Raw genomic sequence first — 100,865 nt, 5'->3', positions numbered from 1 at the left:
GATATTCCACACCGACTACCGGCGGCCACTGCGCACCTTCCGAGATGCCTTCAACGCCGTCCGCGGACTCATCTTTTTCACTCGGCAAAAAACCAATTTTGCATAAGCCTCAAGGTATCGAATGCGCAACTTATCAATAGAAATCTCAGACTGCTCTTTTGCGCTAACGGCCAAAATAATGTCGCCCGTCAACGGCACCTCAGCCGGCGTCCCGCCGCGTCGACATCTGCTCGTCGTTCAGCTTGTCGAGGGCGCGGCGCAGGGCGCGGACATCGCGGAAGCCGGAGAGCCGTGCGATCTCGGCTGACGTGAAGCGTTGGCCGCATGTGGTGGGCGCGGCGTGGTCCCGGGCCCGACGCACGCGCTCGGCCGTGAGCGCCAGCTTGGCGGAGGATCCGGCCTGAGCGAAGACATGCCGCAGATTTCGGGATGACGTGCCGATGGCGTGGGCGAGATGCTCGACGGTGAAGGCCGGATCCGTCGCCCGCAGGGAAATGACTCGAAGCGCCGCGCGGTGCACGTTCTCCGCATCCTCAGGAAGATCGGGGGCGGTCGCGTCCAGCGCGTGCAGCAGGAGGGCGGTCGTCAGATGACGCAGCCCGATCCCGAAGTCGATGTAGCCGGCGTCTTCGCTGCTCATCGATGAATTGAGCGCGATGTTCGCCGTCGCAGCAACGGCGTCGCGGAACTCCTTCGCCGGCTCGGAGAAGACCATTCCCGATTCCAGCTCCAGGCGCGCCTGAGGTGGAAGACCGGCCAGGTCGTATTCGATCTGATAACGGGCCACCGGTCGCTGTGCGCGGAAGCGGAAGGGTCGCGCGGTTCCGCCGGGGAGCACCGCCAGGTCACCGGGCTTCACCACCTTGGGCGTCTCACCCCACAGCGGCACCTGCACGGTCGCATCGCCTTCGACCTGCACGAGAAGCAATGCCGTGCGAGAACGACGCGCGATAGAGTAATCGCCCTCGCTGTGCCAGAGCCGGGCCGCTCGATATCCGGCAAAGCGGATTTCGTCGGAGACGAGCCTGAAAGAGCTGTCCACGTCACCGAAGAAGTGCCTCTCGGCCAGCCTGAGCCGAGCATTCTCGCCCTGTAGTGAATACTTCCGGCGAACCGACTCGGATGCCATAGACCTCTCCCTGCTTCGGCCGAGACCTGAAAATCACCACGATCTCGTCGAGGTCGAACGAGCCGAGAAGTGATTCTCCACAGATGATCCGCTCCAGGGAAGAGCATGAGACAAGTTCCGGCAAAGGAACCTCTTTTTCCGGCTCCCACCGGGCTCAGCTGGACCGGCGACCCATCGGCGCCGACCGCAGCCGCGTCACCGCTCGCCGTTCACCTTCGCGAGAGCACGTCGCAACGCTCGCGCATCCCGGAAGCCGGAAAGGCGGGCGATCTCCGCTGTGGTGAATCGACCGCCGTCTTCCCCGACCGCAGCATGAACGCGCGCTCGGCGCACCCGCTCGCCGGTGAGTGCGGCCTTTGCGGAGCTTCCGGTATGAGCGAAGACCTCCCGCAGCGTTCGCGAGGAGGCCCCCACGGCGTGCGCCAGCGACTCCAAGGTGAAGTCGGGATCCGTCGCCCGCGCCGAAATGACCCGGAGGGCGGCTCGGTGCAGGCTGTCCGCATCCTCGGGAAGATCGGGCGCCGTGGCCTCGAGGGCGTGCAAAAGGAGCGCCGTCGAAAGATGCCGGAGCCCGAGAGCGAAGTCCGCGAAGCCGGCCTCGCCCTCCGTCAGCGAGGAATTGAAGGCGATGTTCGCGGTCGACGCGACAGCGTCACGATATCCTTTCGCCGGACGCGAGAAGACGACTCCCGGTTCGAGTTCGACCCGAGCCTGTGTGGGCAATCCGGCCAGGTCGAAGTCGATCTGGTATCGCGCGACCGGGCGTTCCGCCGAGAGGTGGAACGGCGCTGTCCCTCCTGGAAGAACGGCGACGTCACCCGGTCCGAGAATCCTCGGCAGGGCTCCCCACCCGGGCGAGCGGAGAGTGCACTCACCCTCGATCTGGACGAGCAGCAGGGCCGCGGAAGAGCGGCGCGCGATGACATAGGCGCCCTCGGTATGCCACATCCTGGCCATTCTGAAACCGTCGAACAGGATCTCGTCGGACACCAGCCGAAAGGCGGAGTCCAACTGCCCGAAAAGATCCCTCTCGGCGAGCCAGGCCCGGGAGTCTTCGCCGAGCAGGGAGAACGTGCGACGTGATGATCCGCTGGCCATAGATCCCCTTTGTGTCCGTGATCACCCGGATCGAGCCGGGGCCTCGCCGGGCGTCGGCGCGACGTCGAGTCATTCTCCGGGCGTCATCGGGCGAGCGGAGGAACATGGGCAAGTTCCGGCGGCGGCGGCACCACTTTCGGCGGCCGCGGAGGGCCGATCGGTGCCGCTGACGAAGCTTCGGATGTCCATCCAGCACACCGACGGAAGTCAGAGCACATGACCAAGAATCGCTTCGAGAAGTACCGAGACGTCGACACAAGCCTGTCGGACTGGGCCCTCCCGGCCGCGGACGGCGTTCACCGTCGCACCCTCGTTCAGGGCGCCGCCTGGACCATCCCGGTCATCGCCGTGACCACCGCGACGCCCGCCGCGGCCGCGTCCAACTCGCCGACGCTGACGTTCACGAAGGCGTCGTACACCGGGGTGGGCTGCAGGTTCATCAAAGGCGCGCAAGTCAAGCGCACCACAGACGGAAGCACCGCGGATGCGGGGAAGAGCGTCACCATCACCCTCCGAGACGGGTACACCTTCACAGACGGCACAACGACGTATACGGCCACGACCGACAGCAATGGACTGATCACACTGCCCGACATCAAGGTCCCGAGAGACGGCGGGAAGTCGAGCTTCGGAGCTGTCAGCGGTGACCTGTCGACGAGCGCTCCGGTAACCGGCGCGAAATCGGAGGCGGCCTTCTCGGTACGGCACGACCAGAGCCCGGTCGAGTACGCCGACGTCCCGAACGGCTCAAAGCCGGTCGGTGGTCGGTATTACCTCACCAGTGACGGCAAGCTCTACTTCGGGAACACTCTCAAGGCCTCGAACGTCACGACAGCCGTCGGCCAATACAACCGGTGGAGCACCGACGGCAGCGTCGACTTCTACGCCACCTACGTCACCAAGGACGGAGTCGCTCACACCATCCGCCACGACCAGGACGCCGCGAGCTACACCGACGTCCCGAAAAACTCCACCCCGGTGGGCGGACGATACTTCCTCACCGACGACGGCAAGCTCTACTTCGGGAATACCCTCAAGGCCTCCGACGTCACGACGGCCGTCGGCCAGTACAACCGGTGGACCACCGACGGCAGCGTCGACTTCTACGCCACCTACGTCTCGACCGATGGCACTGCCCACACCGTGCGCCACGACCAGGACAGCGCATCCTATGCGAACGTCGCATCCGACTCGACCCCGGTCGGTGGCGGCTACTTCCTCACGAGCGGCGGCGATCTCTACGCTCGCGACACCCTCAAAGCCTCGAACGTGAAGGCAGCGGCCGGCGAGTACAACCGGTGGACAACCGACGGCAGCGTCGACTTCTACGCCACCTACGTCGGCGCGGCCTGCTGACCGACGTCACGGTAGAGGGACGCTCTCTGCCCTTGCCATGATCGGGTAGAGACGTACCCGGGCAGAGACGTACCGGATCCGGAACCGCCGGATCCGGTACGCCTACGCGATGCGGATCAGCTTCTTGTTGACGAACTCCTCCAGGGCCGGGCGGCCCATCTCGCGGCCGGTGCCGGAGCGCTTGACGCCGCCGAAGGGCAGCTCCGCGGCGTCGCCGAGAACGAGGTTGACCCAGACCATGCCCGCGTCGATCCGGTCGGCCAGGCGCAGCGCCTGCTCCTGGTCGGTCGTATACAGGTAGGAGCCGAGGCCGTAGGGGGTGTCGTTCGCGAGGTCTATCGCCTCGTCCTCGTCGCGGACGCGGTAGAGCGCGGCGACGGGACCGAAGAACTCCTCGCGGTAAGCGTCCATCTCGGGGGTGACCCCCTCGAGCACGGCCGGGGGGAAGAAGTTGCCGGTCACCTCGCCGCTCGCGCGCACGGTGGCCCCCTGCTCGCGCGCGGCGGCGAGCTGCGCCTCGAGGCGCTCGGTCGCGGCGGAGGAGGAGAGCGGGCCGAGCAGGGTGCCGTCCGCGAACGGGTCGGCCGGCTGGGCGCGGGTGAACGCCTCGGTGAATTTCTCGGCGAACGCGTCGTACAGCTCGTCGATCACGATGAAGCGCTTGGCGGCATTACAGGACTGGCCATTGTTGTCCAGGCGCGCGGCGACCGCGTCCTCGACCGCCTTGTCGAGGTCGTCGGTCGAGAGGAGCACGAACGGGTCGGAGCCGCCGAGCTCGAGCACGACCTTCTTGAGGTGTCGGCCCGCGAGCTCCGCCACGGCGGCACCGGCCCGCTCCGAACCGGTGACCGACACGCCCTGCACGCGCGGGTCGGCGATCACGGTCGCAGCCTGCTCGTTCGAGGCGTACAGGTTCAGATACACGCCGGCGGGAGCGCCCAGTTCCTCGGCCGCGGTGCGGAAGATGTCGGCGATGGCGGCGGCCGACTCCGGGCACTGCGGCGCGTGCTTGAGCAGGATCGTGTTGCCCGCGACCACGTTCGGACCGGCGAAACGGGCCACCTGGTAGTAGGGGAAGTTCCACGGCATGATGCCCAGCAGCACGCCCAGGCCGGCGCGACGGATCAGCGCGGAGCCGGTGCCCTCGGCCAGCTCGATCGGCTCGTCGGCGAGGAAGGCCTCGCCGTGCTCGGCGTAGTAGCGGTAGATGTCGGCGGCGAATCCGACCTCGCTCTGCGCCTGATCGAGCGGCTTGCCCATCTCGCGGACGATGATCGCCGCGAGCTCGTCGGCGCGCTCGGTGTGCCGCTCGGCCACTCGGGCGATCAGCGCCGCGCGGGTCGCCACGGGCACGGTCCGCGACCAGGAGGAGTAGGCGCCGTGCGCCGAGGCGATCGCCGTAGTCAGCTCGGCGTCGCCGATGGTCGCGTACTCGCGGAGGGTCTCGCCGGAGGCCGGATCGATGACGGCGTAATGGGTGCTCATGCGACCAGTGCTCCTTCGCGATGGGGGGGCCGGTGCGGTCGCGCCGTCCTCGTCGATGATCTCCTGCGCCAGGCGCCTGCCGACGCGGATCGCGCCGTCGACGTGCTGATAGCCCTCGGCGGCGAGGTCACTCGTGCCGAAGCGGAGGGGTCCCACCGGCTCCAGCTGCAGCGCGCCGTAGCGGGTCAGCCCGCCCAGGTCGAAGCTCGCGGCGTAGGCGCCCTGCGTCCACTCCTCGGACGCCCAGTCGCTCTCGTAGTAGACGAGCGGATCCAGCGCGGCCGGCCCGAAGTACGCGGCGAGCGCGTCGAGGATCGCCGTCTTGCGCTCCGGTGCATCGAGGCTCAACACGCGGTCGGCCTTCTCATCCGAGACGAAGCCGACCAGGGTGCCGCGCTCCTCCCCGTGGTTGGAGTTGTCGTAGGCCTCGTGCACGAGCGAGTGCGGGCTGAACGCGGTGCCGGAGAGTCCGTCGGCCCGCCAGAAGGGAGTCGCGTAGGTGGCGTGCACCTTGATCACGAGGCCGAGCGACTGGTGCTGCAGAGCCTGCTGGCGCAGGCGCGGTAGCGAGGCGTCGAACGACATGCGGCCGACGAGGTTCGGCGGTACGGCGATGATCGCTCGGCGGGCGCGGAGGGTAACGCCGTCGGCGCGGACGTCGACCCCGTCGTCGCCGTAGTGCACGGAGCGGACCGGGTGACCGAGCAGGACGCGCTCGGCGCCGAGGCGCTCTGCGAGCCGCTCCGGGACCTGCTGGAGGCCGCCGATCACGCGCTTGTCAAGGATGAAGTCGGCGTCGACCAGGTTGCTGAAGCTCCCCGCGCTCGCCGCCATCAGCAGCGCCTGGAGGAGGGAGAAGGCGTGCGCGGGCTTGGTGAGCATTGCGTCGGCGAGGAAGAGGGCGATGTTCGCCCGCGCCTCCTCGTCGTCGCTCTGCTGCTCCAGCCACGCGGCGAAGGTGATGCGGTCGTAGTCGCGGGCGCGCGGGTGCGCCCACGGCGCGGCGGGGTCCGTCTCGGCGACGAGGCGGTCGAGGACCTCGATCAGCCGGGAGATCTCGGACTCGGTGCGCTCGCTCCCGGGGAAGATGTCCCCGGTGAAGCGGCGGGCGGAGCCGTCCGCGCCGACGTAGACGCTCTCGCCCTCGCGGTAGCGGGAGTAGGTGCCCAGGCCGAGTTCATCGAGGGTCTCGATCAGCGCCGTCTGATCCGGCGAGACCCACTGGCCGCCGAGTTCGAGAAGCTGCCCCTCGATGACGCGGGTCTCGAGCCGGCCGCCCACGCGCTCGCGCGCCTCGACGACGACCACGTCATAGCCCTGCTGGTGCAGCCGGAGGGCCGCGGTGAGTCCGGTGGCGCCGGCTCCGATCACGACGACGTCGTGCTCGCTGGAGGACATGACTTCTCTTTTCGTCGGTGATCGCAGGAACGGACGCGCGATTGCGAACGATTCTGACACAGGAGCGGAGGAAAACGGCAGCGCTGCCGCACTACATAGACATGCTATGTTATTACGCCGCCGCCCCGCGCAGGGCTCGATCCTGAAGCAGCCGCTGGCCGTCTGGGCCGTCGCCTTCGCCGCAGTGATCGCGTTCATGGGCATCGGCCTGGTCGACCCGATCCTCCCGGCCATCGCCGAGAGCCTGCGAGCGACTCCGACCGAGACGTCGCTGCTGTTCACGAGCTACCTCGTGATCACCGGCGTCGTGATGTTCTTCACCAGCTGGCTGTCCAGCCGCATCGGCGCCAAGAAGACGCTGATGATCGGGCTGGTGCTGATCGTGGTGTTCGCGGCGCTCGCCGGTACCGCAGGCAGCGTCGAGGGCGTCATCGGCTTCCGCGCCGGCTGGGGCTTCGGGAACGCGCTGTTCATCTCGACCGCGCTCTCGACCATCGTCGGCGCGGCCAGCGGAGGCTCCTCCGCGGCGATCGTGCTCTACGAGGCCGCACTGGGCATCGGCATCGCCATCGGCCCGTTGCTCGGCGGGCTCCTCGGCAGCGTCTCGTGGCGCGGCCCGTTCTTCGGCACCGCCGTGCTGATGGCCGTCGGCGTCATCGCCATCGCGACGCTGCTGCGCGAGGACGGCCCGACGCCCGCTCCGACTCCGCTCTCGGCGCCATTCGCGGCCCTCAGGGTCCCGGCCATCCGCACCCTGGCGGGCGCCGCCCTGTTCTACAACATCGGCTTCTTCGTGCTGCTCGCCTACACGCCCTACCCGCTCGGGCTGGACGAGATGGGCCTGGGTTTCACGTTCTTCGGCTGGGGCCTGGGCGTCGCGGTCACGTCCGTGTTCGTCGCTCCGCTGCTCACGCGGCGCCTCCCGCGCACCGTGGTGCTGCGCTCGGTGCTGCTGCTGCTCGCGCTCGACCTGGTCGCGGGCGGGCTGGTGATCTCGTCGCGGGTCGGCCTGATCGCCTGCATCATCGTCGGCGGGCTGCTGCTGGGCGTCGTCAACACGGTGCTCACCGAGTGCGTGATGGAGGCGACGGAGCTGCCTCGCTCCGTCGCGTCCTCCGCCTACTCCGGTGTCCGCTTCCTCGGCGGCGCGATCGCCCCGCCGGCCGCCTCCGCCCTGGCCGCCGCGATCTCGCCGGCCTTCCCGATGTACGCGGCGGCTGGAGCGGTGGCCGTCGCCGCGCTGATCGTGCTGCTCGGCCGCCGCACCCTGGCCCGCGCCGACGCGCACGAGCCAGAGCCCGAACTCGTCGAAGCCCAGGCCATCACCTTCGGCGAGTGAGGCCGCGGCACAACGTCAGCTGAGAAGCCCTGTCATCCACGATGGTGGATGAGGAGGCCTCTCAGCTGACGTTGTGTTGGAGCACGTGGGAGCGGCGGCGAGGAGCCGCGGATGAACCAGGTGCGAGCGCCCGCGCGTCGCTCATCGGAGGGCGTGCTTGATGTTGGTGCGGGCCAGTGCGACGGCCTCGCCGGCTCCTGCGTTCATGACGATCTTCGACACGGCCAGAGCGAAGCCCTTCACCTGTGCGCCCGTGATCATGGGCGGCAGCGAGAGGGCGAGCGGATCCGTCACCACGTCGACGAGGACCGGGCCGCCGTCGGCGAGCGCCGAACGCAGCGCCTCCTCGACGTCACGCGGGTCCTCGACGCGGATCCCGCGGATCCCGATCGCCTCCGCCACCTTCGCGTAGTCGACCATCGGCACGTCGACGGCGAAGTCCGGGAAGCCGTCGACCAGCATCTCGACCTTCACCAGCCCGAGGGTGGAGTTGTTGAACACCACGATGGTCACGGGCAACCGGTAGGCCGCGACGGTGACCAGCTCGCCCATCAGCATCGAGAGCCCGCCGTCGCCGCTCAGCGAGACGACCTGGCGCCCCGGGTGCGAGAGCTGCGCGCCGACCGCCTGCGGGAGTGCGTTCGCCATCGACCCGTGCGTGTAGGAGCCGAGCAGGCGCCGCTTCCCGTTGGGGGTGATGTAGCGGGCCTGCCAGACATTCCCCATGCCGGTGTCGGCGGTGACGATCGCGTCCTCGGCGAGCAGGTCGTCGAGGGTGGCGGCGACGAACTCGGGGTGGATCGGGCTGCGCGTACCGACCTCGGTGTATTTCCCGACGACCCCGGTGACCAGCTTCTCGTGCTTCTTCAGCGTCTTGTCGAGGAAGCGGTGGTCCTTCCGCGTCACGAGCGGGGTGAGCGCGGTGAGCGTCGCAGCCACGTCGCCGTGCACGGGGTGCGCGACGCTGACCCGGCGCCCGAGCTTCGAGGCGTCGCTGTCGACCTGGGCGATCACGACCTTCGTGGCGTCGGGGAGGAACTGCTCGTAGGGGAAGTCGGTGCCGAGCAGGAGGAGCAGCTCGGCGTCGTGGATGCCGGCGTGCGCGGCTCCGTAGCCGAGCAGGCCCGTCATGCCGACGTCGTAGGGGTTGTCGTACTGGATCCACTCCTTCCCGCGGAGGCTGTGCCCGACGGGCGCGCCGATCAGCTCGGCGAAGGCGACGACCTCGTCGTGCGCGTTCTGCACGCCGGCGCCGGCGAAGATCGCGACCGTCTTCGCCTCATCGATCGCGGCGGCGAGCGCCTGGACGTCGGCGGCGGCGGGGACCAGGACGGGCGCGGACGGCAGGACGAACGCGGGGAAGCCGTCCACCGCCTCCAGCTCGGCGATGTCGCCGGGGAGAGTGACCACGGCGACTCCGTGCAGGGCCACCGCGCTGCGCATCGCGGCGTTCACCACGCGCGGAGCCTGGGCGGCGGTCGAGATCAGCTCGCGGTAATTCGAGCACTCGACGAAGAGCCGGTCGGGGTGCGTCTCCTGGAAGTAGGAGGAACCGATCTCGTTGCTGGGGATGTGGCTCGCGATGGCGAGCACCGGGGCGCCGGAGCGGTGCGCGTCGAAGAGGCCGTTGATCAAGTGCAGGTTGCCGGGACCGCAGCTGCCCGCGCAGACGGCGAGGCGGCCGGTGAGTTGCGCCTCCGCGCCCGCGGCGAAAGCGGCGGCCTCCTCGTTGCGCACGTGGATCCAGTCGATGCCTCCCTTCTTGGAGCCGCCGCTGCGGCGCACCGCGTCGACGATCGGATTCAGCGAGTCGCCGACGATCCCGTAGATGCGGGAGACGCCGGCGTCGATGAGCTGGGCGATGAGCTGGTCTGCGACCGTCTTCTGTGCCATGACTCCATTCGACCTGATCCGCAGGCAGACCCGCCACTCCCCCCGCGAAGGCTCAGCCCCCGCGCAAGCTCAGCCCCGGTCGCGCGCGGGGAACAGGCGCAGCAGCAGTCCGGAGCCGATCCAGACGGCAGCGATCCCGGCGACGAGCCAGGACGCTCCGAGCCCGGAGGCGGCTCCCGCCAGCACGGCGCCGACGGCTGCCGCGGCCGAGCGCAGGCCCGCACCGATCGTGAACACCTGCGAGCGGACCGCGGCGGGGCTCTCCTGGTCGCGCAGCAGCAGCATGGCAGCGGTCGCGGGGGCCGTGAACGCTCCCGCCACGGCGAAGGCGACGACGGTGACGACGATGCCCAGGTCGGGCACCGCCACCAGCAGGACGGCGCCGGTCGCGACGTAGGCCGCGCCCATCGTCCAGGCCGGCGACCGGTGAGTCCAGCGGCGGACCGCCACCGCGAGTGCGCCGAGCAGGCCGCCGACGGCGAAGGCGGTCAGGATCCACGCGGCTGCGGCGGTGCTACCCCACCGCTGCACGGAGAGGCTGATCGCGGCGACCCCCGCGGCTCCGCCCGCCACCTGACTGAGGGTGCCGGCCGAGGTGACCACCGCGAGCGGCCGGTGCCGCACGAGGTGGGTGATGCCCGCTACGACGGTCTGCAGCACGCCGACCGTGGGTGTCGGACGCGCCTGCATCGCCAGGCTGAGCGAGCCGACGGCGCCGATCAGCGCGAGCACCGCCATCGCCAGCATGGCCGTCCGCGCCCCGCCGACCGCGAGCGCGAGGCCGACGAGGGCGGGTCCGGCGATCGAGGCGACCGTGTACGAGAGCGAGTCCTGCGCGTAGGCGCGGCGCGGCTCCGGGATCGCACTGGTGACGAAGCTCGACATGCCGCCCATGTAGACGGGCGTCGCCAGCCCCGCCATCAGGAGCAGCGCAACGATCAGCGGAGTCGGCACCTCGCCGAGGAAGGCGGCGACCGCGAAGGCGACGGCGGTCGTGAAGGCGGCGCCGATCAGGAGCCGACGGGGGCGGCGGACCCGGTCGAGCACCGTGCCGACCAGCGGGGCGGCGATCACGGCGGGGAAGAGCGCCGCCCCGGTCAGCGCGCCGCCGAGTGCGACGTCGTCGAGGCGTTCGACTGCGAGGACAGGGAGCGCGACGATCATGCCGGCGCCCGCTAGGCGGAGGGGGATCGACGCGGCCTGATAGCTGACCGCGCTCACACGGCACCGGAAATTGTCATCACCTCCGATGCTGCCACGGACAAACGGGGGGCAGGCGCGGCCCTCAGGCGCGCCGTCCGCGCAGGGCGAGCTGCACCGCCGCGAGCAGGAGCAGCGCCGCGAAGAGGATCCCGGAGACGCGCGCCGGCAGGAGGAAGGAGAGGGAGACTCCGACGAAGGAGAACGCGGTCGCGGTCAGCCCTACCACCAGGCCCGCGCGCACGTCGAGCAGTCCGCGGCGGGCGTTCGCGATCGAACCGGTGACCGCTGTGGGGATCATCGCGGCGAGCGAGGTGCCCTTGGCCAGCAGGTCCGCGAGCCCGAAGGCGCCGACCAGGACCGGCACGGCGATCGCTCCGCCGCCGATACCGAAGAGTCCGGAGGCGACCCCCATCCCGGCACCGAGCGCCGCGAATCCCGGCCACACCCCCCAGCCCTCGGCGACGTCGCCGGTGTCGTTCGAACCGAAGACGGCCATCCGCACCGCTGCCGCCACCAGGAGCCCCACGAACAGCCAGCGCAGCACCCCCAGCGGCAGCCGCGCGAGCAGCCAGGAGCCGGCGAGGGCTCCCAGCATTGCGGCGGCCGCGATCACCGCCGCGGGGATCCAGGCGACCTGCCCGGCCAGCGCGTAGCCGAACGCGCCGGCGACCGAGGTCGGGGCGATCGCGAGCAGCGAGGTGGCGGAGGCGCGGCGCTGGTCCATTCCGGCCCACGCGATCAGCATCGGCACCATCACGATCCCGCCGCCGACGCCGAAGGCGCCCGAGAGGGTCCCGCCGACGGCGCCGATCAGCGCCAGGACGAGGAGGGCCCGCGGGGGCACGCGAACGGTCGGCTGCTGGGCGGTCGCGTCGGTCACGGGTCCATGCCACCACAGTGCCGCGCCGAGGGCGAATCGCTCACCGTTCAGCGTGGACCGACCGGCTCTCTGACAGTTGCCTGGGCACAGCGTCTCGGACCGTGACATCCGCCGCGTCCGATGCGTCTCACCTTCGAACATCGCCCGACCGACCGATCGGGCACCGAGTGAACCACTGAGCGAAAGAGGAGATCATGGCCGAGACCCCCGCGACCACCACCAGCAACAGCAGCACCGGACCCGGACGCACCGTGATCGAGGACGGCGTCATCGCCAAGGTCGCCGGCATCGCCGCCCGCGAGGTCCCCGGTGTGCACGCCCTCGGTGGAGGAGCGGCCCGGGCGATCGGCGCGATCCGCAACGCGATCGGAAACGACGATCGCAGCCAGGGTGTCAAGGTCGAGGTGGGCGAGCGCCAGGTCGCCGCCGACATCACCATCGTCGCCGAGTACCCGGCGCCCCTGCAGAAGGTCGCCGAGGACGTCCGCTCGGCCGTCGCCGACGCCATCCAGCACATCGCCGGTATGGAGGTCGCCGAGATCAATGTGACCGTCCAGGACGTGCACATCCCCGAGGACGACAGCCGGGAGTCCGACCCGCGCGTCGTCTGACCCGTCCCCCATCGACGCCCCGGGCCGAACGGCACCGGGGCGTCGGCATGCCCCCACCCGGAGAAATCCTGCATTCGCCCCGACGCGGTCTCGAGCAGGGCGGCGCGCTGCTCCCCGGTAGCGACGAGAGCGACGGCCTGGGTGGGTTGAACGCGCGTCTGCGTGGGACGACCGGCTGACCGTGGCGTGCTCTGTAGCCGTCGTACTGAATGCCGTAGGCGTCGTTCAAGGTCCTGAAGCCGTCGTACTGAATGCCGTAGGCGTCGTTCAAGGTCCTGAAGCCGTCGTTCTGAATGCTGTAGGCGTCGTTCAGGGTCCTGTAGCCGTCTTCCAAGGTCCTGTCGACCCGGGAGACGAATTCCCCTGGTGTCGGGTAACGTCCGATCCGGTCCCGCCTTCTGCCGGGGTCTCTGAACCCCGAGAGAAGGAGGAGGTCCGATCGTGGACGGTGACCACTTCGTGCTCTCCACTGCGACCCCCTGGGACGACCGCACCGAGATCATGGGCGTCTACGCCTCGGAATCATGGGCCCGCGAGGCCGCAACCACGTGGCTCCGCTCCCCCGACCGTGAGGCGTTTCCCCGCTGCGTGATCGAGGGGTGGAGCGGCGCCCACCTGCTCGGCCGCGAGGTCGTGGAGGGACTGGGCCTGGGCCTGGGCCTGGGCCTGGACGATGCGGACAGCGACGAATCGCTCCGTGGACCCGGCACGATCTGACGGGCAGCGCGCAGGACGCCCGTGCTCAGGAACCTCCTGCTGAGCCACCCCAGTGCAAGGGACGCTCGACATGCGCGGGCAGTGTTGTGGCCGCGTTTCCGGGGGCGCTGGTCACCTGCGCCCGGCGTCGAGGAGGAGCGCGCCGCGCAGATCGCCGAGGTCCTCGCGGCGGCCGAGTTTGACCCGGGTTCGTGACGTCATCGCTCGAGCCTCCGCGCGGCCGCAGTACGCGCTCAGTGCGCAAGGGCCAGGACACCCACGACCAGCGCGCCGAGCCCCGCAATGCCGAGCAGCGAGACGAGGCTCTGCCGCCAGGAGAGTCCCGCGCGGACGACGGCGATCACGGCGATCGCCGCCAGAGTCGCGACATAGACGCCCGCGCCGATGCGCAGGGCGAGCGTGGCGTCGATCCAGCCCAGGGCCGCCGCCCCGAGCGCGAGGACCGGCAGCGAGGCGGACGCGAGCGCTCCGCCGGCGATCCGGAGCATGGTGCGCGCCTCGGCGGCGGAGGGAGTCGCCGCGTGCACGATCTGGTGTGCGATCACTTCGGCGACGAAGCCGGCGGCCGAGATCCCGACGATCGAGACCACCAGGCTCTGCAGGGCGTGCACTGCGTCCGGGTGGTCGCCGACGAGGTAGATCATCACCACGGCCAGGCCGGTGAAGGTCGCGTAGACCCGCTCCTTGAGGGCGCGGGCGATCTCGTCGAGGGGGCGGCGGGTGCGTTCGGCCCAGCGGCCGGCTCGGCCCGGGCGCAGGCGCACCGGCGTCATCCGGCCGGCGGGTGCGGTACGGCTCCCGGCCGATCCGTCAGCGGCCGATCCGTCAGTAGGAGGCGGAGTCGACACGAGCCGCGGAGGAGTCGCCCGAGAGCCGCGCGGCGAGGTCGCCGAGGATGGTCGCGGAGCCGCTGGTGCCGAAGCGGGTGACGCCCAGCTCGCGGTAGGCGAGGAGAGTGTCGAGGTCGCGGACGCCGCCGGACGCCTTCACCTGGACGGCCTCGGAGACGGCGCCGCGCATCAGGCGCAGGTCGTGCTCGGTGGCGCCGCCGCCGGCGAACCCCGTGGCCGTCTTGACGAAGTCGGCTCCGGCGCGCTCGGCGGCGCGGCTGCCCCCGACGATCTGCTCGTCGTCGAGGACGCTCGTCTCGAGGATGACCTTGACGATGCGACCCTCTGCGGCGTCGACGACCGCACGGATGTCGTCCTCGACGTCCTGGAGCAGGCCGCTGCGCAGGCGGCCGATGTTGACGACCATGTCGAGTTCGACCGCGCCGTCGGCGAGGGCCTGTCGCGATTCGGCGACCTTCGCCGCGGTGGAGGTGGTGCCGTGGGGGAAGCCGATGACCGTGCCGACCAGGACCGCGGAGGCGTCGAGCCGGGCGACGGCGTGGTCGATGTCGGAGGGGCGGACGCAGACGCTGAAGACGCCGGATGCTCGCGCTTCGTCGAGCTGGGCGTCGACGTCGGCTCGGGTGAGCTCGGGCTTCAGGATCGCGTGGTCGATGAGAGCCGCGATCTCGGCGAGGGCGGGCAGGGTGGAGTCGGTCATTCGGTTATTTTACGGCCGGAGGAACGACAAAGGCCCGCGATCCATTGGATCGCGGGCCCACGGTGAGCGCGCTGCTACCAGCTCGACTTGGTGATGCCGGGCAGCTCGCCGCGGTGCGCCATGTCGCGGAAGCGGACACGCGAGATGCCGAACTTCGTGAGGTTGCCGCGGGGGCGGCCGTCGACGGCGTCACGCGAGCGGACGCGGACGGGCGAGGCGTTGCGGGGCAGCTTCTGGAGGCCGACGCGGGCGGCCTCGCGGGACTCGTCGGTCCCGGCCGGGTCGACGAGGGCCTTCTTCAGCTCGAGGCGCTTGGCGGCGTAGCGGTCAACGACCACCTTGCGCTGCTCGTTGCGGGCGATTTTGCTCTTCTTAGCCATATTTAGCGCTCCTCGCGGAAGTCGACGTGCTTACGCACTACGGGGTCGTACTTCTTGAGCACGAGACGGTCGGGGTCGTTGCGGCGGTTCTTCTTGGTCACGTAGGTGTAACCGGTGCCGGCCGTCGAACGGAGCTTGATGATGGGACGGACGTCCTGCTGCTTTGCCATTAGATCTTCACCCCACGAGCGAGAATGTCCTTGATGACGGACTCGATGCCACGGGCGTCGATGACCTTGATGCCCTTGGCCGAGAGGGTCAGGGTGACGTTACGGCGAAGCGACGGCACGTAGTACGTCTTCTTCTGCACATTCGGGTCGAAGCGGCGCTTGGTGCGCCGGTGCGAGTGCGAGATGGCGTGCCCGAAGCCGGGGACGGCTCCGGTCACCTGGCAGACTGCTGCCATGATTTCCTCCATGTGTGGTTACCGTGGATCACGCGGGACACATGGCCTCGCCCGACCCACCCAAGGTCACTTGTCGGCGCACCGCCCGGCCGTTCGGTAGGAGCCGGAGCCCCCGCCCGGCGGGCAGCACGCAAGCGCGTGCAGATGCACGCAACCTCGCTAGCTTAGGCGGGCCCGGGCGACTGCCGCAACACGCGGGGCACTTGTGGCCGCAGGGCACCCGCGGATGCGGGACACCGGTGGCCGCGGGGCGCCTGCTGCGCCGGAGATCCCGCCACCGTTTTGCCCGGCGACCTTCCCCCCGGCTACGGTCGCCGCGATGCTCCGGGACCGGGGCTCGAAAGGGAGGCTTGTGGAGCGGTTGAGGCGGCGCGCGCTGCTGCTGGGGATCGCCTCTTCGGCGGTGGCGCTGACCGGATGCACACCTACGGAACCGGCGCCCGCGGACGTGCAACAGCCCGTCACTCCGGCTCTCCCGCGCCCCGCGCCGAGCGGAACCGCCGCGCCGGTGCCGGTGCGGGTGAAGGCGCCGCTGCCCTCGGGCACGATCTCGGAGCTGCCGGGGGACGGGAAGCTGCTCGCGTGGACCGTCGACGACGGCGCCGACTCCGGTGTGGTGGCCGCGTACGCGCAGTTCGCGAGGGACACCGGGACGCGCCTGACCTTCTTCCTCAACGGGCAGTACGACTCGTGGACCGTGAACGCGCCGGCGCTCGGTCCACTGGTCGCCTCGGGGCAGGTGCAGCTGGCGAACCACACCTGGTCGCACGCCGACCTCACGGACCTCTCGACCGCTGGGGTGCAGGAGGAACTGGGGCGTAACGGCGACTTCATCCGCTCGACCTACGGCGTGGAGGCGGCGCCGTTCTACCGGCCGCCGTTCGGCTACACCGACGAGCGGACCCGCGCGGCGGCGGCGGCGATCGGCTACCGGGCGACGGTGCTCTGGTACGGCTCGCTCTCGGACTCGGGGCGGATCACTCCGGAGCAGGTGGTCGGCTTCGCGGATCAATGGTTCCTGCCGCAGCACATCGTGATCGGGCATGCGAACTTCGACCCGGTGACGCAGGTCTACGCGCGGCTCGTCGACATCCTCCACGAGCGCTCGCTGGAGACGGTCACCCTCCGCGACGTCTTCGCGGTCTGAGCGCCGGCAGCAGTCAGCGGAGGCAGTCAGCGGAGGCAGTCAGCGGAGGCAGGCGCGGGCGGCCTCGGAGACGGCGGCGGCGAGCGCGCGCAGCCGGGAGAGGTCGAGGTCGTCGGTCAGCACCAGTTCTGCTGACGGTCTGAAGGAGCGTGAGCTGGTCTACAGGCGAGGACGCCTCTAGCGTCGACACGTGTCTCCGCTGCCCGCCGTGCCGCTGCCCGCCGTACCGCTGCTCGCCGCCCTGTCGGGCCTCGGCTTCGGTCTCTCGCTCATCGTGGCCATCGGCGCCCAGAACGCCTTCGTGCTCCGCCAGGGCCTCCGCCGCGAGCACGTGCCTGCCGTCGTGGCGATCTGCGCACTCTGCGATGCCGCTCTGATCGTGCTGGGGATCGCGGGGATCGGCGCGGTCCTGCAATCGGCGCCGTGGCTGCTGGTGGTGATCCGCTGGGGCGGCATCGTCTTCCTTCTGGTCTACGCGGCGCTCGCCGCCCGGCGTGCTCTGCGCCCGGGGACGCTCGACGGCGATCCGGCCGGCGCATCCACCTCGCTCCGCACGGCGATCGGCACGTGTCTGGCGCTCACGCTGCTCAACCCGCACGTGTACCTCGACACGGTCGTCCTGCTGGGCTCTGTCGCGAACACGCACGGCGAGGAGCGCTGGTGGTTCGGAGCGGGCGCCGCGGCGGGGAGCGTGCTGTGGTTCACCGCCCTCGGGTTCGGCGCCCGGGCGCTGCGTCCGCTGTTCCGGAGCCGCGTCGCGTGGCGGGTGCTCGATGCGGCCGTAGCAGTCGTGATGGTGGCGCTCGCGGTGTCGCTGGCCCTGCACTGAGACGGCGGAGCGCGGAGACGGCGGAGCACGGAGACGGCGGAGCGCGGCGGTTGCACGGGAGCGCCTCCGACGCAAGGGTCCGGGCGCGCGGGCAAGGTGTGTTGGGATGAAGACGGCCGCCACCCGCCGCCGCCCCCTCCCGCTCCCCCTGCCGTGGCGCGGCCGATCCGACAGGACGCCCGTGTCCACGAGCCCCCGCCCCACTCTCTTCGCCCTGCCCGGGCTCGGGCTCGACGGCCGTGCCTTCGACGCGCTGCGCCGGGAGCTCGCCGAGGTCGCCGACCTCGTCGCGCTCGACCTGCCCGGCGACTCCGGAACCTCGCTCGAAGCGCTGACCGCTGCCACGATCCGCCGGATCCGCGACCACGGCGCCTCCCGCTGGCTGCTCCTCGGGCACAGCATGGGCGGCAAGATCGCCTCGCTGGTCGCCTCCCGCACGATGACCGGCCGCTCGGGCCTGTTCGGGCTGGCCGGAGTCGTGCTGCTCGCCGGGTCGCCGCTCTCGCCCGAGCCGATGGCGGAGGAGCGCCGCTCGACCATGCTCGGCTGGGTCGACGACGGCCCACTCGACCAGGCGCAGGCGCGCGAATTCGTCGACCAGAACGTCGGCTCGCCGCTGCCCGTAGACACCGACGCGGAGGCGCTCGCCGAACTACGCCGCTACTCCCCCGAGGGCTGGCGCGACTGGCTCGAGCACGGCAGCCGCGAGGACCGCACGGCCGAGGCCGCGCTCGACGCCGCGCCGGCGCTCCTGATCGCGGGCGGGGAGGACGGCGACCTCGGCACCGACGCACAGGCCCGCCTCAACGGCTCCCTCTACTCCCGCGGTCGGCTGCTCACCCTCGCGGGGGCGGGCCACCTGCTGCCGTTCGAGCGTCCTGCCGAGGTGGCCTCCGCGATCCGGCGATTCTGGGAGGAGGAGGCCGGGGTCGCTCCTGTCGTGCCGGCGGACGTGGGCGCGGTCATCGCCTCCGCCCGCACCTCCACACGGGTGCGCGGTCTGCTCGCCGTGCGTGCGCTCGCCGACGATCCGGAGTACGCGCCGCGAGCCCTGACCGCCGTGCAGCTCATCGACCTCCGGGCGATCGCCGGCCGGGTGGTCCCGCAGGAGGGCGGGCAGATCGACCTGGCCGCCCGCGTCGACACGCAGCTCGCGAACGGCGAGGGCGACGGCTGGCGCAACGCGGACCTGCCGGCCGACCCGGTCGCCTACGGACTCGCGCTCGACACCCTCCGCGGCTTCGCCGACCTCGGCGCCGACGAGCAGGACGCCCAGCTCAGGGCGGTCGCCGACGGCACCGCCACACCAGGCCAGGTCAGTGCACGCCAGCTGACCGCCTGGTTCGAGGACTGCCGTGTCGATCTGGTGAAGCAGTGGCTGGCCCACCCCGCCTCGATGGCGCGGATCGGCTACGACGGCTACGCCAGCGGCGGCGACACGCGTGCGCTGGTGACGGGCTTCCGGCTGCTCGGCGCCGACGATCGCGAGAGCTGGGAACCGACGACGAGGAGTCACCGATGAACACGACCGGCATGCGCCGCTTCGCGCTGGAGGAGACGGTCGACGCCATCGTGATCGGCACCGGGGCCGGCGGCGCTCCGCTCCTGTCGGTGCTCGCCGCTCGCGGGCTGCGCGTGGTGGCGCTCGAGGCCGGGCCGCACGTCGATCCGCTCGGGCACACGGCCGATGAGACGGCGGCCGTGGAGATCAACTGGATGCAGGAGCGCCTCAGCGGAGGCGGGACTCCCACCGCCTTCGGGCAGAACAACAGCGGCCGCGGGGTCGGCGGCTCGACGCTGCACTGGGGGGCGTTCACGCCGCGCCCCGACGCGCGCGACCTGCGGCTGCGGAGCGACTCGGGGGTCGGCCGCGACTGGCCGATCGAGCACGCCGAGCTCACCGCGTACATCGAGCGGGTCGAGGCGTCGATCGGAGTGGCGGGGCCGGCCGAGTACCCGTGGGACCCGACGCGCCGCTACCTTCAAGGCCCGCTCGCCCGGAACGCCTCGGCCGACATGATGCTGCGGGGCTGCGCGGCGATCGGGATGCGCGCGACCGACGCGCCCGCCGCCGTGTTGAGCGGGGCGCGGGACGACGGCCGTCCCGCCTGCGTCAACTGCGGCCAGTGCCATCAGGGCTGCCGCACCGGCGCGAAGGCGAGCATGGACGTGACCTACCTGCCGGAGGCGGTGCGCGCCGGCGCTGAGATCCGCGCCGACTCGTTCGTGCACGGGATCGAGCTGGACGCCGCGGGCCAGGTGTGCGCCGTGGTGTATACGAGCGGTGGACTGGAGCACCGGCAGCGCTGCTCCGCCCTGTTCCTCTGCGCGGGCGGCGTCGAGACGCCTCGGCTCCTGCTCCACACGGGTGTCGCGAACAGCAGCGGGCAGGTGGGCCGGAACTTCTTGGCGCACGGGGCGACGCAGGTGTGGGGGACGTTCGAGAGCGAGATGCGCGGCTACCGCGGTTACCCCTCCTCCGCGATCACCGAGGACACCGTGCGTCCGGCCGACGCCGACTTCGTGGGCGGCTACCTGATCCAGAGCCTCGGCGTGATGCCGCTGACCTACGCCACGACCCTCGCCCGCGGTGCCGGGCTGTGGGGCGCCGAGCTGATGGACGCGCTCGACGGCTACCGCTTCGCCGCGGGGGTGGGGATCAACGCCGAATGCCTGCCCGCCGACCGCAACCGGCTGGAGCTGACCGACGAGCTGGACGAGCACGGAGTGCCGAAGGCGCGCATCACGTTCTCGGCGGGCGCGAACGAGGAGGCGATCGACCGGCATGCGATCCGGACGATGACCGCGATCGTGGAGGCGGCGGGCGCAACGAGCACCCGTGTGCTGGCGCGCACGGCGCACACCCTCGGTACGGTGCGGATGGGGACCGACGCGGGCGACGCGGTGGTCGACTCCGACGGCCGCAGCTTCGACGTGCCGAACCTGTGGGTGTGCGACAACTCGGTGTTCCCGAGCTCGCTGATCGCGAACCCGGCGCTCGCAACGATGGCGCTCTCGCTGCGGACGGCGGACCGCTTCTTGGCGGCGTAGGGCAGGCAGGCAGGCAGGCAGGCAGGCAGGCAGGCAGGCAGGCAGGCAGGCAGGCAGGCAGGCAGGCAGGCAGGCAGGCAGGCAGGCAGGCAGCGCATCAGAACGGCGGCGGGCGGTCGTCGAAGCTCGGGCGGGGGCCTGATCGCGGTCGCGCCTCGAGGGCCGGTGGCCGGGTCGTGATGCGGCGTCCGGTGGGGGTGGTCCAGTCGGCGGTGCCGTCGGGGTGGAGGACGTAGGTCCAGCGATCGCCGTGTCGTACGTGGTGGTGGGCGACGCAGAGGCTGGCGAGGTTGCCGGGATCGGTGCCGCCTCCGTTGCGCCATTCGACGACGTGGTCGGCCTCGGCGCCGCTGGCGGAGCGGGTGCAGCCGGGGAACCGGCAGGTCACGTCGCGGAGCTGGAGGAGGAGCCGCAGCTCACGGTGCGGGAGTCGGCGGGTGCGACCGACCGAGAGGACGGCGCCCGTGCGCGGCTCGGTCATCACCCGGGTGACGGTCGCGGGGAGGAGGCTCCGGGCGGCGCCGGCGGGTATCGGACCGTAGCCGTCGAGCTCGGCGGGGGCGTCGTCGTGGCCGGAGGCGGTGCTCGCGGCGAGGGTGACGCGCACCTCGGCCCGGACGCCCGGGACCAGGGTCGGAGCGGGTCGATCGGCGCCGGCTTCGTCGGGGATCGTGCCGATGACGTCGGCATCGCACAGGATGTCGGCCAGGGCGTCGGCCCGCAGTTGCGCGAGGGTGCGCTCGTCTCCCCCGTCGAGCCCCGGGACGGGGGAGCTCCCGGCATCAGGTTCGCGTCCCTCGGCATCCGACTCGCGTCCCTCGGGACCGTCGCGGAGAATCCGGGCGATCCGGTCGAGACGCGCGTACGCCCCGAGTGCGACCGGCGCCGGGAGAAGGGCGCAGAGCGTCGCCATGCCGTCCACCTCGGGGCTCAGCCACACCGCACGGTCCTCGCGAGCGCGTCGGTGACGGTCGGCGAGGGGCTGCTCGTGGAGTTCCTCGCGGAGCCTCGCCAGAGCGCGCCGCAGTTGCGTGGGTGTGGACCGGGCAGCGAGATCGGCGGCCCGCGCGTCGAACTCCGCCCGGGAGCCCGGCGGCAGGGTGGCCGCGACCGCGCACACGGCCTGGCCCGCCTCCCAGCGCAGCCGCGCCTCGGCGAGCGCAGAGCGGGTGGCCGGCAGATCCTCGACCAGGAGCCGCGCGTTCTCGAGCTCGCGGCAGGCGACCCGCTCGGACACTCCGAGGGCGACCGCGAACTCGGCACGGATCGATCGCTCGGCGAGCTCGCTCGAAGCATGCGGCGCCGACCCTCGGGCGAATGATTCCGGACGCTCGAGCGCGACGCGGTACCCGGCGTACAGCTCCTCGGCCGACGCTAGGAGCAGCGGAGATGCCGAGCGGGCGAGCGCTGCAGCCCGGTCACCGCGTGCGCGCACCTCGCCGAGCACCGCCTCCGCCGCCGCTGTCACTCCGTGTACTCTCATATAAGTATTGAACCAGCGACCACTGACAGTGGGGCCGCGGATCGTCCTGTTCCGGACAATCGCCCCCTGAATCGGCCCTGTGGAGGGACATTCTCACCGCTCACGGAGCAGCCGACCCTCCGTCCGGCTCCAGGCGCCGTCGGCTCAGGCGTACCGCCCCGCCACCTCGGCCAGGCACTCGCGGAAGACGCGCACGGCCGGCGACGCCAGCTGCGCCTCCCGCTGGGCCGTGAAGATCGTGCGGCGAGGCGTTCCCGGCAGCTCTAGGAGGCGGCAGTCCGGCTCCTCGCCCGCCCAGACCAGGTCGGGCATCAGGGCGACGGCGTGGCCGGAGGCGGCGAGGCGGATCTGCGCCTGAAGGTCGGCGGTCTCGAAGCGGACGTCGGGTTCGAAGCCCGCGACGCGGCAGGTCTGCTCGGCGAAGTGGCGGCTCGCGGTGCCGCGCGGCTCCATCACCCAGGCGCAGTCGCGGGTCGAGGCGAGGTCCACCACAGCGGAGTCGCGGCTGACGGCGAGGCGGATCGCGTCGGTCGTGAGATCGCTGCGCACCAGCCCCGGCAGCCACGAGGTGGAGTGGCCGGGGTACTGCTCGGCGACGACGAGGTCGAATTCCCGCGCCCACGACATCTCGTGCAGCGCCCCCTCCGGCTCGCGCTGCACCATCTCGACCCGCACCTCCGGGAAGCGCTCGGCCACGGCCCGAAGCGCGCCCGGCATCAGAGCGAGCGCCGCCGACTGGAACACCGCGACGCGCACCCGCCCGGTGATCGACTCGCCGGACGCCGCGAGCGCCGCCTCCGCCCGCTCGAGCAGGGCGAGCGCCTCGCCGGCCGCCGCCACCAGGATCTCGGCCTGCGGAGTGAGCTGCACGCGCCGTCCGGCCTTGCGCAGCAGCTCGACTCCGGTCTCGCGCTCGAGCACCGCGAGCTGCTGCGAGACCGCGGAGGGGCTGTAGGCGAGGGCCTCCGCGGCGGCGGCGAGGGTTCCGCGAATGGCGACCTCGCGCAGCAGGACCAGGCGGCGGACATCGAGCACGGCGACCTCCGATCGTTCAGCTGAGCTGACCGGTACCGGTAAGGAACGGTCGCTTCTGCTCAACGGTACTCGGTCGAATACTGAGGGGACCGACCCTCAGAGCAGAAGGACCGCACCATGACGGATCTCGCCAGCCCCGCTTCCGCGCCCGCCACCTCCGGCCCCGCTCCCGACTCCGTCGACCCCCGCCTCGTCGACGACAGCGTTGCTCTGGTCCGGCGCTGGCTGCGCGAGGCCTCCGCGATCCCCACCGACGCCTCCGGGGCGCAGCTGGCAGGCGTGCTGAAGGATCCGTCTGGCCTGGACTTCACGGTCGGCTTCGTCGACGGCGTCGTCCGCCCCGAGGACACCCGCGTGGCCGCGGCGGCGCTGAAGGCCATCGCGGGCGGCGTGCCCGGGTTCCTCCCGGCTCCGATGCGCGCGGCCGTCGCCCTCGGCGGCGTGATGGCGCCGCTGCTCCCGGACGTCGTGGTGCCGATCGCGCGCCGGGTGCTGCGGCGGATGGTCGGCCACCTCCTCATCGACGCGACCGACTCGCGCCTGGGCCCGGCGATCGCCGCGATCCGCCGCGACGGCGTGCGGCTCAACATGAACCTGCTCGGCGAGGCCGTCCTCGGCCGGGAGGAGGCCCGCCGCCGCCTGGAGGGCACCCACCGCCTCCTCGCCCGTGAGGACGTCGACTACGTCTCGATCAAGGTCTCCTCGAGCACCGCCCCGCACAACCCGTGGGCCTTCGACGCTGCGGTCGACGACATCGTCGAGGAGCTGGCGCCGCTGTTCGCGCGGGCCGCCGCCTCCTCGCCGCAGAAGTTCATCAACCTCGACATGGAGGAGTACAAGGACCTCGACCTCACCATCGCGGTCTTCACCCGCATCCTGGACCGGCCAGAGTTCACGGACCTCGAGGCCGGCATCGTGCTGCAGGCGTACCTCCCCGACGCGCTGTCGGCGATGATCCGCCTGCAGGAGTGGAGCGCGGCCCGCCGTGCCCGCGGTGGCGCCGCCATCAAGGTGCGCCTGGTCAAGGGCGCGAACCTGCCGATGGAGCAGGTCGAGGCGTCGGTGCACGGCTGGCCGCTGGCGACCTGGAGCAGCAAGCAGGACTCGGACACGAACTACAAGCGCGTTCTCGGCTACGCCCTGCACCCGGAGCGGATCCGCGCCGTTCGGGTCGGCGTCGCCGGCCACAACCTCTTCGACATCGCCTACTCGTGGCTGCTCGCCGGTACCCGCGGCGTCCGCGAGGGCATCGAGTACGAGATGCTGCTCGGCATGGCGCAGGGCCAGGCGGAGGCGGTGCGCCGCACGGTCGGCTCGCTCCTGCTCTACACGCCGGTCGTCGCGCCGGCCGAGTTCGATGTGGCGATCGCCTACCTGATCCGCCGGCTGGAGGAGGGCGCGTCGAGCCAGAACTTCATGTCGGCCGTCTTCGAGCTCGAGGCCGATCCGGCGCTGTTCGCGCGGGAGGAGGAGCGGTTCCGCGCCTCCGTGGCCGCCCTCGACGGGGCAGTGCCCCCGGCGCATCGCGTGGCCGACCGGTTCGCCGCGAGCGGTCGCCCCGGCGTCGGCGACTTCCGCAGCACCCCGGACACCGACCCGTCCGTGGCTGCGAACCGCGAGTGGGCCGGGGCGATCCTCGCGCGCGTTCCCTCCTCCCGCGCGGGCGCCGACGCGATCGAGGCCGCCACGATCGGCACCCGCGGCGAGCTGGAGTCGGTGCTCTCCGGAGCGCGCGCCAGCGGCTGGAGCGACGTTCCGGCCGGCGAGCGGGCCCGCATCCTGCACCGCGCCGGCGACGAGCTGGAGGCGCGCCGCGCCGAGCTGCTGGAGGTCATGGCGGCCGAGGGCGGCAAGACGATCGACCAGGGCGACCCCGAGGTCTCGGAGGCCGTGGACTTCGCGCACTATTACGCCGAGCGCGCGCTCGAACTCGACGCGGTGGACGGTGCCCGCTTCCACCCGGCCGCGCTGACGCTGGTCGCTCCGCCGTGGAACTTCCCGGTCGCGATTCCGGCCGGAGGCGTGCTCGCGGCGCTGGCGGCCGGCTCCGCCGTGGTGCTCAAGCCCGCCGGTCCCACCGCCCGCTGCGGCGCCGTGGTGGCCGAGGCGCTGTGGGCGGCGGGCGTCCCCCGCGAGGCGCTGCGATTGCTCCGTCTGCCGGAGGAGGAGCTGGGCCGCGACCTGATCGCCTCGCCCGCGGTGGACCGCGTGATCCTCACCGGCGCCTACGAGACGGCGGAGCTGTTCCGCTCCTTCCGGCACGACCTCCCGCTGCTCGCCGAGACCAGCGGCAAGAACGCGATCATCGTCACCCCCTCGGCCGACCTCGACCTCGCGGTGAAGGACGTCGTGGCGAGCGCCTTCGGGCACGCCGGGCAGAAGTGCTCGGCCGCCTCGCTCGTGGTGCTGGTCGGCTCCGTCGCCCGCTCGACGCGGTTCCGCGGGCAGCTGCTCGACGCGGTCTCCTCCCTCACCGTCGGCTACCCGACGGACCCCGCGACGCGGATGGGCCCGGTGATCGAGCCGGCCGAGGGCAAGCTGCTGCGCGGCCTGACGACGCTCGGCGCCGGCGAGACCTGGCTGCTGCAGCCGCGGACGCTGGACGAGTCCGGCCGGCTGTGGAGCCCGGGCGTGCGCGAGGGCGTGCGCCGCGGCTCCGACTTCCACCGCACCGAGTACTTCGGGCCGATCCTGGGGATCATGACGGCGGCGACCCTCGACGAGGCGATCGCGCTGGTGAACGAGGTGGACTACGGGCTCACCTCGGGCCTGCACGCGCTCGACCCGGACGAGATCGGCACCTGGCTCGACGGGATCGAGGCCGGCAACCTCTCCGTGAACCGCGGGATCACCGGCGCGATCGTGCAGCGCCAGCCGTTCGGCGGCTGGAAGAAGTCGGCGGTTGGGCCGGGCACGAAGGCGGGCGGGCCGGACTACCTGCTCGGGCTGGGCTCGTGGAGCGCGACGCCGTCGGAGGCGACGGCCGCGGTCGTCGGCCCGGCCGCGCGACTGCTCGCGGCGGCGCGCGGCGAACTCTCGGCCCAGGAGTACGTCGGCGTCGAGCGGACTGCCCGCAGCTGCGCCGCGGCGTGGGCCGCGGGCGCTCCCCGCGACGTGACGGGGCTGGCGGCGGAACGGAACGTGTTCCGCCACCTGCCCTACGACTCCGCCGTGCTGGTGCGCCTGGCCGACGGGGAGCCGCTCGGCTCGCTCGTCCGGGTGGCCGTCGCCGCGGCGACCGCCCGGGCATCCGTGGTCGTCTCGAGTGCTGTGGTACTGCCTCCGCTTGTCGCCGCCGCGCTCGCCGAGACTGCGGGCGCCGTGGTGGTCGAGGACGACGCGGCGTGGGAGGCACGGGTGCGCGCCCACGGCGCCGGACGGGTGCGCCTGCTGGGCGCCCCCGCCGCGACGGTCACCGCCGTGACCGGTGGACGCCCCGACCTCGCCGTCTACGCCGGCGAGGCAACCGAGGCCGGCCGCCTCGAACTGCTGCCCTTCCTCCGCGAGCAAGCCGTCTCGATCACCGCCCACCGCTTCGGCACGCCCGACCACCTCACCGACTCCCTGCTCTGACCTTTGCCGCAAGATGCCACGTGGGTGCGCCCCGCCCGGCGTGTCGCGTACATAAGTGGCATCTCGCGGCGGGGGAGGAGGGGGCTGGGGCGGGCGGGGGGTGTTGTCGGCGTATCGGGAAGGGGCGACGGGGACGCAACGGGGGATCGCGTTGTCTTGAGTCATGTTCGAGACAGACCAGGCGATCACCTTCTTCGGGTGCGATCGTGAAGAAGCGCGTGCCATTGCGGAGGCGTCGCGCCGCTACCCCGTGCGCTGCCGGGTGGAGGCTGTCCCCGTCAGCCCGGTGAGCGCGGCCCTGGCGGTCGGGACGCCCTGCGTCAGCGTCAGCCACGTGAGCGCCGTGACCGCGGAGACGTTGCACGCCCTCGCCGCGAACGGAGTGCGCTCGCTCATCACCCGGAGTATCGGCGTCGATCACCTCGACGTCGAGGCGGCCGCCGCGCTCGGCATCACCGTCGCGAACGTCGGGTACGAGCCCGACGGAGTCGCCGACCACACGGTCATGCTGATCCTCCTCGCCCTGCGCAACGCCCGGCCCACTCTCGCCGCCGTCGCCCGGCACGATTTCCGCGCGCCCGACACGCGAGGCCGGGAGCTGCGCAGTGTCACCGTGGCGGTGATCGGCGGCGGGCGCATCGGCTGCGCCGTCGCCGAGCGGTTGCGCCCCTTCGGCTGCCGCGTGCTGATCGTCGGCGGTTCCGGCCCGGCGCCCGAGGGCACGGAGCGAGTCCCGCTCGAGCAAGCGCTGGCCGCGAGCGATGTGCTCACCCTGCACCTGCCCCTGTCCGACACAACCCACCACTTCCTCACCGCCGAGCGGATCGACCGACTGCGGACGGGCGCACTCGTGGTCAACACCGGTCGCGGCGGCCTGGTCGACACGGACGCGCTGCTCGCCGCCCTCGAGGACGGCCGGCTCGGTGGCGCCGCTCTCGACGTCGTCGAGGGCGAAGAGGGCTACTTCTCGGTCGACCACTCCGGCCGGCCGCTCCCCCACCGCTCCCTCGAGCGCCTGGTCGCGATGCCGAACGTCGTCGTCACTCCCCACCTGGCCTACTTCACCACCCGCACCCTTCACCAGATCATCGAGACGACGCTCTCGCTCTGCGTGGCTCACGAGAGGACCACCACCCATGTCTAAGACGACCATCGCCATCCTGTTCGGCGGCTGCTCCGAGGAGCACGACGTCTCCGTCAAGTCGGCATTCGAGATCACCGCCGCACTGGACCCGGACCGGTACGACGCCCTGTGGATCGGGATCACCCGCCGCGGCGAGTGGCGGCTCTGCGAGGGCCCGCGCCCCGACTGGGAGTCGCAGCACGGCCGCGCCGCAGTGATCTCCCCCGACCGCGGGACCCGCGGCCTGCTGGTCGAGGACGAGGGCACCTTCCGTCGGGTCGGAGTCGACGTCGTCCTCCCCGTCCTGCACGGCACGGGAGGCGAGGACGGCTCCATCCAGGGCCTGCTCGAACTCTCCGGCGTCCCCTACGTCGGCTGCGACATCCAGGGCTCGGTGGTGTGCATGGACAAGTCGCTCGCCTACACCGTCGCGGCGCAGGCCGGCATGCCCGTGCCGGCGTTCACCGTCGTGCACCCGGGCGACAGCGTCGATGCGGCCAGCCTGAGCTTCCCCGTCTTCGTGAAGCCGGCGCGCTCGGGCTCCTCGTTCGGAGTCACGAAGGTCGAGTCCGCCGAGCGCCTCGACGAGGCAATCGCCCTTGCCCGCCAGTACGACCAGAAGGTGCTGATCGAGGAGCAGGTGCTCGGCTCGGAGGTGGGCTGCGCCGTCCTCGGCGACGGAGACGACCTGGTCGTCGGCGAGGTGGACCAGATCCGCCTGGAGCACGGGCTCTTCCGCATCCACCAGGAGGCGGAGCCGGAGAAGGGGTCGGTCAACTCCTCCATCACCGTCCCGGCCGACCTCCCCGAGGCGCAGCGGGCGTCGATCCAGGAGCGGGCGAAAGCGCTGTACCGGGCGCTCGGCTGCCGGGGCCTGGCCCGCGTGGACATGTTCCTGCTCGAGGATGGGCGCGTGGTCCTGAACGAGGTCAACACCCTGCCCGGGTTCACCTCCTACAGCCGGTACCCCCGGATGATGGCCGCCGCCGGCCTCGGCGTCTCCGACCTGATCGACCGCAGCGTCCAGCTGGCGATGACCCGATGAGCCCGGGATTCGTCTACCTCGACGACGCCGTCGACTCCGTGCTCTGGGACGCGAAGTACGCCGGCTCCGATAACTTCACCGGCGGCCCGGTCGACGGATATGCAACCGATCGGGTCGTGACGACCGCGGCGGTGGCGGCGGCGCTGCAGGAGGCGCAGGGCCGGGCCGCCGAGCGCGGACTGGGGCTGCTCGTCTGGGACGCCTACCGCCCTCAGCGCGCCGTCGACCACTTCATCCGGTGGGCGCAGGAGCCGGAGTGCCCGCGCGCCAAGAGCGTCTTCCACCCGCGCATCAGCCGCGCCGCAATGCTCGAGCAGGGCTACATCGCCTGCTCCTCGGGGCACACCCGCGGCGGCTCGCTCGATCTCACCCTCGTCGACTCCGCGAGCGGATTGCTGCTGGACATGGGCGGTCGGCACGATCTGATGGACGAGACCTCGCATCACGCGACCGAGGAGGTAGGGCCCGTCGCCGCGGACAACCGGCGGATCCTCTGCGCCATCATGCTCGACAGCGGCTTCCACCCGTATCCGCAGGAGTGGTGGCACTACACGCTCGCCGGCGAGCCCTTTCCCGACCACTACTTCGACTTCCCGATCACGTGACATCCTGCGCCCTGCCGCCCCGGCACGACAGCGACGGATCGGGATGCGCCGCAGACGAGGGATGGCAGCCTGCGCGGTCTACGGTTCACCGATGCGGGTCCTGATCGTCGAAGACGAACCCTTCCTCTCCCGGTCGATCAGCGACGGCCTCCGGCTCGAGGCGATCGCGTCGGACATCGCCGCCGACGGACACCAGGCGCTCGCGCTCCTGGAGACGACGGTGTACGACGTCGCACTCCTCGACCGTGACGTCCCGGGCCCGTCGGGCGACGATGTCGCCCGCGCTATCGTCGCCTCCGGTTCGGGGACGCCGATCATCATGCTCACCGCGGCCGATCGCCTCCTGGACAAGGAGAGCGGCTTCGAGATCGGCGCCGACGACTACCTCACGAAGCCCTTCGAGCTGCGCGAACTCGTCCTGCGCGTGCGGGCTCTCGCCCGGCGCCGCAGGCAGGCCCGTCCTCCCGTGTACGAGCGGGATGGACTGCGGATCGATCCGTTCCGCCGCGAGGTCTTCCTCGACGGCCGCTTCGTCGCCCTGACCCGCAAGCAGTTCGCCGTCCTGCACGTCCTCGCGGAGGCCGACGGCGGTGTCGTCAGCGCCGAGGAGCTGCTGGAGCGGGCATGGGACGAGAACGCCGATCCGTTCACCAACGCGATCAGGATCACGATCTCCGGCCTGCGCAAGCGACTCCCCGACCCGTCGCTGATCGGCACCGTGCCCGGCTCGGGCTACCGGATCGCGCCGCGCACCCCCGAGTCCGCCGAGACCCGGCGGAGCTGACGTGGCGCCGGCCCGTCGGCCTCGCTCGATCAGCATCCGCACGCGCCTGACGCTCAGCTACGTCCTGCTGCTCGGGCTGGCGGTCACCGGGCTTCTGGGGGCGATGTCACTCTTCCTCCTGCGCTACATCACCGACGAGTACTTCGTCTCGTACTCGCAGCGCACGAACGAGCAGATCTTCGTCCCCAACCGCACCGAGCTGCTCAGCGCCTTCGTTCCGGTCGCCGCCGGGGTGATCGTGCTCCTCCTGATCGCCGGGACCGTCGGCGGCTGGCTCCTGGCCAGGAGGATCCTCGCGCCGCTGGACGAGCTCACCCGCGTCGCCCGGCTGGTCGCCGCGGACGGCTACTCGCACCGGGTCGCGGACATGCCGTCGCGGGACGAGTTCGACGAGTTGGCCGAGGCCTTCAACGCGATGCTCGAGCAGACCGAGGCGCACGTCCGCGAGCAGGAGCGGTTCGCCGCGAACGCCTCGCACGAGCTCCGCACGCCGCTGACCATCACGAAGACGATGCTCGACGTCGCCCGGCGCGACACGTCCCCCGACATGGACCACCTGCTCGCTGATCTGTCCTCCGTCACCGCCCGCTCGATCGACCTGGTCGAGGCCCTCCTGCAGTTGAGTCGGGCCGACCGCCCCGTACCCGAGGCGGAGACCCTCGATCTGTCGCTGCTCGCGGAGGAGGCACGCGACAGCGTCCTCACCCTCGCCGAGCGCGGCGGCGTCTCCCTCCGCCTGCAGGTCGAGCCGTGCTCCGCACTCGGATCCACGTCGCTGCTACTCCAGCTGATGACGAACCTGCTGCACAACGCGATCGTGCACAACGTTTCGGCGGGGTTCGTCGTGCTCCGGACGGAGCAGAGCGCGGAGGGAGCGGTCGTCACCGTCGAGAACAGCGGTTCCGCGATCGACCCGACGACGCTGCCGACCCTGCTGGAGCCGTTCGTGCGGGGCGGTACCCGCACCCGCCGCACGGATGGGGGCCACACGGGCACCGGTCTCGGCCTGGCGATCGTCTCGCGGATCGTCGCGGCCCACGGGGGCCGCCTGACACTCACGGCCCGCGAGGAGGGCGGGCTCCTCGTGCGCGTCATCCTGCCGAGTGAGCGACCGGAACAGCCGGGTCAGGGACCGGATCAGGCCGCGCGGGGGCTCAGAACAGGCCGCGCGGAGGCTCGACGGAGGCGAGGACGCCGGGCGCCGCGATCACGCTGAGGCGGCCGACCTCCTCCGGGGTCAGCTCGGGCAGGCGCTGGGCGAGATCGAGGAATCGCTCGATCTCGGGCTCTTCGAGCACGTCGGATGCGAGCGTGCGGAACTTCGCGACGTACTGCTCGCGGCTGAACGGGTGCGCCCCGAGCGGATGCGCATCCGCCACCGCGATCTCGTCGACGATCGTCGTGCCGTCCGTCATCAGGATCTCGACGCGCGCGCCGAACGCCTTCTCGCTCGGGTCGGCGGAGTGGTAGCGGCGCGTCCACTCCGCGTCCTCCCGGGTGCTCACCCGGTGCCAGAGCGCGATCGTGTCGGCGCGGGCGGCGCGCTCGGGGGCGTAGCTGTGCACGTGGTGCCAGGCGCCATCCTGCAGCGCCACCGTGAAGATGTACGGCACGGAGTGGTCCAGCGTCTCGCGCGAGGCGCTCGGGTCGTACTTCTGCGGGTCGTTCGCGCCCGAACCGATCACGACGTGGGTGTGCTGCGAGGTGTGCAGGACGATCCGCTCCACGCGCTCCGGATCGGCGGCCTCGGGGTGCGTGCGGTGCAGGCGGCGGGCGAGGTCGATCAGCGCCTGGGCCTGGTACTCGGCCGAGTGCTCCTTCGTGTACGTGTCGAGGATCGCGCGCTTGGCCTCACCGCGATCGGGCAGCGGCACGTCGTAGCTCGCCTCGGCGCCGTCGAGCAGCCAGGCGATCACGCCGTCCTCGCCCTCGTAGATCGGCGAGGGGCTGGTCTCGCCGCGCATCGCCCGGTCGACCGCCTCGACCGCCATCTTCCCGGCGAAGGCCGGCGCGTACGCCTTCCAGCTCGAGATCTCGCCCTTGCGCGACTGCCGGGTGGCGGTCGTGGTGTGCAACGCCTGCGCGATCGCCTGCTCCGTCGTCGCGACATCGAGGCCGAGCAGTGTGCTGATCCCGGCGGCGGCCGACGGGCCGAGGTGCGCGACGTGGTCGATCTTGTGCTGATGCAGGCTGATCGCGCGGACGAGGTCGACCTGGACCTCATAGCCGGTGACGATGCCGCGCACGAGCTGCGCACCGCCGATACCGGCGTGCTGGGCGACGGCGATCAGCGGAGGGATGTTGTCGCCGGGGTGCGAGTACTCGGCCGCGAGGAACGTGTCGTGGTAGTCGAGCTCGCGCACGGCGACTCCGTTGGCCCAGGCCGCCCACTCCGGCGAGACGCGGCGGGCCGGATCGACGCCGAGGACGACCGACCCCTGCCCGCCGATGGAGGCGGGGTGCGCGAGCGCCTGAGCGCGGGCGGCGACGACGGGGCGGCGCAGGAGCGATGCGGTGGCGACGGCGGCATTGTCGATCACGCGGTTGACCACCATCTCGGCGACCTCGGCATCGATCTCGACCGGATCGGCGGCAACCTCGGCGAGCGCGTGGGCGAGCTGCCCGTGTCGGGGAAGCTCCTCCTCGCTGCGGTGAACGCGGACGTGGTGTTCGTGCACGGGCGGCTCCTTGCTCTCGCCCCTAGGCTATCGCCCGCCTCGCGGCCCGGCCGCGCGGGCAGAATGGGCGGATGGCCACCCTCACGCGCGTCGCGGCGTTCGACTGCGGCACCAACTCGCTCCGCCTGCTGATCGCCGATGTCGAGGGCGGCCGCCTCCGCGACGTGCACCGCCGCACCGAACTCGTGCGACTCGGCCGAGGCGTGGACCACACCGGCCGCTTCGACCCGGGGGCGCTCGAGCGGACCCTCGCCGTCACCCGCGAGTACGCGGCCGCCGCGCAGGAGGCCGGCGCCGAGCGCATCCGCTTCGTCGCCACCTCGGCCACCCGCGACGCCGCCGACCGCGACGACTTCCTCGCCGCCGTCGAGCGGATTCTCGGGGTCGTCCCCGAGACGATCATCGGCGAGGAGGAGGCGCGGCTCTCCTTCCGCGGCGCGGTCTCGGCCGTCGACTCCGCCCGCCCCGTGCTCGTCGTCGACCTCGGCGGCGGGTCCACCGAGCTGGTCCTCGGCGGTGCCGAGCCGGAGCAGGCGCACTCGATGGCGGTGGGCAGCGTTCGCCTGACCGAGCGGCACCGTCGCGCTGCCGCCCCGGCCGAGGCCGCGCCGACCGCTGGCGAGCGCGCGGCGATCCGCTCCGATGTGCGCGCCGCGGTGGCCGCCTCCTCCGTCGACCTCTCGCGCGCCCGGAGCGTCGTCGGCGTCGCCGCGACCGTGCTGACGGTCACCGCGCACGTCCTGCGCAGCACCGACCGCGCGGCGATCGAGACCGCACTTCCCCTGACCGACGTGCTCGCCGCCTGCGACGAACTCGCCGCGCTCTCCCCCGCCGAGACGGCGGCCCTGCCCTGGGTCCGCGCGGGTCGCGAGGACGTGCTCGCTGCCGGCGCGCTGATCTGGGGCGAGGTCCTGCGCGCCGTCCAGGACGCCTCGCCGGCCGTGACCTCGGTCCGCTCGAGCGCCCACGACATCCTCGACGGCATCGCCCTGGGCCTCGGCCTCGGCTGACCTCCACGCGACCGTCGGCGGCGAGCGCCGCGCACCGACACCGCGCCCGCCGGAGCGGTACCGTCGGAGGATGAGCGACGCAGGCGAGACCAGGACGATCCAACTCCGACGCTACGAGCTGATGGACGGGGTGCTCGACGACTTCCTCGCCTGGTTCCCCGCGCGGATCGTGCCGGCGCGCGAGGCCCACGGCTTCCGAATCGAGTTCGCCTACGCCGACCGCGAGGTGAACGAGTTCGTCTGGGCGGTGAGCACGGCCGGCGACGCCGACGCGTTCGCCGAGGTCGAGCGGGCCTACCTGGCGTCCCCCGAGCGCGACGCCGCTTTCGCGGGCGAGCCCCAGCGCGTCGCGGTGCAGCACGTGCGGCTGGTCGAGCGGATCGTCTGACCGCTGTCAGCGCCGGGCGCGCCGTGCTGCCCCGAGCACTCCGCGCAGCACGAGCGCCCCGACCGCGATCGACCCGATCGCCCCCGTGAGCCGCACCATGATGTGCTTGGGCCGGTCGATGCCTTCGCGGTCGGCCGGCGACGGGAGCGACGCCGGAGCCAGCGCGCGCCCCGCCGCTCCCGCCTCGGCCAGGTGCGCGAGCCGACGCACCGCCTCGCGGTTGCGGAGCCACAGGCCCGCGTGCATCAGCGGCTGGGGGATGAGCGTGCCCGGCCCCTTCACGGGCGCCTCGTGCATCCGCACCCTCGCGCCGCGCGCGTGGGGCTCGACCTCGACGCGGACGCGGGCCTCGCCGAGCGGCCAGCCGGCGGCCTGGATGACCATCCGTCGCGGCGGGTCCCACTCGAGGACCGTGGTGCGGTCATCGATCACGAGCGGCCACAGGCCGAAGGAGTGGTGCAGGCGCGAACCGACATGCGGGAAGTCGGCGTCGACCTTCCGCATCCGGGAGGCGCCGACGACCCAGCTCGGGAACAGCCAGCCGGAGGCGAGCACCGCGAACACGGACTCGGGCGGGCAGTGGACGACGCGGGTGGTGCGGGACATCGCGGACTCCTTCGTGAAGTGGTGGGGCTGAGGCCGCTCCCAGCCTGGCAGGCCGGCGACGGCGATGGTGGCTCCTCAGACCGGGCTCGCCTCGGGCGAGAGGTCCGGCGACTCGCTCACCCCGAACTCGTGTCGCAGCGCACTGCGCGCGGCGTGCCAACCGGCCATACCGTGCACGCCCGGTCCGGGCGGCGTGGACGACGAGCAGAGGTACAGCCCCTTCGCCGGTGTCCGCCACGGGTCGGTCGTGGGGACCGGCCGGGAGAGCAGCTGCGCCACGCTCGCGGCTCCGGCGGCGATGTCTCCGCCCAGGTAGTTGGGGTTGTAGGCCTGCATGTCTCGGGCGGTCATCGAGGAGGCGGCGAGCACGCGGTCGCGGAACCCGGGGGCGAAGCGCTCGATCTGGGCGGTGATCGCCTCCTGCTGGTCGGCCGGCGAGTACCGCGGGACGTGCGTGTACGTCCAGAGCACGTGCCTGCCCTCGGGCGCCCGGGTCGGGTCGGCGATCGAGGGTTGAGCGACGAGAACGTAGGGGCTGCGGCTGTGCCGGCCGCGCTTCACGTCGCGCTCGGCCGCCGCGATCTCGGCGCGGCTCCCGCCGACGTGCAGCGTGCCCGCGCGGGCGAGCTCGGGGTTCGTCCACGGCACGGGGCCGTCGAGGGCGAAGTCGACCTTGGCCACGCCGTTGCCGTAGCGGAAGCGCTGGAGGGCGGCGGCGTAGGCGGCGGGCAGGCGATCGCCCGCCATCGCGAGTAGCGCCGTCGGTGTGCCGTCGACGAGGACGGCGCGGGCCGGAGGCAGCTGCGCGAGCGAGGTCACCTCGACGCCGGTCTCGATGGTGCCCCCGTGCACTCGCAGGTCGTGGGCGAGCGCGTCGACGATCGACTGGCTCCCGCCGACCGGAACCGGCCAGCCCCGCGCGTGGGCGTAGGCGCCGAGCGCCAGGGCCGCGGCGGCCGTCGACGGGCTGGGCATCGGGCGGATCGAGTGCGCCGCGACCCCGGAGAACATCGCCGGGGCGACCTCCTCCCGAAAACGCAGGTTCCACACGGGCGTGCCCTGCTCGAGCACCCGCAGTCCGAAACGGATCAGCACGCTCGGGTCGGTCGGGATCCGCAGCAGTGCATCGTTCGTGAAGCCGGCCACCCGGTCGGCCCGCTCGGCGAGCGGCCCCATCAGCGCCCGCCAGGCCGCCCCGTCGCGGCCCAGCGCCTCGGCCGTGCGGTCGAGGTCGCGGTAGGCGATGCCCGCGCGACCCCCGTCGAGCGGATGTGCGTAGGAGATCTCGGGGACGACCAGCTCGATGCGTCGGTCGAGCCCGAAGGCGCGGAAGAATCCGGACGCGAGCGCCATCGGGTGCACCGCCGAGCAGACGTCGTGGTGGAATCCGGGCAGCGTCAGCTCGGCCGTGCGCGCGCCGCCGCCGATCGTCTCGTTGCGCTCGAGGACGGTGACCGCGAGCCCGGCTCGCGCGAGGGTGACCGCGGCGGCGAGGCCGTTCGGTCCCGCTCCAACGACGATGGCGTCGACCACGCTCACCTCCTCCGCAGGGCGGAGAGGACACCTACGGCTCCGGCGGCGAGGGCCGCTGCGGCCCCCGCGTAGCTGAGACCGCGGTGGCGGATCATCCAGATCTGCGGCGTCATCGTGTGCGCGCGGTCGCTGAAGAGGCCGCGCGCACCGTGATCGCCGGGGACCGGTTCGTAGACGTTGTTCGGCAGCATCGGCTCGGTCTTGTCCGCAGCCTGCTGGCCGTCGAACGCGTTGCGGGCGAGGTACCAGTCCATGAAGCGGCCGGCGAAGCGGTCGCCGAGGATCGTGCCCGCGGTCGGCTCGCCCACCCAGGTGCGGCGGCGCGGCGTGTCGGCCACATCGGCGATCGCGATCGCACCCACCTCCGGCTCGTAGATCGGCGGCACCGGCTGCGGGTGGTGCGGCAGCTGGGACTTCACCCAGTTGAACTGAATGGTGTTGAGCGCCGGCATGTCGACCTCGGACAGCCGCACGCGGCTCTTCGCGTGCAGGAGCTCGGCGGTGACGGCCTCGGTGAAGCCGCGCGCGCCGAACTTCGAGGCGCAGTAGGCCGCCTGCAACGGGATGCCCCGGTGCGCGAGCGCGGAGCCCACCTGGATGACATGCCCGCGGTCGCGCGGAGTCATTCGCGAGAGCGCCGCGCGAGTGCCGTTGACGAAGCCGAAGAAGTTCACGCCCACCGCGCGCTCGAAATCGGCCGGCTCGGTCGAGAGGAACTCGCCGAACACGCCGACCATCGCGTCGTTGACCCACAGCTCGATCGGACCGAGCTCGGCCTCGACCCGATCCGCAGCGGACTCGACGGCCTCGCGGTCGGCCACATCCGTCGGGATACCCAGCCCACGCCGGCCCTTCTGCTCGATCTCGGCGACAGTGGCCGCGAGGCCGTCCTCGCCGCGCGCCAGCACGGCGACGTCCCAGCCGCGGGAGGCCAGCTCACGGACCGTCGCGCGTCCCAACCCGGCCGTGCCTCCGGTGACGACGGCGACTCCACGGCTCATGCGCGGGCCTCGCGGACGGGGCTCTCGCGGACGGGGCTCTCGCGGACGGGGCTCTCGCGGACGGGGCTCTCGGTGCGGGGATGCTGCCTCATGGTGCGGGCTCCTTCGTGAGGGCGCGGGATGCGTCGGGAGTTCCACGCTAGGTGCGAGCGCCACCGCGGCGCGCGGGGTTGCGCCGTATCTGTGGAGAGGTCGAAGGATCTTCGCCTGGGGAGGAGAATCGCCCTCGCCACTCACGGCCATCCCCCAGAGACCGCGGCCAGACTGACGCCCGCCCGAGCACCTCCGACCGGATCGACGCATGACCACTTTCCTCGACCTGAGCCTCGTCTCCGGCGTCCTCGTCGTCTCCGTCTACGCGCTCGCCGCCGCCGCGCTGCTCCTCCTGCTCGCGGTCCACATCCGCTCCCGCGGCTCCGGCCGCATCCGCCGCGGCGCCGTCGCCGTCGCGTTCCTGGTCCTGGGCCTTCTCGTCGGCATCGCCCTCGCCGCCCTCGTCGGCGAATCCGACGGCCCCTTCGGCGTCGATTTCACCCCGATCACCCGCCTCTGGATCGGTCTCGGATTCGGCGGCGTCGCCGTCGCCCTCGTCGTGCTCGTGCAGGCGATCCGCCGTCGGCGCGTACGGGGTGTGCTCGCCTCCCTCGGCGTCGCGGTGCTCGTCGTGGCGACCGCCGCGATGAGCATCAACATCGACTTCGGCCAGTACCCGACGGTCCGCAGCGCGCTCGGGATCAGCGCCTACTCCGACTCCGACGTCCTCGCCGTCGTCCCGGGCGGCCCGCACGCCGACCTCGCGACCTGGATCGCGCCCCCCGGGATGCCTGCCGCGGGCTCGGTCTCGAGCGTCGCGATCCCCGCCACCGCCTCCGGATTCCCCGCCCGCGACGCCGTGGTCTATCTCCCGCCCGCAGCTCTCACCGCGGCCCCGCCGCTCCTGCCGGTGATGGTGATGCTCTCGGGCCAGCCCGGCTCCCCCTCCGACCCGCTCTCGACCGAGAAGCTCCAGCAGGCCCTCGACACCTACGCCGCCGCGCACGCCGGCCTCGCGCCGATCGTCGTCTCGCCCGACCAGCTGGGCGACCCGAACACGAACACGATGTGCATCGACTCGCCGATGGGGAAATCGGCCACCTACCTCACCGTCGACGTCCCGAACTGGATCCGCGCCAACCTCCCGGTACTCGGCGACGCGCAGCACTGGGCGATCGGCGGCCTCTCGCAGGGCGGAACCTGCGCGATCCAGCTCGGCGCAGGCTTCCCGGCACTGTTCGGCAACATCATCGACGCCTCGGGCGAGCTCGCGCCGACGCTCGGCAGCGAGGCCGCCACCATCGCGCAGGGTTTCGGCGGCGACGCGGCCGCCTACAAAGCCGCGACGCCGCTCGGCCTCCTCGCGAAGAACGCGCCCTACACCGGCACCGTCGCGATCTTCGGGGTCGGCGCCAACGACGCCTCCTTCCTCCCCGGAGCGAAGACCCTGCACGCGGCGGCGCTCGCGGCCGGAATGAACGCCACCTACATCGAGGTGCCCGGCAGCGCCCACGACGTCACGGCGTGGTCGGCCACGTTCGACAAGGGCCTCGAGATCCTGGCCGACCGCTGGAACCTCGTCCCCGCCGCCTGAGCGGCCCAGCGCTCAGGCCCGCCGCAGCGCCGCCTCGTCCTCCAGGAACCGCGGCCGGCTCGCCACGATCCCGCTGACCAGCAGCACGGCGACGCCCGCGAACAGCAGCGTGTACGCACCTCCCCAGCCGCCCTGCACCTCGTAGAGCACGCCGATCAGCAGGGGACCGAGGCACGCGAGACCGTAGCCGAGCCCCTGCGTCGCCCCAGAAAGGGTCGAGGAGCCGGTCGTCGTCCGCGTCCGCGCATTCACCAGCGTCAGCGTCATCGGGAAGGTGCTGACGCCGAGGCCCAGGCAGACCACCCAGGCCACAGCGCCGGCCAGCGGAGCAAGGACCAACCCCGTGTAGCCGACCGCGAGCAGCGCGCAGCACACCACCACGACCACGACCGGGTTGCGCATCCCCAGCGTCAGCGGCGGCACCACGAACGCGGCGGCCAGGCCGAACACCGAGAACAGCGCGAGCAGCGCACCACCCTGCGCAGGGTCCGCGCCCGCGTCGACGAGGATCGTCGGCAGCCAGGTGATGATCCCGTAGGTGTGCAGACCGGTCATGCCGAGCATCAGCACCATCGCCCAGAGCAGCGGAGTGCGCCACGCCCCGTCCACCCGACCACCCACCGCGGTCGGCGCCGTCCCGCCTCCTCCGCGGGCCGCGAGCGCGACCCAGAGCAGGCACGCCACCGCCGTCATCCCGGCCCAGACTCCGATCGCCCAGCGCCAGTCCACCCCCGAGGCGAGCGGCACCGCGACCAGCGGGGCGACGAACTGGCCCACCTGCAACAGCGCCAGGTAGAGCGAGCTGACCGTCTTGATCCGCTCGGCGAAGTAGCGCTTCACGATCGGCACGATGAGCACGTTCGAGGTGCCCACGCCCGCGAAGGCGACGACCGTCGAGAGCACCAGCGCGACGGGGGTCGGACTCAGCGCGCGAAGGGCGATCCCCAGCGTGGTCACCAGCGTCGCGACGGCGAGCGTGCGCTCGAGCCCGATCCGGCGCGAGGCGGCCGCCGCGACGAAGCCGAACACGGCGAACGAGGCAGTGACGATCGTGCCGAGCGCGCCGTAGAGCGCGGGGCCGAAGCCGAGGTCGGCGCCGATCGTGTCGAGCAGCGGGCTGAAGCCGGTGACGGCGGTGCGGAGGTTGAGCGCGGTCATCGCGATAGCGGCCAGGGCGAGGAGGGCGGTGGCGCGGAGCGTCGGTGCTGCGGTCATGGAGTCCCCAGGAGGTAGGATGATGGGATGAATTCCGGCGAGTCTAGCCCGGCCGCGCCGTTCCAGCGCGAGAGCGTGATCGATCACGTGACCGCACTGTTCCACGAGGAGATCCGCTCCGGCCGCTGGGCCGTGGGCGAGCGGATCCCGGTGGAGGCCGAACTCGCCCGCTGGACCGGCGCGGGCCGCAACTCCGTGCGCGAGGCCGTGCAGACCCTCGTGCAGGCGGGGCTGGTGCGGCGCGAGCAGGGTCGCGGCACCTTCGTGATCGCGCGCTCGCAGCTCGCCGAGTCGCTGCGCCGCCGCCTCCCGAGTGCCGCACGCCGGGAGGGACTCGAGCTGCGGTTCGCGATCGACGGAGCGACGGCCGCGCTGGCCGCCGAGCGCCGCACCGACGAGGACGTGGCCTCCCTCCGCGCCCTGCTGGAGCGCCGGGCCCGGTCGTGGGAGGCGGAGTCCGCCGAGCGGATCGCCGCGGACACGGCCCTGCACCGGGCCGTCGTCGTCGCGACGCACAACGACCTGTTCGTCGAGCTTTACGACGGATTGACCGGCGTGTTCGAGTCGGTCCTGGAGGAGGACGTCGTCGGCGAGGAGGATCCGCACGCCCGACAGCACGCCGAGCTGGTCGAGGCCATCGCGGCGGGTGATGCGGAGGGGGCTCGGCGCGGGATCGAGGAGCTGCTGGCCCCGCTGCTCGCCCCGCTGCCGGCGGGGGCGGCGCACAACGTCAGCTGAGAGGCCCCGTCATCCACCATCGTGGATGAAGAGCACTCTCAGCTGACGTTACGTCGTCCGCCGAGCGGGATCAGCCCTGCGGTCGCCGCGTGGACCAGAGCGCCCACGCCACCAGCAGCGGCTGGAACACCAGGCGGACAGCGCGCTTGCGGTCGGTGTCGAGGCCGAAGGCACTCGTCCGGGTCAGCCACTGCGAGACGTTGCCGGGGAAGATCGCGGTGAAGAAGGCGGCGGCCGCGGCTCCGACCAGCGGCGCCCGGCGGCGCGCGAGCACCAGCGCGGCGCCCAGCCCGATCTCGACCACGCCCGAGGCGAGCACGACCGCGTCCTTGTCCAGCGGCACCCACTCCGGCACCTGCGCCTGGAACTCCTCCCGCTTGCGGGTGAGATGGCTCACCCCCGCGAAGACCAGGGTGGAGCCCAGGAACACCTTGGCGCCGGCACGGAACAGGGACGAAGAAGACGTTTGCATGTCATCCATCGTTCCGGATGCGGGCCGCCGACGACACATGGCGCGGCCGGAGCGCACACACCTGCCGGTGTCGGAGGCGGCGCCTAGTCTGATCGGGTGACTGACCGCATTCTCGTCCTCACCACCGGTGGCACCGTCGACAAGGAGTACTCGCTCGCGGGCGAACTCGAGATCGGCGCGCCGATGGTGCCCCGCTTGCTCGCCCCGGTGCTGACCACGCTCGAGTTCCGTATCGAGGAGGTCCTCGCCAAAGACAGCCTCGACCTCGACGACGCCGACCGGGCGCTGATCGCAGAACGCGTCCTCGCTGCGGAGGAGGACCGGATCATCCTCACCCACGGCACCGACACGATGACCGCGACGGCCGAGGCGCTCGGCGTCGTCCGCGACCGCGTAGTGGTGCTCACCGGCGCGATGCAGCCCGCGCGGATGTCCGACAGCGATGCGGCGTTCAACCTCGGCACCGCGGTCGCCGCCGTGCAGCTGCTGCCGCCCGGCGTCTACCTCGCGATGAGCGGGCGGGTGCTGCCGGCCGGCTCCGTGGTCAAGGACCGGTCGATCGGCATGTTCCTCCCCGCCTGAGTGCCGCGCAGCCCGGGTCGTCCGGGGAGCCGTCGGCCTCAGGCCCCGGCGAGCTCCGCTGTGCAGCCCGCGCACAGCCCGAAGACGTCCACGACGTGGCGCGCATCCGTGAATCCGTTCTGCGAGGCGACCGAGCGAGCCCAGGTCTCGACCTCGTCGGCTGCGATCTCGACTGTCAGCCCGCACCGGCGGCAGATCAGGTGGTGGTGGTGCGTGCCCGGCGTGCAGGCACGATACAGGCTCTCGCCCTCGGGCGACTGGAGCGAGTCGGCCTCGCCCTCGACCGCCAGGTCCGAGAGGGCGCGGTAGACGGTCGCGAGTCCGATCGGCGAGCCGGAGGCGTGCAGGGCGCTGTGGAGGCCCTGGGCGCTGACGAAATCCTCGCGGCGCCCGAGCGCCTCGCGCACCGCCTCCCGCTGCCACGTGTTGCGCTTGACCACGGGACCACCTCCACTCCTGACGACCCGCGCCACGCTACCGCCCCTCGCCGACCACGGCCCGGGAGCGACGCACGCCCGTGCGGCCCACGATCCGGCAGACGGCGTAGATCGCGAACGAGATCGTCGTCACGTAGGGGCTGATCGGGATCGATCCGCCCAGCGCGAGCAAGATGCCGCCCACCAGCGCGCCCACCGCGAAGAGCACGCTCAGCAGCGGCACGACCACCGGTGAGGCGGAGAGGCGCAGCGCCGCAGCCGCGGGCGTCACCAGGATCGCGAGCACCAGCAGCGAGCCGACGATCTGCACCGAGACGGCGACCGCGAGGCCGAGCAGGAGCATGAACGCGATGGAGAGCGCCCGTGTCGGGATGCCGCGCGCGGCCGCCACGTCGGCGTCGACGCTCGCGAAGGTGAGCGGGCGCCAAATCAGCGCGAGCCCGACGAGAACCACCACCGAGATACCGATCAGCCAGCCGAGCTGCGGGTCGTCGACCGCGACGATCTGCCCGGTGAGCAGGCCGAACTTGTTCGCGCTACGTCCCGGGTACAGCGCCAGGCAGAGGATGCCGAGGCCGAGGCCGAACGGCATCAGCACGGCGATGATCGAGTTGCGGTCGCGGGCGCGCGAGCCGAGCAGGCCGATCAGGACGGCCGCGATCAGCGAGCCGACGATCGACCCCTCGACGACTCCTACCCCCAGCAGCAGCCCCGCGGAGGCGCCCGCGAACGACAGCTCGCTGATGCCGTGCACCGCGAACGCCATGTCGCGCGACATCACGAAGACGCCGATCAGCCCGCCGACCACTCCGAGGACCGCACCCGCGATCACCGAGTTGATCAGCAGCGCCAGCAGCGCCCCGTAGTCCGAGAAGTCGACGATCTGCGACCAGACGTCCATCACGACTGCCCCTCCTCGTGCTCGTGCACGTGCGAGTGGTCGGGCGCGCCGACCACGATGACCCGGCCCCGGGCGCGGATCACGTCGACCGGCGCGTCGTAGAGCTCGCTGAGCACCTCCGAGCGCAGCACCTCGTCTGGTGTGCCGATGCGGAAGCGACCGCCCGCGAGGTAGAGCACCCGGTCCACCATGCCGAGCACCGGATTCACGTCGTGGGTGACGAAGAGGACGCCGAGGTTCCGCTCACGGCGGTGCCGGTCGATCAGCTCGCTGACCCCCCGCTGATGCGCGAGGTCCAGGGCGATCAGCGGCTCGTCGCAGAGCAGGAGCGCCGGATTGCCCGCGAGCGCCTGGCCGACGCGAACGCGCTGCTGCTCGCCCCCGGACAGGCGGCCGATGGGGGCGTCGGCGAACGTCGTGGCACCGACGGCCTTGAGCAGAGCGTCGACGGCCGCCCGCCGGGAACGCGAGGGCAGCGGCAGGCCGAACCGGTGACCGTCGATTCCGAGTCCGAGCAGGTCGCGGGCGCGCAGCGGCGTGCCCTCGTCAGCGAGCTTCTGCTGCGGGATGTAGCCGATGCGCCGATTACCGCGGTGCACGGGCTCGCCGAGCACCTGCATCTCTCCCGCGCTGAGCTGCTGCTGACCGAGAACCGCCCGCAGGAGGCTCGTCTTGCCGGATCCGTTCGCGCCCAGCACCGCGACGAACTCTCCGGCGCGCACGTCGAGGTCGACGCCGCTCCACAGCTCGCGGTCGCCGAAGCGGAGCCCGGCGCCGCGCAGCCGCAGCACGGGCGCCGAAGGGCCCGCCTCCGGGAAGGCGGGCCTGATCGGGTCGGTGCCGTTCGGGGGGTCGTGCCTCACGGGGAGAGGGCTCCCTCGATCGCGTCGAGGTTCGCGGTCATCCAGCCGGTGTAGTCGTCGCCCTCGGGCAGTGTCTCGGTGACGCCGACGGTGGGGATGCCCGCGGCCTTCGCCGCGTCGAGCACCGCGTCCGTCTGCGTGCCCTCGGTCTGCTCGTTGTAGATCAGGGCGTCGACGGCCTTGCCGGAGAACAGCGCCAGCGTCTCCTGCAGCGTGGTCGCGGGGACGTCGGTGCCCTCCTCGACCGCCTCACTGAAGGCCTCCGGAGTCGCGTCGGTGAGACCGAGCGCGTCGGTGAGGTAGAGCGGCACGGGCTCGGTGATCGCGATGGAACGGCCGGAGAGCACACCTTTCAGCTCGCCCTCGCGAGCGATCAGGGCGTCGAGCCCCCCGTCGAGCCTGGCAAGGTTGGCGGAGTAGGTAGCGGCGTTGTCGGCGTCGAGCGCGGCGAGCTCGTCGCCGATCCGCCCCGCGACCTCCTTCATCAGCGTCAGGTCGTACCAGACGTGCTCGTTGAACTCCGCGTGCTCGTGCTCGCCCTCCGGCTCTTCCTCCGCGTGGTCGTGCACGTCCTCGAGCCCGGCGATCACGGTGGCCGTGATGACGGGGGCCTCGGTGTTGGCCGCACTGATCATGGTGTCGAGGAAGTGGTCGTAGCCGCCGCCGTTCTCGATCACGAGGGTCGCGCCGGACACCGCGAGCTGGTCGCGGGCAGTGGCCTCGTACTCGTGCGGGTCCTTGTCCGGGCTGTCGATGATGCTGGTCACCTCGACCAGATCGCCGCCGATGCTCGAGACGAGGTCGCCGTACACGTTCGTCGAGGCGACCACCTTCACGGGCCCGCCCGACGTGGCGGAGGCGGTGCCCGCTCCGGAGCAGCCGCTCAGGGCGAGCGCGGTGCCGCCGAGGAGGGCGGTGAGGGCGAGGAGGCGGGTCTTCACGGTGAGCCGATCTGCAACGGGGCGGGGATGACACCACGGTAGCGACTATTGATAACGATTGTCAAAGTCGCGGTACGAGTGCCGTCGATCTCCGTCAGGGCGCCGACCGGCCCGCGGAGTAGCGTGAGACACAAGCGGAGGGAGGACCGTGGCCGTCACGCTGCACGACGTCGCCCGCGCCGCCGACGTCTCGATCAAGACCGTCTCGAACGTCATCAACGACTACCCGCATGTGCGCCCCACCACCCGCGCACGGGTGCAGGCGGCCATCACGCAGCTGGGCTACCGACCCAACCTCTCGGCGCGGAGCCTGCGCAGCGGGCGCACCGGCGTGATCGGCCTCGCCCTGCCCGAACTGAGCCTCCCCTACTTCGCCGAGCTGGCCGACAGCGTGATGCGCGCGGCCGACGCGCAGGGACTGACCGTGCTCATCGAGCAGACCGGCGGCGACCCCGAACGCGAGCGCCGCGTGCTCGCGAGCGAGCGCCGGCAGCTCACCGACGGGCTGCTGTTCAGCCCGCTGGGCCTCGCCGACGAGGACGCGCTCGTGGTCGACTTCCCCCTGGTGCTGCTCGGCGAGCGGATCTTCACCGGGCTGGTCGACCACGTCACGATGCAGAATGTCGAGGCCGCGCGCGCAGCGACCGCGCACCTGCTCGCCTCCGGTCGACGACGGATCGTGGCGCTCGGGACGCTCCCCGACGCTGCCGTCAGCTCGGCATCGCTCCGCCTCGAGGGCTACCGCGCCGCGCTCGCCGACGCGGGCATCGACTACGACGAGCGGATGATCGGGGTCTCCGGACCCTGGCGGCGCTCGGGCGGCGCAGAGGCAATGCGGCGCGTGCTCGCCTCCGGGCTCGACTTCGACGCCGTGTTCGCACTCAACGACACCCTCGCGCTCGGCGCGGTGAGGGTGCTGCAGGAGGCAGGGGTTCAGGTACCCGAGGACGTGGCGGTGATCGGCTTCGACGACATCGACGAGGCGCGCTACTCCTCCCCCAGCCTCTCCAGCGTCAACTCCGGGCGCGACGAGATCGCTCGGACAGCGGTCGAGCTGCTGCAGGCCCGGATCGACGGCTCGCGCACAGGGCCAGGCAGCCTGCACGAGGCTGCGTTCACCGTCCTCGCGCGGGAGTCGGCCTAGCCACAGGTCCCGCAGCGGCAGATCTCGCGGGCCGCCGAGGTACAGCGGGCCGCCCGCGACTCCGGTGAAGTGCCGCGCTGGGCCACGGGTGCCGTCGTGGTGGGGGCGGCGGAAGCCCCGTCCGCGAATCCGGTTGCGGCCGCCGCGCGCGAGGTCGAGCACAGGCGCACTGGGCGGAGGCGGGGACCGGGGCCGGAGCAGGACTGCTCTTGACAGCGGCGAGGGCGGAGCGGAGCATCATCTACAACGTTAGAATGGCTGCTCACCGCCGAGCCCGCGGGAGCCAGACGCCCGAAAGGCCCCCATGACCTCCGTCCCCGCCGCCACCGCGCGCGTCAGCCTCGACCCCACCGCGGTCGTCGCCCCCGTCACTCCGCGCCTCTTCGGCTCGTTCGTCGAGCATCTCGGCCGTTGCGTCTACGACGGCATCTACGAGCCCGGCCACCCCACCTCGAACGAGGACGGCTTCCGCCTCGACGTCGTCGAGCTGGTCAAGGAGCTGGGCACCACGACCATCCGCTACCCCGGCGGCAACTTCGTCTCGGGCTACCGCTGGGAGGACGGCGTCGGCCCGCGCTCCGAGCGCCCCCGCCGACGCGACCTGGCCTGGCACTCGCTCGAGACGAACGAGGTCGGGTTGGACGACTTCGCGAAGTGGGCGACACTGACCGGCAGCGAGATCATGTACGCCGTCAACCTCGGAACCCGCGGTGTCCTCGAGGCGCTCGACGTACTCGAATACGCCAACGGACCGGCCGGCACCACCCTCGCCGACCAGCGCATCACCAACGGCGGGACCGAGCCCTACGGCATCCGGATGTGGTGCCTCGGGAACGAGATGGACGGCCCCTGGCAGGTCGGCCACATGAGCGCCGACGACTACGGGAAGCTCGCCTCCCGCACCGCCAAGGCGCTGAAGATCGCCGACCCCTCGCTTGAGCTGGTCGTCTGCGGCTCCTCCGGCTCGTCGATGCCGACCTTCGGCGAGTGGGAGCGCGTGGTTCTCGAGCACACTTACGACGACGTCGAGTACGTCTCCTGCCACGCCTATTACCAGGAGTACGACGGCGACCTCGGCTCCTTCCTCGCGTCCTCCCTCGACATGGAGTACTTCATCGCCACCGTCGCGGCGACCGTCGACCACGTGAAGTTCACGCTCAAGAAGACGAAGGACATCAAGCTCTCCTTCGACGAGTGGAACGTCTGGTACCTCACCGAGTGGAACGCGAAGGAGAAGGCCGACGCCGAGGGCGACCAGAGCACTCGCGAATGGGCCTACGCCCCGCGCCTGCTCGAGGACGTCTACTCCGTCGCCGACGCCGTCGTGCTGGGCAACCTGATGATCACGCTGCTGAAGCACTCCGACCGCGTCACCTCCGCCTCCCTCGCGCAGCTCGTCAACGTGATCGCACCGATCATGACCGAGCCGGGCGGCGGTGCCTGGCGCCAGACCACCTTCTTCCCGTTCTCGACGACCGCACGCCTGGCCTCCGGCTCGGTACTGCGCCCCCGGATCGACGTGGGGACCTACTCAACCGCTCGCCACGGCGACGCGCCCCTGATCGACTCCGTCGCCACGGTGGACGACGGCCGCGCGGCCGTGTTCCTGGTCAACCGCTCGCAGACGGAGCCGATCGAGGTCACCGTCGACGTCAGCGGCCTCGGCGTTTCGAGCGTCGCGGAGGCGGTAGCCCTGTTCGACGAGGACCCCTACGCCAAGAACACTCGCGACGATCAGCACCGCGTGCGCCTGCGCGGGGCCGCCGCGTCGCTCGCGGACGGGGTGCTGACGCTGACCCTCCCGCCCGTGTCGTGGACGGCAGTCGCACTCACGGCGTAGGGCCGATCGCCGCTGGCGGATGGTCCGCTCTGGACTCCGCGGCAGAGTGGACGATGGCCGCGCTCCCCGATCCCCTCGCCTACGACCTCGAAGAGCTGCACGACGGCTCCGTCAGCGCGAGCATCGACGCTGACACCAGCGTCCGCGGCGCCCGGGTGTCTCCGACACAACGTCAGCTGAGAGGCCATCTCATCCACCATCGTGGATGAGACCCCCTCTCAGCTGAGGTTGTGTTGTCCTCACTGCTCCGGGCGACTCAATCGAGCAGAAGCGCCGGTTCCTCCAGCACGCTGGCGACGTCGGCGACGAAGCGGCTGACCACATCGCCGTCCACCACGCGGTGGTCGAAGGAGCCGCCGACCGTGGTGACGAAACGGGGGCGGACTTCACCGTCGACGACCCACGGCTTCTGCTTGATCGTGCCGAGGGCGATGATCGCGACTTCGCCGGGGTTGAGGATCGGGGTGCCGGTGTCCATCCCGAACACGCCGATGTTGGTGATGGTGATGGTGCCGTTCTGCATGTCGGCGGCTGTCGTCTTGCCGTCGCGGGCGTCGAGGGTGAGCTTCTCGAGGGCTTGGGCGAGTTCGAGGAGGCTCATCGACTGCGCATCCTTGACGTTGGGGACGAGCAGGCCGCGCGGGGTGGCTGCGGCGATACCGAGGTTGACGTAGTGGCGGACGATGATCTCGGAGTCGGTCCAGGCCGAGTTGACTGTGGGGTTGCGGCGAACCGCCCAGATGATCGCCTTCGCCATGATCAGCAGCGGCGAGACCTTGACCCCGGCGAAGTCGGGCGAGTTCTTCAGGCGCTTGACGAACTCCATCGTCCGGGTCGCGTCGACCTCGACGAAGACGCTGACGTGGGGAGCGGTGAAGGCGCTGGTCGACATAGCGGCCGCGATGGCCTTGCGGACGCCGCGGACGGGGATGCGCTCTTCGCGGTCGTCGCTCCAGGCCGGGGTCTGGATGTTGCGGAAGACGCTGGCCTGGGAGGCGTGGCGGATGACGTCGTCGCGGGTCACCTCACCGGCGAGGCCGGTTGCCTGCACATCGAGGAGGTCGACGTCGAGGTCCTTGGCGAGCTTGCGAATGGGGGGCTTGGCGATGACCGGAAGCGCCGCGGCGGCGGGCACGGAGGCGGGACGGGCGGGTGCGGTCGGGCGCGCGGGTGCGGCGGCCGGCCCGGCGGCGCCGGATCGGCGACGGCGGGTCTGCACCTGGCCGCCGGCGGTTCCGTAGCCCACGAGCGCCGCACCGGAGCCCTCGCCCGGCTCGGTAGTGGAGGGGACGGGCGCCCTGCCTGCCTGCGCGGGGTGCGCGGGGATCGCGGGGACCTCGGAGCCGACCACTCCTGCTCCGGAGTGCACCGTGATGATCGCAGTGCCGACGTCGACTGTCTCGCCCTCGTCGACGAGCACGTCGACCACGGTGCCGCTGAACGGCGAGGGGAGTTCGACGAGTGACTTGGCGGTTTCGATCTCGACGAGGACCTGGTTGACGGCCACCTCGTCGCCGACCTTGACCCGCCACGCCACGATCTCGGCCTCGGTGAGACCCTCACCGACGTCGGGGAGGAGGAACTGCTCTGTCATCGGGGGGACTCCTGGGGGCTCGAACGGGCGGATGTCTCGGGCGTCAGTACGCGAGCGAGCGGTCGACGGCCTCGAGCACGCGGTCGACGTCGGGGAGGAAGAGCTTCTCGACCTTGGCAGGCGGGAAGGGGGTGTCGAAGCCGGCGACGCGCAGGACCGGCGCCTCCAGCGAGAAGAAGGCCCGCTCGGTGACCGTCGCCGCGATCTCGGAGCCGAGGCTGACGTTCGCGGGCGCCTCCTGCCCCACGATGAGCCGACCGGTCTTGCGGACCGACGCGAGCAGCGGCTCCCAGTCGATCGGCGAGAGCGAGCGCAGGTCGACGACCTCGACGCTCGTGCCCTCCTCGCCCGCGAGCTCGGCGGCCTGGAGCAGGACGGCGACCATCGGGCCCCAGCCGACGAGGGTGACCTCGGTGCCCTGGCGGACGACGCGGCTGGCGTGCAGCGGCAGGCCGGAGGAGCTGAGGTCGACGTCGCCCTTGGGCCAGTAGCGGCTCTTGGGCTCGAAGAACATCACGGGATCGTTGCAGGCGATGGCCTCCTGGATCATCCAGTAGGCGTCGTTCGGGGTCGATGGGCTGATCACGCGCAGACCGGCGGTGTGCGCGAAGTACGCCTCGTTGCTCTCCTGGTGGTGCTCGATCGCTCCGATGTGGCCGCCGTAGGGCACGCGGATGACGACGGGCATGGTCATGGTGCCCTCGTGTCGATTGGTCATCTTGGCCAGCTGGGAGGTGATCTGGTCGAACGCGGGGTAGACGAATCCGTCGAACTGGATTTCGCAGACCGGCCGGAACCCGCGCATGGCGAGTCCGATCGCGGTGCCGATGATGCCGGACTCGGCCAGCGGCGTGTCGAGCACGCGCTTCGCTCCGAATTCGGCGTGCAGCCCCTCCGTGATGCGGAACACGCCGCCCAGGGGGCCGATGTCCTCACCCATCAGCAGAACGCGGTCGTCCTGCGTCATGGCGCGGCGGAGGCCGGCGTTGAGCGCCTTGGCCATGGACATCGACTCGAGCTGCGACCCGGTGGGGGCCGCCTGCGCGGTCATCGTGCTGGTGTCGATCGTCATCACTCGCCTCCGAACGATTCTTCATAGCGCTGTAGCCATGCCTTCTGGTCCTCGACGAGCGCGTGCGGCTCCGAGTAGACGTTGTCGAAGATGATGCCCGCGGGCGGCGCCTCAAGGGCGAGCAGGCGCCGACGGATGTCGGACGCGAAGTCCTGCGCCTCCTCGTCGACGTCGTCGAAGAAGGACTGCGGCACGCCCTCGCTCCGCAGGAACGCGGCGAAGCGGGTGATCGGGTCCTTCGCGACCCACGACGCGAGCTCGTCGTCGGTGCGGTACTTGGTCGGGTCGTCGCTCGAGGTGTGCGCGCCGATCCGGTAGGTCAGAGCCTCAATGAACTGGGGTCCGCCGCCGGAGCGCGCGTCGTGCAGGTGCTTGGCGGTGACGGCGTAGCTCGCGAGCACGTCGTTGCCGTCGATCTGCACGCCCGGGATGCCGAAGCCCGAGGAGCGAAGGTAGAGGGGACTGCGCGACTGCGTCGCCACCGGTACCGAGATCGCGTAGTGGTTGTTCTGGAGGAAGAAGACCTCGGGCGTCTGGTAGCTCGCAGCGAAGACCATCGCCTCGCTCACATCGCCCTGGCTGGAGGCGCCGTCGCCGAAGTAGACGACGACGGCCTCGTCCTTCTCGGGGTCGCCCGTTCCGGTCACTCCATCGAGGGTGAGGCCCATCGCGTAGCCGGTGGCGTGGAGCGCCTGCGAGCCGAGTACCAGCGTGTAGATGTGGAAGTTGCCGTTGGCCGGATCGTTCGGGTCCCAGCCGCCGTGCGTCGTGCCGCGCAAGAGGGCGAGGACGCCGAGCAGGTCGATGCCGCGGATCTTGCCGACGACGTGCTCGCGGTAGGAGGGGAAGACGTGGTCCTGCGGGCGCATGGCGAAGGCGGAGCCGACCTGCGCGGCCTCCTGGCCGTGACTCGGCACCCACAGGCCGAGCTGGCCCTGGCGCTGCAGGTTCGCGGCTTCGATGTCGAACCGCCGGACCACCGCCATCTCGCGGTAGAAGGAACGGTGCTGGGCCTCGTCCACCCCTTCGAGGTAGGAGGCGTACTGCTCGGCCGCGGGGGTCGGTGAGAACCGCCCGTCCGCGGAGAGGAATTGGACAGTCGGCGACTCCGTGCTGGTGGCTACCACCCGACTAACCTATCCGTCTCGCGGGATGGCCCTCGGGGAGGGAAGCCACAATCTCGGCGGCCGCGGAGAGGAGCTTGTCCACAGAACTCGCCTCGCCGACGGACACACGGATACCCTCCGGCGGGAACGCCCGGACCACGACTCCGGCCCGCGCGAACACCTCGGCGGCCCGCGCCGTCTCCTCGCGGGTGTCGAACCAGAGGAAGTTGGCCTGCGACTCCGGGATGGTCCAGCCCTGGTCGAGCAGCGCCCGCCAGAGGTCGTCGCGGAGTCGGGTGATGCGATGAACGCGCTCGAGTAGCTCCGCGCGGTGCTCAAGGGAGGCGACGGCCGCGGTCTCGGCGAACCGGGTGACGGAGAGCGGGATCGCGGTGGAGCGGGCGGCATCGAGGATCCGCGCGTGACCGATCGCGTAGCCGACACGGAGCCCCGCCAGCCCGTACGCCTTGGAGAAGGTGCGGGCGATCACGAGGTTGGGGAAGCGGCCGAGCAAGCGGGTGCCGTCGACGGCGCGCTCGTCGCCGACGAATTCGGCGTAGGCCTCGTCGAGGAGCACGAGGACATCGCTCGGTACGCGCTCGAGGAGGGCCTCGACGTCGTCAGCGGTGGCGACGGTGCCGGTGGGGTTGTTGGGGCTGCAGACGATGAGCAGGCGCGTGCGCTCGGTCACGGCCTGCAGCATGGCATCGAGGTCGTGAGTGTCATCGGCGCGCAACGGTACGCGGACACTGGTCGCTCCGGCGGTGGTGACGAGCGAGGGGTAGGCCTCGAACGAGCGCCAGGCGTAGACGACCTCGTCGCCCGGGCCGGCCGCCGCGGTGATCAGCTGAGCGATGACCGCGACGGAGCCGGCTCCGACGATCACCTCCTCGAGGGGGACGCCGTATGCAGCGGCGAGCGCCGTGCACAGCGCCGTGGCCGCCGCGTCGGGGTAACGGTTGAAGTCGTCGACCTCGCGCACCCGCTCGAGCACGGAGGGCAACGGGTCGAACGGGTTCTCGTTGGAGGAGAGCTTGAACGCGTCGGAGGCGGCTGCGCGGCCCTGCTTGTAGGCGGGGAGCGCCAGGATCTCGGGTCGGAGGCGGACGGGAGGCTCCTGCTGGTCGGTCACCCGCCCCATGCTAGGCGGCACGGGCACGGGGACTGCCTCGTTCGGCGCGCGCCGTCGCCGGCCCGAGACGGCCGCTCGGAGGCACCGTCCCCCGTCGGGGTACCGCCTCGAACGCGGCTCAACGACACGAATCGATGGGGGGACGGGTGCCCACGGCGGCCATCCCCCGATTAGGGTGCAGAGATGCGGAGTCGAGGGCGAACCGAGCGGTGCAGGGGTGCGCGAGCACTTCTCCGTGGCACCTCCGCGGCGATCACTCTGGTCATCGCGGCCGGCGTACTCTCGGCCTGCACACCCGGGTCGGAGGGGGCTCGGCCGACCCCGACCCTCCGCGAGACCTCGATCGACGTGGCCGCGCCGCCCGCCTACACCGCCGCCCGCGAGGCCGGTCTCGCCCTCCGGGACGACTCGCTGGCGCTGCTGACCGCCACCGACGGCGCCGTCGCGGGTGCGGCCCGCACCGATCTGCTCGTCGCGATTGGAATCCTCAACGCCGCGCTGGAGGGGGGCTCGGCGGAGGCCATCACCGAGGCGACGGCCGCCGTGGCCGAGCAGCGAACCGCTCTGGCCGAGCGGGTCCTCGGTCTCGGCGCGGCGACGCTCGCCTTCGGCCGCGGGTCGGCCGCTCGGCGAAGCACCCTGACCGACGCCGTCGAGCAGCTCCGCGGCGCCCTCGCCTCCGGAGCCACGCTCGCTCCCCCTGCCCTCGCCGTGATCGAGGCACGTGAGCCGCTGATCCCCGAGCCGGGCAGCGGAGTCGGCCCTCCCCCGCGCCCCGCACCGCCCGCCGCTCCGCGGCCGAGCACCGCACCCGCTCCGAGCCAGGTGCCGATACCCGACCCCACCGCTGCGAGTCCCACTCCTGCTCCGGAGGCGCCGGCCCCGGAACCGGCTGCTCCGGAGGCGCCGGCCCCGGAACCGGCTGCTCCGGAGGCGCCAGCCCCGCAGCCGACCGCGGAACCCGAGCCACAACCCGAGCCCGCGCCCGTCCTCCCCCCGCGGACCTGCGCCGACGATCCCCGGCTCTGCACGCCCGGCCCGGAGCCGACCATCGGCGGGCCCCTCACCTGAGCCCCGGCTCGCGACCTGCGCCGTCGCCGGGAATAGTGGAGGCATGCGCAGACTTCTCCTCGGCCTCCTGACCAATGCTGTCGCGATCTGGCTCACGACCCTGGTCGTGGCAGGTGTCCGCGTCGACCCGTACGACGGGGGCCCGGCCGCCGCGGTGCTCACATACCTGCTGGTCGCGGTGATCTTCGGAGTCGTCAACGCCGTTGTGGGCGGGGTCGTGCGCATCATCGCGTTCCCCCTGTACCTACTCACGCTCGGCCTCCTCTCGTTCCTCGTGAACGGGCTCCTGCTGCTGCTGACCGCCTGGATCAGCGGACTCTTCGGCTTCGGACTCGTCGTAGACGGCTTCTGGTGGGGCGTGCTCGGTGCCCTCGTGCTCGCCCTGGTGAACTGGTTCATCGGTCTCCTCCTGCGCCCCTTCCTCCGCCGCCGTCAGGACTGACTCCACGGCCTCGGCACCAGGATCGACGTCCCCACGACCGACCGAGCGCAGTCCCGCGACATCGGTGGACAACGGCTGGAATTGGCCTGCTGTGGAGGAGCTTCGGTGCGCCATGATGGGCGGGTGACCCTCGACTCCGCTACGCCCTCGGCCTTCGCCGTGTGCTTCGTCTGCACCGGCAACATCTGCCGATCGCCGATGGCCGAGGTGGTGCTGCGCTCGCTCGCGGAGCAGGCGGGGCTCGGCTCAGCGATCGAGATCAGCTCGGCCGGCACCGGCGAGTGGCACCTCGGCGAGCACGCCGACCGCCGGGCCCTCGACGCGCTTGAGCGGCACGGCTTCGACGGCAGCCGGCACCGCGCCCAGCTCTTCGATCCGTCCCGGTTTGCCGAATGCGACCTGGTCGTCGCGCTCGACCACGGACACGAGCGGGCGCTGCGCTCCTGGGCCCGCACGGAGGTGGAACAGCACAAAATCCGCCGCCTGCTCGACTTCGAGCCGGGCCTCTCTCCGCAGGGCGACGTCCCCGACCCCTACTATTCCGATGCGGCGGCGTTCGACTCGGTGCTCGCGCTTATCGAGCGCGCCTGCCGAGCCCTCTTCGCCCAGATCGAACCCGGACTGCGCGGCAACCGCTCGGTCCGCCCCGACTTCACCGACGCGCGCGCCGCCCTCGTGCAGGACACCTGAGAACCGGAAGGCACCACCGCATGACCTCGCTCCCCACCCAGCCGCTGAGCCCCCTCGACGGCCGCTACAGCGGCGCCGTCTCGTCGCTCGGCGAGTACCTCTCGGAGGCGGGACTGAACCGCGCACGGGTGCACGTCGAAGTCGAATGGCTGCTGGCCCTGACCGATCGGCGCCTCTTCGGCTCGGAGCCCGTCGATGCCGCGACCGCCGAGGAGCTGCGCCGCCGCGCCCGCGACTTCGGCCAACCGGAAATCGACGAGTTGGCGGCCCTCGAGGCCCGCACCCGCCACGATGTGAAGGCGGTCGAGTACCTCGTCCGCCGCTGGCTCGACGACCTCGGCCTCGAGCGCATCGCCGAGCTCACGCACTTCGCCGCCACGAGCGAGGACATCAACAACCTCTCCTACGCAATCGTCGTCCGCCGGGCTGTCGGCGAAATCTGGCTGCCGAAGCTGCGGTCGGTCGTCGACTCGCTGCGCGAACTCGCCGTCCGCTACCGCGACGAGTCGATGCTCAGCCGCACGCACGGCCAGCCGGCGACCCCGACCACGATGGGCAAGGAGTTCGCCGTTTACGCGTACCGGCTCGAGCGGGTCATCGCGCAGATCGAGGCCACCGACTACCTGGGCAAGTTCAGCGGAGCGACGGGCACATTCGCCGCGCACCTCGCCGCCGACCCGGGCACCGACTGGCCGGCCCTCGCCGAGCAGTTCGTCACCTCCCTCGGCCTCGTCTTCACCCCACTGACCACCCAGATCGAATCGCACGACTGGCAGGCCGAGCTCTACGGCAGGGCCGCGCACGCCAACCGGATCCTGCACAACATCTGCACCGACGTCTGGACCTACATCTCCCTCGGCTACTTCCGACAGATTCCGCAGGCCGGAGCGACCGGGTCGTCGACGATGCCGCACAAGATCAATCCGATCCGCTTCGAGAACGCCGAGGCGAACCTCGAACTCTCAAGCGCTCTGCTCGACTCGCTCGCACAGACCCTGGTCACCTCGCGCCTGCAGCGCGACCTCACCGACTCGACCACGCAGCGCAACATCGGAGTCGCGTTCGGCCACTCGCTCCTCGCCCTCGACAACATCGCGCGCGGCCTGCTCGAGATCGACCTCGACCCGACCGCGCTCGCCGCCGATCTCGACGGCAACTGGGAGGTGCTGGCCGAGGCGATCCAGACGGTGATCCGTGCGGAGGTGGCGGCCGGCCGCTCCTCGATCACCGACCCCTACGCGCTGCTCAAGGACCTCACCCGTGGCAAACGCTTGGGCGCCGACGACCTCGCAGTCTTCGTGCAGGGCCTCGACATCGGCGACGCGGCCAAGGAGCGTTTGCTGGCGCTGACGCCGGCGAGCTACACGGGGCTCGCCTCGGCGCTGGTCGACCGCCTGGGCTGACGCTCGGCCGGTGCCGCGGACATGCGGGACGGGCAGGGCAGGCGATGTCGGGGGTGGCGGGTAGCGTTCGTGGCGTGGGGGGCGGCGACTCGGCGGGCGGCTCTCCTCCGCGTGGCTCTGCGCCGCCTGCGAGTGGCGGCTCGGAGACACGCCTGACGGCGAACTGCCCCCGCCACGGCTCGACGTCGTCTACTCCATCCGCTTCGGCGAGCGGATAAAGATCGGCACCAACCAACACCAGCACCACCCCGCGCCAGCGCCTGCACCGACTCCGACACGAGGAGTTACTCGCCGTCAAGCACGGTGGACGTGCGCTCGAACAGCACCGGCACGCGCAGTTCGCCGTCGAGCGCCTGGAGCGCACCGAGTGGTTCGCCCGCAGCACGGCGCTCGACGCCCACGTCGAGACCGTGCGGGCCGGAGAGCCCGATCCCTGGGCCCTGCACCGCCGCTGACAGAGCGAGGCGCTCGCCCTCCGGCTCTGACCGCGCGCCGACCGACAGTTCGCGACGGATCACCTCAAGCGACGCGACAGGGCACTGAGACAGGGCCGAGACAAGCCGACGTGACAGGCCGGAGTGCAGCCCGCTGGATCACGCGCCGTGCGCGTCCTGTTCGTCGATGTCCGCGATCTCGGCGTCGTCGGGCTTGAACGTCAGCGAGAACATGGCGATCGCGACGAGGACGACGATGAACGCCACTCCGAACGAGATGAGCGCGACGACCGCCTCACGCGTGGACAGCAGCACGACGAGGCCGACGAAGGCGGACATCACCGCGGAGAAGCCGATCAGTTCGAGCGGGCGGAGGCGGTCCTTCCGGCTCGGCTGGAACGTACGCGGCGTGAACTCGCCGGGGTCGCGCTCGGCCCCGGAGGCGGGGTCAGGCTGTTGGCCTTCGGCGGTCATCGGTCTCCTCCGGAGGTCGGTGTCGTGGGGGCGACGGGGTCGTGTCCGGTGGCGGCAGCTGTGGCCCACTTGAGCGAGAACGCCGCGATCGCGAGGTACACCGTGAGCATCACGGCGTAAGCGCCGAGGAGACCGACGGTGACCACGGGGTGCGGCGGAAGGAGTCCGAAGGCGGCGCCGAGCAGCATGGTGCCGATGCCGACGATCACAGCGTCGCGTCCGACGAGACCCTGGCTACGGCGTCCGCTCGAGAACTCGAGGAAGCCGGAGAGCAGCGCCCAGCCGGCGACGAGGGCGACAAAAGAGAGCAGGTTCGCCACGGGGAGCGCGAGGAACGCGGCGACACCGGCCAGCAGGGTGAGTACCGCGGAGGCGACGGCGAGCGGGCGGGCACGACCACTCCAGCGGCGCAGCCCGAGGGCGAGCGAGACCGCGCCGGTCACTACCGCGAAGCCGCCGAAGACGGCCAGACCGAAGGCGGGCCCGTGGTCGGACGAGAACGTGACGACGCACCCGGCGACCGCAGCGATCACGGCGCGCGCGAGGGGCAGGGTCCACAGGCGGCGGTCGGAGTCGGCGGCGATGGCCACAGTCGAGCCTCTCTGGGATGGAGGAAGAAGGCGTCCGGGAACGAACGGCACAGCGCACGACGGCACGGCGCCGCGGACGTCAGCGATTTTACGCTCCCCCGGCCCCGCCCCACCCCGAAGAGGGGCGACGGGCGGGATCCGGGGTGAAGTCGCAGGCGGCTCAGCCGAGCCAGACCTCCTCGACGCGCGGGAACACGGCGTCGGCCGAGAAGCGCTCGCGGAAGCGCGCTCCAGCCTTCTCGACGACTTCGGCGCGGGCATCAGCGTCCGTGATCAGCTCGTTCAGCGCAGCGGCTAGGCCGTCCACGTCGCCGGGTGCGACGACCCGCCCGCAGCCGTCGCCGAGGACCTCGGGGATGCCGCCGACCGCGGTCGAGACGACGGCCGCATCGCGGGCGAGGGCCTCGAGGATGAAGATCGGCATCGCCTCATCGCGCGAGGGCAGCACAGCGATCGAGGCCTCGTCGAGCAGCGCGAGGAGGCGGGCGTTCTCGAGCGAGCCGAGGAACTCGATCCCCGGGACGCTCCGGTCGACGACCTCGGGCTCGCGGATCGGACCGGCGACCAGCAGGCGCCAGCCCTCGACGCCCTGAAGCTTCGCCCACGCCTGCTGCAGGACGTCGACGCCCTTGCGGTGGCTGACGACGCCGCCGAAGACGACGGTGCGGGTCTTCTCGCGCGGCGTGCCCTGCTCGAGTGCGTTGGGCACGAGGTGCACGCGATCGGCGGAGACGTAGCGGCGGCAGATCGCCGAGGTCTCCTCCGAGAGCGAGATGATCTCGTCGGCGCTGCGCAGCACGTCCTTCACCAGCCGCGGGTGCGCCGCGGTGAAGGCGGCGAACTCGCTGCCGTGCAGGTGGGCGACCGTGCGCAGGCCGAGGCGGTGCGCCAGGCGCAGGAGCGATCCCTCGCGCAGGAACGAGCCGCGCTCCGAGAGGTGCACGACGATCACACTGCCGGGCTCGCGGCGCGAGAGTGCGACGATGCGGGCCGCAGCGCCGGCGGCCAAGCGGGCCGCGGCGACATGCTCGCCCGGTGCCGTGCGTGAGGAGATGACCCGGACGTCCGAGCGGGCGAACGGCCAGCGCAGGTACCCGTTGACGACCTGCGTCATCCCTCCGGGGACCTCGCCGCTGCGGCCGACGTGGTAGATCGCCGTTTTCGGGCCCGCAGGGGCGGCCGGACGGCTGCGCGGCGGCACCGCAAGCAACGCCTGGATGTCGTCGCGGACACCGCGGAGTCGGCTCCGTGCGACGAGCAGCTTCTCGAGCAGCTCACCGCGGCGAGCGAGGACGGCGGAGAAGGTCCCGACGCCCGCCGCGGGGGTCGTCCGCGACATGTCGACCGTGATGTCGTGGATATCGATCGTCTCGAAGTGGCGCGAGGCCTTGGTGGACCCGTCCATCTGCAGGCTCACCGGGGCCGCGCCCTCGGTGAACGCCATGATGATCACGTGCAGCCGGTCGCTCATCGCGATCCGGGTCCGCTGGTAGAGCTCGCGCAGCAGGATCTCGTGCTCGTCGTGGGTGTGCGCCGGATCCCAGTCGAGGATCCCGGCGTCGAGGTCGGCGGCGAGTCGGCGGGAGCGCTCGGCGTCGACGGCGACCTGGGTCACGACGACGATGTCGAGGTCCTCGCGCTCGGCGAAGCCCTTGATCGCGGCCAGCCACTCCTGCTCGGGGTAGGGCCGCGCATCCACCTCGTGATCCTCGCGGAGAGAGAGGACGAGCACACGCCGCTCCTCGTCGGGCTGCACGGCGAAGGCGCGCAGCTCCTCATCGCTCGCACCCTCGCCGTAGCCGAGGTCCGGCATTGCGGCGCCGACGCGCATGTAGGCGGCCGTCTTGTCGTCGCGCCAGCGGGTGTAGCTGGAGAGCGCCATCGAGGGCCACATGATCGCGCGCGGCAGCGGAGCGAAGTTGCGGGCGCCCACACCGGCGCGGATCACGCGGCCGCCGCCCAGACGCACCAGGGCGATGCCCGGGAGCATCACGAGGTGCTCCTTCATCCCGACCAGAGTCAGCTGGATCTCTCCCGGCTTGAACACCGAGTTCGCCCGGCCGGCCAGAGCCTCGCGGGCGAGCGCCGCGTACCAGCGCAGAAGCGAGCGGTAGACGGTGTCATCGGGTCCGAGACGCAGGCCGTCGTCGTAGCCCCACGGCGAGTGGCCGACGTAGACGTGCAGCGGTCCGGATGTGCGGAGCCAGTCGAGGAGCTGGCGGCGGAGGATGATATCGCCGATGTTCTCGTACTGGCCGCGGCCGACGGCGAAGATCGATCGAGCAGGTGTCACGGGCGGGCCTTTCGGAGGGGTTCGCGTGGGAGCGGGCTCAAGGCCGATGACGCTCTCGGCAGACTACCGTAGGCAGACTCAGCTTTTGGAAGCCTCAGCAGCTGTTGGTGACGAGGAAAGCCTTGAGGAATCCACCGGTCTGATAGAAGTACTGGCTGACGAGGTAATCGAGCCCCATCGGCTCTCCGGAGGGCACCATCGAGAGGTCGCCGGAATAGCAGCGCTGGAGGATCATCTCCGCGCGGACGAGATGGGGGGAGTTGGTGATCACGATGACGTGATCCCACCCGTATTCGTCGGCCATGTCGCGCAGCTGCCGAGCCTCCCCCTGAGTCGTGAGCGGATCGGCCGAATAGCAGAGCACGTCGCCGCCCGGCTCGTTGCACTTCTTATACTTTTTCTCCTCGTAGGGCGCATCCATTTCGCCGGGGCCGACCGAGAGCACCATCGTGTCGGTCGCTCCGGAGGTGATGATCCGCCGGGCGAACTCGACGCGCGCCCTCGTGGAGGGGCCGAGCACGAACACCGCGTCGGCCTGCTTCGGGATCGGATCCATCGGCGGCGTGACGTAGAGCGGGATGCCCGCGCCGAAGAGGGCGAGCACGACGAGGGGCACGAGCAGGAGACGGGCAATCACGGCGCGGGCGCGACGGCGGCGCGGCCGCTCCGGGGAGGGCGGGGTCGACGGGAGGTCGCTGGTCGTTGCCGTGTCCATCGCGTCCTCCCTCTCGTTGGGATTGCCACTCGCCCGCGGCGGCGGAGCCGTGAAGCGAAGGCGACTGCATTCACTGCTGGACAGCCCATCATCGCAGTGTTTCGGAGCGAGGTCGGACGTATGAACACCCGATGTCTCTTCCCGCTCAGCGGCTCGACACAGGGTCCCGCTCAGAGCCGACGGGTAGGGTCGCCGTTCCTCGATTGACAAGCACTCCCCCTCGTCCATCCCGCGAACGAGCCTTGCCGGAGTCTTCTCCTGATCCGATCCCCACTGTCCAGTCCATCGTCGGCATCGCTTGTGATCGTCGCGCTTACGCATTTATCCGGTGATTCGGCGGACCTTCAGCCCATATACCGCTACGCGCCCCATCACCACGCCCGAATGGGGGACCAAGAAATGAATCCACCTCATTCGATCATTGTCCGCACGGCCCCTATATAACGTCTGGAGAGCCAGCACCACCCCCTTGAGCAGCCCCTCTGGCCCCCTCTCGCTCCCTCCCCCACACGCCCCCTCGATGACCCGGAGTCGATCGTGAACTTTCCGACAACGCAAGACCCAATCCGTCCTCGACGAGGACGCGCACGGCTCACCCTCACCACTGCTTTGACCATCGCTCTCGGCATCCTGGTCGCCCCTCTCACGGCTCCCGCCGCCTCCGCAGCCACCCTGGACCCGGGGGCCGGACAGAGCACTCGCATTGAGGAGAACAACTCCTCACTCGCTTACAGCGGCTCCTGGCGCACGATGTCCGGCGGCGACAGCGGCGGCGGAATCAAGTTCCTCAATAGCACCGGCTCCGTTTCGTTCAGCTTCCGCGGCACCGGCTTCAGCTGGATCAGCCGTACCACCGCCTCCGCCGGAATCGCCACCGTCACCGTCGACGGCGCGAGCACCTCGGTCGACCGGTACACCACAACCACCGCCTACCAAGTCCCGGTGTTCTCGAAGAAGGGCCTCACCGACACGATCCACACCGTCAAGATCGCGTGGAGCGGGCGGGCGAACAGCGCCGCGGATGACAAGAACCTGGTCATCGATGCGTTCGACATCACCCGCTCGACCGGCTCCGTCGAGCAGCCGGCCAGCGAGACCGGCGGCGGCGACGGACCCGTGCTCGACCCCTCCGGCGCCACCAGCCTCACCGTGCAGGAGACGGACCCCGCGCTGGACTACACGGGATCGTGGAAGTCGATGGCCGGCGGCGACAGCGGCGGCGGGATCAAATACCTGACCTCGGCCGGCTCAGTGTCCTTCACCTTCATCGGCACGTCGTGGCGCTGGATCAGCCGCAAGACCTCCTCCTCGGGGATCGCCGCGATCTCGGTCGACGGCGGCCCCGTCACGAGGGTCGACCGCTACAGCTCCACCGCGCAGTACCAGGTGCCGGTTTATGAGACGACCGATCTCTCCGCGGGCACGCACACCGTGACCATCTCGTACACCGGGACGAAGAACGCGAAATCGACCGACAGGAACCTGATCATCGACGCGTTCGTGCTCGCCGAGGACGGCCTGGCGACAACCGCGGTGGAGCTCTCCCCCCTGACCGACGGCTACACGGTGGCCTGGGACGCACCCTTCAGCCCGAGAGTCGTCTCCTACGACGTGCACCGCGCCAACGGCGACGGCTCCGGCGACACGGTCCTCAGCACGGTCACCACTCCGATGCGCCAGTACCGTGACGAGACCGCCGCCGTCGGCCGCACCTACACCTACTCCATCACGGCCACGGACGACGCCGGGCGCCAGTCGCGACTGAAGGAGACGGCGACCACCACCACCGATCTCCTCGACTCCCGCGCCTCGCTGCTGGCCGCCTTCAACTGCCCTGCCGCCACCAAGACGGTGTCGACCTCGGCGCAGCTTGTGGCGGCACTGAGCAACCCGTCCTCCGGGGAGGTCATCCGCCTCGCCGATGGCTGGTACACCGGGAAGTTCGCCCTCCGAGGCACAGCCGCCCAGCCCGGCTCGATCTGGATCTGCGGCTCTCCCAACGCCGTCCTCTCCTCGGGATCGACCTCCAGCGGCACCGCGCTCATCCTCAACACGGTGAAAGACGTGCACCTGGTGGGCTTCTCGGTCCGCAGTTCCTTCCAGGGCGTCCAGGTCCTCGCCAGCAAGGGCGTTTACATGGCCGGCCTGACCGTGACCGACATCGGCTATGAAGCGGTTCACTTCCGCAACCAGACCACCGATTCGCTGATCGTGGGCAGCACCATCCGCCGCACCGGCCTCGTCGCCGCCAAGTTCGGCGAGGGCGTCTACATCGGCACCTCCGACCGCAACTGGTGCGAGTACAACGGCTGCGACCCGGACCGCACGGCCCGCATCGCCGTGGTCGACAATTCGATCAGCGACACCGGCGCCGAGCCGATCGAGGCGAAGGAGGGCACCCTCGACGGGAACATCGTGGGCAACACGGTCCTCGGAGGCTCGCGGCTCTCCCCGGAGATCGTCTCGATGATCCTCGTCTCTGGGAACGGCTGGCTCGCCGCCGGCAACTCCGCCTCCGGCACCACCACCTACGGCTACCAGGTGATCACCCGCGCTGATGGCTCGGGCAATGACAACACGATCAGCGGCAACCTCGCGCTGAAGACCACGGACGCCGTGGTCTACCTGCACCAGCCGTCGAACTGGCCGACCAGCGGCAACTCGCTGAGCTGCTCCAACTCGGGGAAGGACCTGATCGGGAACATGGCCTGCACGCCGTGACCTGACCTGCCTCCGGAAGCCGGAGCCGCCGCCGTCGTTGACTCGACGGCGGCGGTTCCGCGTTCCGTGGCCTGCGACTTACGACGCGTACGTGTCAGGCGAGGCCGCTCAGACCCAGCCCTCCTACAGGGCGAACGGCGAGCAGGAGAAATGCGGTCCCTGCTCATCGCCGTGGCCATCTCGAGCCGAATCGGCCTGAGTAGACCTGCCGTTCCCAGCTCACGTTAAACAACCTACGGGCCAGTGGCGAACGGCAGTGATGCATTGGCTACCAGCTGGACGACAATGACAATTACCGCCCCCAATGGGAATAGCCCAGAAACAAGCCCCAACGGGCCAGCCTCAGTGTCCTGTCGTCGCCCGGATCACGTCGACGGCACGCAAGGTGCCCCAAGACGATTGCAGGAATGTTGAGCAAGAAGAACCCACACCATACGGAATAACGGGCGAGGTCCGAGGCGGGCCAGCGAAACTTGCCAGCAGCCGGTGAAGTCGTCGTTGCATCCATACACCAACCCCCTGTCTCATCCACAGCACCCCGAAGTACGAACCCCACACGTACCATTGCAAGCGGTATTATTCAGGGTGAAGCACCCGAAAGCGCCAGTCACCGCAACTCCCGGAGTCAGCCAGGCCGTTCCACCAGCTACAGCATCATCGAGATCAGGAAGGATAATCCCACCAGATGGATGATCACTGCGCTCCTCGGCAACTTTTCGTGACTCGAAGCGCTTCTCCGGGTCTTTCCAGAATGTCAGCAGATTCTTCTCACTCATGCCTTCCTCCTTCATAAAGGGATAATTGCTCACTCAGCTCGACGGTAGCATTTTACAACTCAGCTGCGGAAAATAGACCGATACACGCCCTCCGTATTCACCAGATCGTCGTGGACACCTTCCTGCACGACGCAACCACCGTCTAGTACGAAGATTCTGTCGGCGTTGACTACCGAAGACAACCGGTGCGAAATGACCACCCGCGTACACTTCATGTGGTCGAGCGCCGCCTCCACGCGCCTTTCGGTTTCGAGGTCCAAGTGGCTTGTCGCTTCATCGAGCAACAGCAATTGAGGTCTACCCAGTAGGGCGCGGGCCAGCGCAAGCCGCTGTGCTTGACCACCAGAGAGTCCCGCTCCACCCTCGCCGACAGGTGTGTCGAATCCGAGCGGCATCGCCCGAATGTCCTCGTACAACTGAGCTTGCGAGCAAGCCTCGACGAGATCTTCATGCGAGTACTGATCCCGACCCATACGAACGTTCTCGCCGATAGAACCCGCGATCGAGCACAGGACGGCGCTTCGTTCGCGGTACGAGTCAACACCGACCGTTGGCCGACGCCGCCTTTGGGCCGACGCACCTTGTGAAGGCTTCCACTAGTTGCTGAGGCGAACTGATATTCCTACTGATGTAGGTCAGGGAGGGTTATTCAGGGCACACGATCAGCGCCTTGAAGTTCGGCGCGGATCACAAATTTCGTAGTGAATCAGCACGGCTCTGGATGGGCCTCTGGGCTTCGTAGCTTCTACGATTGTTGCGGCATGGTCGGCATGTAGCAGGTTGCGGCTATTGTGCATGCTTCGCGCAGCGGCGTGAACGGTGAGGTTCCACCGTCACGGTCAGCCTGAAGACAGTGAGCTTTCGTTCATCGACAGCGCTTGGCTTGCGGATAGTTCACGCGTGACGCGTCGAGGGCTATTTGGGCCCTGCCGGATCGCGATGATATGCCTGATAGCTGCCGATCCCCAGACTATGTAGCGTCTGCTCGGAGTAACCCTGTTGACATTCGGTCGCAGAGTTCTCTGAACAACTCAGCGGAGACTTGGCCTCCCGCTCGCCTGAACTTCGAGCCTACGACGACCGACCAGCGGCGACCGCGATGTGACCGGTATGGCATGAAGGGAATTCGAGGGCTCAACCGAGTGCCTCTCATAAGGAGACATGCAGCTCCGGCTTACCTGGACGACATGCAAATTGGCTCTAGTGACAGGCTGCGCCCGAGCATGTATAGACTGGTGTCGTGGATGCGCAGTCGACCGGGTTCGTGCCACATCGGTTGTCTGAGCTGAATCCATTGCAACATCCGGCCGTATCGAGCGCTTCCGTTCTGCCACCGACAAAGCCGCCGAGCAGGTGCTCGTCTATCTCGGCCATCCCGACGGGATGGTCGCCTGCGTCACAAGCCTTAAGTCCCAGGACGTGACATCTCTCAGGATCCTTCCACATAATTTCCCACTTGCTCATTTTCATCACTCCCTCAGTGACAGCATCCGTTTGTTCCGAATGCGGCGCATGATCCGTTACAGACTGTGTTGCCCACCGTCCAGCACCCGACGACACCAGTGATAGAAGGTACTGGCGTCACTGACACCGTGCCTCCGAACGCTTCATCGAGTTCGAGATCGGTGAGCAGCGTTACCCCAGAGGGATGCGATGAAAAATTTCGATCGTTCGATCGAATAAACCGATATTCTGGATCCTTCCAAAAGATTTCCTCAGTCATCGATGTCTCTCCCTTTCTGCAATTCTCCTCTTCTGATTGCCGCGGGTTCGAAATATTCCACCGCTATGGGTATTACCGCCTCCTGACATTGTCAGCGGCGGCCTTGTTCCGACAAGCTAGATTCGAGTGCCGGGCTCGTCAACTGAGACTTTTCACATGTTGTCTGATTGCGCGCGAATCGCTGAAACAGCAGCGACCCCGCGTGCTTGGAGAGACCCTGCGGGCTGGCGCGGAACGGAGGTCGCAGCGGCGCGGCTCACCTTCCCATAGCGCGAGCCTTCCGCACTTCCGGTGTCCCGTCACTCGCTGTCACCGTCCAGAGCCCCGCAGTCTGCGGCAAAGATCAGCAACGGAGTTTCTCGTCGGTGATGGGAGTTCCAGGAACGTCCGGGTCTTTCGCCGCCTCTACGGGGAGGCTCACGGTCCTCACCCTTTCCACTAGCCTGTCCTCGTGGTGCCGCCCTCGTTCAGCGAATGGTCGCGCCGAGGCGACGTCGACCGCCCGTAGGAACACGACGTCTCACGGATCGCGCCGGGATGTCGCGGAGTTCTCTCAACAGCGGCGCTCGAAGGTCGAGCAGTCGCACCGGGAGAAGATTATCCGGAGCATCTCGGGGACTCAGATCGAGATGAGATTGACCGAGGAGTTCGAGCCATGCAGCGGCAGATCCGGACATGACGCGGGCGCGCCATCCCGCCGTGACAGTGTCGGCTCACATACTGCTCTGGGCCGTGTGCCTCGCCGTATGGGGGTTGAGCAGCCTCCTTTTCATCGACACCGTCTTTCGCTGGCAGCGGTGCGGGTCCGTCTTCGCCGATGACGTGGCGGTGGATCTCGCCGCCTCATCGCTTCTCTCGGCCTGCGCAGCGTTACGCTGGCACTTCTGGGTGCGCAGCTTCGTGCCGCCCACCTACTACGCGATCCAGATGCTCATCCTTCTCTCGCTCGTTGATGGTGCAGGCAAACTTGGGATGTTCGCAATGCTCCTGAGTGATCCGATGATCGACCCCGTCGCGGAGTTCTGGGCTTCCTGCGGAATTACGAGCTTCGTCGCGCTCTCGCGGGTCTCGATCATCTTCCTGCCGCTACTCTCCGCGGCATTAGGAGCGGTGGTGTACGCGAAACCACACCGGGCGCGTCTGCTCCTCATTATCAACGGAGTGTTCCTCGCGGCGGCGCCCCTCCTCGTTGCGATTGTCGCTCCCTAAGCCGAGACGGACGGAGAGACGCGGCGGATGTGCTCTCTCCTCGCACTGTCTGGCCCTGCGCCTCGCCGGGCGGGACGGGACTGCGTACGCTCGGGGGCGCGTCCGGCCTCCGTGCGATGTGCAGGAGATTCATCTGGGAGAGCGCTTTCTTACGCTTCCGATGCGCCACTCCAGTCGAATCCCATGCATATCGCACGCCATCCTGCAGACCGCACGCAACCCTGCAGATCGAACCCGTTCCTGCACAGCGCACGTAGTCCTGCACAGCGCACGTAGTCCTGCACAGCGCACGTAGTCCTGCACAGCGCACGTAGTCCTGCACAGCGCACGTAGCTGCCCGGTTCGGGCCGTCTCGGCAGGACTTCGGTGCGATCTGCAGGGGATTATTGCGGGAGAGCGCGATCACGCGCATACGTGGAGCTGGGCCGATCGGATCTCCTGCAAATCGGACGTCAGCCTGCAAAGCGGACGCGGGCCTGCAAATCGGACGCGGGCCTGCAAATCGGACGCGGGCCTGCAAAGCGCACGCGGGTCGGCACGGCAGGGCGCCGACCCGCAAGCGCGTCACACGATCGCGGGCGCCTTCTGCAGCTTGTGGCGGGCCAGGAGGACGGCACCGACCACGGGGGTACCGGCCGTCTCGATCCAATGCACGTCGGCGGCGGCCTGGGGAGCGTCGACCTTGCCCTCGATCAGGACGAGAACGGCGCCGTCGGCCACGCCGCGGAAGGTCGGCGACTGCTCGGTCGAGCCGAGGGTGCCGGTGACGACCAGAACGATGTCGTAGACCTTCTCCAGCTCCTCGACGAGCGAGCGGAGGGCGTCCGTCGCCATCGGGGTGCCCGCTTGGGCGCTGCCCGCGGGGAGCAGGTCGACTCGGTCGCTCGAACGCTTCACGATCGCGTCGTCGAGCGAAGCGGCTCCGGAGAGCACCTCGCGCAGGCCGGGGCGTCCGCCCGACGCGGAGGCGAGCGCCGAGCCCTCGGCGGTGCCGTCCACGATCACGACGGAGGAGCCGAGGACGGCGAGCGCCTTCGCCAGCAGCACCGCGCTGGTCGTGTGCGGGGTGTTCGCGGAAGCCGGGGCGACCGCGAACGAGGAGAACGAGCGGGTGCGGGCGATGGCGGAAAGCTCGAACGCGACGGCCGAGTAGCGGGCCGGAATGTCGCTCGAGTTCAGCAGCTCGTCGAGCTTCGTGGACTTCGCCGGGACGATCCCCAGCAGGGGGCGGTCCAGGGAGGAGCGCACGTCGTCGCCGCTGCGGATGCGGCGGTCGAGGGCGGTCAGCACGATCGCCACGCCGACGCCGACCACGGCGCCGCCGAGGAGGCCGAGCGCGAGCAGCACGAGCAGACCACCGGTGACGGGCAGCTTCGGCGGGATCGCCTGGCTGAGGACCTCGAGCTGGATCTGCGGGACGGCCACGCCGGTCGCCGTGGTCGTCGGGTCGGTGCCCTGCACGGCGGCGTCGAGCTGCGCGGCGACGGCGTTCGCGATGGTCGCGGCCTGCTCGGGCGAGGGGTCGGTCGCCGAGATCGTGATGACCACCGACTCCGGCTCGGAGAGGACGGAGACGCGCTTGGAGAAGTCCTCGATGGTCTCATCGAGCCCGAGGCCGTCGATGACGCCCTGGAGGACGGTGTCCGAGGTGCCCAGGGCGACGAAGGTCACCGTGGCCTGCGCGGCGGCGCTGTTCGCGGCCACGCGGTCCGAGGTGGAGAGGACGCCGGTCGAGGAGACCGCGACGTAGACGCGTGCGTCCGCCTTGTACTGCGGCAGCAGCACGGCGTTGAGTACCAGTGCCGCCACGGCGCCGAGCACAGCGAAGGCGACGATGTAGACCCACCTCCGGCCGATGCCGGCGAACAATCCGTTCAAGGTCATGGTTTCTGGTGTCCCTTTCGTCGCCTGCACCGGAGCGCAGGGGGTCTGTCGTGAGCGTCGTGATGTGTCGTCCGCGGTGCGCGGAACCGGCCGCGCGGGTGCGGTGGATCAGAGGTGAGCCTGCAGGAAGGCGAGGACCGCCTTCTTGTTGTTCGGAGTGTTGTTCTGGAGCCCGTGGTGGCCGGAGCCGTCCACGCCGACTTCCGCCGCCACTCCGGCGTCCTGCAACGCGACCTGCATCTCGTCGGCCTGCTCGACCGGGACGAGTTCGTCCTCGGAGGTGAGCCAGATCTGCGGAGCGTCGCTCGCGTCGACCGACGAGATCGGCGAGGCGAGGACGCTCTGCGGGCAGGTCGTGGAGTCGATCTCGTCGCAATCGAGGTAGGCGAGGATCTGCTCCTTCGCCTCGGGCAGCGGCGTGCCCAGCGACATGCCGGCCTCGGTCATGTCGGCGACCGCCGAGAAGGCGACGACCGCCTTGACCCGCGAGCCCTCGGTGAGGGAACCCTCGCCGAGCGTGCCCAGCGTGGCTCCGATGATCGCCCCGGCGGAGCTGCCCATCACGCCGATGCGCGCCGGGTCGAGGCCGAAGCGAGAGACCTGCGCGGGGTCGCGCAGCCACTCGACCGCGGCTTGCGCGTCCTCGACCTGGCCCGGATACCGGCTGTCCTGGAGCAGGCGGTAGTCGACGGTGACGGAGACGAAGCCGCGCTGCGCGTAGTACTCGCACAGCTCGGTCATCCCGCCCTCGTTGCGCGCCCCGTCGACGAAGCCGCCGCCGTGCAGCATCAGCAGCGCGGGTCGGTCGGTGCCGCCCGTGGTGGGGAGACAGGCGTCGGCCTTCAGCGAGACGCCGTCGACGGAGCGGTACTCGATCGCCTTCTGCGTCGTGAAGCCGTCGGGCGTGCGGACGGGCTCGGGCTTCGGGGTGCAGCCGGCGAGCCCGAGGGCCACGGCCACGACGGCCGCCAGGACTGCGGCTCTGCGTGCTCGTGTCGTCTTCACTCGTGGGACTCCGTCTTCTTCTGCTCGTAACTGGGTGAGGTGCCGGGCTCATCCGCCGGCACAGCGGCCGGATCGGCTGTGACGCCCGCGCCCCGCGCCGGAACCGCGACCGGCTTGCGCTTCCTGCCGGGACCGCCGAGGGCCGCCGGCGGGACGTAGAACCAGCGGATCTTCGAGAGGTACCGGGTAACCACGATGGACAGCACGACGGCGATTGTCAGCACGACCAGCAGGAGCGGAATCTCGAAGCCGGCGATCACCGACCGGTCCTCGGGGAGGAGGAAGCGCAGAGCGGTGACGCAGAGCACGATCACGTAGAGGTGCAGGAGGTAGATGTGCAGGCTGCGTTCGCCGCAGACCGTGACGAAGTTCAGGAAGCGCACGCGCGAGAGCGCACGGGCCACGAGGACACCCATCGCCACCGCCGCCATCTGGCCGGCGAGGGCGAGGAATGGCACCCACCGGACCGGGAAGAGGAAGAGGACCGCGCTCAGCACGACGAACACCGGGGTCACGTACAGGAACGCGCGAGTGCTGTTCTTCTCGACAACGTCGATAATCCGCTTCGAATAGAGCGTGCCGACCAGGTAGAAAACGAAGAGGGCTCCGATGCGATTCCAGCCCACGTTGGTGGTGTTCACGAGCCCGGTGGTGAACATCGTGCCGAGGATCGCGGCGAGCGCGACCTGGACGCGGTGGTCGACCCGGCGCAGGAGCCACGCGCCGAGGGTGAAGAGGAAGAGTCCGTAAATGAACCAGTAGCTGCTGCTGGGCCAGAAGAACAGCAGGAGCAGGTTGAGCGGGTCGGTCGCGGGCAGCTCACCGAGTCCGCCGTTGGCGAGCGGGACGATCAGGTAGAAGGCCATCCGAAGGAACGACCAGATCACGTAGAGCCACAGCAGCGGGTAGAGCCGGCGGCGCCAGAGGTCGCGGAAGCTCCACGTGGTGATGCGCGAGCCGAACAGACCCGACACCAGGAAGAACAGCGGCATCGGGAACAGCTCGAAGACGATCTTGATGCGGCCGAGAGTGTTCTCGACCCCGATGTCTCCGAGGTACAGCGACGTGTGGTAGTAGACCACGAGCAGAATGGCGGCGCCCTTGGCGAAGTCCACCCATTCACGACGGGCCCCGCCCGACGGCTTCAGCATCTTCATGTTCTCCCCCTTGCGGCGCCCCGAACCGGTCGTGTATCCGCCAGGAGATGCTCATCTCTCTGAGAAACACGATGGCGCGTTCGCGGCACGCGAGCGCTTGATAAGCCTAAAGGGTGTATGGTCCGCGCCGCGCACCGCAGGGTGGGGGCGGGGAGGGCGATACCGCCGGGTCCCGTCGCGATCGCGCTCACCGGCGCCCGTTCCCGACCTGCATCGCGGCCCGGTAGAGCGAGGGCGCCGCGACGGCGAGCCCGAAAAGGACGGAGCGCTTCGCATCCCGACGCCGGACGAGGGCGGCCAGGTGCCGCAGTCCCGCCTCGCCGTGCGCATCCCGCCAGAGCCGCTCGGCCTCATCGGCGCTGTGCGCACCCGAGGTCGCGTCCTTGAAGCGGGAGAGCAGGGAGAAGCGCGCCCGGTAGTAGGTGTAGTCCTGCGAGCGGAGCAGGCGCGGATCCAGTGCGCGGGCCGTCCGCTCGATCACCGCGGCGAGCCCGGCGAGCGAGTCGGCGCGCTGCGAGCCCGAGCGGATGATCGACCCGGAGCGCAAGCGGTACTCGTAGACGGAGTCGGGGATCACCACGACCTCGTCCGCCGCGGCGAGCAGCTGAGCGACCTGCGCCTGGTCGGAGTGCTGACGGATACGGGTGAAGTCGATGCTGTCGAACAGCTCGCGGCGGAACAGCTTGTTCCAGAGGTGCCCGGTCACCTCGCCGACCAGGAGCGCGGTGAAAGCGCCCCGGCCGGAGAGCGCGAGCGGGCCGCGCAGGGAACCGACGGGCGTGGATCCGGTGCCGTCGACCGTGACTGCCTGGGCGACCACCACGTCGGCACGGCCGCTCTCGCCCGCAGCGAGCAGGACCTCGACCGCGGTCTCTGGCCACTCGTCGTCAGCGTCCACCAGCCAGACCCACTCACCGGCGGCCTCGCGGACTGCGCGCTCGCGAGCCGCGGCGACGCCCTGGTTCTCGTCCTGGCGCAGGTAGCGGATCCGCTCGTGCTCGTCGGCGAAGGCGCGGCCGATGGCAGCCGTTTCGTCGGTCGAGGCGTCGTCCACGACCAGGATCTCGAGCTCGGCGTGGGTCTGCCGCAGCAGGCGCTCCAGGGCGGAGGCGAGGTGCGCTTCCTCCTGGTACGCCGGCACCACGACCGAGACGAGGGTCACCTCTGCCCCGCAACCCGGCGCAGCACCGTCTCGAGGTCGCGGCCGCTCGACTCCAGGGAGAAGCGGTCGAGCCAGCGGTCGATGCCGCTGATCTCGAGCTCGCTCGCGCGGATCAGCGCGTCGGCGAGGTCGGTGGCGGAGGGGGTGAGCGCGAGCTCGCCGGTGAGGCCGGGGACGATCGCGTCCGCGACTCCAAGCGCCCCGGACACGGCGACCGAGGGGACACCGGCAGCGGCGGCCTCGACCAGCACGTTGCCGAAGCCCTCGCGCAGCGACGGGAGCAGCACGACGGCGTTCTCGTCGAAGTGGTGGAACCAGTCCTCCACCCAGCCTTTGTCCTCGAAGTCGACGCCGCGCGCGGCGGCCTCGGCCTTCATGCTCCCGAGCAGGGGGCCGCCGCCGAAGGAGACGACCGTCGCGGGAATGCCGCGGCGCTCCAACTCCTCGGCCGCGAGGATCGCGAGCTCGGGGCGCTTCTGCACGACCAGGCGGCACGGCAGCACAATCTGCAGGCCCGCGGCGGTGCCGGGGGTGCGCGCGACCTGGCGCGAGCGGTCGACCTTGGCGGTCGCCGGGTTCGGGACGACCGTGCAGCGCTCGCCCGCGACGCCGAAGCCGGCGACGAGCTCGCCCGCGACGGGGTGCGAGATCGCGATGACGTGGTCGGCGCGGCGGTAGAGCCTCTTGGCGAGCGCGAGCTGCACCTTCTGCGTCCTCGAGAAGCCGGGGACGCCGAGCGAGACGAGGTTGCGCTCGCTCACGATGGTCTTCGGGCGGTCGGCGCGGGCCGTCATCTCGGCCGACGCGAGCAGCACGATGTTCGGGTAGCCCTGCAGGGCGACCGCGACGTCGGGGGTGCGCCGGCGGAACAACTCCTTGAGCATCCTCGCCTTGCCCACGTGGCCTGTGCCCGCGCCGATGCGGTGCAGCACCGCGCCCTCGGGCAGGTACTCGTCGGTGCTCTTGACCGAGGTGGTGACGACGTCGACGTGGTGGCCCTGCTCGAGGAGCCAGCCCATCCAGGTGCGGGCGACGAACTCGGCCCCGCCACCGTGCAGCGACGTGACGACGAACATGATCCGCATCCGCGGTCCCTTCTCCTGGGCCGCGCTCATCGCACGACCTCCGCGCCGAGGCCGCGGGTGTTCAGCGCCGAGAGGCGACGCACCTCGGGCATGGCCGACTCGATGGTGGCGCGCACACCGCCGTCACCCGGCTCGGCGAGGATGCGGTCGATCACCGGGAGGACACGGTCGGCGAAGCCGGGGAACGGCTCGACGCAGAGCTGGGGCAGGCCGATCAGGCGCATGATGCCCTCGACCTTGCCCTGGGTGGCCAGCGTGATCGCGGGCACGCCGAGCGAGAGCGACATGATCGCGAGGTGCATCCGGCCGGTCACGGTGAGCAGGGCGTCCTCGGCCAGGCCGCGGATCTCGGCGGGCATCAGCACGCGGTCGACGACGGTCACACCCTCGGTACCCACGCGCTCGGCGACCGCGCGCACGGCGACCTTGTCGTCGCCGATGGGGCGGGAGACGTGCGGGAGGAGCACGACGTGCACACCGGCGGCGCGGAGGCGGTCGACGATCCGCTCGTACTCGGGCACCTGGTCGACCATCCCGGCGACCAGGGCGCTCGCGTTCACGAGGGCGAACGGGACGCCCTCGGGTAGTCCCAGCCCCTCGCGGACGCTGCGGTCGCGGGTGCGGGCCGAGAAGACGATGTCGGTCACCTCCTCCACACGCTGCACCCCGATGCTCCGGGCGCGCTCGGCCGAGAGCGGGTCGCGGAGCATGGGGACGACACCGGCGCGCGAGGCGGCGATCAGGGAGCGGCGGGCGGCGAGGCGCGCCGTCGCGTTCCACGAGAAGCCGAGGATGCGCGTGGGCACCCCGGCCTCGGCGGCGGCCTGCGCGAGCAGGGAGCGGCGGACCGATCCGCGGAGGCTGTACTTGCCGTCCATCATGTCGGCGCCGACGACCGAGACCGAGCGGGAGCGGCGGATCAGCGCCGCGTAGGCGCGGAGGTCGGCGGCATGCGCGTCGCCCACTCCGTAGACCAGGTGCGGGAGTTCGACGACCGTGACCCGCTCGGCCTGCTCCTCGGGGATCACGACGTCGCCCGCGTACCGCTGGACGACGACGACGGGGCCGGACGTGTTCTCGAGGAACGCCTCCAGCATCGCCTGGTCGCCGATGTTGCCGCTGCCGGGGGCGGCGATCACGAGGTGCGATTCGGGCTCGGGGCGGAGGGTCGCGAGGGCGTCGCGGAGGACTCTGCCGTCGCGGCGGGCGGGCAGGCGGGTCGTCGTGACGAAGTCCTTCTTCCAGGACTTCACGACGCCGAGCTTGAGTGTCATCGATCTCTTTCGGTGGGGGGAACGGCGGCGCTCTGCCGCTCGGAGTCGGGGGTGCCGGCCGTGACCGCGCCGTCGACCAGGGCGCTGTCACCGGTGGGACTGGTGGCGTCGACCGCGGCCGGGGCGGGAGCGGCGGCCGGGCGGCTGCGGCGGAAGTGGCGGCGCAGGTCGGCGAGGCCGAGGATCTGGCGGCGGAAGGCGGGCAGGATCAGCATCCAGAGCCCGACTCCGACCAGGACGACCGCGCCGCCCACGAGCAGGCGGAGGATCGGCTGGTCGGCGGAGATCGCAACGGTGGAGAAGTACGAGCCGACCGTGATCGATCCGAACGCGATGCCGCTGCGCAGGCCGTTGGTGAACATGTCGCGCACCGGGGCGTCGGAGGAGCGGCCGATCCAGATCAGCGCGATCGGCCACGTCAGCGCGAGCGAGGCGGCGTAGGCGATGGCGACGCCCGTCACTCCCCAGGTCGAGCCGACCAGGATGAGCACGACCATCAGCGGACGGGTCGCCAGGCTGTACCAGACGCTCTGACGCACCAGGCCCTTCGCGAGAAAGACCCACCAGGAGCAGTACGCCGTGGCCTGGAAAAAGCCGGCGACGAGCAAAATCTGGAAGATCGGCACCGAGCCGAGCCAGCGCTCCCCCAGCAGGATGCGGATGACCGAGTCGGACTGCGAGCCGAGCAGCGCGAGCACCAGGCCCATCACCGTCAGCATCGCCGACTGGCCGAAGAGGATGAAGGTGCGGAAGCGCTCGCGCTCGTCCTGCAACTTCGACAGCACCGGCAGGGCCACCCGCTGCGCCGGAGCATTCAACTGCTGCAGCGGCAGCATCATCAGCTGGAACGCGCGGTTGTAGAGGCCGAGGTCGACCGGGCCGAAGCGCGCACCAATGATGACGGAGTCGACGTTCTTGCTCGCGTAGGTGAGCGCCTGGGTGGCGAACACGCCGCCTCCGTAGCGCAGGAAGTGGCCCATCGCCTCCCCGCGGCGGTAGCGGCCGGGCCGCCAGCCGGTGATGACGACGAGCATCAGCACGCCGATCAGCGGCTGCACGACCTGGCTCGCGGCCAGCGCCCAGTAGCCGGCACCGGCAAGCGCCATCAGCACGCCGACCGCGAGGCCCAGCACCTGACCGACGATGTCGACCAGGGTCAGCTTCACGAAGCGCAGGTGCCGGGCGAGGTCGGCGCGGAACTGCGTCGAGATGCCGTTGAGCAGGAAGGTCGAGGAGAGCACCACGGTCAGCAGCTGGAGGCGGTCGTCGCCGTAGAGCGCGGCGATCGGCCAGGAGGCGGCGATCACGAGCAGCGTCAGCGTGAGGCCGATGCCCGCGTTCATCCAGAACAAATTGCTCTTCTGGCCCGGAGTGATCTCCTTCGCCTGGATCGCGGCGGAGGAGAGACCGAAGTCGCGGAAGATCTCGCCGATGCCGATGATCGCGGTGACCATCGCGAGCAGGCCGTAGTCGGCGGGGGCGAGCAGGCGGGCGAGGACGACGATGCTGCCCAGCTGGACGGCGATGCGGATCGCCTGGCCGCCGATGGTGACGGCGGCGCCGCGGCTCGCCGAGCGGCCGAGGCTCGGGGACGGCTTCTGCGTGGTTGCGCTCATCGCGTCGAGCCCTTCTTGGTGGCGAGTGCGCCCTCGTAGGCGTTCTTGAGCTGGCGGCCGAGCACGTCCCAGTCGCGCCCGGACAGCGCGGGGAGACCCTCCGGCGCTCGGGTGCGAGTGGCGGTGAGCGCCGAGGCGATCAGCTCGGGCGCGAGGTCGCCGTCGTACTCGATCACCCAGTCGCTGCCGACTTCCTCGGCGAGGGCCGTGTTGGCGGGCGTGCGGGGCACCAGGATCGGGCGGCCCAGCGAGAGGGCGACCAGGATCGAGCCGGAGTTGTGCATCTCGCGGTAGGGCAGGACGATCAGCTCGGCGCGGCCGATCTCGTCGACCATCTCGGCGTCGTCCACCCGGCGCAACGTCGTGTGCACCCGCGCATCACGGGCGGCGCGCTCCTCCACCAGCTCGCGCTGGCCCGTGCTGGGGCTGCCGACCACGTGCAGCGAGAGGGAGTCGTCCTCGAGCCTGCGGAACACGTCCATCAGCTCGACGACGCCCTTGTAGGGCCGGATGATGCCGAAGTACAGCACCCGGCCGTGTTCGCGCTCGGGCAGCGGGTGCTCGGCGAACTGGTCGCGGTAGTGGCCGTGCAGGACCGTCACGGCGGGCGCTCGGCCGGGAGTGAGAGTGGTGGGGTTCAGACGCACGAACAGGTCGGTCGCGCGGTCCATCCTGGCGAGCGAACGGCGCTCGGCGGCCGGCCCGAGCTCGTGCGGGTGCAGGTTGTGCACGGTGCGCACGAGCGGGATGCGCTGGAGCGCGAGGCGCACGAGCAGCACGTCGAGGGCCCTGCGTCGCAGGAACCGGTGCAGCGGGTTGCGGCCTCGGATCATCAGCTCGGGCCAGTGCACGTGCAGCACGTCGTAGTCGGCGAGCAGGGCGCTGCGCCAGGAGAAGAACAGCAGCTCGACCCCGGGCGCGAGGCCGTCGACGATCGAATCCACGTACTGGGTCGTCGAGTCCGGCGGCGCGAGCGACTGCTGCACGACCAGCGCGGCCGGCGACGAGGCGTGCCGCCGCGAGCGGCGGCTCATCGCTCACTCCGCATCACGGCGGCCATCGGCGGGTCGAAGATCTGCACGCCGAGCGGCTGGCGCATCCGAATGCCCTGGGAGAAGTCGGGGACGTGCACCGGGTTCAGGCAGATGATGACGAGAAAGCCCAGGAGCAGGTGGCTCGGACGGACCGCGTCGATCGCGTTGTAGCCCGCGAGGCAGACCAGGAAGCCCAGCAGGCCGGCCGCCGGAGCGACGTCGCGGCGGCTCAGCGCGCTGCCGAACAGCGCGATCATCAGGATCACGAAGAACAGCAGGCCGGGGACACCGACGCTGATCAGCAGCTGCAGGAACGAGTTCTCGATGACCACGTCGGAGAAGTTGCGGCCGCTGATGCCCGAGGTGGCCGCTCCGGAGCCGAGCCAGTTCGAGAGCTGGGCGGCCTTGACCGCGACCGTGACCCCGAGATCGCGGGCGCCGGCCGAGATCGACGCGTCGAGGTTGTTGTTGCGCGCGGTGACCGGTTCGAAGTTGAGCACGCCGACTCCGGCGATCAGACCGGCGAGAAGGATCGAGCCGGGCCGCAGCAGCGAGCGGTCCGGGTTGAGGACGCCGACCGCGACGAGCCCGACGACGACCGCGACGGCCACGGCCGCCATCGGTCCGCGCGAGACGGTCGCGACGACTCCGGCCGACGCCAGGATGCCCAGCAGCAGATCGGAGCGGCGCGAGCCCTGCAGCCAGGCGCCGAACGCCAACCCCGCACCCACCGTCAGGAAGGTGCCCGCGAGCAGCGGGTGGCCGAACGTGATCTCGGCGCGGTAGAGCGACCAGTGCTGATCCTGCTCGGTGCCGAGCGCGGCGTAGAGCGGGCCGAGGATCGGGGAGCTCTGCGCCACCAGCTCGAGGCAGGCGTAGAGCGCGAGCAGGCCCGAGAGCCAGACCCAGGTCTTGCGCAGCAGCACGGCCTCGCGCTGGGCGTCGAAGACCAGCATCGGCAGGCCGACGCAGACCGCGAAGCTGGCCATCCACGAGACACCGGCCGAGACGAAGGAGCCGCGGATCGTCGCGACGGCCGCCCAGACCAGGAATGCCGCGAAGGCGAGAATCGCGATGGCCCGCCACGGGGTCAGCACCAGCTCACGCATCCACTCGCGGATCGGCGCCCGCCACAGCTGCGGCGCGAGCGCCCGGCGCACCGCCCAGACGATCAGGAAGACCGCCCACAGCGTCATCCGGAAGGTGAAGCTGGACGGCGTGAGCGGCGAGGGCACGATCGCGAAGAACGCAAGCGCCATCGCCGGCAGCCAGTGCGCGGGCACCCTCAGCAGCACGAAGGCGCCGACGATCCCGGCGACGCCTAAGGCGACCACCTGCGCGCCGGTGCCGGGGGTCCGCGTGGTGAAGATGTACCCCATGCCGGCGACGATGATCACGGCGACCGTGAACAGCGTGCCGACGACGAGGCGCCGCGGGAGGAGATCGATCACGTCAGGGAGTCCTTCTGGCATCGGGAGAAGCGGGCGGAGGGGGCGGGCGGTGCGGCGCTCACGGGAGTGGTCCCGTCAGCCTCGATGAGGATCGCGATGCCCTCGCGAGTCGCCTCTCGGCGGCTGAGACGCCTGCGATGCCGTGCCCTCCTCCTCCGCTGCTCGACCCTGGCCACGGCCCCCGGGGAGGAGGGGTCGCGTCGGTCCTGCCGCCGATCAGGCGGGGCCCTCCTGGAGCCAGCGCTGGAAGGTCAGGACCATGTCGGTGTTCGTGAAGCCGGGGACCACGTGGCCCAGCTGTCCGCCGTCGCCGCTGTGGTAGGCGATGGTCGCTTCGCGGGCGACGGGCAGAGCCAGGCGGCGCAGACGTCCGCCGTGGATGTCGGCCGGGACGAGCGAGTCGGCCGATCCGGCGGTGATGCGCAGGCGCGTGCCCGCCCAGACCGACTGCGGGAGACGCGACGGGTTACCGGCGCGCAGTGCGGTGAGGTCGCCGCCGTACGCGGCGACGACGCGCCCCGGGTCCCGCGACTCGGTGTCCTCGATGTCGTAGACGCCGCTGGAGTGGTAGGCACCGTAAATGGTCGGCACCAGGCGATTCGCGTAGGCCCAGCAGAGCAGGGCGCCGCCGCCGGAGTTCGAGCGGAGGAAGCTGGCACGCACGGACCACAGGCTGCTCACCCAGGTGACGGCGGCCTTCTGCGCGGCGAGCGCGGGAGCACTCGTGTAGGCGCTGCTGCCGCTGTACTGCGGGCAGATGCTGACGTAGCCCTGATCGACGAGCTGATCGGCCGAATACTGGTAGGCGCCGGAGAGAGCTGTGTAGTCGCTTCCGCTCGCGTGGTAGTACCAGACGACCGGCACCGAGAGGTTCTTCCCGGGTACCGCGCTGTGCGGGACGAACAGGCGTGCGGGGTCGTTACCGATCTTCACGTCGATGATCTCGTAGGGCTTCCCGCCGACACGTGAGCGCGCCGTGTCCCTGCGGGAGACCTCGCCTGGGAGCTTCGGGATCGCGGAGTAATTCGCCGCGGCGAATGCGGGAGTCGCTACAAGTGCGGAGGCGGTCGCGGCGACTCCGGCAGCAGAGGCGGCGAGCAGGATGCGGCGCGATAATCCGCGCGGGATGTAAGTCATATCGAGGTTCCTTCGGAGCTTTCACGATCAGAATCGAGTCGGCCGACCAGTCCGATATCGACGCACGAGAAGTCGCGTCCGGCCCCCCAACCCACTCGGAAGTGTACGGGCCGAAGATGACGCCCGGATGACGTTCTCATCACATCTGATCGCTCGGCGGTCATCAACGGGATGAGGGGAACAGTCGGCGGGAGAAGCCCGAGGACTTCTCGGCAGAGTCGTGTACGACAAAGGGCACGGCGGAATCCGCGGAGACGATCCGGCGGGCCGCAGCCTGCTCCAGCGTTCCGCGGGAAAGACTCTCTATCTCGACGGTGACCGCGAGCCCGGATTCGGCTAGGCGAGTGGCGATCTGCACCTGGTGGTCGTCGACGTGCTCGCCGAAGGAGGCGCGTCGCGGCACCAGGAGCGGCACCCGGCCCTGCTCGATGGCGCTGAGCGCCGTGCCCACTCCCCCGTGCGCGATCACGACGTCGGCCGCCGCCATCGCCTCGTTGAGCTCGTCATGCGGCACCGAGTGGCGGCCCTGGATTCCCAGCCCCGACACGTCGTTCGCGCCGGTCTGCCAGAGCACCTCCACGCCGTCCAGGAGCGGCGCGAGCGCGGCGAAGAAGCGCGGGAAGGGGTAGCCGTCCTGCGTGCCGACCGAGACGACGGCCCGGCGGATCGGCCGCGGGACGACGTCTTCGACGCGGTAGGTATCGAAGATCGAGCCGCCGAAACTCCACCGGTCGTCGGCCCAGGAGCGGTACTGCGTGTAGGTCGAGACGGCCGGGACCCGGGCGAGGATCCGGCCGGTCACCGACGGGCCGAGTACGCGCGCGGCGCTCTCGATGTAGTGCGCGGGGATGCCGCGCGAGGCCGCCAGCGGGAGGAAGGAGAGGGCCGGGCTGGCGCCGGTGCTGAAGACGGCGTCGAAGGAACCGCGGGTCAGCAGCGAGCGGCCGATCATCGCATTGCGCAGCACCGGCGCGACGGCACGGGGCGGCGGATCGGCGAGGTGCGTGATGCGCCGGTCGGCGAGGAGGGTGCGGCTGAGGGCACTGTCGACGGTCGCCCAATGCTGCTCCTCGGGGTCGACTCCGAGCAGACCCGAGAGTGCGAACATCTCTTTGAGATGCCCGCCCCCGGAGCAGACGAACAGATACGAAGCCATACGCGCCTTCACTGGTGATGATCGAGAGAACAGGCGTGTGAACGATCGATCGCCCGCCGAGAACGACCACCGATCCCTGGTGCAGAAGTCGCCATATCGTAGCAGGAGCAAAAGTCGGGGAGTCATTGCGAAGTGAATTCTTCAGCCGTAGAACACGATGTCTGCTCACGTAGTCGGGTGCTCTCAAAACGAAAGCGCCTCAGGTCGAGTGGAAGAGTGCCTTAGTCGGGAGAAGGAGTGACTTCGGTCGAGAACGACGAGAGCGGACTGATATCCGCTCGGCCGCGATGCCTAGCGGATCAGCCGATTCCCGTCGATCACGTTCGCGGCTCCGGGCGCACGCGTAGCGTCGGAGCACCGGCGCAGAGGCCGGTCGACCCAGGAGGAGCGCCATGAGCGACAACGACCAGAACAGCCCCGTGATGGACGGAGCCGATGACGCGAGCAACGACGAGAAGCTCAGCGGTTTGATCGACCAGGTCGAGCACGACCACGGGGCCGAGGGAGCCGGCGCCATGGCGGATGCCCTGCGCGAGCGCGCCGAGGAGACCGACACCGATATCGCCGACGAGTCGGAGGCGACGGGTTCGGTCGAGGACAGCGGCACCGCTCAGGTCTGAGCGAGGGCCGACCCGGTGCAGCACGCCGTGGCCTCGTCGACACCCGCCTGCACGCCTAAACCACAAAGACCTCCGGGACGAGGCGGGTCCAGTGGCCCGCCTCGTCCCGGAGGTCTTCGCTGACGTCGCCCCGTGGGAGCGCGTCGGGGAACTGCGGCTAGGTCGTCAGAGCAACCGCCGGGGGCGTCCGGGCGGCCGTGATCGCCGGGTAGGAGCCCGCGATCATCCCCACCACGACGGTCGCGCCCAGACCCGCGAGGACGATCCCGACCGGGATGGTCAGCGGAGCACCCGAGGTCGCGGCGAAGAATGCCACCGCCGCCGTGCCGAGGACTGCGCCGCCGATCCCGCCGAGGAGCGAGAGGAGGAACGCCTCGATGAGGAACTGCGCGCGAATGTGACCGCGGGTCGCGCCCAGGGCCCGGCGGAGGCCGATCTCACGCCTCCGCTCGAGCACCGAGATCACCATCGTGTTGGCGATCCCGATCCCGCCGACGAGCAGGGCGACCGAACCGACTCCGAGAAGCAGCCCGTTGAACGAGGCGTCGACGGTGTTCTTGGCCTGCAGGACGTCCGACGGCCGCGCCACCGCGACGGTTCTGGGCTTCACCGGGTCGATGCTCGGTGCGAGCAGCTGCTGGATCCGGGGCACTGCCTCATCGGCGGACCGCTCGTACACGGTCGTCGGGTTCCCCTTCCAGCCCAGGAGCGTGCGAGCCGCTGATCCGGGGACGAGCACGGCGCTGTCCAGCTCGGGCGCGAGCGGGCTGCGGCCGAGGACGCCGATCACGGTGAGATCGGCGTCGCCCACGTGGACCATCGAACCGGGCTCCTCGATCCCGAGCGCGCTCGCGGCGGTCTCGCCGAGGACCACCGTCGGAAGCTCGGACGACGCCGCGTCGAACCACCGGCCGACGGCGACCGGTGACTCCGTCACGCCGAGCAGGCGCTGATCGGCGACGGCGACCGTGAGGCCATTGGTATTGCCCAGATCGACGAGGCGGTTGCGGTAGGCGCCGACCGGGAGGACGGCCACAGATGCCGCCGACTCGACGCCGTCGATCCGGAGGACCCGCTCGACCGCGTTCGGGGCCAGCGGGACCGGGGCGCTCATGACGCTCGCAGCGGAACTCGCCGTGAGCAGATTCGTGCCGAGATCGTGGAGGTTCTTCTCGACCTGCGCCTGCGAGGTCGCGGAGACACCGACCACCGCGATCATCGCCGCGATTCCGATCGCGATGCCGAGCGCCGAGAGGATCACGCGGAGTGGACGCAGCCGCAGCCCGCCGCTGCCGATCCGGAGGAGGTCACTCGCGAGCAGGCGTGAGCGGCTCATGCGGCTGCTCCCGTCGCCCGGATATCGGACTCAACCCGTCCGTCACGGATCGCGACCACCCGCGGAAGGCTCTCCGCGAGCGCCCTGTCGTGCGTGATCACGACGATGCTCGTTCCCTGGGCGTTGAGCTCGCGCAGAAGCGCCACGACCGCGGCCCCGGACACGGAGTCGAGGGCACCGGTCGGCTCGTCCGCGAGCAGGAGCGGCGCGTCCGAGACGATCGCCCGGGCGATCGCGACCCGCTGCTTCTCTCCGCCCGAGAGCTGATGGGGACGGTGGTGCAGGCGATGGGCCAGCCCGACTCTGTGCAGCGCGTTCTCCGCCGCCTCCCGGCGTCGGCGCAGCGGCGTGCCGACGTAGAGCGCCCCGTCCGCCACGTTGTCCAGGGCGCTGCGGGTCTCGTCCAGGTGAAACTGCTGGAAGACGAAGCCGAGCATCGTCGCCCGCAACCCGGAGAGTCGCCGGTCGCCGACCGTACCGATGTCGACGCCGTCGATCAGGACGGTGCCGGTGGTCGGACGATCGAGCAACCCCATGATGTTGAGCAGGCTCGACTTGCCGGATCCGCTCGGCCCGACGATCGCGAGGAGCTCGCCGCGGTCCACGGACAGCGTGACACCGTCGACGGCGCGGACCGCGGGGCTGCCGTGATCGCGCGTCACGTCGCGGAGGTCGAGGAGGGTCATGCGCTCGCCGCCCCGACGGTCAGGGCGTCGTGCAACCCGTCCCCGGACACCTCGGCGACGCCGTCAGCGACGAGTCCCACCGTCACGGGGATCCGCTGCTTCGATGCGTCGCCGCCGATCACCTCCAGCTCGTAGCCCCCGCCGGCGCGGGCGAGGAGCGCGTCGACCGGCACGGTGAGGACGTCGTCGTGGCGCTCGCCGATGAAGGCGGCCTGCACCGACGCCTCCTGGAGGCCGTCCGCGACGGCGGGATCCGTGAGCGCGATCTCGACGGGGACGACCCGGCTCGTTGACGGGTCGTCCTGGCTCTGGCTCTGGCTCCCGGAGTTCTGCCCGCCCGACACCTGAGCCCGACCGACGGACGTCACGCTGGCGGGCGCCAGGGTGCCGTCGGGCATCGTGACGCTCACCGCCGCTCCGACCGACGCGAGGCCCTGGTCGGCGAGAGGCAGCATCACCTGCACCGACGGGGCATGCGCGGTCAGCGTGATCACGGTGGTCCCCGCTCCGACCGGCGTCTCGACGGCGACCGGAGTGGCGCCCACGCGCACGACGTCCGGAGCCACGACGATGGCGGACTGGGGAACCTCGCCGGTCTGGGGGATCTTGAGGGCCTTCTGCCACTTCCGCACTGCCTCGGCCGTGGGCTCGAGGAACTCCTCGTCCGGCACCCGCGGGAAGTACCCGAGCTCGGACAGGTTCTGCTCGAGCTGTAGGACGTCCGCCCCCTTCGCGCCGACGGAGAGGTCGCGCCAGACCGGGACCGTGCCCAGGAGCAGCACCGTGGGGACGGTGTCGACTTCGTACACGGTGTCGCCGCGTCCGAGGGAGGTTCCGACGGCGGGGACGGCGGTGAGCGTGCCGGTCGCGCGGGAGGTCGGCGACTTGACCGCTGGATAGCGCAGCGTCCCCTTCTCGGTGGTCGTCTTGGCGACCGTGCCGGTCGTCACCTGAACCGTCCGCCCGACGGGTGCAGCTGGGGACTCCGGGCTCGCGGAGGACGCCCCCCAGGGCGCCCAGAGCGCGAGGCCACCGACCGCGGCGAGCACAAGCACCGCCGAACCGGCCAGAACGAGCCGACGTCGCGTCGCCATCACTGCGACATCTCGTCGAAGCAGGTACCCGAATCCTGGTTGAGCGTCGCGTCCGTCTTCAGCAGCTTCGACATGGCCTCGTTATCCCACTGCCCGTCGGCCTGGAGATCCGGGACTTTGTGCCCCTTCGCGATGATGCACGAGCGCAGTTCGCCGTTGTACACACGCATCGCCGCGGAGTCCTCGGCCGTGGGCTGCGGCTCCGCGCCGACTTCCTCGGCGCAGGCGGCGTCCGCGGCGTCCTTGATCTGCTGCGACACACTGTCGCCCTGGGCACCGTGGTCATCAAGGCACGAGGACATTTTCCGCATGTACTCCTCGCGGGTGTTCTCGAAGGTCCCGAGCGTCGCGGCCGCCTCCTTGAGGGACGGGGTCGCCTCGGCAGCGGCGCCCTCCGCCGGCGCGGAGGAGCAGCCGGCCAGGAGAAGGGCGCCGAGGGCGAACGAGCTGAAGATCGTGAGGATCTTCGTCACCGGAGTCGAGGGGCGAATGCTCATTAGGGGTTCCTTTCGTGGAGTGTCATCGGCGCCGTTCATGGGACGACCAATTCGGAAACCATACGAAATCGATCCGTGACGATCCGTCAATTCATGCCGTCATCGGAAGCGATTGCGCCATTTTCGGAGCCGTGGGACGCAACTTCCGTCCGGAGGATGAGCGCCCGCCTCCGGGAGGAGGACCCCGTCGCAGCGGTCGGCTCGGGTCCGCGTCGTCGGGCCGGACCCGTGTCAAGGCGCGAAGTGACGCTCCCGGCGGCACCCCGGAAGAGGACGAGGCACGCTCGTCGCAGCGGTTCCCCGTTCCGCCCGCACTCCTGAGGACTGCATGGACCCCTCCCCCGACGCCCCGGTCGAGACGCTGCTGCCCGCCGAGGAGCCGCACTCTCGCAGCCTGTCGATGACCAGCGTCGTCCTCGGGCTGTGCTCCATCGTGGTCGGCGCGATCCTCGTCGTCCCCGTGATCGGGATCGCCCTCGGCATGGTAGGACTGCGTCGGGAGCCCTACCGCAAGCTGGCGCGCACGGGCATCACTCTGAACTGCGCGATGCTCGCGCTCTTCGGGGCGGTCCTCGTCGCCATGATCCTGTTCAGTGGTGAAGCGAGCGAAGCGCCGTGAGCGGGCGAGCGGCGGGCTCCCGGCCATGATCCCCCTTGCCGTCCTCGGAGCGGTCCTGGCCGGCGGACTCGCGCTCCACGTGATCCGGCCCGCGCGGATCGCCCTGCACCGACTCGCGCTCGGACGGCCGGCGCCCTCGCCTGGGCAACCGCAGGCAGAGCCGGCCGCGCCGAGCGAGGACCAGGAAACGCAGACCGGCCCCCGGTGACCCGACGACGACCCCGGCCTTCTCCACCGAGGCGCAGGGACTCGTCGGTGACGATCGGGCCAACCGTCCTGCGCTTCTCCGCCGGGACGCGGTCCTCGGCGCGACCGGGAGCCGCGTCAGCCGAGAGCCGCGTCGGCCGAGAGCGAGAGCGAGAGCGCATGCCGCTGCACGTCCCGCAGCTGCCTCCTCGCGGTGCGCTCGCCGCGCGCGAAAACCTCGAGCGTGGCCCGTGCGGTGCGGTTCGCGCAGTGCCGTTCGAGGTGTCGATCCGTCGCGGACGGGCCGTGAGCGACGGATCGGACCGGCCGGGGGCGGCGGGGTGCGACGCGGGACTGGCGCGAGGCGGGGGAGAGCTGGGCGCGGAGGCCGGGGCGCGCCTACTCTCGGGCATGACCGCGATGGCTCCGCAACTCCGGCACGACCGCTTGGTCACCCCCGACGTGCTGCGAGGAGTGGCGGTGGTCGCCATGCTGATCGCGCACGCGATGCCGCTCGTCCCGAGCCGACGGACGGGAGCTTTCGGCCTCCTCGCCTGGAACGTCAACGACCTTGCGTCGCCGCTGTTCGCGCTGGTGATGGGGATGTCGGCGGCGCTGGTGCTCGCGCGGCCCGGCGCCTCCCCCGGCCGGGTGCTGCTGCGGAACGCGATCCGCGGCGCCGTGCTGGTGGCGCTCGGGGTGTGGCTCGGCATCTGGGGCAGCTGGATCGCGATCGTGCTGCAGTACCTCGGGGTCGTGCTGGTGCTCGGCACCCCGCTGCTCCTCCTCCGCTCTCGGCTGATCGCCGTGGTCGCCGCCGTGCTGGCGCTCGTCGCCGGGCCGCTGAACGCCGCGGTAGCCGCCGCGGCACCCGGCTCGCCGCTCACCCTCTGGCTCTTCACCGGGCCGAGCTACCGCGCGACCAATCTGCTCCCGTTCTTCCTCCTCGGCGCCCTGCTGCTGCGCCACGGAGCCCGGCGCGACCGCCTGCTGCCAGTGCTTGCGGCGGTGGCGGTCGTCGTCTACCCGGTGCGGCTCGTGGTCGAGCCCCTGCTCGGAGCAGAGACCCTCTCCGGAGGCCTGCCGGACACACTGCACGACCTCGGGCTCGTGCTCGCGACATACGTCGCGGTGGTGCTGCTCACCACCTCGCGCTCGGCAGCCGTCCAGCGCGCGCTGGTGCCGCTGCGGGCGATCGGCACGCTGGCGCTCTCGGTCTACGTGCTGCAGGTCGCCCTGGTCGCGGCGCTCGCTCGCGCGGGCTTCGGCTACGCGGCCGACGCTCCGCTCGCCGCGCTCGCCCTGGTGCTCGGGCTCTGCGGGGCGGCACTGCTGTGGTGGCGCGTGCTCGGCGCCGGCCCAGTCGAGCGGCTGACGTCGCGGCTCACGGGGCTCGTGCCGCGGTGAGCGGCGGACATGTCGAACCGGAACTGAGTTGTCGCAGACGCTCCGGGGTCCGGTGAGCGCTGCCCGCCACACCAGGCAGGACACCGCGAACAAGACCGAGGCATGGGCGGCCGAGCGCGCCGCCCTTCCGCCCGAGCTACGCGCATCGCGCGAGACGGTCGCGGCCTCGTTCCCAACCGGGAGCCCGTACCCACGACGCTCTCCCCGCAGGAGAATGAAAGCGCCAACGCGTTGCTCGCCCAGCGCACACGGGAGGCCAGGTCGCGACCGCGGCGGACTCGACCGATAGCGCCAGGCGTGACAGGCACAGGGGAGAAAGCCGGCCGCGGAGTCCAAGGGAGTCCTGCCCCACCTCATCGAGGCGCTGTCGCGGCCGTGAGCCCGAACGTGACGCCCTCAGCCGCTGGCTGACCTCACCCAACTTGTCACAGCCTCCGTTTACGATGAGGCGCACGCATTGCTGATCGGAGGTACGTAGTGAGCATCCGCATCACGGTAAGCCCGGAGGTTCTGCGTTGGGCCACTGACCGTGCCGGCTGGACCGACCTCGCCATCCATGATCGCTTCCCGCGCTTCGATTCCTGGCTCGCTGCGGATCCTTCTCCGACCTTGAAGCAGCTCCAATCCTTCGCTCGAGCGGCGCACGTCCCATTTGGTTACCTCATGCTTCCGACGCCTCCTGAGGAGTCCCCACCCATCCCGGACTTTCGAACGCGCGGCGACCAGGCTCGGGCGGAGCTCTCTCCGAACCTTCGAGACACCATTTATTCTTGCCAGCGCCGTCAGGCGTGGTACAGAGATTTCGCGATAGCGCACGGCTTTGATGAGGTAGCGCTGGTCAAGATCGCTTCTATCGGTGATCCGATCGAGCCGGTCGCGGACCACATTAGCTCTGCGATTGGATTCGAGATAGAGGGCCGTAGTCGCTTTCGCAGCTGGGAAGGCGCCTTCCGTCAACTCATCGATCTGATCGAAGCGGCGGGCGTCCTTGTATCCGTCAACGGAATCGTGGGTTCTAATGCCCGCCGAGCGCTGGACCCGGACGAGTTCGGAGGATTCGCACTCGTCGATACTTACGCGCCGCTCATCTTCGTGAATGCCGCGGATACGAAGGCAGCCCAGATCTTCACGATCGTGCACGAGCTAGCGCACATCGCTGCGGGAGAGTCCGCGCTCTCCGACCCCGGCGTTGCCGCCTCCGACCATGATGCGCATGAACGTTGGTGCAACCACGTCGCCGCCGAGGTCTTGGTGCCACGAGCGACTCTGCCTGCGGCGTTCCGGGGAACGGCTGACGCGCCCGAGCTGGACCGCCTCGCCACGGTCTATCGCGTGAGCACCCTCGTCGTATTGCGCCGTCTGTTCGACATCGATCTGATCGGTCGGGACGAGTACCGAACCCGCTATCGAAACGAATTGACGCGTGTTCGAAAATCGGCTCGTGGATCCAGCCCGAGCGGCGGGAACTTCTACAAAACGCAGCCGCTCCGCCTCGGTCGCCGCTTCGCGCGCGCAGTTGTAGCGGATGCGCGTAGCGGGGGAACAACCTATGGCGACGCCTTCCGGCTCCTCGGAACGGCGAAGGCCGAGACGTTCGGGAAGCTTGCAGAGGAACTCGGGGTGGCGGCGACGACCTCGCAACGTGGGTCCAAGAGCACCTCGGCATGTTTGAGTCTGCGGACGCCGTCACGGCAGTCAAGCTGACCGAGTTGGCGCAATGGGCAAGCGACGGCACGTTCACCCAGGCTGCCATTGATGAGTTCCTGAGCGTCGCCGACTACTACCTCGTGGCTCATGCGGCCGCACACGGACACACCGTCGTCACGCACGAGGGATACCAGGCCAACGCCCGCAAACGAATCCTCATCCCGAACGCTTGCCGAGCGCTCGGAGTCCCGTACTGCACTACCTTCACAAGGCTGCGGGACCGAGACGTCCGACTAGCGCTCGACGTCCCCTGACCCGACTGGACCACGACGAGGGGCCGATCCGCGAGGACGAAGCATGCATCTTTCAGGAGGTCGGATCCGATATCTTATTTGCCGTCTTCCGCAAGCCGGCCACACCCTCGATCTAGCCGACTACCACTGAAGGGAGGCGCACTATGGCAACCATCCGCGCTGAAGTATTCCCCGCGGGGGATTCCTCGCCGACGAGCTCGAGGCGCGCGGCTGGACTCAGGCCGAGTTCGCTGAGATTCTTGGCCGTCCTCCCCAGTTCGTGTCCGAGATCATCGCCGGCAAGAAGGAGATCACTCGCGAATCTGCGGCGCAGCTCGGCGCGGCCCTGGGAACGTCGCCCGAGATGTGGCTGGAGCTTCAGGACTAGTACTTCCTCTGGCGTCAGGGGCAGGATCAGCGCACCCAGGCGTCTCTAGGAGAGGTTCGGGTGCGTGCGCGTCTGAAGGAACTCGCGCCGATCTCGATAGCGTCGAGCGACTCACGACTAAGCACATCCTTCCCCAGAAGGAGCTGCGCAACAAAATGCCCTTCGAAGTTGTCGGAAGCCTCGGGAACCTTCTCCTCGTAAACGATTCGCTCAACACCCTACTCGGCGACAAAGACTTCGAGTCCAAGAAGCGCATCTTGCGGAGCGATGGACTCAACTATGACAGTGGAGGAGTTCTCGATGCGGCGGAGTGGACCAAAGACTCGATCGTGGCCCGGATACGTCTTCTTGCCGAACGGGCATATGACGACGTATGGATGCTCCCGCTGTAATCGAGACTCACGTCCGCCCGACGGCTTGCCGCCCGCTTCACATCACGCGACGATCAGTTCCCGGCCGGTCACGTGACGATCGAGGTAACCGAGCTGATTCATCAACGTCCGGACCACGGCTTTGCCAAGCTCCAGGGGGACGGCATTGCCGAGCTGGCGCTGAACGTCGGCGCGGGGCCCGTCGATCATGAAGTCGTCGGGGAAGGACATGAGCCGCAGCATCTCGTTGACGCGGAGGCGTCGTGCGCGTTCTTCGCCAGAGGCGGTGCGGACGTTCTCCCAGTGGAACGGGCCGACCCACGGGCCGGGCTGAGCCTGGAGTGTGGTGGATGGCCGGTCAGGGTCGAGGCGGAGCAGGAAGGTCCAGTAGCGACTGCGCCATTCGAAGTGGTTACGGCCGCCGTAGCGTTCGGTATGCCACAGGTAGTTCTGACCAGGCGGGATCTCCGCGGCAAGTTCTCCGTAGTTGCCGTCGACGATCTCGTCTTCGGCCGCGCGCACGAGTCGGGGCAGTCCGGCAAACGCCTGAGAGGTGGTGATGTGCGGGATTTTGCTGGCGTCGACGGTACGGCTGTGCTCGCTCCATCCGGAGTGGGTGGGCTCGGGGAACTCGAACTTCTTCCCGTCACGGCGCCCGACGACGAACACACGGCGACGAAGCTGCGGGACCCCGTAGTCCGCGGCCAGCAGCACCTTCCACTGCGGGTTGTAGCCGAACTCGCCGAGTCCCTTGAGGAGCCGGTCGAACTGAGCCTTGTGGGTCTTGTACGTCAGGCCCTGCACGTTCTCCAGGATGAACGCCTCTGGGCGTGACTCGCGCACGACACGGACGTACTCGTCCAGCAGCGAGGCATTGGGGTCGCGGCTCTCGCGCTTCTGCTCCAACCAGAACCCGGACTTGCTGAACGGGGTGCACGGCGGGCCGCCAACGACCAGCACCGGCTCCTCGGCCCGCAGCCCTGCTGTGGCGAGGATCTGCTCGGTGGGGACCTGTCGGATGTCGCCGGTGAGGGTCGTGGCGCCGTCGAAGTTCGCTTTCAACGTCCGCAACGCGGGCTCGTTGTAGTCCGTCGCGACCGACACGCGAAGGAGGCCGCTGCCAGGGTCGCCGGCCGCGAGGGGCTCGGCGTCGGCACGTTCGACGGCGAGGTCAAGGCCCCCTGCTCCGGAAAACAGGCTCACCACCGGAAGCTGCTCGCCCATGTGCCACCTCTTCCTCAACGTGCACGCACGGCCCGGCCCCTGCAGGCAATGCGTGTCCAACCAGTATCGTCGACACGAGTATGCCGACAGCCACCGACATACCCACCGTGACCAAGGGCATCGGTGGACAACCCGAGCCGGAAGAGGTTCTGTGGAGGAAGAGACGCTCGCCGGACGCGCCTTCGGCGAGGTCTACCGCGTCCAGGGGCGCAGCGACTTACACGCATTCCTCCTCGACGCCGTACGTGCCTCCGGCGGCCGTGTGCTGTATGCGAGCGACCGACACCGCGCGCCGGTCTACCTCGGCGTGCAGCTGGACTCCGACGAGCGGATCGGGATGCTCATCTACCCCTTCCGCGTCACCGGGAACTCGATCAAGAACCGTCCCGACGACGAGGTCCGCGGACAGCTCCGCTACGGCGCCGAGGAGTCCTGGAAGCGAGAGCACCCCGTCGGGCGGGATGTCGCCGGCGTGGACGTGACCATGATCCTCGGCGTCGACCTCGCCGACGGCGTCATCCTCGGCCTGGACGCCAACCTCTGGGACCCTCTGCCGATGGGCATCTCCTTCTATGCCAAGGACGCCGAGATCCAACAGGCCGCAGCGTCCGGCTGGCACGTCTGGGAGAAGATCAACCGGCCAGGAACGAAACGCTCCGAGCCCCGCTCCCCCACCAGCCTGGAGACAGTCGTCGCGTTCACCCCCGACCGCCTCATCGAGTACGCACGTCTCGAACGACGAGCGACCTCTCTGCGCTTGGACCCGCCGCTGCGATACTCGGCTGCTGTCGCACTCGCAGACAAGACGGCGGTCGACGAGCTGCCACGTCGGCACGTGTTGGAGGAGCAGTTCGCACTCACCAGCGAGCAGATCCTCGACATCATCGGCGGCCGTAACCGGCTTTCGGTCGCCGTCCGCGGTGGGGTCGCCGAATACCACCTGGAGCACCTGCTCGACAGTTCGCCCGACATCGCCGCGGTCGAGCGGCTCGACGTGGACGCGATGCACGACTTCAACGTCACCCTCTCGGACGGCAGGGTGAGGAGAGTCGAGTGCAAGAACGCAAGCCCGAAGACCTCCGCCAGCGGCAGCTTCAAGGTCGAGGTTCAGAAGACCCGGGCCTCCAAGGGAGATCCCGCCTCGCGCTTCTATCCCGTCGACGGGTTTGACGTCGTCGCGGCCTGCCTCTTCTCACCGGCTGGACGATGGGAGTTCCGTTACGGGCTCACCTCACGTATGGCGCGGCATAAGGACTTTCCCGACCGGCTCGCGCCGATCCAGACGATCACCGACGACTGGGCGGAGAGCCTATCCGCCCTCAGGGAGTGACCTCTCGTCGGTCGCGCACGACGTCCACGACACTCGTGGCGAGAGAGGTGGGAGCTTCGTGTTTCCAGAACCGCAGCACGCGCCAGCCTCGTTCCTCCAGCAACTCGGTGGTCTCGATATCGCGGAGCCGGTTTCGACCGATCCTGCCCTCCCCGTAGTCGCGGTTTGTCGACGGCGTCTTAAAGCGCTTGGGACAACCGTGCTAATAGCATCCGTCGATGAGCACCGGGCGGCGTTACGAGAAGCCCACGGCGTGTACATAGCTCGAGGCTACGCGCCTCGCTGCCATGTCAGAATCCAGCCCGCGTGCCCTGCCGCCGTCCCACGTGGCGGATGTGTCTCATGACGCAAGAACGATCCTCACGGATATATTCAGCCGTAGGAGGCTGTTTTCGACGAGGAGCAGCAATGACTGCACAGCCTGCCCAGACCCCGAATTTTTAGTACAGTCATAGCGCATCGACTTCGCGCTTCAAGAATGGTGTGTATATAGACACATACTCTCTCGCGCGAAAAGTCTGGCGGACCGCGCTCGCCTAGAACGCTCCGATGGTCGAGGACCGACTCGCTCGCTGGTCGTGAGCACCCGCCGAGGACGGCCCGTGCGCCGCGAGCACCAGGTCGCGCACCGCGGTGGCCGGGAGCGACGCGGCGCCGGGCGGCAGCAGGTCCGCGTCCGAGGCCAGCACGAGCGGAGTGTCGGCCGACGAGGACGGCAGCCTCCCGTGGGTGCCGCGCACCAGCGACGCGTCCAGCGGCACCAGGTTCATCGCGTAGCGCAGTCCGAGCGCCTTCTTGGCCAGGTTGCCCGCCGCCTTCGCCTTCACCAGCGGGTCGGCCGGGTCGAAGAAGAGCTCGGCCGGGTCGTAGCCGGGCTTGCGGTGGATATCGACGCCGCGGGCGAAGTCGGGCGCGCGGTCGTCGTCGAGCCAGTAGTAGTAGGTGAACCACGCGCCCGGCCGGGCGACCACGACGAACTCGCCCGAGCGCTCGTGGTCGAGGCCGTAGCGGGCCTGCGCCTCCCGATCGAGCACCTCGTCGACGCCGTCGAGCGCCTCGAGGAGCGAGCGCACCCGCGGCAGATCGGCCGCGTCCTGCACGTAGACGTGGGCGACCTGGTGGTCGGCGACGGCGAACGCGCGCGAGGTCCACGGATCCAGCTGCTCGCGGCCGTCCTGCACATACACCTCGAGCAGGCCCTCCCTCCGCAGCGCCCGGTTCACGTCGACCGGGGTATCCGCGTCGGCGATCCCGTACTCGGCGACCACGATCACTGACGCGCCCTGTGCCTCCGCGTCATCGAGGAGCGGAGCGAGCACCACGTCCAGCTCCGTCGCGGCCCGGCGCGCCTCGGGCGAGTCCGGTCCGAAGCGCTGAAGGTCGTAGTCGAGGTGCGGCAGGTACGCCGTGGTCAGCTCGGGCGGGCCGGAGCCGTCACCGGCCAGCACGTGCCGGGTCGCGTCGACCATCCACTGCGTCGAGCGCAGCGACGCGGTCGGCCCCCAGTACTGGAACAGCGGGAACGCGCCGAAGCGCGACACCAGCTCGTCGTGCAGCGCCGGCGGGCGCACGTAGGCGTCGGGAGACTTGCGGCCGTCCGCGTGGTAGATCGGGCGCGGAGTGACGGTGACATCGGTCGTCGCCCCCATCGCGTACCACCAGCCGATGTTCGCCGCGCGGTACGGCTCCCCGCCGCGCCGACGCGCGGTCTCCCAGACCTTCTCCCCGGTGACCAGGCGGTTGTGCTGGCGCCAGAGGTGCACCTCGCCGAGGTCGCGGAAGTACCAGCCGTTGCCGACGATCCCGTGCTGGGCGGGCATCGACCCGGTGAGCATCGTGGACTGCACGCTGCAGGTGACCGCGGGCAGGATCGTGTCCAACGGCAGCCGCCCGCCGTCGCGGGCGAGGCGCGAGAGGCGGGGCATGTCGGCGAGCGCCGTCGAGGTCAGCCCGACCACGTCGAGCAGCAGCACGGGCCTCACAGCGCCGCCGCCTGCGGGAGGAGGGGCGCCAGTAGCGCGTCGCGGGAGGCGGGAGTGAGCAGGTGCTCGGCCGCCCAGGCGAGTTCGGCGCCGATGCCCGTAGAGAGGTCGCTCGGCGCGTCGGCGAGCACCGACCAGGTGTACGTCTCGACGTCGAGGTGGATCTCGTCGTACGGCCAGGCCGCGTCGACCGCGGAGACCGCCTCCACGAGCACGGCCGTCGTCGCCGAGAGCGGCGCCTCCGGCCGGTGGTGCAGCGGCACGTGGAAGTGCACCCGCCAGGGGCCGGTACCGGGGAGCGTGTCGAGCGCCTCCGGCACGTCATCGACGCGGAGCACGCCGTCGATCCCGTTCTCGCGGGTCTGGTGCAGGTAGCGCTTCTCGACGAACGGAGCCAGCGCGGCGCGGCCGGCCGGATCCTCCAGGTGCAGCGCGGCCGAGGCCTGCACCTTCACCACGCGCAGGCCCGCGTCGCGGATGCGCCGGACGGCGGTGGCCGGGTCGGCGAAGGAGACGGCGAGGTGGCAGGTGTCCAGGCAGACGCCGACGAAAGCCGGATCCACCACTCCGAACCGCGGGTGCAGCCAGTCGACGACGTCGTCGACCGTATCGAGGATGCAGCCGGGCTCGGGCTCGATCGCCAGGCGGATCGCGTGGCCGGTGGAGCGGCGCAGGTCGCGCAGTTCCTCGACGAGGCGGGCGAGGTTGCGGCAGGCCGCGTCGTCCTGCTCCTGGCCCCAGCCCTCGCGCCAGCCCAGCGGCAGCGTCGAGATGCTGCCGTCGGCGCCCGCGGGCAGCAGGTCGGCGAGGACCCGCGCGCAGTCGATCGTGTACTGCAGGCGCTCCGGGGTGGTCCAGTCGGGCCGGTAGACGTCGAGCTTGACGACCTCGGCGTGGAACGCGGCGTACGGGAAGGCGTTGAGCGTGCGGACTTCGAGGCCGTTGCGCTGGAGGGCCGCCCGCAGAACGGCGCGGTCCTCGGCGCTCGCGACCAGCCGGGCCGCGAGATCCCGCGGGATCCACAGACCGACTCCGACCAGCGCGAGCCCGGCGGCCACGCGCGCGGGTCCGGCGTACACGTCGAGCTGGCGGACCACTCCGGCCAGGTCCTCGGCGGGGTGGACGTTGGTGCAGTACGAGAGGTGCATCAGAGGACCTCCGCCATGCGCGGCGCGCCCCGGAGCACGGAGTTGCCCTCGAAGGTGCGGCTCGCTCGGGCCACGTCGACACCCGCGACGGGCGAGAGGTCCAGGCGTCCGCTCTGCCCGTAGAACTCGACCGGGTTCTGCCAGAGCAGCCGGTCCACGTCGGCCGCGCTGAAACCGGCCACGAGGAGCAGGCGGCCGGTCTTCGCGGTCGTGAGCGGATCGGAGCGGCCCCAGTCTGCGGCGGAGTTGACCAGCACGCGGTCCAGGCCGATCCGCTCGACCAGCGTCACCAGGCGGGTCTCGTCCATCTTGGTGTCGGGGTAGATCGAGAAGCCCATCCAGCAGCCGGAGTCGCGGACGGCGTCGACCGTGACCTCGTTGAGGTGATCGACCAGCACCTGACCGGGCGCGAGCCCCGAGTCGGCGACCACCTCGAGGGTGCGGCGGGTACCCGACTCCTTGTCGCGGTGCGGGGTGTGCACCATCGCGGGCAGGCCGTGCTCGCCGGCGAGCTCGAGCTGCTGACGGAAGACCTGGTCCTCCTCGGGGGTGAGCGAGTCGTAGCCGGTCTCGCCGACCGCGACCACGCCGTCCTTGGCGAGGTAGCGGTCCAGCTCGGGCAGCACGGCCCGGCAGCGCGGGTCGTTCGCCTCCTTCGGGTTGAGCCCGATGGTGCAGTGGTGCCGGATGCCGAACTGCGCGGCGCGGAAGCGCTCCCAGCCGATCAGGGCGTCGAAGTAGTCGGTGAACGAGCCGACGTTGGTGCGCGGCTGGCCGAGCCAGAAGGAGGGTTCGACAACCGCGCGGACGCCGGCGTCGAACATCGCCTGGTAGTCGTCGGTGGTGCGGGAGGTCATGTGAATGTGCGGGTCGAAGATGCGCATCGTCGCGCCTTTCTCATCGGTGGTGGTGGGCCCGCGGTCGGGGCGACGTTCGGGGGCGGTCAGCTCGGCAGGAGCACCGCCAGATCGTTCGGGAGAGGGCGCCCGGCCGCGCGGCGCTCGTCGGCGAAACGTTCGGCCATCGCCCGCAGCTCGGCGTCACTGCGCTCCTGGAGCCCGGCGACCGCTGCGAGCGGGATGCCGAGGAAGACGAGCTTGAGGACCCCGTGCCGCCAGGCGTGCGCGTCGAGGTGGCCGCGGGCGAAGGGGCCCATCGCGACGGCGACGAGACCGGTGTCGTTGGCGCGCAGGGCGTCGGCGGTCAGCTCCAGGCCGACGGCGGTGGTCGCAGGACCCGGGCCGGCCAGGGCGTTCAGCCCGGCCAGCACGCCGCGGCGCTCGGCGCCGTCCCCGCCGCGGTAGAGGCGGAGGAGGAGCACGGCCAGGTCGTCGTCCGTGAGGGCCTGCGCCGCGGACTGCACCAGGGCGGCGCGGGCTGCGTCGTCGTGCGTGCCGTGGACCAGGCCCTGCGGATCCTCGGCAGGCCGCACCGGTTCGCGTCCGGCTTCGCGACCCGCAGTGGGGAAGAAGCGCTCGATCCGCGACGGGCGCTCCAGGACCGCGACGCGGGCGGACGTGGTCCACGGGTGCTCGACGTGCGCCGAGGCGCCGCCGCGCGCCTCCTGAATCGCCGCGATGCTCGCGATGGCCACGCGTGGCGCGTCGTGCGAGTGCCGGGGCAGCTCGACGGCCGCGATCCCGCTGTAGCCGATCTCGGCGAGGGTGGCGAAAGCCGCAGCGAGGTCGAGGGAGCCGGTACCGAGTTCGAGGTGCTCGTGCCGCTCCGGGAGCATGTCGTCGACCTGCACGTTGAGCAGCAGGCCGGCGGCGCTGCGGAGGGCGCCGACCACGCCCTCGGGCTCGACCACGACGCAGTGCCCGAGGTCGACCGTCAGCCCGAATGCGTCCGGATCGCCGAGTTCGCGGCGCAGCAGCAGCGCGTCGGCGACCGTTTCGACCAGCATCCCCGGCTCGGGCTCGAATGCCAGCCGCACACCGTGGCGCTCGGCCAGGGCGACCAGACCGCGCATCCGCTCGACCAGGAGACGCCAGGCCGCAGCCCGGTCACCGCCCGCGGGCACGACGCCCGACCAGAGCGAGACTGCGTCGGCGCCCAGCAGCGCGGCGATCTCGATGGCGCGCTCCACGAACCGCAGCCGCGGTTCCGCCTCCTGATCGACCAGCGTGGGCCGGTGCTTGGTGAAGGGATCGAGCAGATAGCGGGCGCCGGTCTCGATTACGACACGCAGGTCCAGCGCCTCGAGCCGCGACCGCAGCGCGAGCGTCTGCTCGCGGCAGTCGGCAGCGAACGGATCCAGGTGCGGGTGCCCGAGGGTGAGCGCGACGGCGCGGTAGCCGGCGGCGTGGATCACGGTCAGCGCGTCCTCGAGAGTGTGGTCGGCGAAGCCGTTGGTGCCGTAACCGAGCACGGGTCCGGTGACGCTCATGTGATGTCCGCCGTCCGCGGGCGGCGGAGCAGGAGGGAGCCGAGCGCGTCGAGCGCGAGCAGCGCGGCACCCAGCTCCGGCCGCTTCAGTCCGGTCAGTGCGGCCTGCAGCGGGATCATCCCGGTGATGCCCGCGCGGGTGGCCGTGCGTGCGGCCGCCGCCGTCGGCGTCCTCGACGCCTGCAGCTGCGCGGTGAGCACGAGCAGGAGCCAGCGACCCAGCCCCGCGGTGACGACCGCGGCCGGGGCGGCCCGGCGCTCGGCCAGGACGCCCCCCGCAGTGGACAGCGCGATCGACGCGGTCCCGGCCGCCGCCGCTCCCGCCGCGACCGGGGTGGTGCCGTGCACCTCGCCGCGCGAGAGCACAGTGACGCCCAGCGTGTGCGCGGCAACGGCGGCGGAGGCGGGGGCCGCCGCGCGCACGCCGTCCGCGCCCGCGCCGAGCAGCACGTCGAGTCCGCGGCAGGCCGCCATCACGACCGGGCCCAGCGGAGTCGGCTTCGCGAGCAGGTCGTACGACCAGATCGTCGCGGCGAGCGGCAGCGAGAGCGCGAGCGAGCGCCGTCCGTCCACGACGGCCGCGACCGCGACGCCCGCCGCGGTCAGCACGGCCGCCGTGCCCAGCGCCGCCGAGCGGCGGATCCGCCCCGACGGGATCGGCCGCTCGGGCCGCTCCCGGGCGTCGAGCTCGGCGTCCGAGTAGTCGTTGAGCGCCATTCCCGCCGAGTAGAGCAGTGCCGAGGACAGCGGGAGCGCGAGGGTGCCCGCCCCGAGTCCGCGGCCTGCCCAGGCTCCGCCCGCGAGGGTGTCGCCGATCACCGTCAGCGCTGCCTTCGCGCGGACCAGCTCCAGGTAGTCGCGCAGCTCAGCCATCGCTCCGCGTCCTGCTGCTCACCGGGGTGCGGCGCTCGGCGACGAGCGCACCGGTGCGGGCGGCCCAGGCCACCAGCTCCGCGGTCTGCTCGGCGAAGCCGTGCACGTCGCTCCCCCACGGGTCTTTGAAGAAGAAGCCGAGCTCGCCGACCGGGCCCGAGACTCCAGCCTCGTCCGCGAGCGCCAGCAGGCGGGCGAGGTCGAGGATCAGCGGGGCCGCGAGGGCGGAGTCGTACGCCGACCAGATCGTCTGCACGGTGATCCGCGAGCCGAGGAAACCCTCGGCGTGCACGTGGTCCCACGCCGTCTTGACGTCGCCGAGGTCCGGCACGTTGTCAATGTGCAGCGGAGTGACCACATCGTCGCCCAGCAGGCTGCGGAGTCCGCGGTTCTTCGAGACGAGCTTCGAGCGCACCGCCTCCGGGTCGGCGAGGGTCTGCCCGTCGCCGCCGCCGAGCAGATTCGCGCCCGCCCACGAGAGCACGCGCATCCCGCGCGCCGTGAACATCGGAGCGAGCACGCTGCGCAGCAGGGTCTCCCCAGTCTTACCGTCCTGCCCCGCGATCGGGATCCCGGCCTCGGCCGCCCACTCGTCCAGCGCCGGCAGGGCCAGCGCGGTCGACGGAGTGAAGCAGGCGTAGGCCGCGCCCGCGACGACGGCCGAGAGGGCGGCGATCGAGCTCGGCGGTAGCAGGTGCTCGCCCGGACGCGCGAGGGCGGTGCGGAGGGCGGCGAGGTCGTGGAACTCGGGGCGGTCGGCCGGCAGCACCTCGGTCGAGGCGACGTCGATCACGACGACCCGCGCGAGGCCGTGGCGCTCGCGGAAGGCGACGATGTCGGCGGCGCGCCGGTCGATCTCCTCCTGCTGCGAGGCGGCGTCGGTGGGAGCGAGGCGGATCTCGGCGTCGGTCGCATCGATGCGCTCGGCGACCTCGGCGACCACCGAGGTCGGGAACATGCCGCCGGCCGCGAGGCCCGTCGCCTTCTCGAGCAACGGGGTCGGCGCGACGTCGTGGCCGCCGACGACGATGTCGGCGAAGCCCGCGAGCGGGACATCCTCGAAGGCGGGGGTCGCGGTGGCACAGCCTGAGCTGGGCGCGGCACCTGCGGCGATCGCGTGCAGGCCCACAACGGCCGTGGTGGCGACGCTGCCCCGGGCCCCGATCAGCCAGAGGCCGATGCGCTCGCCCGATCGGGAGGCGCATGTGCTGGTGGTATCGGACGAGGTCATCGTTCTCTCCTGTCGGGAAGGGCGGGCGGGGCGGAAAGTGCG

The 100,865-nt window shown here is 70.6% G+C and carries 90 protein-coding genes and 2 pseudogenes; 35 read left to right on the top strand and 57 right to left on the bottom strand.

Annotated features, from left to right (window positions below; all coding sequences use genetic code 11):
• Positions 1 to 199 precede the first annotated feature (199 nt).
• Positions 200 to 1,129, bottom strand: coding sequence for a helix-turn-helix domain-containing protein (locus C5D07_RS05115; RefSeq protein ID WP_104258841.1), 930 nt, complete (start codon positions 1,127 to 1,129; stop codon positions 200 to 202).
• Positions 1,130 to 1,324: 195 nt separating this feature from the next.
• A complete protein-coding gene (locus C5D07_RS05110) occupies positions 1,325 to 2,227 on the bottom strand; it encodes a helix-turn-helix domain-containing protein (protein WP_104258840.1) in 903 nt (300 codons plus the stop codon).
• Positions 2,228 to 2,443: 216 nt separating this feature from the next.
• On the opposite strand from C5D07_RS05110, the gene C5D07_RS05105 reads away from it, so the two are divergent.
• Positions 2,444 to 3,583 (top strand): hypothetical protein, encoded by a 1,140-nt coding sequence (locus tag C5D07_RS05105; RefSeq protein ID WP_104258839.1) that lies wholly within the window; start codon positions 2,444 to 2,446, stop codon positions 3,581 to 3,583.
• 102 nt (positions 3,584 to 3,685) lie between these two features.
• Here C5D07_RS05105 and C5D07_RS05100 read toward each other — a convergent pair whose 3' ends face one another.
• Positions 3,686 to 5,068, bottom strand: coding sequence for an NAD-dependent succinate-semialdehyde dehydrogenase (locus C5D07_RS05100; protein ID WP_068256816.1), 1,383 nt, complete (start codon positions 5,066 to 5,068; stop codon positions 3,686 to 3,688).
• 51 nt (positions 5,069 to 5,119) lie between these two features.
• Positions 5,120 to 6,466: pseudogene (locus C5D07_RS05095) on the bottom strand (flavin monoamine oxidase family protein); the annotation flags it as partial.
• A gap of 106 nt (positions 6,467 to 6,572) precedes the next feature.
• On the opposite strand from C5D07_RS05095, the gene C5D07_RS05090 reads away from it, so the two are divergent.
• Positions 6,573 to 7,805 (top strand): MFS transporter, encoded by a 1,233-nt coding sequence (locus tag C5D07_RS05090; protein ID WP_104258838.1) that lies wholly within the window; start codon positions 6,573 to 6,575, stop codon positions 7,803 to 7,805.
• 141 nt (positions 7,806 to 7,946) lie between these two features.
• Here C5D07_RS05090 and C5D07_RS05085 read toward each other — a convergent pair whose 3' ends face one another.
• The 3 genes from C5D07_RS05085 to C5D07_RS05075 all read right to left on the bottom strand — a co-directional run bounded on the left by C5D07_RS05085 (position 7,947) and on the right by C5D07_RS05075 (position 11,781).
• Positions 7,947 to 9,698 carry a pyruvate dehydrogenase gene (locus tag C5D07_RS05085; protein ID WP_104258837.1) on the bottom strand — a complete coding sequence of 584 codons (1,752 nt, stop codon included), beginning with the start codon at positions 9,696 to 9,698 and terminating at the stop codon, positions 7,947 to 7,949.
• 69 nt (positions 9,699 to 9,767) lie between these two features.
• Positions 9,768 to 10,919, bottom strand: a complete 1,152-nt coding sequence (locus tag C5D07_RS05080; protein WP_104258836.1) for an MFS transporter — start codon at positions 10,917 to 10,919, stop codon at positions 9,768 to 9,770.
• Positions 10,920 to 10,983: 64 nt separating this feature from the next.
• Positions 10,984 to 11,781 carry a TSUP family transporter gene (locus tag C5D07_RS05075; protein WP_170063512.1) on the bottom strand — a complete coding sequence of 266 codons (798 nt, stop codon included), beginning with the start codon at positions 11,779 to 11,781 and terminating at the stop codon, positions 10,984 to 10,986.
• A gap of 194 nt (positions 11,782 to 11,975) precedes the next feature.
• Between C5D07_RS05075 and C5D07_RS05070 the strand changes: the two genes are divergently transcribed.
• Positions 11,976 to 12,392: an Asp23/Gls24 family envelope stress response protein gene (locus C5D07_RS05070; RefSeq protein WP_068250806.1), complete on the top strand. Its 417-nt coding sequence runs from the start codon at positions 11,976 to 11,978 to the stop codon at positions 12,390 to 12,392.
• A gap of 441 nt (positions 12,393 to 12,833) precedes the next feature.
• Entirely contained in the window at positions 12,834 to 13,109 is a 276-nt protein-coding gene (locus C5D07_RS05065) for a hypothetical protein (RefSeq protein ID WP_068250803.1), read from the top strand.
• A 233-nt stretch (positions 13,110 to 13,342) separates the two neighbouring features.
• Here C5D07_RS05065 and C5D07_RS05060 read toward each other — a convergent pair whose 3' ends face one another.
• The 5 genes from C5D07_RS05060 to rpmB all read right to left on the bottom strand — a co-directional run bounded on the left by C5D07_RS05060 (position 13,343) and on the right by rpmB (position 15,446).
• Positions 13,343 to 13,873 (bottom strand): hypothetical protein, encoded by a 531-nt coding sequence (locus tag C5D07_RS05060; RefSeq protein WP_146076769.1) that lies wholly within the window; start codon positions 13,871 to 13,873, stop codon positions 13,343 to 13,345.
• A 61-nt stretch (positions 13,874 to 13,934) separates the two neighbouring features.
• Positions 13,935 to 14,660 (bottom strand): deoxyribose-phosphate aldolase, encoded by a 726-nt coding sequence (gene deoC, locus C5D07_RS05055; RefSeq protein ID WP_181134371.1) that lies wholly within the window; start codon positions 14,658 to 14,660, stop codon positions 13,935 to 13,937.
• A gap of 74 nt (positions 14,661 to 14,734) precedes the next feature.
• Positions 14,735 to 15,040 (bottom strand): 30S ribosomal protein S14, encoded by a 306-nt coding sequence (gene rpsN / locus C5D07_RS05050; RefSeq protein WP_068250798.1) that lies wholly within the window; start codon positions 15,038 to 15,040, stop codon positions 14,735 to 14,737.
• A gap of 2 nt (positions 15,041 to 15,042) precedes the next feature.
• A complete protein-coding gene (gene rpmG, locus C5D07_RS05045) occupies positions 15,043 to 15,210 on the bottom strand; it encodes a 50S ribosomal protein L33 (protein ID WP_027692168.1) in 168 nt (55 codons plus the stop codon).
• The gene (gene rpmB, locus C5D07_RS05040; RefSeq protein WP_068250795.1) at positions 15,210 to 15,446 is read right to left on the bottom strand and encodes a 50S ribosomal protein L28; all 237 of its coding nucleotides are present in this window, start codon (positions 15,444 to 15,446) and stop codon (positions 15,210 to 15,212) included. Before rpmB ends, rpmG begins: the two co-directional genes overlap by 1 nt.
• A gap of 352 nt (positions 15,447 to 15,798) precedes the next feature.
• On the opposite strand from rpmB, the gene C5D07_RS05035 reads away from it, so the two are divergent.
• The 4 genes from C5D07_RS05035 (at position 15,799) to C5D07_RS05020 (ending at position 20,473) form a co-directional block, all read left to right on the top strand.
• The gene (locus C5D07_RS05035; RefSeq protein WP_211286337.1) at positions 15,799 to 16,593 is read left to right on the top strand and encodes a polysaccharide deacetylase family protein; all 795 of its coding nucleotides are present in this window, start codon (positions 15,799 to 15,801) and stop codon (positions 16,591 to 16,593) included.
• 190 nt (positions 16,594 to 16,783) lie between these two features.
• The gene (locus C5D07_RS05030; protein ID WP_237358217.1) at positions 16,784 to 17,422 is read left to right on the top strand and encodes a LysE/ArgO family amino acid transporter; all 639 of its coding nucleotides are present in this window, start codon (positions 16,784 to 16,786) and stop codon (positions 17,420 to 17,422) included.
• 181 nt (positions 17,423 to 17,603) lie between these two features.
• Positions 17,604 to 18,944 (top strand): alpha/beta fold hydrolase, encoded by a 1,341-nt coding sequence (locus C5D07_RS05025; RefSeq protein ID WP_170063511.1) that lies wholly within the window; start codon positions 17,604 to 17,606, stop codon positions 18,942 to 18,944.
• The gene (locus tag C5D07_RS05020; RefSeq protein ID WP_104258831.1) at positions 18,941 to 20,473 is read left to right on the top strand and encodes a GMC family oxidoreductase; all 1,533 of its coding nucleotides are present in this window, start codon (positions 18,941 to 18,943) and stop codon (positions 20,471 to 20,473) included. The genes C5D07_RS05025 and C5D07_RS05020 overlap by 4 nt, the downstream gene beginning before the upstream one ends.
• Before the next feature lie 97 nt (positions 20,474 to 20,570).
• Here the strand turns inward: C5D07_RS05020 and C5D07_RS05015 are convergent, their stop codons facing one another.
• Together C5D07_RS05015 and C5D07_RS05010 are read right to left on the bottom strand one after the other, a co-directional pair.
• A complete protein-coding gene (locus C5D07_RS05015; protein WP_104258830.1) occupies positions 20,571 to 21,956 on the bottom strand; it encodes an HNH endonuclease signature motif containing protein in 1,386 nt (461 codons plus the stop codon).
• A 144-nt stretch (positions 21,957 to 22,100) separates the two neighbouring features.
• Positions 22,101 to 22,991: a LysR family transcriptional regulator gene (locus tag C5D07_RS05010; protein ID WP_104258829.1), complete on the bottom strand. Its 891-nt coding sequence runs from the start codon at positions 22,989 to 22,991 to the stop codon at positions 22,101 to 22,103.
• A 117-nt stretch (positions 22,992 to 23,108) separates the two neighbouring features.
• Here C5D07_RS05010 and C5D07_RS05005 point away from each other — a divergent pair, with 117 nt between their 5' ends.
• The 6 genes from C5D07_RS05005 (at position 23,109) to C5D07_RS04980 (ending at position 31,337) form a co-directional block, all read left to right on the top strand.
• Positions 23,109 to 26,564: a bifunctional proline dehydrogenase/L-glutamate gamma-semialdehyde dehydrogenase gene (locus C5D07_RS05005; RefSeq protein ID WP_104258828.1), complete on the top strand. Its 3,456-nt coding sequence runs from the start codon at positions 23,109 to 23,111 to the stop codon at positions 26,562 to 26,564.
• Between the two features lie 163 nt (positions 26,565 to 26,727).
• Complete coding sequence (locus C5D07_RS05000) at positions 26,728 to 27,708, top strand: NAD(P)-dependent oxidoreductase (protein ID WP_104258827.1); 981 nt, start codon at positions 26,728 to 26,730, stop codon at positions 27,706 to 27,708.
• A complete protein-coding gene (gene vanA / locus C5D07_RS04995; RefSeq protein ID WP_104258826.1) occupies positions 27,701 to 28,732 on the top strand; it encodes a D-alanine--(R)-lactate ligase in 1,032 nt (343 codons plus the stop codon). Before C5D07_RS05000 ends, vanA begins: the two co-directional genes overlap by 8 nt.
• Positions 28,729 to 29,337, top strand: a complete 609-nt coding sequence (locus C5D07_RS04990; protein ID WP_068250771.1) for a M15 family metallopeptidase — start codon at positions 28,729 to 28,731, stop codon at positions 29,335 to 29,337. Before vanA ends, C5D07_RS04990 begins: the two co-directional genes overlap by 4 nt.
• A 91-nt stretch (positions 29,338 to 29,428) precedes the next feature.
• Complete coding sequence (locus tag C5D07_RS04985) at positions 29,429 to 30,121, top strand: response regulator transcription factor (protein ID WP_104258846.1); 693 nt, start codon at positions 29,429 to 29,431, stop codon at positions 30,119 to 30,121.
• A gap of 1 nt (position 30,122) precedes the next feature.
• Positions 30,123 to 31,337: a sensor histidine kinase gene (locus C5D07_RS04980; protein WP_249028173.1), complete on the top strand. Its 1,215-nt coding sequence runs from the start codon at positions 30,123 to 30,125 to the stop codon at positions 31,335 to 31,337.
• Here C5D07_RS04980 and C5D07_RS04975 read toward each other — a convergent pair.
• Positions 31,276 to 32,799: an MmgE/PrpD family protein gene (locus tag C5D07_RS04975; protein WP_068250762.1), complete on the bottom strand. Its 1,524-nt coding sequence runs from the start codon at positions 32,797 to 32,799 to the stop codon at positions 31,276 to 31,278. The genes C5D07_RS04980 and C5D07_RS04975 overlap by 62 nt on opposite strands.
• Positions 32,800 to 32,870: 71 nt before the next feature.
• Between C5D07_RS04975 and C5D07_RS04970 the strand changes: the two genes are divergently transcribed.
• A complete protein-coding gene (locus C5D07_RS04970; protein ID WP_104258825.1) occupies positions 32,871 to 33,809 on the top strand; it encodes a Ppx/GppA phosphatase family protein in 939 nt (312 codons plus the stop codon).
• Positions 33,810 to 33,879: 70 nt separating this feature from the next.
• A complete protein-coding gene (locus C5D07_RS04965) occupies positions 33,880 to 34,197 on the top strand; it encodes an NIPSNAP family protein (RefSeq protein WP_068250756.1) in 318 nt (105 codons plus the stop codon).
• A 6-nt stretch (positions 34,198 to 34,203) separates the two neighbouring features.
• On the opposite strand, the gene C5D07_RS04960 is transcribed toward C5D07_RS04965, so the two are convergent.
• From C5D07_RS04960 to C5D07_RS04950, 3 genes are all read right to left on the bottom strand, one after another.
• Complete coding sequence (locus tag C5D07_RS04960; protein WP_068250753.1) at positions 34,204 to 34,803, bottom strand: SRPBCC family protein; 600 nt, start codon at positions 34,801 to 34,803, stop codon at positions 34,204 to 34,206.
• A gap of 75 nt (positions 34,804 to 34,878) precedes the next feature.
• A complete protein-coding gene (locus C5D07_RS04955; RefSeq protein WP_068250750.1) occupies positions 34,879 to 36,342 on the bottom strand; it encodes a phytoene desaturase family protein in 1,464 nt (487 codons plus the stop codon).
• Entirely contained in the window at positions 36,339 to 37,337 is a 999-nt protein-coding gene (locus C5D07_RS04950; protein ID WP_104258824.1) for an SDR family oxidoreductase, read from the bottom strand. The genes C5D07_RS04955 and C5D07_RS04950 overlap by 4 nt, the downstream gene beginning before the upstream one ends.
• Positions 37,338 to 37,638: 301 nt before the next feature.
• On the opposite strand from C5D07_RS04950, the gene C5D07_RS04945 reads away from it, so the two are divergent.
• Positions 37,639 to 38,964 carry an alpha/beta hydrolase gene (locus C5D07_RS04945; RefSeq protein WP_104258823.1) on the top strand — a complete coding sequence of 442 codons (1,326 nt, stop codon included), beginning with the start codon at positions 37,639 to 37,641 and terminating at the stop codon, positions 38,962 to 38,964.
• Between the two features lie 12 nt (positions 38,965 to 38,976).
• Here C5D07_RS04945 and C5D07_RS04940 read toward each other — a convergent pair whose 3' ends face one another.
• Positions 38,977 to 40,179, bottom strand: coding sequence for an MFS transporter (locus tag C5D07_RS04940; RefSeq protein ID WP_068250742.1), 1,203 nt, complete (start codon positions 40,177 to 40,179; stop codon positions 38,977 to 38,979).
• Between the two features lie 27 nt (positions 40,180 to 40,206).
• On the opposite strand from C5D07_RS04940, the gene C5D07_RS04935 reads away from it, so the two are divergent.
• Positions 40,207 to 40,917 carry a FadR/GntR family transcriptional regulator gene (locus C5D07_RS04935; protein WP_068250740.1) on the top strand — a complete coding sequence of 237 codons (711 nt, stop codon included), beginning with the start codon at positions 40,207 to 40,209 and terminating at the stop codon, positions 40,915 to 40,917.
• A gap of 70 nt (positions 40,918 to 40,987) precedes the next feature.
• Here the strand turns inward: C5D07_RS04935 and C5D07_RS04930 are convergent, their stop codons facing one another.
• Positions 40,988 to 41,398, bottom strand: a complete 411-nt coding sequence (locus C5D07_RS04930; RefSeq protein ID WP_211286335.1) for a DoxX family protein — start codon at positions 41,396 to 41,398, stop codon at positions 40,988 to 40,990.
• A gap of 87 nt (positions 41,399 to 41,485) precedes the next feature.
• Between C5D07_RS04930 and C5D07_RS04925 the strand changes: the two genes are divergently transcribed.
• Positions 41,486 to 41,971, top strand: a complete 486-nt coding sequence (locus C5D07_RS04925; RefSeq protein ID WP_068250732.1) for an asparaginase domain-containing protein — start codon at positions 41,486 to 41,488, stop codon at positions 41,969 to 41,971.
• A 38-nt stretch (positions 41,972 to 42,009) separates the two neighbouring features.
• Here C5D07_RS04925 and C5D07_RS04920 read toward each other — a convergent pair whose 3' ends face one another.
• The 4 genes from C5D07_RS04920 to C5D07_RS04905 are packed head-to-tail and all read right to left on the bottom strand — an operon-like array spanning position 42,010 to position 45,113.
• Complete coding sequence (locus C5D07_RS04920; RefSeq protein WP_068250729.1) at positions 42,010 to 42,411, bottom strand: Fur family transcriptional regulator; 402 nt, start codon at positions 42,409 to 42,411, stop codon at positions 42,010 to 42,012.
• Positions 42,412 to 42,445: 34 nt separating this feature from the next.
• A complete protein-coding gene (locus C5D07_RS04915; RefSeq protein WP_068250727.1) occupies positions 42,446 to 43,309 on the bottom strand; it encodes a metal ABC transporter permease in 864 nt (287 codons plus the stop codon).
• Complete coding sequence (locus tag C5D07_RS04910) at positions 43,309 to 44,139, bottom strand: metal ABC transporter ATP-binding protein (protein ID WP_068256808.1); 831 nt, start codon at positions 44,137 to 44,139, stop codon at positions 43,309 to 43,311. The genes C5D07_RS04915 and C5D07_RS04910 overlap by 1 nt, the downstream gene beginning before the upstream one ends.
• Positions 44,140 to 44,168: 29 nt before the next feature.
• The gene (locus C5D07_RS04905; protein ID WP_068250724.1) at positions 44,169 to 45,113 is read right to left on the bottom strand and encodes a metal ABC transporter solute-binding protein, Zn/Mn family; all 945 of its coding nucleotides are present in this window, start codon (positions 45,111 to 45,113) and stop codon (positions 44,169 to 44,171) included.
• A gap of 148 nt (positions 45,114 to 45,261) precedes the next feature.
• Between C5D07_RS04905 and C5D07_RS04900 the strand changes: the two genes are divergently transcribed.
• Both C5D07_RS04900 and arfA read left to right on the top strand, forming a co-directional pair.
• A complete protein-coding gene (locus C5D07_RS04900; RefSeq protein WP_068250721.1) occupies positions 45,262 to 46,257 on the top strand; it encodes a LacI family DNA-binding transcriptional regulator in 996 nt (331 codons plus the stop codon).
• Between the two features lie 304 nt (positions 46,258 to 46,561).
• Positions 46,562 to 48,097, top strand: a complete 1,536-nt coding sequence (gene arfA / locus C5D07_RS04895; RefSeq protein ID WP_104258821.1) for an arabinosylfuranosidase ArfA — start codon at positions 46,562 to 46,564, stop codon at positions 48,095 to 48,097.
• A gap of 256 nt (positions 48,098 to 48,353) precedes the next feature.
• On the opposite strand, the gene C5D07_RS04890 is transcribed toward arfA, so the two are convergent.
• Genes C5D07_RS04890 through hisC form a run of 4 tightly spaced genes read right to left on the bottom strand, consistent with a single transcriptional unit; the run spans position 48,354 to position 53,010 of the window.
• Positions 48,354 to 49,691, bottom strand: a complete 1,338-nt coding sequence (locus tag C5D07_RS04890; protein WP_104258820.1) for a dihydrolipoamide acetyltransferase family protein — start codon at positions 49,689 to 49,691, stop codon at positions 48,354 to 48,356.
• Between the two features lie 43 nt (positions 49,692 to 49,734).
• On the bottom strand, positions 49,735 to 50,742 hold the full coding sequence (locus C5D07_RS04885; RefSeq protein WP_104258844.1) for an alpha-ketoacid dehydrogenase subunit beta: 1,008 nt from the start codon (positions 50,740 to 50,742) through the stop codon (positions 49,735 to 49,737).
• 20 nt (positions 50,743 to 50,762) lie between these two features.
• Positions 50,763 to 51,890: a thiamine pyrophosphate-dependent dehydrogenase E1 component subunit alpha gene (locus C5D07_RS04880; RefSeq protein WP_068250710.1), complete on the bottom strand. Its 1,128-nt coding sequence runs from the start codon at positions 51,888 to 51,890 to the stop codon at positions 50,763 to 50,765.
• Between the two features lie 4 nt (positions 51,891 to 51,894).
• Positions 51,895 to 53,010: a histidinol-phosphate transaminase gene (hisC, locus tag C5D07_RS04875; RefSeq protein ID WP_068250703.1), complete on the bottom strand. Its 1,116-nt coding sequence runs from the start codon at positions 53,008 to 53,010 to the stop codon at positions 51,895 to 51,897.
• Positions 53,011 to 53,184: 174 nt separating this feature from the next.
• Between hisC and C5D07_RS15915 the strand changes: the two genes are divergently transcribed.
• The 4 genes from C5D07_RS15915 to purB all read left to right on the top strand — a co-directional run bounded on the left by C5D07_RS15915 (position 53,185) and on the right by purB (position 56,607).
• Positions 53,185 to 54,072 (top strand): hypothetical protein, encoded by an 888-nt coding sequence (locus tag C5D07_RS15915; protein WP_068250702.1) that lies wholly within the window; start codon positions 53,185 to 53,187, stop codon positions 54,070 to 54,072.
• 43 nt (positions 54,073 to 54,115) lie between these two features.
• The gene (locus C5D07_RS04865) at positions 54,116 to 54,514 is read left to right on the top strand and encodes a phage holin family protein (protein WP_104258819.1); all 399 of its coding nucleotides are present in this window, start codon (positions 54,116 to 54,118) and stop codon (positions 54,512 to 54,514) included.
• A gap of 123 nt (positions 54,515 to 54,637) precedes the next feature.
• Entirely contained in the window at positions 54,638 to 55,204 is a 567-nt protein-coding gene (locus tag C5D07_RS04860; RefSeq protein WP_258062066.1) for a low molecular weight protein-tyrosine-phosphatase, read from the top strand.
• Positions 55,205 to 55,224: 20 nt separating this feature from the next.
• Positions 55,225 to 56,607, top strand: coding sequence for an adenylosuccinate lyase (gene purB / locus C5D07_RS04855; protein WP_068250696.1), 1,383 nt, complete (start codon positions 55,225 to 55,227; stop codon positions 56,605 to 56,607).
• 284 nt (positions 56,608 to 56,891) lie between these two features.
• Here purB and C5D07_RS15685 read toward each other — a convergent pair whose 3' ends face one another.
• From C5D07_RS15685 to C5D07_RS04830, 5 genes are all read right to left on the bottom strand, one after another.
• A complete protein-coding gene (locus C5D07_RS15685; protein WP_170063510.1) occupies positions 56,892 to 57,125 on the bottom strand; it encodes a hypothetical protein in 234 nt (77 codons plus the stop codon).
• A 75-nt stretch (positions 57,126 to 57,200) separates the two neighbouring features.
• Positions 57,201 to 57,515, bottom strand: a complete 315-nt coding sequence (locus tag C5D07_RS16070; protein ID WP_237358215.1) for a hypothetical protein — start codon at positions 57,513 to 57,515, stop codon at positions 57,201 to 57,203.
• Complete coding sequence (locus C5D07_RS04840) at positions 57,512 to 58,105, bottom strand: DUF308 domain-containing protein (RefSeq protein WP_104258818.1); 594 nt, start codon at positions 58,103 to 58,105, stop codon at positions 57,512 to 57,514. Before C5D07_RS04840 ends, C5D07_RS16070 begins: the two co-directional genes overlap by 4 nt.
• A 160-nt stretch (positions 58,106 to 58,265) precedes the next feature.
• Positions 58,266 to 60,398, bottom strand: coding sequence for a glycosyltransferase family 4 protein (locus tag C5D07_RS04835; protein ID WP_104258817.1), 2,133 nt, complete (start codon positions 60,396 to 60,398; stop codon positions 58,266 to 58,268).
• 94 nt (positions 60,399 to 60,492) lie between these two features.
• Positions 60,493 to 61,113: a YdcF family protein gene (locus C5D07_RS04830; protein ID WP_068250684.1), complete on the bottom strand. Its 621-nt coding sequence runs from the start codon at positions 61,111 to 61,113 to the stop codon at positions 60,493 to 60,495.
• Positions 61,114 to 61,722: 609 nt separating this feature from the next.
• Here C5D07_RS04830 and C5D07_RS04825 point away from each other — a divergent pair.
• A complete protein-coding gene (locus C5D07_RS04825; protein ID WP_068250682.1) occupies positions 61,723 to 63,834 on the top strand; it encodes a hypothetical protein in 2,112 nt (703 codons plus the stop codon).
• A 524-nt stretch (positions 63,835 to 64,358) separates the two neighbouring features.
• Here the strand turns inward: C5D07_RS04825 and C5D07_RS15265 are convergent.
• Both C5D07_RS15265 and C5D07_RS04820 read right to left on the bottom strand, forming a co-directional pair.
• Positions 64,359 to 64,610 (bottom strand): hypothetical protein, encoded by a 252-nt coding sequence (locus C5D07_RS15265; RefSeq protein ID WP_146076742.1) that lies wholly within the window; start codon positions 64,608 to 64,610, stop codon positions 64,359 to 64,361.
• 59 nt (positions 64,611 to 64,669) lie between these two features.
• A complete protein-coding gene (locus C5D07_RS04820; protein WP_068250679.1) occupies positions 64,670 to 65,083 on the bottom strand; it encodes an ATP-binding cassette domain-containing protein in 414 nt (137 codons plus the stop codon).
• Positions 65,084 to 67,086: 2,003 nt separating this feature from the next.
• On the opposite strand from C5D07_RS04820, the gene C5D07_RS04815 reads away from it, so the two are divergent.
• The gene (locus tag C5D07_RS04815) at positions 67,087 to 67,542 is read left to right on the top strand and encodes a hypothetical protein (protein ID WP_146076741.1); all 456 of its coding nucleotides are present in this window, start codon (positions 67,087 to 67,089) and stop codon (positions 67,540 to 67,542) included.
• A gap of 564 nt (positions 67,543 to 68,106) precedes the next feature.
• On the opposite strand, the gene C5D07_RS04810 is transcribed toward C5D07_RS04815, so the two are convergent.
• The 11 genes from C5D07_RS04810 to C5D07_RS04760 form a co-directional block, all read right to left on the bottom strand.
• Positions 68,107 to 69,426, bottom strand: coding sequence for a Wzz/FepE/Etk N-terminal domain-containing protein (locus tag C5D07_RS04810; RefSeq protein ID WP_068250674.1), 1,320 nt, complete (start codon positions 69,424 to 69,426; stop codon positions 68,107 to 68,109).
• Between the two features lie 108 nt (positions 69,427 to 69,534).
• Positions 69,535 to 70,431: an alpha/beta hydrolase gene (locus tag C5D07_RS04805; protein WP_068250672.1), complete on the bottom strand. Its 897-nt coding sequence runs from the start codon at positions 70,429 to 70,431 to the stop codon at positions 69,535 to 69,537.
• A complete protein-coding gene (locus tag C5D07_RS04800; protein WP_068250669.1) occupies positions 70,428 to 71,588 on the bottom strand; it encodes an acyltransferase family protein in 1,161 nt (386 codons plus the stop codon). Before C5D07_RS04800 ends, C5D07_RS04805 begins: the two co-directional genes overlap by 4 nt.
• Before the next feature lie 187 nt (positions 71,589 to 71,775).
• A complete protein-coding gene (locus tag C5D07_RS15260; protein WP_068250664.1) occupies positions 71,776 to 72,750 on the bottom strand; it encodes a glycosyltransferase family 2 protein in 975 nt (324 codons plus the stop codon).
• On the bottom strand, positions 72,747 to 73,865 hold the full coding sequence (locus C5D07_RS04790) for a glycosyltransferase (protein ID WP_068250663.1): 1,119 nt from the start codon (positions 73,863 to 73,865) through the stop codon (positions 72,747 to 72,749). Before C5D07_RS04790 ends, C5D07_RS15260 begins: the two co-directional genes overlap by 4 nt.
• The gene (locus C5D07_RS04785) at positions 73,862 to 75,109 is read right to left on the bottom strand and encodes a polysaccharide pyruvyl transferase family protein (RefSeq protein ID WP_104258814.1); all 1,248 of its coding nucleotides are present in this window, start codon (positions 75,107 to 75,109) and stop codon (positions 73,862 to 73,864) included. The genes C5D07_RS04790 and C5D07_RS04785 overlap by 4 nt, the downstream gene beginning before the upstream one ends.
• Complete coding sequence (locus tag C5D07_RS04780) at positions 75,106 to 76,725, bottom strand: lipopolysaccharide biosynthesis protein (RefSeq protein ID WP_104258813.1); 1,620 nt, start codon at positions 76,723 to 76,725, stop codon at positions 75,106 to 75,108. Before C5D07_RS04780 ends, C5D07_RS04785 begins: the two co-directional genes overlap by 4 nt.
• A complete protein-coding gene (locus C5D07_RS04775; protein WP_104258812.1) occupies positions 76,722 to 77,759 on the bottom strand; it encodes a glycosyltransferase in 1,038 nt (345 codons plus the stop codon). The genes C5D07_RS04780 and C5D07_RS04775 overlap by 4 nt, the downstream gene beginning before the upstream one ends.
• On the bottom strand, positions 77,756 to 79,210 hold the full coding sequence (locus tag C5D07_RS04770) for an O-antigen ligase family protein (RefSeq protein WP_104258811.1): 1,455 nt from the start codon (positions 79,208 to 79,210) through the stop codon (positions 77,756 to 77,758). The genes C5D07_RS04775 and C5D07_RS04770 overlap by 4 nt, the downstream gene beginning before the upstream one ends.
• Before the next feature lie 216 nt (positions 79,211 to 79,426).
• Complete coding sequence (locus tag C5D07_RS04765; RefSeq protein WP_104258810.1) at positions 79,427 to 80,347, bottom strand: hypothetical protein; 921 nt, start codon at positions 80,345 to 80,347, stop codon at positions 79,427 to 79,429.
• A 163-nt stretch (positions 80,348 to 80,510) separates the two neighbouring features.
• Complete coding sequence (locus C5D07_RS04760) at positions 80,511 to 81,503, bottom strand: glycosyltransferase (RefSeq protein ID WP_170063509.1); 993 nt, start codon at positions 81,501 to 81,503, stop codon at positions 80,511 to 80,513.
• Between the two features lie 392 nt (positions 81,504 to 81,895).
• Between C5D07_RS04760 and C5D07_RS04755 the strand changes: the two genes are divergently transcribed.
• On the top strand, positions 81,896 to 82,123 hold the full coding sequence (locus C5D07_RS04755; RefSeq protein WP_068250645.1) for a hypothetical protein: 228 nt from the start codon (positions 81,896 to 81,898) through the stop codon (positions 82,121 to 82,123).
• A gap of 157 nt (positions 82,124 to 82,280) precedes the next feature.
• Here C5D07_RS04755 and C5D07_RS04750 read toward each other — a convergent pair whose 3' ends face one another.
• From C5D07_RS04750 to C5D07_RS04735, 4 genes are read right to left on the bottom strand one after another with little or no spacing between them, the layout of a single operon-like run.
• On the bottom strand, positions 82,281 to 83,459 hold the full coding sequence (locus C5D07_RS04750) for an ABC transporter permease (RefSeq protein WP_068250642.1): 1,179 nt from the start codon (positions 83,457 to 83,459) through the stop codon (positions 82,281 to 82,283).
• Entirely contained in the window at positions 83,456 to 84,145 is a 690-nt protein-coding gene (locus C5D07_RS04745; RefSeq protein WP_068250639.1) for an ABC transporter ATP-binding protein, read from the bottom strand. The genes C5D07_RS04750 and C5D07_RS04745 overlap by 4 nt, the downstream gene beginning before the upstream one ends.
• The gene (locus tag C5D07_RS04740; protein WP_068250636.1) at positions 84,142 to 85,239 is read right to left on the bottom strand and encodes a peptidoglycan-binding protein; all 1,098 of its coding nucleotides are present in this window, start codon (positions 85,237 to 85,239) and stop codon (positions 84,142 to 84,144) included. Before C5D07_RS04740 ends, C5D07_RS04745 begins: the two co-directional genes overlap by 4 nt.
• Positions 85,239 to 85,736 carry a hypothetical protein gene (locus C5D07_RS04735; RefSeq protein ID WP_068250633.1) on the bottom strand — a complete coding sequence of 166 codons (498 nt, stop codon included), beginning with the start codon at positions 85,734 to 85,736 and terminating at the stop codon, positions 85,239 to 85,241. Before C5D07_RS04735 ends, C5D07_RS04740 begins: the two co-directional genes overlap by 1 nt.
• Before the next feature lie 328 nt (positions 85,737 to 86,064).
• On the opposite strand from C5D07_RS04735, the gene C5D07_RS04730 reads away from it, so the two are divergent.
• The 6 genes and pseudogenes from C5D07_RS04730 to C5D07_RS16410 all read left to right on the top strand — a co-directional run bounded on the left by C5D07_RS04730 (position 86,065) and on the right by C5D07_RS16410 (position 90,668).
• Positions 86,065 to 86,355, top strand: a complete 291-nt coding sequence (locus C5D07_RS04730; RefSeq protein WP_068250629.1) for a hypothetical protein — start codon at positions 86,065 to 86,067, stop codon at positions 86,353 to 86,355.
• A gap of 492 nt (positions 86,356 to 86,847) precedes the next feature.
• A complete protein-coding gene (locus C5D07_RS04720; protein ID WP_167542328.1) occupies positions 86,848 to 87,948 on the top strand; it encodes a DUF418 domain-containing protein in 1,101 nt (366 codons plus the stop codon).
• Positions 87,949 to 88,425: 477 nt separating this feature from the next.
• The gene (locus C5D07_RS04715; RefSeq protein WP_084415735.1) at positions 88,426 to 89,652 is read left to right on the top strand and encodes an ImmA/IrrE family metallo-endopeptidase; all 1,227 of its coding nucleotides are present in this window, start codon (positions 88,426 to 88,428) and stop codon (positions 89,650 to 89,652) included.
• A pseudogene (locus C5D07_RS04710) lies at positions 89,598 to 89,909 on the top strand (DUF4411 family protein); the annotation flags it as partial. The gene C5D07_RS04715 and the pseudogene C5D07_RS04710, both read left to right, overlap by 55 nt.
• A 166-nt stretch (positions 89,910 to 90,075) precedes the next feature.
• Positions 90,076 to 90,276: a helix-turn-helix transcriptional regulator gene (locus C5D07_RS16065; protein ID WP_308470996.1), complete on the top strand. Its 201-nt coding sequence runs from the start codon at positions 90,076 to 90,078 to the stop codon at positions 90,274 to 90,276.
• Entirely contained in the window at positions 90,255 to 90,668 is a 414-nt protein-coding gene (locus C5D07_RS16410; protein WP_373408362.1) for an HNH endonuclease family protein, read from the top strand. Before C5D07_RS16065 ends, C5D07_RS16410 begins: the two co-directional genes overlap by 22 nt.
• A 42-nt stretch (positions 90,669 to 90,710) precedes the next feature.
• Here the strand turns inward: C5D07_RS16410 and C5D07_RS04695 are convergent, their stop codons facing one another.
• Positions 90,711 to 91,871, bottom strand: a complete 1,161-nt coding sequence (locus C5D07_RS04695) for a DNA cytosine methyltransferase (RefSeq protein ID WP_104258806.1) — start codon at positions 91,869 to 91,871, stop codon at positions 90,711 to 90,713.
• 151 nt (positions 91,872 to 92,022) lie between these two features.
• Between C5D07_RS04695 and C5D07_RS04690 the strand changes: the two genes are divergently transcribed.
• Positions 92,023 to 93,201, top strand: a complete 1,179-nt coding sequence (locus C5D07_RS04690; RefSeq protein WP_104258805.1) for a hypothetical protein — start codon at positions 92,023 to 92,025, stop codon at positions 93,199 to 93,201.
• A 536-nt stretch (positions 93,202 to 93,737) separates the two neighbouring features.
• Here the strand turns inward: C5D07_RS04690 and C5D07_RS04685 are convergent.
• The 6 genes from C5D07_RS04685 to C5D07_RS04660 are packed head-to-tail and all read right to left on the bottom strand — an operon-like array spanning position 93,738 to position 100,823.
• On the bottom strand, positions 93,738 to 95,183 hold the full coding sequence (locus C5D07_RS04685; RefSeq protein ID WP_104258804.1) for an alkaline phosphatase family protein: 1,446 nt from the start codon (positions 95,181 to 95,183) through the stop codon (positions 93,738 to 93,740).
• The gene (gene eboE / locus C5D07_RS04680; RefSeq protein WP_068250616.1) at positions 95,180 to 96,331 is read right to left on the bottom strand and encodes a metabolite traffic protein EboE; all 1,152 of its coding nucleotides are present in this window, start codon (positions 96,329 to 96,331) and stop codon (positions 95,180 to 95,182) included. The genes C5D07_RS04685 and eboE overlap by 4 nt, the downstream gene beginning before the upstream one ends.
• Positions 96,331 to 97,215 (bottom strand): TatD family hydrolase, encoded by an 885-nt coding sequence (locus tag C5D07_RS04675; protein ID WP_104258803.1) that lies wholly within the window; start codon positions 97,213 to 97,215, stop codon positions 96,331 to 96,333. The genes eboE and C5D07_RS04675 overlap by 1 nt, the downstream gene beginning before the upstream one ends.
• 59 nt (positions 97,216 to 97,274) lie before the next feature.
• Positions 97,275 to 98,720, bottom strand: a complete 1,446-nt coding sequence (locus C5D07_RS16060) for an EboA domain-containing protein (RefSeq protein ID WP_104258802.1) — start codon at positions 98,718 to 98,720, stop codon at positions 97,275 to 97,277.
• Positions 98,717 to 99,592, bottom strand: a complete 876-nt coding sequence (locus tag C5D07_RS04665; protein ID WP_068250607.1) for an SCO3242 family prenyltransferase — start codon at positions 99,590 to 99,592, stop codon at positions 98,717 to 98,719. The genes C5D07_RS16060 and C5D07_RS04665 overlap by 4 nt, the downstream gene beginning before the upstream one ends.
• Positions 99,585 to 100,823 (bottom strand): inositol-3-phosphate synthase, encoded by a 1,239-nt coding sequence (locus tag C5D07_RS04660; protein WP_104258801.1) that lies wholly within the window; start codon positions 100,821 to 100,823, stop codon positions 99,585 to 99,587. Before C5D07_RS04660 ends, C5D07_RS04665 begins: the two co-directional genes overlap by 8 nt.
• Positions 100,824 to 100,865: the final 42 nt, after the last annotated feature.

Origin of the sequence: Rathayibacter tritici, assembly GCF_002932875.1 — a bacterium.
Taxonomy (GTDB): domain Bacteria; phylum Actinomycetota; class Actinomycetes; order Actinomycetales; family Microbacteriaceae; genus Rathayibacter; species Rathayibacter tritici.
This window is presented reverse-complemented; position numbering and strand designations above follow the sequence as displayed.

Bases quoted from the DNA above. Each gene is read 5' to 3' on its own strand.
- C5D07_RS04930 (WP_211286335.1), bottom strand. From the start codon at position 41,398: ATGGATGACATGCAAACGTCTTCTTCGTCCCTGTTCCGTGCCGGCGCC.
- C5D07_RS16070 (WP_237358215.1), bottom strand. From the start codon at position 57,515: ATGACCGCCGAAGGCCAACAGCCTGACCCCGCCTCCGGGGCCGAGCGC.
- C5D07_RS04735 (WP_068250633.1), bottom strand. From the start codon at position 85,736: ATGAGCATTCGCCCCTCGACTCCGGTGACGAAGATCCTCACGATCTTC.
- C5D07_RS04820 (WP_068250679.1), bottom strand. From the start codon at position 65,083: ATGGGTCGGGATCAGTACTCGCATGAAGATCTCGTCGAGGCTTGCTCG.
- vanA (WP_104258826.1), top strand. From the start codon at position 27,701: ATGTCTAAGACGACCATCGCCATCCTGTTCGGCGGCTGCTCCGAGGAG.
- arfA (WP_104258821.1), top strand. From the start codon at position 46,562: ATGACCTCCGTCCCCGCCGCCACCGCGCGCGTCAGCCTCGACCCCACC.
- C5D07_RS05020 (WP_104258831.1), top strand. From the start codon at position 18,941: ATGAACACGACCGGCATGCGCCGCTTCGCGCTGGAGGAGACGGTCGAC.
- C5D07_RS04890 (WP_104258820.1), bottom strand. From the start codon at position 49,691: ATGACAGAGCAGTTCCTCCTCCCCGACGTCGGTGAGGGTCTCACCGAG.
- C5D07_RS04985 (WP_104258846.1), top strand. From the start codon at position 29,429: ATGCGGGTCCTGATCGTCGAAGACGAACCCTTCCTCTCCCGGTCGATC.
- C5D07_RS05005 (WP_104258828.1), top strand. From the start codon at position 23,109: ATGACGGATCTCGCCAGCCCCGCTTCCGCGCCCGCCACCTCCGGCCCC.
- C5D07_RS04960 (WP_068250753.1), bottom strand. From the start codon at position 34,803: ATGTCCCGCACCACCCGCGTCGTCCACTGCCCGCCCGAGTCCGTGTTC.
- rpsN (WP_068250798.1), bottom strand. From the start codon at position 15,040: ATGGCTAAGAAGAGCAAAATCGCCCGCAACGAGCAGCGCAAGGTGGTC.
- C5D07_RS04675 (WP_104258803.1), bottom strand. From the start codon at position 97,215: ATGCGCATCTTCGACCCGCACATTCACATGACCTCCCGCACCACCGAC.
- C5D07_RS04765 (WP_104258810.1), bottom strand. From the start codon at position 80,347: ATGACTTACATCCCGCGCGGATTATCGCGCCGCATCCTGCTCGCCGCC.
- C5D07_RS04665 (WP_068250607.1), bottom strand. From the start codon at position 99,592: ATGGCTGAGCTGCGCGACTACCTGGAGCTGGTCCGCGCGAAGGCAGCG.
- C5D07_RS05110 (WP_104258840.1), bottom strand. From the start codon at position 2,227: ATGGCCAGCGGATCATCACGTCGCACGTTCTCCCTGCTCGGCGAAGAC.
- C5D07_RS04940 (WP_068250742.1), bottom strand. From the start codon at position 40,179: ATGACCGCAGCACCGACGCTCCGCGCCACCGCCCTCCTCGCCCTGGCC.
- rpmB (WP_068250795.1), bottom strand. From the start codon at position 15,446: ATGGCAGCAGTCTGCCAGGTGACCGGAGCCGTCCCCGGCTTCGGGCAC.
- C5D07_RS04730 (WP_068250629.1), top strand. From the start codon at position 86,065: ATGGACCCCTCCCCCGACGCCCCGGTCGAGACGCTGCTGCCCGCCGAG.
- C5D07_RS04760 (WP_170063509.1), bottom strand. From the start codon at position 81,503: ATGGCTTCGTATCTGTTCGTCTGCTCCGGGGGCGGGCATCTCAAAGAG.
- C5D07_RS04830 (WP_068250684.1), bottom strand. From the start codon at position 61,113: ATGGACACGGCAACGACCAGCGACCTCCCGTCGACCCCGCCCTCCCCG.
- hisC (WP_068250703.1), bottom strand. From the start codon at position 53,010: ATGGGGCGGGTGACCGACCAGCAGGAGCCTCCCGTCCGCCTCCGACCC.
- C5D07_RS04740 (WP_068250636.1), bottom strand. From the start codon at position 85,239: ATGGCGACGCGACGTCGGCTCGTTCTGGCCGGTTCGGCGGTGCTTGTG.
- C5D07_RS04885 (WP_104258844.1), bottom strand. From the start codon at position 50,742: ATGACCGCGCAGGCGGCCCCCACCGGGTCGCAGCTCGAGTCGATGTCC.
- C5D07_RS05115 (WP_104258841.1), bottom strand. From the start codon at position 1,129: ATGGCATCCGAGTCGGTTCGCCGGAAGTATTCACTACAGGGCGAGAAT.
- C5D07_RS05015 (WP_104258830.1), bottom strand. From the start codon at position 21,956: ATGAGAGTACACGGAGTGACAGCGGCGGCGGAGGCGGTGCTCGGCGAG.
- C5D07_RS04810 (WP_068250674.1), bottom strand. From the start codon at position 69,426: ATGACCTTGAACGGATTGTTCGCCGGCATCGGCCGGAGGTGGGTCTAC.
- C5D07_RS05105 (WP_104258839.1), top strand. From the start codon at position 2,444: ATGACCAAGAATCGCTTCGAGAAGTACCGAGACGTCGACACAAGCCTG.
- C5D07_RS04775 (WP_104258812.1), bottom strand. From the start codon at position 77,759: ATGAGCCGCCGCTCGCGGCGGCACGCCTCGTCGCCGGCCGCGCTGGTC.
- deoC (WP_181134371.1), bottom strand. From the start codon at position 14,660: ATGACCGACTCCACCCTGCCCGCCCTCGCCGAGATCGCGGCTCTCATC.
- C5D07_RS04790 (WP_068250663.1), bottom strand. From the start codon at position 73,865: ATGAGCGCGGCCCAGGAGAAGGGACCGCGGATGCGGATCATGTTCGTC.
- eboE (WP_068250616.1), bottom strand. From the start codon at position 96,331: ATGCACCTCTCGTACTGCACCAACGTCCACCCCGCCGAGGACCTGGCC.
- C5D07_RS05070 (WP_068250806.1), top strand. From the start codon at position 11,976: ATGGCCGAGACCCCCGCGACCACCACCAGCAACAGCAGCACCGGACCC.
- C5D07_RS04800 (WP_068250669.1), bottom strand. From the start codon at position 71,588: ATGAAGATGCTGAAGCCGTCGGGCGGGGCCCGTCGTGAATGGGTGGAC.
- C5D07_RS04965 (WP_068250756.1), top strand. From the start codon at position 33,880: ATGAGCGACGCAGGCGAGACCAGGACGATCCAACTCCGACGCTACGAG.
- C5D07_RS04915 (WP_068250727.1), bottom strand. From the start codon at position 43,309: ATGGACGTCTGGTCGCAGATCGTCGACTTCTCGGACTACGGGGCGCTG.
- C5D07_RS15915 (WP_068250702.1), top strand. From the start codon at position 53,185: ATGCGGAGTCGAGGGCGAACCGAGCGGTGCAGGGGTGCGCGAGCACTT.
- C5D07_RS04865 (WP_104258819.1), top strand. From the start codon at position 54,116: ATGCGCAGACTTCTCCTCGGCCTCCTGACCAATGCTGTCGCGATCTGG.
- C5D07_RS05090 (WP_104258838.1), top strand. From the start codon at position 6,573: ATGTTATTACGCCGCCGCCCCGCGCAGGGCTCGATCCTGAAGCAGCCG.
- C5D07_RS04780 (WP_104258813.1), bottom strand. From the start codon at position 76,725: ATGAGCGCAACCACGCAGAAGCCGTCCCCGAGCCTCGGCCGCTCGGCG.
- C5D07_RS04950 (WP_104258824.1), bottom strand. From the start codon at position 37,337: ATGAGCCGTGGAGTCGCCGTCGTCACCGGAGGCACGGCCGGGTTGGGA.
- C5D07_RS04990 (WP_068250771.1), top strand. From the start codon at position 28,729: ATGAGCCCGGGATTCGTCTACCTCGACGACGCCGTCGACTCCGTGCTC.
- C5D07_RS04755 (WP_068250645.1), top strand. From the start codon at position 81,896: ATGAGCGACAACGACCAGAACAGCCCCGTGATGGACGGAGCCGATGAC.
- C5D07_RS04970 (WP_104258825.1), top strand. From the start codon at position 32,871: ATGGCCACCCTCACGCGCGTCGCGGCGTTCGACTGCGGCACCAACTCG.
- C5D07_RS04660 (WP_104258801.1), bottom strand. From the start codon at position 100,823: ATGACCTCGTCCGATACCACCAGCACATGCGCCTCCCGATCGGGCGAG.
- rpmG (WP_027692168.1), bottom strand. From the start codon at position 15,210: ATGGCAAAGCAGCAGGACGTCCGTCCCATCATCAAGCTCCGTTCGACG.
- C5D07_RS04935 (WP_068250740.1), top strand. From the start codon at position 40,207: ATGAATTCCGGCGAGTCTAGCCCGGCCGCGCCGTTCCAGCGCGAGAGC.
- C5D07_RS15265 (WP_146076742.1), bottom strand. From the start codon at position 64,610: ATGAGTGAGAAGAATCTGCTGACATTCTGGAAAGACCCGGAGAAGCGC.
- purB (WP_068250696.1), top strand. From the start codon at position 55,225: ATGACCTCGCTCCCCACCCAGCCGCTGAGCCCCCTCGACGGCCGCTAC.
- C5D07_RS04750 (WP_068250642.1), bottom strand. From the start codon at position 83,459: ATGAGCCGCTCACGCCTGCTCGCGAGTGACCTCCTCCGGATCGGCAGC.
- C5D07_RS05100 (WP_068256816.1), bottom strand. From the start codon at position 5,068: ATGAGCACCCATTACGCCGTCATCGATCCGGCCTCCGGCGAGACCCTC.
- C5D07_RS04785 (WP_104258814.1), bottom strand. From the start codon at position 75,109: ATGACACTCAAGCTCGGCGTCGTGAAGTCCTGGAAGAAGGACTTCGTC.
- C5D07_RS04695 (WP_104258806.1), bottom strand. From the start codon at position 91,871: ATGGGCGAGCAGCTTCCGGTGGTGAGCCTGTTTTCCGGAGCAGGGGGC.
- C5D07_RS04745 (WP_068250639.1), bottom strand. From the start codon at position 84,145: ATGACCCTCCTCGACCTCCGCGACGTGACGCGCGATCACGGCAGCCCC.
- C5D07_RS16060 (WP_104258802.1), bottom strand. From the start codon at position 98,720: ATGAGCGTCACCGGACCCGTGCTCGGTTACGGCACCAACGGCTTCGCC.
- C5D07_RS04945 (WP_104258823.1), top strand. From the start codon at position 37,639: ATGACCACTTTCCTCGACCTGAGCCTCGTCTCCGGCGTCCTCGTCGTC.
- C5D07_RS05085 (WP_104258837.1), bottom strand. From the start codon at position 9,698: ATGGCACAGAAGACGGTCGCAGACCAGCTCATCGCCCAGCTCATCGAC.
- C5D07_RS05000 (WP_104258827.1), top strand. From the start codon at position 26,728: ATGTTCGAGACAGACCAGGCGATCACCTTCTTCGGGTGCGATCGTGAA.